Source organism: Streptomyces sp. NPDC094034 (genome assembly GCF_040303865.1).
Lineage (GTDB): Bacteria > Actinomycetota > Actinomycetes > Streptomycetales > Streptomycetaceae > Streptomyces.
On the sequence record NZ_JBEOUD010000007.1, the window covers coordinates 112,574 to 227,916 of the forward strand.

General features: G+C 69.3%; 89 protein-coding genes, 2 tRNA genes and 3 pseudogenes (2 of these 94 running past the window's edge). 33 read left to right on the forward strand and 61 right to left on the reverse strand.

Annotated elements, in window-relative coordinates; genetic code table 11:
* The 14 genes from ABTZ59_RS09435 to ABTZ59_RS09500 form a co-directional block, all read right to left on the reverse strand.
* On the reverse strand, nucleotides 1-564 hold the 5' portion of the coding sequence (locus ABTZ59_RS09435) for a hypothetical protein (protein ID WP_351393238.1). It extends 387 nt beyond the left edge of the window; the window shows 564 of its 951 coding nt (coding positions 1-564); it begins with the start codon at nucleotides 562-564; its stop codon lies off the left edge, out of view.
* A 102-nt stretch (nucleotides 565-666) separates the two neighbouring features.
* Nucleotides 667-1,674 (reverse strand): cupin domain-containing protein, encoded by a 1,008-nt coding sequence (locus tag ABTZ59_RS09440; RefSeq protein WP_351393240.1) that lies wholly within the window; start codon nucleotides 1,672-1,674, stop codon nucleotides 667-669.
* Nucleotides 1,675-2,211: 537 nt separating this feature from the next.
* Nucleotides 2,212-2,979, reverse strand: coding sequence for a DUF4365 domain-containing protein (locus ABTZ59_RS09445; RefSeq protein WP_351393243.1), 768 nt, complete (start codon nucleotides 2,977-2,979; stop codon nucleotides 2,212-2,214).
* 96 nt (nucleotides 2,980-3,075) lie between these two features.
* Nucleotides 3,076-3,149: transfer RNA gene (locus ABTZ59_RS09450), tRNA-Thr, on the reverse strand.
* A gap of 97 nt (nucleotides 3,150-3,246) precedes the next feature.
* Nucleotides 3,247-4,800 carry an alpha/beta hydrolase gene (locus ABTZ59_RS09455; RefSeq protein ID WP_351393245.1) on the reverse strand — a complete coding sequence of 518 codons (1,554 nt, stop codon included), beginning with the start codon at nucleotides 4,798-4,800 and terminating at the stop codon, nucleotides 3,247-3,249.
* A gap of 140 nt (nucleotides 4,801-4,940) precedes the next feature.
* Nucleotides 4,941-6,146, reverse strand: coding sequence for a DNA polymerase III subunit delta' (locus ABTZ59_RS09460; protein ID WP_351393248.1), 1,206 nt, complete (start codon nucleotides 6,144-6,146; stop codon nucleotides 4,941-4,943).
* A 112-nt stretch (nucleotides 6,147-6,258) separates the two neighbouring features.
* Nucleotides 6,259-9,771, reverse strand: a complete 3,513-nt coding sequence (tmk, locus tag ABTZ59_RS09465; protein WP_351393252.1) for a dTMP kinase — start codon at nucleotides 9,769-9,771, stop codon at nucleotides 6,259-6,261.
* Between the two features lie 297 nt (nucleotides 9,772-10,068).
* On the reverse strand, nucleotides 10,069-12,915 hold the full coding sequence (gene topA, locus ABTZ59_RS09470; protein ID WP_351393254.1) for a type I DNA topoisomerase: 2,847 nt from the start codon (nucleotides 12,913-12,915) through the stop codon (nucleotides 10,069-10,071).
* Nucleotides 12,916-13,310: 395 nt separating this feature from the next.
* The gene (locus ABTZ59_RS09475; RefSeq protein WP_351393257.1) at nucleotides 13,311-13,508 is read right to left on the reverse strand and encodes a hypothetical protein; all 198 of its coding nucleotides are present in this window, start codon (nucleotides 13,506-13,508) and stop codon (nucleotides 13,311-13,313) included.
* A 272-nt stretch (nucleotides 13,509-13,780) separates the two neighbouring features.
* On the reverse strand, nucleotides 13,781-15,286 hold the full coding sequence (locus ABTZ59_RS09480) for a DUF7059 domain-containing protein (protein WP_351393260.1): 1,506 nt from the start codon (nucleotides 15,284-15,286) through the stop codon (nucleotides 13,781-13,783).
* A 162-nt stretch (nucleotides 15,287-15,448) separates the two neighbouring features.
* Nucleotides 15,449-16,036 carry a small secreted protein gene (locus ABTZ59_RS09485; protein WP_351393263.1) on the reverse strand — a complete coding sequence of 196 codons (588 nt, stop codon included), beginning with the start codon at nucleotides 16,034-16,036 and terminating at the stop codon, nucleotides 15,449-15,451.
* 300 nt (nucleotides 16,037-16,336) lie between these two features.
* Nucleotides 16,337-18,748, reverse strand: a complete 2,412-nt coding sequence (locus ABTZ59_RS09490) for a sodium-translocating pyrophosphatase (protein WP_351393265.1) — start codon at nucleotides 18,746-18,748, stop codon at nucleotides 16,337-16,339.
* A gap of 248 nt (nucleotides 18,749-18,996) precedes the next feature.
* On the reverse strand, nucleotides 18,997-19,443 hold the full coding sequence (locus ABTZ59_RS09495; protein WP_351393268.1) for an ATP-binding protein: 447 nt from the start codon (nucleotides 19,441-19,443) through the stop codon (nucleotides 18,997-18,999).
* A 100-nt stretch (nucleotides 19,444-19,543) separates the two neighbouring features.
* Entirely contained in the window at nucleotides 19,544-19,897 is a 354-nt protein-coding gene (locus ABTZ59_RS09500) for an STAS domain-containing protein (protein ID WP_003967428.1), read from the reverse strand.
* A 79-nt stretch (nucleotides 19,898-19,976) separates the two neighbouring features.
* Between ABTZ59_RS09500 and ABTZ59_RS09505 the strand changes: the two genes are divergently transcribed.
* Nucleotides 19,977-22,547 (forward strand): DEAD/DEAH box helicase, encoded by a 2,571-nt coding sequence (locus tag ABTZ59_RS09505; protein ID WP_351393271.1) that lies wholly within the window; start codon nucleotides 19,977-19,979, stop codon nucleotides 22,545-22,547.
* Here ABTZ59_RS09505 and ABTZ59_RS09510 read toward each other — a convergent pair.
* The 7 genes from ABTZ59_RS09510 to ssd all read right to left on the reverse strand — a co-directional run bounded on the left by ABTZ59_RS09510 (nucleotide 22,544) and on the right by ssd (nucleotide 27,606).
* The gene (locus ABTZ59_RS09510) at nucleotides 22,544-22,942 is read right to left on the reverse strand and encodes an Rv3654c family TadE-like protein (RefSeq protein ID WP_351393273.1); all 399 of its coding nucleotides are present in this window, start codon (nucleotides 22,940-22,942) and stop codon (nucleotides 22,544-22,546) included. The two genes, ABTZ59_RS09505 and ABTZ59_RS09510, sit on opposite strands and share 4 nt — an antisense overlap.
* Nucleotides 22,939-23,352: a TadE family type IV pilus minor pilin gene (locus tag ABTZ59_RS09515; RefSeq protein ID WP_351393520.1), complete on the reverse strand. Its 414-nt coding sequence runs from the start codon at nucleotides 23,350-23,352 to the stop codon at nucleotides 22,939-22,941. The genes ABTZ59_RS09510 and ABTZ59_RS09515 overlap by 4 nt, the downstream gene beginning before the upstream one ends.
* Nucleotides 23,353-23,425: 73 nt before the next feature.
* Nucleotides 23,426-23,626, reverse strand: coding sequence for a DUF4244 domain-containing protein (locus ABTZ59_RS09520; protein WP_351393276.1), 201 nt, complete (start codon nucleotides 23,624-23,626; stop codon nucleotides 23,426-23,428).
* Between the two features lie 50 nt (nucleotides 23,627-23,676).
* Complete coding sequence (locus ABTZ59_RS09525) at nucleotides 23,677-24,450, reverse strand: type II secretion system F family protein (RefSeq protein WP_351393279.1); 774 nt, start codon at nucleotides 24,448-24,450, stop codon at nucleotides 23,677-23,679.
* Nucleotides 24,447-25,316, reverse strand: a complete 870-nt coding sequence (locus ABTZ59_RS09530; protein ID WP_351393282.1) for a type II secretion system F family protein — start codon at nucleotides 25,314-25,316, stop codon at nucleotides 24,447-24,449. Before ABTZ59_RS09530 ends, ABTZ59_RS09525 begins: the two co-directional genes overlap by 4 nt.
* Nucleotides 25,317-25,324: 8 nt before the next feature.
* Nucleotides 25,325-26,473 carry a TadA family conjugal transfer-associated ATPase gene (locus ABTZ59_RS09535; protein ID WP_351393285.1) on the reverse strand — a complete coding sequence of 383 codons (1,149 nt, stop codon included), beginning with the start codon at nucleotides 26,471-26,473 and terminating at the stop codon, nucleotides 25,325-25,327.
* A 35-nt stretch (nucleotides 26,474-26,508) separates the two neighbouring features.
* Nucleotides 26,509-27,606 (reverse strand): septum site-determining protein Ssd, encoded by a 1,098-nt coding sequence (gene ssd, locus ABTZ59_RS09540; RefSeq protein WP_351393288.1) that lies wholly within the window; start codon nucleotides 27,604-27,606, stop codon nucleotides 26,509-26,511.
* A gap of 515 nt (nucleotides 27,607-28,121) precedes the next feature.
* Between ssd and ABTZ59_RS09545 the strand changes: the two genes are divergently transcribed.
* Entirely contained in the window at nucleotides 28,122-28,958 is an 837-nt protein-coding gene (locus ABTZ59_RS09545) for an HAD family hydrolase (protein ID WP_351393291.1), read from the forward strand.
* A 460-nt stretch (nucleotides 28,959-29,418) separates the two neighbouring features.
* On the opposite strand, the gene ABTZ59_RS09550 is transcribed toward ABTZ59_RS09545, so the two are convergent.
* Nucleotides 29,419-30,297 carry a Fic family protein gene (locus ABTZ59_RS09550; RefSeq protein ID WP_351393294.1) on the reverse strand — a complete coding sequence of 293 codons (879 nt, stop codon included), beginning with the start codon at nucleotides 30,295-30,297 and terminating at the stop codon, nucleotides 29,419-29,421.
* Nucleotides 30,298-30,399: 102 nt separating this feature from the next.
* Here ABTZ59_RS09550 and ABTZ59_RS09555 point away from each other — a divergent pair, with 102 nt between their 5' ends.
* A complete protein-coding gene (locus ABTZ59_RS09555; RefSeq protein WP_351393297.1) occupies nucleotides 30,400-31,386 on the forward strand; it encodes an ATP-binding protein in 987 nt (328 codons plus the stop codon).
* A gap of 227 nt (nucleotides 31,387-31,613) precedes the next feature.
* On the opposite strand, the gene ABTZ59_RS09560 is transcribed toward ABTZ59_RS09555, so the two are convergent.
* The gene (locus ABTZ59_RS09560; RefSeq protein ID WP_351393300.1) at nucleotides 31,614-32,891 is read right to left on the reverse strand and encodes a polysaccharide deacetylase family protein; all 1,278 of its coding nucleotides are present in this window, start codon (nucleotides 32,889-32,891) and stop codon (nucleotides 31,614-31,616) included.
* Between the two features lie 308 nt (nucleotides 32,892-33,199).
* Here ABTZ59_RS09560 and ABTZ59_RS09565 point away from each other — a divergent pair, with 308 nt between their 5' ends.
* The 6 genes and pseudogenes from ABTZ59_RS09565 to ABTZ59_RS09590 all read left to right on the forward strand — a co-directional run bounded on the left by ABTZ59_RS09565 (nucleotide 33,200) and on the right by ABTZ59_RS09590 (nucleotide 41,853).
* The gene (locus ABTZ59_RS09565) at nucleotides 33,200-35,932 is read left to right on the forward strand and encodes a bifunctional SulP family inorganic anion transporter/carbonic anhydrase (protein ID WP_503002482.1); all 2,733 of its coding nucleotides are present in this window, start codon (nucleotides 33,200-33,202) and stop codon (nucleotides 35,930-35,932) included.
* Between the two features lie 240 nt (nucleotides 35,933-36,172).
* Nucleotides 36,173-38,128: an acetate--CoA ligase gene (gene acs / locus ABTZ59_RS09570; protein ID WP_351393303.1), complete on the forward strand. Its 1,956-nt coding sequence runs from the start codon at nucleotides 36,173-36,175 to the stop codon at nucleotides 38,126-38,128.
* Nucleotides 38,129-38,427: 299 nt separating this feature from the next.
* A pseudogene (gene nhaA / locus ABTZ59_RS09575) lies at nucleotides 38,428-39,824 on the forward strand (Na+/H+ antiporter NhaA).
* Between the two features lie 62 nt (nucleotides 39,825-39,886).
* Nucleotides 39,887-40,381, forward strand: a complete 495-nt coding sequence (locus ABTZ59_RS09580) for a phage holin family protein (RefSeq protein WP_351393306.1) — start codon at nucleotides 39,887-39,889, stop codon at nucleotides 40,379-40,381.
* Nucleotides 40,378-41,367 (forward strand): alpha/beta fold hydrolase, encoded by a 990-nt coding sequence (locus ABTZ59_RS09585; RefSeq protein ID WP_351393309.1) that lies wholly within the window; start codon nucleotides 40,378-40,380, stop codon nucleotides 41,365-41,367. Before ABTZ59_RS09580 ends, ABTZ59_RS09585 begins: the two co-directional genes overlap by 4 nt.
* Nucleotides 41,368-41,673: 306 nt before the next feature.
* On the forward strand, nucleotides 41,674-41,853 hold the full coding sequence (locus ABTZ59_RS09590) for a hypothetical protein (protein ID WP_249952792.1): 180 nt from the start codon (nucleotides 41,674-41,676) through the stop codon (nucleotides 41,851-41,853).
* Nucleotides 41,854-41,976: 123 nt separating this feature from the next.
* On the opposite strand, the gene ABTZ59_RS09595 is transcribed toward ABTZ59_RS09590, so the two are convergent.
* From ABTZ59_RS09595 to nth, 3 genes are all read right to left on the reverse strand, one after another.
* The gene (locus ABTZ59_RS09595; protein WP_351393315.1) at nucleotides 41,977-43,176 is read right to left on the reverse strand and encodes a MarP family serine protease; all 1,200 of its coding nucleotides are present in this window, start codon (nucleotides 43,174-43,176) and stop codon (nucleotides 41,977-41,979) included.
* Nucleotides 43,177-43,341: 165 nt separating this feature from the next.
* Nucleotides 43,342-44,067 (reverse strand): NUDIX hydrolase, encoded by a 726-nt coding sequence (locus ABTZ59_RS09600; RefSeq protein WP_351393318.1) that lies wholly within the window; start codon nucleotides 44,065-44,067, stop codon nucleotides 43,342-43,344.
* Between the two features lie 216 nt (nucleotides 44,068-44,283).
* The gene (gene nth, locus ABTZ59_RS09605) at nucleotides 44,284-45,306 is read right to left on the reverse strand and encodes an endonuclease III (RefSeq protein ID WP_503002506.1); all 1,023 of its coding nucleotides are present in this window, start codon (nucleotides 45,304-45,306) and stop codon (nucleotides 44,284-44,286) included.
* A gap of 270 nt (nucleotides 45,307-45,576) precedes the next feature.
* Between nth and ABTZ59_RS09610 the strand changes: the two genes are divergently transcribed.
* Nucleotides 45,577-46,251, forward strand: a complete 675-nt coding sequence (locus tag ABTZ59_RS09610) for a Crp/Fnr family transcriptional regulator (protein ID WP_030353254.1) — start codon at nucleotides 45,577-45,579, stop codon at nucleotides 46,249-46,251.
* A gap of 156 nt (nucleotides 46,252-46,407) precedes the next feature.
* Here the strand turns inward: ABTZ59_RS09610 and ABTZ59_RS09615 are convergent, their stop codons facing one another.
* The 4 genes from ABTZ59_RS09615 to sp36 all read right to left on the reverse strand — a co-directional run bounded on the left by ABTZ59_RS09615 (nucleotide 46,408) and on the right by sp36 (nucleotide 49,135).
* Nucleotides 46,408-47,238, reverse strand: coding sequence for an MBL fold metallo-hydrolase (locus tag ABTZ59_RS09615; RefSeq protein ID WP_351393322.1), 831 nt, complete (start codon nucleotides 47,236-47,238; stop codon nucleotides 46,408-46,410).
* Complete coding sequence (locus ABTZ59_RS09620) at nucleotides 47,235-48,224, reverse strand: NUDIX hydrolase (RefSeq protein ID WP_351393325.1); 990 nt, start codon at nucleotides 48,222-48,224, stop codon at nucleotides 47,235-47,237. Before ABTZ59_RS09620 ends, ABTZ59_RS09615 begins: the two co-directional genes overlap by 4 nt.
* 282 nt (nucleotides 48,225-48,506) lie before the next feature.
* Nucleotides 48,507-48,977 carry a RidA family protein gene (locus ABTZ59_RS09625; protein WP_351393330.1) on the reverse strand — a complete coding sequence of 157 codons (471 nt, stop codon included), beginning with the start codon at nucleotides 48,975-48,977 and terminating at the stop codon, nucleotides 48,507-48,509.
* Entirely contained in the window at nucleotides 48,974-49,135 is a 162-nt protein-coding gene (gene sp36 / locus ABTZ59_RS09630; RefSeq protein WP_014178397.1) for a Sp36 family protein, read from the reverse strand. Before sp36 ends, ABTZ59_RS09625 begins: the two co-directional genes overlap by 4 nt.
* 86 nt (nucleotides 49,136-49,221) lie before the next feature.
* Here sp36 and bagA point away from each other — a divergent pair, with 86 nt between their 5' ends.
* Nucleotides 49,222-50,187 (forward strand): ATPase BagA, encoded by a 966-nt coding sequence (gene bagA, locus ABTZ59_RS09635; protein WP_351393333.1) that lies wholly within the window; start codon nucleotides 49,222-49,224, stop codon nucleotides 50,185-50,187.
* Complete coding sequence (gene bagB / locus ABTZ59_RS09640) at nucleotides 50,184-51,584, forward strand: ATPase BagB (protein ID WP_351393336.1); 1,401 nt, start codon at nucleotides 50,184-50,186, stop codon at nucleotides 51,582-51,584. The genes bagA and bagB overlap by 4 nt, the downstream gene beginning before the upstream one ends.
* A 136-nt stretch (nucleotides 51,585-51,720) precedes the next feature.
* Here the strand turns inward: bagB and ABTZ59_RS09645 are convergent, their stop codons facing one another.
* Nucleotides 51,721-52,065 (reverse strand): WhiB family transcriptional regulator, encoded by a 345-nt coding sequence (locus tag ABTZ59_RS09645; protein ID WP_030353248.1) that lies wholly within the window; start codon nucleotides 52,063-52,065, stop codon nucleotides 51,721-51,723.
* A gap of 397 nt (nucleotides 52,066-52,462) precedes the next feature.
* On the opposite strand from ABTZ59_RS09645, the gene ABTZ59_RS09650 reads away from it, so the two are divergent.
* Nucleotides 52,463-54,775, forward strand: coding sequence for a transglycosylase domain-containing protein (locus tag ABTZ59_RS09650; RefSeq protein WP_351393339.1), 2,313 nt, complete (start codon nucleotides 52,463-52,465; stop codon nucleotides 54,773-54,775).
* A 210-nt stretch (nucleotides 54,776-54,985) separates the two neighbouring features.
* Here ABTZ59_RS09650 and ABTZ59_RS09655 read toward each other — a convergent pair whose 3' ends face one another.
* Nucleotides 54,986-55,450, reverse strand: a complete 465-nt coding sequence (locus tag ABTZ59_RS09655) for a GatB/YqeY domain-containing protein (protein ID WP_030353246.1) — start codon at nucleotides 55,448-55,450, stop codon at nucleotides 54,986-54,988.
* A 77-nt stretch (nucleotides 55,451-55,527) separates the two neighbouring features.
* Here ABTZ59_RS09655 and ABTZ59_RS09660 point away from each other — a divergent pair, with 77 nt between their 5' ends.
* Both ABTZ59_RS09660 and ABTZ59_RS09665 read left to right on the forward strand, forming a co-directional pair.
* Nucleotides 55,528-56,466: a metallophosphoesterase gene (locus tag ABTZ59_RS09660; protein ID WP_351393343.1), complete on the forward strand. Its 939-nt coding sequence runs from the start codon at nucleotides 55,528-55,530 to the stop codon at nucleotides 56,464-56,466.
* 133 nt (nucleotides 56,467-56,599) lie between these two features.
* Nucleotides 56,600-56,673, forward strand: a tRNA-Pro gene (locus ABTZ59_RS09665).
* 213 nt (nucleotides 56,674-56,886) lie between these two features.
* Here the strand turns inward: ABTZ59_RS09665 and ABTZ59_RS09670 are convergent.
* Nucleotides 56,887-57,246, reverse strand: a complete 360-nt coding sequence (locus ABTZ59_RS09670; protein ID WP_351393347.1) for a hypothetical protein — start codon at nucleotides 57,244-57,246, stop codon at nucleotides 56,887-56,889.
* Between the two features lie 424 nt (nucleotides 57,247-57,670).
* Here ABTZ59_RS09670 and ABTZ59_RS09675 point away from each other — a divergent pair, with 424 nt between their 5' ends.
* Nucleotides 57,671-59,092, forward strand: a complete 1,422-nt coding sequence (locus ABTZ59_RS09675; RefSeq protein WP_351393351.1) for a restriction endonuclease — start codon at nucleotides 57,671-57,673, stop codon at nucleotides 59,090-59,092.
* Between the two features lie 181 nt (nucleotides 59,093-59,273).
* Here ABTZ59_RS09675 and ABTZ59_RS09680 read toward each other — a convergent pair whose 3' ends face one another.
* The 3 genes from ABTZ59_RS09680 to ABTZ59_RS09690 form a co-directional block, all read right to left on the reverse strand.
* Entirely contained in the window at nucleotides 59,274-60,959 is a 1,686-nt protein-coding gene (locus tag ABTZ59_RS09680; RefSeq protein ID WP_351393353.1) for a TIGR04141 family sporadically distributed protein, read from the reverse strand.
* A 109-nt stretch (nucleotides 60,960-61,068) separates the two neighbouring features.
* Nucleotides 61,069-61,476 carry a hypothetical protein gene (locus tag ABTZ59_RS09685; RefSeq protein ID WP_351393356.1) on the reverse strand — a complete coding sequence of 136 codons (408 nt, stop codon included), beginning with the start codon at nucleotides 61,474-61,476 and terminating at the stop codon, nucleotides 61,069-61,071.
* Nucleotides 61,473-63,956, reverse strand: a complete 2,484-nt coding sequence (locus ABTZ59_RS09690) for an AAA family ATPase (RefSeq protein ID WP_351393359.1) — start codon at nucleotides 63,954-63,956, stop codon at nucleotides 61,473-61,475. Before ABTZ59_RS09690 ends, ABTZ59_RS09685 begins: the two co-directional genes overlap by 4 nt.
* Nucleotides 63,957-64,567: 611 nt before the next feature.
* On the opposite strand from ABTZ59_RS09690, the pseudogene ABTZ59_RS09700 reads away from it, so the two are divergent.
* A pseudogene (locus ABTZ59_RS09700) lies at nucleotides 64,568-64,672 on the forward strand (Scr1 family TA system antitoxin-like transcriptional regulator); the annotation flags it as partial.
* Between the two features lie 403 nt (nucleotides 64,673-65,075).
* Here ABTZ59_RS09700 and ABTZ59_RS09705 read toward each other — a convergent pair.
* From ABTZ59_RS09705 to ABTZ59_RS09720, 4 genes are read right to left on the reverse strand one after another with little or no spacing between them, the layout of a single operon-like run.
* The gene (locus ABTZ59_RS09705; RefSeq protein WP_351393362.1) at nucleotides 65,076-68,342 is read right to left on the reverse strand and encodes a type I restriction endonuclease subunit R; all 3,267 of its coding nucleotides are present in this window, start codon (nucleotides 68,340-68,342) and stop codon (nucleotides 65,076-65,078) included.
* Nucleotides 68,339-69,658, reverse strand: coding sequence for a restriction endonuclease subunit S (locus tag ABTZ59_RS09710; protein ID WP_351393365.1), 1,320 nt, complete (start codon nucleotides 69,656-69,658; stop codon nucleotides 68,339-68,341). The genes ABTZ59_RS09705 and ABTZ59_RS09710 overlap by 4 nt, the downstream gene beginning before the upstream one ends.
* Nucleotides 69,594-71,240 (reverse strand): class I SAM-dependent DNA methyltransferase, encoded by a 1,647-nt coding sequence (locus ABTZ59_RS09715; RefSeq protein ID WP_351393368.1) that lies wholly within the window; start codon nucleotides 71,238-71,240, stop codon nucleotides 69,594-69,596. The genes ABTZ59_RS09710 and ABTZ59_RS09715 overlap by 65 nt, the downstream gene beginning before the upstream one ends.
* Before the next feature lie 43 nt (nucleotides 71,241-71,283).
* Nucleotides 71,284-73,389, reverse strand: a complete 2,106-nt coding sequence (locus tag ABTZ59_RS09720) for a hypothetical protein (protein ID WP_351393371.1) — start codon at nucleotides 73,387-73,389, stop codon at nucleotides 71,284-71,286.
* A 386-nt stretch (nucleotides 73,390-73,775) separates the two neighbouring features.
* Between ABTZ59_RS09720 and ABTZ59_RS09725 the strand changes: the two genes are divergently transcribed.
* The 5 genes from ABTZ59_RS09725 (at nucleotide 73,776) to ABTZ59_RS09745 (ending at nucleotide 79,067) form a co-directional block, all read left to right on the forward strand.
* Entirely contained in the window at nucleotides 73,776-74,576 is an 801-nt protein-coding gene (locus ABTZ59_RS09725; RefSeq protein WP_351393374.1) for a hypothetical protein, read from the forward strand.
* Nucleotides 74,577-74,870: 294 nt separating this feature from the next.
* Complete coding sequence (locus tag ABTZ59_RS09730; RefSeq protein WP_351393377.1) at nucleotides 74,871-75,431, forward strand: hypothetical protein; 561 nt, start codon at nucleotides 74,871-74,873, stop codon at nucleotides 75,429-75,431.
* Nucleotides 75,428-76,108, forward strand: coding sequence for a hypothetical protein (locus ABTZ59_RS09735; RefSeq protein ID WP_351393380.1), 681 nt, complete (start codon nucleotides 75,428-75,430; stop codon nucleotides 76,106-76,108). The genes ABTZ59_RS09730 and ABTZ59_RS09735 overlap by 4 nt, the downstream gene beginning before the upstream one ends.
* A 545-nt stretch (nucleotides 76,109-76,653) precedes the next feature.
* Nucleotides 76,654-78,573 carry a molecular chaperone HtpG gene (htpG, locus tag ABTZ59_RS09740; protein ID WP_351393383.1) on the forward strand — a complete coding sequence of 640 codons (1,920 nt, stop codon included), beginning with the start codon at nucleotides 76,654-76,656 and terminating at the stop codon, nucleotides 78,571-78,573.
* 251 nt (nucleotides 78,574-78,824) lie between these two features.
* Entirely contained in the window at nucleotides 78,825-79,067 is a 243-nt protein-coding gene (locus ABTZ59_RS09745; protein WP_351393385.1) for a hypothetical protein, read from the forward strand.
* A gap of 19 nt (nucleotides 79,068-79,086) precedes the next feature.
* On the opposite strand, the gene tatA is transcribed toward ABTZ59_RS09745, so the two are convergent.
* Nucleotides 79,087-79,317, reverse strand: a complete 231-nt coding sequence (gene tatA / locus ABTZ59_RS09750; RefSeq protein ID WP_351393388.1) for a Sec-independent protein translocase subunit TatA — start codon at nucleotides 79,315-79,317, stop codon at nucleotides 79,087-79,089.
* A gap of 82 nt (nucleotides 79,318-79,399) precedes the next feature.
* Here tatA and ABTZ59_RS09755 point away from each other — a divergent pair, with 82 nt between their 5' ends.
* A complete protein-coding gene (locus ABTZ59_RS09755) occupies nucleotides 79,400-80,875 on the forward strand; it encodes an LCP family protein (RefSeq protein ID WP_351393391.1) in 1,476 nt (491 codons plus the stop codon).
* A gap of 6 nt (nucleotides 80,876-80,881) precedes the next feature.
* On the opposite strand, the gene ABTZ59_RS09760 is transcribed toward ABTZ59_RS09755, so the two are convergent.
* The 3 genes from ABTZ59_RS09760 to ABTZ59_RS09770 form a co-directional block, all read right to left on the reverse strand.
* Entirely contained in the window at nucleotides 80,882-83,845 is a 2,964-nt protein-coding gene (locus tag ABTZ59_RS09760; protein WP_503002508.1) for an HAD-IC family P-type ATPase, read from the reverse strand.
* 82 nt (nucleotides 83,846-83,927) lie between these two features.
* Nucleotides 83,928-84,299 (reverse strand): ArsR/SmtB family transcription factor, encoded by a 372-nt coding sequence (locus ABTZ59_RS09765; protein WP_351393394.1) that lies wholly within the window; start codon nucleotides 84,297-84,299, stop codon nucleotides 83,928-83,930.
* Between the two features lie 157 nt (nucleotides 84,300-84,456).
* Nucleotides 84,457-84,726, reverse strand: coding sequence for a twin-arginine translocase TatA/TatE family subunit (locus ABTZ59_RS09770; RefSeq protein ID WP_351393397.1), 270 nt, complete (start codon nucleotides 84,724-84,726; stop codon nucleotides 84,457-84,459).
* 261 nt (nucleotides 84,727-84,987) lie between these two features.
* Here ABTZ59_RS09770 and ABTZ59_RS09775 point away from each other — a divergent pair, with 261 nt between their 5' ends.
* Complete coding sequence (locus ABTZ59_RS09775) at nucleotides 84,988-86,382, forward strand: FAD-dependent monooxygenase (protein ID WP_351393400.1); 1,395 nt, start codon at nucleotides 84,988-84,990, stop codon at nucleotides 86,380-86,382.
* A gap of 96 nt (nucleotides 86,383-86,478) precedes the next feature.
* On the opposite strand, the gene ABTZ59_RS09780 is transcribed toward ABTZ59_RS09775, so the two are convergent.
* Nucleotides 86,479-87,156, reverse strand: a complete 678-nt coding sequence (locus ABTZ59_RS09780; RefSeq protein ID WP_351393403.1) for a hemerythrin domain-containing protein — start codon at nucleotides 87,154-87,156, stop codon at nucleotides 86,479-86,481.
* A 127-nt stretch (nucleotides 87,157-87,283) separates the two neighbouring features.
* On the opposite strand from ABTZ59_RS09780, the gene ABTZ59_RS09785 reads away from it, so the two are divergent.
* The 3 genes from ABTZ59_RS09785 to ABTZ59_RS09795 all read left to right on the forward strand — a co-directional run bounded on the left by ABTZ59_RS09785 (nucleotide 87,284) and on the right by ABTZ59_RS09795 (nucleotide 90,696).
* A complete protein-coding gene (locus ABTZ59_RS09785; protein ID WP_351393407.1) occupies nucleotides 87,284-87,925 on the forward strand; it encodes a TetR/AcrR family transcriptional regulator in 642 nt (213 codons plus the stop codon).
* Nucleotides 87,926-88,085: 160 nt separating this feature from the next.
* Nucleotides 88,086-89,873: a S9 family peptidase gene (locus ABTZ59_RS09790; RefSeq protein ID WP_351393534.1), complete on the forward strand. Its 1,788-nt coding sequence runs from the start codon at nucleotides 88,086-88,088 to the stop codon at nucleotides 89,871-89,873.
* A 70-nt stretch (nucleotides 89,874-89,943) separates the two neighbouring features.
* Nucleotides 89,944-90,696, forward strand: a complete 753-nt coding sequence (locus ABTZ59_RS09795) for an SURF1 family protein (protein ID WP_351393410.1) — start codon at nucleotides 89,944-89,946, stop codon at nucleotides 90,694-90,696.
* A gap of 210 nt (nucleotides 90,697-90,906) precedes the next feature.
* Here the strand turns inward: ABTZ59_RS09795 and ABTZ59_RS09800 are convergent, their stop codons facing one another.
* From ABTZ59_RS09800 to ABTZ59_RS09830, 7 genes are all read right to left on the reverse strand, one after another.
* Complete coding sequence (locus tag ABTZ59_RS09800) at nucleotides 90,907-92,241, reverse strand: hypothetical protein (protein ID WP_351393413.1); 1,335 nt, start codon at nucleotides 92,239-92,241, stop codon at nucleotides 90,907-90,909.
* Nucleotides 92,238-92,900 carry a SigE family RNA polymerase sigma factor gene (locus tag ABTZ59_RS09805; RefSeq protein ID WP_351393416.1) on the reverse strand — a complete coding sequence of 221 codons (663 nt, stop codon included), beginning with the start codon at nucleotides 92,898-92,900 and terminating at the stop codon, nucleotides 92,238-92,240. Before ABTZ59_RS09805 ends, ABTZ59_RS09800 begins: the two co-directional genes overlap by 4 nt.
* A 401-nt stretch (nucleotides 92,901-93,301) precedes the next feature.
* The gene (locus tag ABTZ59_RS09810) at nucleotides 93,302-94,360 is read right to left on the reverse strand and encodes an aspartate-semialdehyde dehydrogenase (RefSeq protein WP_351393420.1); all 1,059 of its coding nucleotides are present in this window, start codon (nucleotides 94,358-94,360) and stop codon (nucleotides 93,302-93,304) included.
* A 34-nt stretch (nucleotides 94,361-94,394) separates the two neighbouring features.
* On the reverse strand, nucleotides 94,395-95,666 hold the full coding sequence (locus ABTZ59_RS09815) for an aspartate kinase (protein ID WP_249952761.1): 1,272 nt from the start codon (nucleotides 95,664-95,666) through the stop codon (nucleotides 94,395-94,397).
* A 217-nt stretch (nucleotides 95,667-95,883) separates the two neighbouring features.
* Complete coding sequence (locus ABTZ59_RS09820) at nucleotides 95,884-96,552, reverse strand: DUF5063 domain-containing protein (protein WP_351393424.1); 669 nt, start codon at nucleotides 96,550-96,552, stop codon at nucleotides 95,884-95,886.
* A complete protein-coding gene (gene recR / locus ABTZ59_RS09825; RefSeq protein ID WP_351393427.1) occupies nucleotides 96,545-97,144 on the reverse strand; it encodes a recombination mediator RecR in 600 nt (199 codons plus the stop codon). The genes ABTZ59_RS09820 and recR overlap by 8 nt, the downstream gene beginning before the upstream one ends.
* Nucleotides 97,145-97,282: 138 nt before the next feature.
* Nucleotides 97,283-97,618, reverse strand: coding sequence for a YbaB/EbfC family nucleoid-associated protein (locus ABTZ59_RS09830; RefSeq protein WP_351393537.1), 336 nt, complete (start codon nucleotides 97,616-97,618; stop codon nucleotides 97,283-97,285).
* Between the two features lie 375 nt (nucleotides 97,619-97,993).
* On the opposite strand from ABTZ59_RS09830, the gene ABTZ59_RS09835 reads away from it, so the two are divergent.
* A complete protein-coding gene (locus ABTZ59_RS09835) occupies nucleotides 97,994-98,764 on the forward strand; it encodes an SLATT domain-containing protein (protein WP_351393430.1) in 771 nt (256 codons plus the stop codon).
* A gap of 148 nt (nucleotides 98,765-98,912) precedes the next feature.
* On the opposite strand, the gene ABTZ59_RS09840 is transcribed toward ABTZ59_RS09835, so the two are convergent.
* The 5 genes from ABTZ59_RS09840 to ABTZ59_RS09860 form a co-directional block, all read right to left on the reverse strand.
* A complete protein-coding gene (locus tag ABTZ59_RS09840) occupies nucleotides 98,913-99,563 on the reverse strand; it encodes a putative DNA-mimic protein (protein ID WP_351393433.1) in 651 nt (216 codons plus the stop codon).
* Between the two features lie 81 nt (nucleotides 99,564-99,644).
* Complete coding sequence (locus tag ABTZ59_RS09845) at nucleotides 99,645-102,248, reverse strand: dolichyl-phosphate beta-glucosyltransferase (RefSeq protein WP_351393436.1); 2,604 nt, start codon at nucleotides 102,246-102,248, stop codon at nucleotides 99,645-99,647.
* Nucleotides 102,245-102,928 carry a GntR family transcriptional regulator gene (locus ABTZ59_RS09850; protein ID WP_351393439.1) on the reverse strand — a complete coding sequence of 228 codons (684 nt, stop codon included), beginning with the start codon at nucleotides 102,926-102,928 and terminating at the stop codon, nucleotides 102,245-102,247. Before ABTZ59_RS09850 ends, ABTZ59_RS09845 begins: the two co-directional genes overlap by 4 nt.
* A 107-nt stretch (nucleotides 102,929-103,035) precedes the next feature.
* The gene (locus ABTZ59_RS09855; RefSeq protein WP_351393442.1) at nucleotides 103,036-104,397 is read right to left on the reverse strand and encodes an aspartate aminotransferase family protein; all 1,362 of its coding nucleotides are present in this window, start codon (nucleotides 104,395-104,397) and stop codon (nucleotides 103,036-103,038) included.
* A 211-nt stretch (nucleotides 104,398-104,608) separates the two neighbouring features.
* A complete protein-coding gene (locus tag ABTZ59_RS09860; RefSeq protein ID WP_351393445.1) occupies nucleotides 104,609-105,586 on the reverse strand; it encodes a GlxA family transcriptional regulator in 978 nt (325 codons plus the stop codon).
* 193 nt (nucleotides 105,587-105,779) lie between these two features.
* Between ABTZ59_RS09860 and ABTZ59_RS09865 the strand changes: the two genes are divergently transcribed.
* Complete coding sequence (locus ABTZ59_RS09865; RefSeq protein ID WP_351393448.1) at nucleotides 105,780-106,445, forward strand: HD domain-containing protein; 666 nt, start codon at nucleotides 105,780-105,782, stop codon at nucleotides 106,443-106,445.
* Nucleotides 106,446-106,596: 151 nt separating this feature from the next.
* Nucleotides 106,597-108,615 carry a protein kinase domain-containing protein gene (locus tag ABTZ59_RS09870; RefSeq protein ID WP_351393541.1) on the forward strand — a complete coding sequence of 673 codons (2,019 nt, stop codon included), beginning with the start codon at nucleotides 106,597-106,599 and terminating at the stop codon, nucleotides 108,613-108,615.
* Between the two features lie 57 nt (nucleotides 108,616-108,672).
* Here the strand turns inward: ABTZ59_RS09870 and ABTZ59_RS09875 are convergent, their stop codons facing one another.
* Nucleotides 108,673-109,245, reverse strand: coding sequence for a dihydrofolate reductase family protein (locus ABTZ59_RS09875; protein WP_351393451.1), 573 nt, complete (start codon nucleotides 109,243-109,245; stop codon nucleotides 108,673-108,675).
* Nucleotides 109,246-109,498: 253 nt separating this feature from the next.
* Here ABTZ59_RS09875 and ABTZ59_RS09880 point away from each other — a divergent pair, with 253 nt between their 5' ends.
* A complete protein-coding gene (locus tag ABTZ59_RS09880) occupies nucleotides 109,499-110,551 on the forward strand; it encodes a helix-turn-helix domain-containing protein (protein ID WP_503002511.1) in 1,053 nt (350 codons plus the stop codon).
* On the opposite strand, the gene ABTZ59_RS09885 is transcribed toward ABTZ59_RS09880, so the two are convergent.
* The 3 genes from ABTZ59_RS09885 to ABTZ59_RS09900 all read right to left on the reverse strand — a co-directional run bounded on the left by ABTZ59_RS09885 (nucleotide 110,473) and on the right by ABTZ59_RS09900 (nucleotide 114,521).
* Nucleotides 110,473-111,699 (reverse strand): helix-turn-helix domain-containing protein, encoded by a 1,227-nt coding sequence (locus ABTZ59_RS09885; protein ID WP_351393457.1) that lies wholly within the window; start codon nucleotides 111,697-111,699, stop codon nucleotides 110,473-110,475. The genes ABTZ59_RS09880 and ABTZ59_RS09885 overlap by 79 nt on opposite strands.
* 287 nt (nucleotides 111,700-111,986) lie before the next feature.
* The gene (locus tag ABTZ59_RS09890; RefSeq protein WP_351393460.1) at nucleotides 111,987-112,610 is read right to left on the reverse strand and encodes a hypothetical protein; all 624 of its coding nucleotides are present in this window, start codon (nucleotides 112,608-112,610) and stop codon (nucleotides 111,987-111,989) included.
* Between the two features lie 894 nt (nucleotides 112,611-113,504).
* Nucleotides 113,505-114,521 (reverse strand): LysR family transcriptional regulator, encoded by a 1,017-nt coding sequence (locus tag ABTZ59_RS09900; RefSeq protein WP_351393463.1) that lies wholly within the window; start codon nucleotides 114,519-114,521, stop codon nucleotides 113,505-113,507.
* Between the two features lie 226 nt (nucleotides 114,522-114,747).
* On the opposite strand from ABTZ59_RS09900, the pseudogene ABTZ59_RS37345 reads away from it, so the two are divergent.
* Nucleotides 114,748-114,888 (forward strand): annotated as a pseudogene (locus tag ABTZ59_RS37345) (alcohol dehydrogenase catalytic domain-containing protein); the annotation flags it as partial.
* A gap of 346 nt (nucleotides 114,889-115,234) precedes the next feature.
* Nucleotides 115,235-115,343 carry the start of a zinc-binding dehydrogenase gene (locus ABTZ59_RS09910; protein WP_351393466.1) on the forward strand. Its footprint extends 245 nt past the window's final position, so 109 of the gene's 354 nt are visible here — the first part of the coding sequence; its start codon is at nucleotides 115,235-115,237; the stop codon falls past the right edge of the window.

Genomic DNA, 115,343 nt, shown 5'->3' on the forward strand with positions numbered 1-115,343 from the left:
GGGCATGCCGATTCCCGCGGTGCCGTTCGGCGTGGGAATCTTGTTGACCACACGTTTCGTGGCCAGATCGACGACCGACGCGAAGGTGTCTTCCTCGTTCTCCGTATAGAGCTTGCTGTTGTCCGGCAGCACCTCGACGCGGTGGGCCTTGTTGGAACCGACCTCGATCACGTCCTCGATGGTGCCGCTCTCGGGGGCCATTTCGAGCACCACGCCGCTGTTCTCGCACACGCAGTACAACTGGCCGTCCGCTCCCCAGCGCAGGCCATGCGGAGCGAGATGCGGATAGGTGCTGAGGTCACCGACGTGCCTCCGTTCCTCCAGGTCGAACTTCGCGATGAGGTGGCCCGGATGGGGGTTGTCCCCGTGGATACCGGCCCCGTAGATGGGGGCATACGCGAAACGGTGATCGGGCGAGATGAGAAGTTCGTGCACCCTCGGCGCGAAACCTTCGAGGGCCAACTCGACCTCGTATGTCTCCGGATCGAGGAACAGCACCTGATTTCCGACCTTGTCGATCGCCACGAGGCCTTTGCCGCCGGTCAAAAAGTTGGCGTCTGCCATGACGACTCTCCTGTCCGATCCCATCGATGGGCGCGCTATGAGCGCTTGAATATGGGCAGTTCGGTACGGGCACTTCGGTATGGACGCTTCGGGTTGGGGCGCTCAGTCCGGCGCACCCTCGTCGGCGTCGACTTCGATACCGAACTGCCTCCCGGCCGCCCTCAACCGGTTCAGATCTCCGTCCGGGTCGCCGCCGGGCCCGGGAGAGGGGCGGCACGCGGAGCGGTAGTACTCCTCGATCCCGCCGGGCACCGTCAGGTTGAACAGCCGTACGGTCTGCCCGCCGCGGTTGCGTACCCGGTGGTGCACCCCCCAGGGAACGACCACGACTGTTCCCGCGGAGGCTTCATATTTCTCTCCGTCCAGCAAGACTTCGGCGGTTCCCTCCAGCACGTAGAAGGCCTCCTCATAACGGGCATGACGATGCGCGGGCATCTCGCCGCCCGCTTCCAGCGTGATCTCGGTGACCGTGTACGCGGCGGCGGTCGCGAGGCCCGCCGCCTTGATGTTGTACGTCACTCCGGCGGCGTACCGACGGTCACCCTCATCCGGGAGCACCAGGGTGGGACCGCGTCCTTCGCCCATGGAAAGGGGCCTTTCGCGCCCGTCCGCGGTGTTTTCCAGGTAGGTGACTCCATAGCGCGGGGTCCGTGCGTTGATCTCCTGGACCGGCATCGTCCCGCGTTTCCCCGGAGGCTCATCGCCCGGTGCGCCCAATTCGAGGAAGAAGCCCTCGTTGCCGCCCGGGGTGGTGAATGTGATGAGTTCCGCGCTGTCGTCCCCGACATTGCGCCACTCATGAGCGATGCCGCGCGGCGCCGCGAAGAACGTGCCGTCGCCGACAGTGGTGTTGATGCCCCCCGCCTTGAGTTCGATTTTCCCCCGGAGCAGGAAGAACCCCTCTTCCTCGCGCGAATGGACATGCCGGGGCGGGCCGGTTCCGGCCGGTGGATAGTCGAGCCAGAACGCGTACTCGCTTCCGGTGTCCTCACTGACGGCGGCGAAGGTGATCCGGTCGTCGCCCATCCACCAGATGGAGACACCCTCTCCCGGCTTCACCAACTTGCCGCGCCTGAGCAGAGGCGCGTCCTGCTCGATCGGCCTGTTCAAGCTCTCCGGTGTCCTGGCCCTGGCCATTGCTCAGCCTTCCCGCCCCGAGGTCGGCGCGTCGACCTCGCTGCGTAGTCGGAGCGCAAAATCGCACACTTTTACAATTTTCGTCCGCTATCAGTCGTTGTCAAAACATATGGATCGCCACCACCCACCAAAAGGAGTGGGGCGGGGCGGGGGCCACCCTGGCCGGGCCCGCCCGGTACCGCGACCAGCGGCCAGGCGGCGACGAGGGCGGAGCAGGGGCAGGGGCAGGGGGGTGTCCGGTTCCCGTTCTGGTGTCGCTGATGACGGACTGTCAAGGTTCGTGCTCTCCAGCCGCCGGGTCCGCGCCGTTCCGGACCTGCTGCTTCGTCCCTGAACAGCGGTTGAACGGGGCACCCAGTGCGCGCCGCGCCTGCCCTGCCAGAGCGAAGAGGGAGTATCCGTCGACACAGCCAACGGGACCTGCACCGCCACCACCCCGCTCCTCATCCGCTGCACCTGACCAGCAGGTCGCCCACGAACCCGGTAACGGGTCGAACCGCCCGCGGCGCGTCAGGCGGGGTCGTCCTGCTCGACCGGTCGGCGCCACCACCCCGTGGATTTGAAGCAGCCCATGAGCCAGTGGGCTTCCGCGATATCGAGGATGATGTTGCCGACCAACGGAATCGGCTCGAAGCGGAGCATCCGCTCCTGGATGCGCACTGGCTCCCAATCCAGATCGTGGTGGAGCAGCACCGCGAAGGGCTCCCCGCGACGCTGCCAGAAGACCATGGGCTCGGAGACCTCGTTCTCGAAGGGCTTGACGATGTCGTTCGGGGCGAACTCGACGCCCGCCATATCCGCCCACCTGCCAACACCCTGACGTTCCCGAGCCAAGTAGTGGCGCATGCCCTCCACGAACCCATCGAGGTTCGCGTCGTCCAAGACAGACTCTCTGGAGACGACGATGGACTTCACCTTCTTGCGCAGTGCGTCGGCCCGGCGGAGCTGGCGGGTCGCGTTGGCCCAGAAGAGGCCGCCCCGCTCGGCATCGTGGACTACACAGAGCACCGGGAGACTGCCATCGCGCCAGTTGTCCCCGTGATCACCGACCGGGACGCGGTGCCCCCTTCTGGTCCGCGTCGAGACGCCGCCCTTTACCTGGATGGCCAGGGAGTCCTCGGTCCGCTGCCCGTTCTGCACGAAGGTGACGTGCAGGTCCTCGCCGTGGTCGTTACCGCCGTCAATCTCTTGCACGATGTGGCCGTGTCTCTCCAGCAGAGCACGTACTTCATTCACCGCCATGCGTCCGATACGCCGGCTCTCAGGCACCTTCGGCATCAGCCCCCCTCGTGACACGGATCACCAGCCTATGCCGCACCCTCCACGAGCATCAGAAAACCCCAGGCCGACAATGTCTGACCTGGGGTTTCTCGGAGCCGCCTTCGGGATTCGAACCCGAGACCTACGCATTACGAGTGCGTTGCTCTGGCCAACTGAGCTAAGGCGGCGCGCCTTCCGCACCATGGTGCGATCAGCAGCGCGGCCAAGTCTACACAGTTTTGGAGGGTGCTCCGTACACCCCTCCTGCGGGGGTCTTCCCGCAGGTCAGGAGCACTTCTTGCCGTCCGTCGGGGGTGTGCCCTCCAGGAGGTACGTGTTGATCGCCGTGTCGATGCAGTCGCTGCCACGGCCGTATGCCGTGTGGCCGTCCCCGTTGTAGGTGAGGAGAGTGCCGGAGGAGAGCTGGGACGCCAGGGACTGGGCCCACTTGTATGGGGTCGCCGGGTCGCGGGTGGTGCCGACCACGACGATCGGGGCCGCGCCCTTCGCCTCGATGCGGTGGGGGGAGCCGGTGGCCTTGGTGGGCCAGTAGGTGCAGTTCAGGGAGGCCCAGGCCAGGCCCTTGCCGAAGACCGGGGAGGCTTGTTCGAAGGAGGGGAGCGCCTGGGTGACCTCTTCGGGGCTGCTGAAGGCCGGCGGGAGGTCCAGGCAGTTCACAGCCGAGTTGGCGTACATCAGATTGGCGTACGAGCCATCGCTGTCGCGCTCGTAGTACGAGTCGGCGAGGGAGAGCAGGGCCGCGCCGTCGCCCTTCATGGCGTCGCCGACCGCCTGGCGGAGCTGGGGCCAGGCGGACTCGTCGTACATTGCGGCGATCACGCCGGTCGTAGCCAGCGACTCGCCCAGGGGGCGGCTCGCGCCGGTCGGGACGGGCTTGGCGTCCAGTGTGGTGAAGAAGGTCTTCATACGATTCGAGACGTCGGCGGCCGACTTCGTCCCGAGGGGGCAATCGGACTGTTTGACGCAGTCCTCGGCGAAGGCCCGGAAGGCGGTCTCAAAGCCCGCCGTCTGATCGCGGTTCAGCTCACGGGCCGGGAGGGACGGATCCATCGCGCCGTCGAGGACGAGGCGGCCGGTGCGCTTCGGGAACAGTTCGGCGTATGTCGCGCCGAGGAACGTGCCGTACGAGGCCCCGACGTACGACAGCTTCTGGTCGCCCAGCGCGGTACGGAAGATGTCCATGTCACGGGCCGCCTCGACCGTGGACACATGCGGGAGGACCGCGCCGGAGCGCTTCTCGCAGCCCTGGGCGAACTTCTTGAAGGACGCGGCCAGCTTCGCGATCTCGGCCTGGTCGTCGGGCGTCTGGTCGACCTGGGTGTACGCGTCCATCTCCTTGCCCGTGAGGCATTCGACGGGCTCGCTGCGGGCGACACCGCGCGGGTCGATGGCCACGATGTCGTACTGTGCGCGGATCTGCGCGGGGTAGCCGATGCCCGCGTACGCCTGGAGATAGCCGATGGCCGAGCCGCCGGGACCGCCCGGGTTGACCATGAGGGAGCCGAGGCGCTTGCCGGGGCCCGTTGCCTTCTTGCGGGAGACGGCCAGATCGATCCGGGTCCCGTCCGGCTTCGTGTAGTCGAGCGGGGCCTTCAGCGTGGCGCACTCGAAACCGGGGACTCCGCACGCGCGCCAGGTGAGCTTCTGGTCGTAGTACTTTTTCAGGGCGGCGGGATCGATGGACACAGCGCCCGAGCCCGAATCCCCGCCCGAAGACGATGCCTCCGACGAGGAACCGCCGGAACTGCAACCGGAGATCAGCAGACCGGCCGCCACGAACGCGGTGGCGGTGATACGGAACAGGCGCCTGGTGTCCATTCTGGGAGCCTAGCCGCCGAATCGCGTACACCGCCCGTCCGTGCTCGTACGGGTGATTTCCCGGGCAGTCGGCCCGCTCGTACGTTCAGGCTGTTCACGGCCCCGTACGGGCAGCCCGCTCCCCGTCAGCCCGGTCCCCGTCAGCCCGCCCGCAGCGAGACCGCCATCGCCTCCACCGCCAGCAGCGGCGCCACATTGCGGTCCAGCGCCTGACGGCAGGCGACGATCGCCTCTATCCGGCGCAGCGTCCGCTCGGGCGTCGAAGCACGGGCGACCCGGTCCAGACCGTCCCGTACGTCCCCATTGGCGAGCGCGACGCGGGAGCCCAGCTGGATGGCGAGCACATCGCGGTAGAAACCGGTCAGATCGGTGAGGGCCAGATCCAGGCTGTCCCGCTGCGTACGGGTGGAACGGCGCTTCTGGCGGTCGGCCAGCTCCTTCATCACGCCCGCCGTGCCCCGGGGCATCCGGCCGCCCGCCGAGGCACCGAGCGCGGCCTTCATGTCCTCGGTCTCTTTGACGTCGACATCCTCCGCGACCTGCTTGGCGTCCTCCGTGGCGGCGTCGATCAGCTCCTGCGCCGCCCTGAGGCAGCCGCCGATGTCGTCCACACGCAGCGGCATCTTGAGAACGGTGGCGCGGCGGGCCCGTGCCCGTTCATCGGTGGCGAGACGGCGGGCCCGGCCGATATGCCCCTGAGTGGCCTTGGCCGCGGCGTGGGCGGCCTCGGGCTCGATACCGTCGCGCCGGATCAGGACATCGGCGACGGCCTCCACGGGCGGAGTACGCAGCACGAGATGGCGGCAGCGCGAACGGATCGTGGGCAGGACGTCCTCCAGGGAGGGCGCGCAGAGCAGCCAGACCGTACGGGGCGCCGGCTCCTCCACCCCCTTGAGCAGGACGTTTCCCGCGCCCTCGGTAAGGCGGTCGGCGTCCTCCAGCACATTGACCTGCCAGCGTCCGCCGGCCGGTGCGAGCTGGGCGCGGCGAACCAGCTCGCGGGTCTCCTTGACGCCGATCGAGAGCAGATCGGTACGGATGATGTCCACATCGGCGTGCGTGCCGATCAGGCTCGTATGACAGCCGTCGCAGAACCCGCAGCCAGGCTCACCGCCGAGCGCCCGGTCCGGGCTGGTGCACTGCAGAGCGGCGGCGAAGGCGCGGGCCGCGGTGGACCTGCCCGAACCGGGCGGCCCGGTGAACAGCCAGGCGTGCGTCATCCTCGACGCCTCCGGCGGCTCGGCGCCCGCGGCCTCGGCGGTCACGCGCGCGTCCGCGTCACGAGCGGCGTCGGCGAGCGCCGCCCGAACACGGTCCTGTCCGACCAAGTCGTCCCATACGGTCATGCGCCGTCACCACCTCCATGCATGTGCGGCCCCCACCTGAGTGAGCCCCGGATCCCATTGTGGGGCCGGGGTCTGACAGTCCGGCCGGACTGTCAGACCCCGGCCCCAGGACCTAGGGCCGACGGCGCCCGCCGTCGTGGTCGTCAGCCTCGTCGTGTGGGCCGAGCAGTTCGTCGGCCAGGGTCGGAAGGTCGTCCAGCGGAGTCTCCTCCGCCCAGTCGGAACGGCGGCGCGGGCGCTCGGGCGTACGCTCCGGACCAGCCTCCCGATGCGCCTCCGGGTTGACCTGCGGCAGCTCGCGCGTGCGCTCATTGCCGCCCTCGGCGGGCGACGGCCGCGCGTCGTCCCGGAAGAAGCCCCGCGGCACCCGGTCGGCCGGGTCCGCGTGCGATACGGGCGGGAGTACGGCCGTATCGTCGGCCGCGCGGGCGTCCCGGCTGCCTCCCGAGTCACCCGTACCCCGCGCGTCGCCGCGCCCGTCGTCCCGTACCGCCGGGAGCACCGTCGTCTCGTCGGCAGCCCGGTCCGTACGACCCGCCCGGTCCGTACGACCCGCCTGATCCGTACGGTCACCCCGCTCGCCCTGCTCGCCCCGCTTACCCCGGTCCCCCCGCTCGGCAGGCCGATCCGGATCCGGCACCTGCGGAATAACGGCCGTCTCATCCGGATCCGCCGGACGTACCGCCGGGACCTCCTGCGTCACCTCGTCCGGCGCGACCGCCGGCCCCTTGACGAAGGGAGTGGGGACCGTGATTTCGTTCGGCGAGACCCCCGGGGCCGTCGGAGCCGTCGGAGCCTCGGCCGGAGCCGCCTCGGCCGCCGCCTGCTCCGCGCGCCGCCGCGCCTCCTCGGCACGCAGCAGCGCCTCCTCCGCCTTGCGCTGCTTCTCCCGGCGGCGCTCCTCTGCCTCCGCCCGGAGCCTGGCCTCTTCCTGTGCCTGTCGCCTGAGGCGCGCCTGTTCCGCCTCGTAGGCCCGCTCCTCGGCCTCGCGGCGCTTGCGCTCCTCCTCGGCCTTCTTGCGCGCCTCCTCGGCGCGCTGCCTGGCCTCTTCCGCCTGCCGCTCGGCCTCGCGCCGGCGCGCCTCTTCCAGCTCGCGGCGCTTGCGCTCCTCCTCCTCTGCACGGAGCTTGGCGAGCTGCGCCTGCCGCTCGCGCTCCAGCCGCTCCTCCTCCGCCTTGCGCGCGGCCTCTTCCTCCGCCCTGCGGCGGGCTTCCTCGATGGCCGCCTTCCGCGCCTCCTCCTGGGCCTTCACCTCGGCCTCGGAGAGCGGCAGCATCTGGTCGAGCCGGTGCCGTACGACCGTGGTGACCGCCTCCGGCTCCTGGCCGCCGTCCACCACCAGATAGCGGGTGGGGTCGGCGGCGGCGAGGGTGAGGAAGCCGGACCGTACCCGCTGATGGAACTCCGCCGGCTCGGACTCCAGCCGGTCCGGCGCCTCCGTGAACCGCTCGCGCGCCGTCTCCGGGGAGACATCGAGGAGCACCGTCAGATGCGGAACGAGCCCGTCCGTCGCCCAGCGCGAGATACGGGCGATCTCGGTCGGCGAAAGATCGCGCCCCGCGCCCTGGTAGGCCACGGACGAGTCGATATAGCGGTCGGAGATGACGATCGCGCCGCGCTCCAGCGCCGGACGGACGACCGAATCGACATGCTCGGCGCGGTCGGCGGCGTACAGCAGGGCCTCGGCGCGGTTCGACAGGCCGGCGCTCGACACATCCAGCAGGATCGAGCGCAGCCGCTTGCCGACCGGGGTGGCGCCCGGCTCGCGTGTGACCACCACTTCATGGCCCTTGGCCCGGATCCAGTCGGCGAGCGCCTCCACCTGGGTGGACTTTCCGGCGCCGTCACCACCTTCTATCGCCAGGAAGAAGCCAGTCGCGGCAGGAGCTTGCGCCGGGTCGGCTCCGCCGCGCAGCGCGTCGCGCAGATCCCGACGCAGCGGTACACCGGACCGGTCGTCCGTCTTGGCGAGAACGACGGCGGCTACGGGCAGCAGCAGCGCGCCGACCAGTATCAGCGTGAAGGCCGCTCCGTCGTGAGCGAAGACGGAATTGCCACTGGCGAGGCGGTGCGGGCCGATGGCCGCCGCGACGAGGGGGGCGACGACCACTCCGAGCCCCACAAACACCCTGGCTACAGCCTGTAGATGTTCGGTGACCCGACTACGACGGTACTCCTCCGTCTCCAGGTCGATAAGGGTGTGTCCAGTATTCGCCGCGACACCGGCCGTGAAGCCCGCGATCAGCGCCAGGAACAGCACGGTCGCCATGTCCGGCACAAGGCCCATGACCAGCAGCGCTATGCCGGTGACCGCGATCGCCAGCGCGAACAGACGGCGCCGGGACAGCGCGGGCAGCACCTTGGCGGCGCCGCGGATACCCAGTCCCGTACCGCCGGTCAGGGCGAGGACGAGGAGCGCGAAGGCGACGGGACCGCCCCCGAGGTCCATGGCCTGGAGTGCGGAGACACCCACGGCGGCGGCGACAGCGCCGGCGATCGTGCCGCACGCGAGGACGAGCAGCGACACCGCGCCCGTACGCCCCTTGTCCCGGCCACCGCTGCCGCCACCAGCATTGCCGCCGCTGCCGCCGGATCCCTTGCCGCTCGTGGCGCCCACGGACCGGCGCAGCCCTTCGAGCGGGGAACGCGGCCGGGGCGTATGGCCGTCGGGCAGTTCGAGGAAGTAAAGCGTCGACACGGACGCGGCGAACAGGCCGGCCGCGACATACGACCCAAGGGCCGCCTGGTGCAGCGAGAACCAGTCGATTCCCAAGCCCAGCAGATTGCCGATCAGCGTGGCGACGAGCAGGACCGCGGCGGCGGCGGGGACGGCGGCGAAGGACGTACGGAGGGAGAGCCGGCGCAGCGCGTCGGGGTGGTCGGGCAGCGGGCGTACCGCGGCGCCCTCCAGCGGCGGAGCCGGCAGCAACGCGGGAGCCGCGCTCTCCTTGGCGACCGTCCAGAAGCGCTCGGCGACGCCGGCGACGAAGACCGTGCTGAGGAGAATCGGCAGGGCGCGGTCGGGGGTCCATTCGAGCCACAGCGGCGCGACGATGAGGAGCGCGAGGCGCAGTACGTCCGCGGCGATCATCGTCCAGCGGCGGTCCAGCGGGCCGCCGTCCCGCGCGGGCTTCGCGGATTTACCCACGGATTTACCCGACTTGGCGGGCTTCTTGACCGCCGTGGCTCCAGCTGCCTCAGGCGTCTCAGGTGCTCCCGCGTCGGCCGCGTCCGCCGCGTCCGCCGCGTCCGCCGTCTTCTTGGCCCCGGCCCCGCCACTGGTGGCGCCACCGGGCGCGATCAGCGCCGTCAGCGGCCCAAGGAGCACCGCCCCGAACAGCAGCGTGGCCAGAACCCGGGCCCCGAACACGGCGGCGACGGCGAACGCCACACCCCGGTATCCAGCACCGAATGAGCCCTCGGCGATCGCCGCCTGCAACGACAGCAGCAGAAGCACGAGTACGGCGAGTACGTCGCCGATCCCGCCGACGAACTGGGCACCCCAAAGCCGCCGCAGCGGTGCAAGGCGCAACAAGGATCGTACGGCGCGCTCTCGTGAGTCTGCGGCAAGTGCGTCGGAGTCGGAGGTGGGGCTCACGACCGTTGGCTGCTCGGCTCGCGTCATCCGCCCAGCCTATCCGGAGCCAGTGACATCCCTGGAGCCCCACCCGAACAGACGAACGCGACAGAGACGGCGAGAAGCGGCGAATCACCCGGCTCTCGCGGTCCCCCGCCACTCCCCACGGCTCAGCCGTCCAAGCATCCGGCCGCCTCGCCGGCTGCTTCGCCGACCGCTTGGTCCGGCTTCCGGCCCGATCGAGTCCCGATCGATGTCCCGATCAACGTTCCCGATCGATGTCCCGATCAACGTTCCCGATCGAGTGCCGATCAACGTTCCCGATCACCGTGCCCGATCGACGTCCTATTCGTCCGACTTCGCCGACGCCGCCGCCGACGACTTCGCGGCCGTCTTCTTCGCCGTCGTCTTCTTCGCCGCCGTCTTGGCGGTCGTCGTCTTCGCGGCGGCCTTCTTCGCGGTCGTCGCCTTCTTGGCGGGGGCCTTCTTCGCCGGAGCCTTCTTCGCCGCCTTCTTCGCGGTCTTCTTGGCCGGCCCCTTCGCACGCTTGTCCGCGAGGAGCTCGTAACCCCGCTCCGGAGTGATCGTCTCGACGCTGTCGTCGGTCCGCAGTGTCGCGTTCGTCTCGCCGTCCGTGACGTACGGGCCGAACCGCCCGTCCTTCACCACGACCGGCCGCTCGCTCACCGGGTCCGTGCCCAGCTCCTTCAGCGGCGGCTTGGCCGCGGCCCGGCCCCGCTGCTTGGGCTGGGCGTAGATCGCCAGCGCTTCTTCCAGCGTGATGTTGAAGAGCTGGTCCTCGTTCTCCAGCGAACGCGAGTCCGTGCCCTTCTTCAGATACGGGCCGTACCGGCCGTTCTGCGCGGTGATCTCGACACCCTCGGCGTCCGTACCGACCACCCGGGGCAGCGACATCAGCTTGAGTGCGTCGGCGAGCGTCACCGTGTCCAGGGACATGGACTTGAAGAGCGAGGCGGTACGCGGCTTGACCGCGTTCTTGCCGGTCTTCGGGGTCCCGTCCGGCAGGATCTCGGTGACATACGGCCCGTAACGGCCGTCCTTGGCCACGATCTGATGGCCGGACTCCGGGTCCGCGCCCAGCTCGAAGTCGCCGCTCGGCTTGGCCAGCAGTTCCTCGGCGTACTCGACCGTCAGCTCGTCGGGCGCCAGATCCTCCGGCACATCGGCGCGCTGGTGGCCTTCCTCGTCCTTCTCACCACGCTCGACATACGGGCCGTACCGCCCGACGCGCAGCATGATGCCGTCGCCGACGGGGAACGAGGAGATCTCCCGGGCGTCGATCGCGCCGAGGTCGGTGACCAGTTCCTTGAGGCCGCCGAGGTGATCGCCGTCGCCGTTCCCGGCGCCCGACGCGACCCCCGCGTTGTGGTCGTCGCCCTCGCCGAAGTAGAAGCGCCGCAGCCACGGCACGGCCTGCGCCTCGCCCTGCGCGATGCGGTCGAGGTCGTCCTCCATCTTGGCCGTGAAGTCGTAGTCGACCAGTCGGCCGAAGTGCGTCTCCAGCAGGTTGACCACGGCGAAGGAGAGGAAGGACGGGACGAGCGCCGTGCCCTTCTTGAACACATAGCCGCGGTCGAGGATGGTGCCGATGATCGAGGCGTAGGTCGACGGACGGCCGATCTCCCGCTCTTCCAGCTCCTTGACCAGCGAGGCTTCGGTGTATCTGGCCGGCGGCTTCGTCGCATGGCCGTCGACGGAGATCTCCTCGGCGGACAGCGCGTCGCCCTCCGCGACCTGCGGCAGCCGGCGCTCGCGGTCGTCCAGCTCCGCGTTCGGGTCGTCCGCGCCCTCGACGTACGCCTTCATGAAGCCATGGAACGTGATCGTCTTGCCGGAAGCGGAGAATTCGGCGTCCCGGCCGTCGCTCGACCTGCCATCGATCTTGACGGTGACGCTGTTGCCGACCGCGTCCTTCATCTGGGAGGCGACGGTCCGCTTCCAGATCAGCTCGTAGAGCTTGAACTGGTCGCCGGTCAGTCCGGTCTCGGCGGGGGTACGGAACCGGTCGCCCGAGGGGCGGATCGCCTCGTGCGCCTCCTGCGCGTTCTTGACCTTGCCCGCGTACGTACGCGGCTTGTCCGGCAGATAGCCCGCCCCGTACAACTGCGTGACCTGCGCACGGGCCGCCGAGACAGCGGTGTCCGAGAGGGTCGTCGAGTCCGTACGCATATAGGTGATGAAGCCGTTCTCGTACAGCTTCTGCGCGACCTGCATCGTGGACTTCGCCCCGAAGCCCAGCTTGCGCGAGGCCTCCTGCTGGAGGGTCGTCGTACGGAAGGGGGCGTACGGGGAGCGGCGGTACGGCTTGGACTCGACCGAGCGCACGGAGAAGGAGGCGTTCTCCAGGGCGATGGCGAGCGCCCGTGCGTTGGCCTCGTCCAGATGCAGCACCTGGTCGGACTTGAGCCGACCGTCCGGACCGAAGTCACGGCCCTGGGCGACACGCCGGCCGTCGACCGCGTTGAGCCGGGCGACCAGCGAGGACGGGTCGGAGGCGTCTCCGGCGCGGCCGGTGGAGAACGTACCGGTCAGATCCCAGTACTCGGCGGAGCGGAAGGCGATGCGCTCGCGCTCGCGCTCGACGACGAGACGGGTGGCGACGGACTGGACACGGCCCGCCGAGAGGCCGCGCATGACCTTCTTCCACAGGACGGGCGAGACCTCGTAGCCGTAGAGCCGGTCGAGGATACGGCGGGTCTCCTGGGCGTCGACCATGCGCGTGTTCAGCTCGCGCGGATTGGCGACGGCGGCCCGGATCGCGTCTTTGGTGATCTCGTGGAAGACCATCCGGTGGACCGGGACCTTGGGCTTGAGGACTTCCTGGAGGTGCCACGCGATGGCCTCGCCCTCGCGGTCCTCATCGGTGGCGAGGTAGAGCTCGTCGGATTCGGCCAGCAGCTCCTTGAGCTTTCTGACCTGGGCCTTCTTATCGGCGTTGACGACGTAGATCGGCTGGAAGTCATGATCGACGTCCACGCCGAGGCGGCGCACCTCGCCGGTGTACTTCTCCGGCACCTCGGCGGCGCCGTTCGGGAGGTCGCGGATGTGCCCGACGCTCGCCTCGACGACATAGCCAGGGCCGAGGTAGCCCTTGATCGTCTTCGCCTTGGCAGGCGACTCGACGATGACGAGTCGGCGGCCGCCGTGTGCGGTCTCGCTGGTCGGGGACAACTTCGCTCTTCTCTCCGGTCGACGCTCGGTGGGCCCGTACGGCAGTACGGCAGTACGCCTTGGCGGGGCCCGGTACGGCCCAGCGGTGACGCTGCTTCGCTGCGGAGTGTGACGGTACAACCCGCCCCCGTGTCAAACGGCGAAAGCCCGCAACGGCCACTCGAACGGTAACCCGACTCCAGTCATTCCTGCCGCCCGGACCCCCGGGCTCGTCGCGTCGGAAAGCGGCGCCGGTGCTTCCGCCGGGGTACGGGACGACGGTTCCGGATCACGGTCCCTCGGCGCGTCCTGCGCAGGTCCGACGGCCTGCCGAAGCCGCGCGCGGGCCCGGATCGATCATGGCCCGAGATTCCGGTCCGGCTTCCTCGAACCGGGCCCGGATACATCGGGAGCGCTCAGATACGACCGAAACACCACACGCCGAGAGCGAGAAAGACCACGCCCGAGAGTGTCGCGAGCGTGATGGAGGCCGCAGGCCGCACGCCATGGGCCACCGGCGCGCGGTGCAGAACGCGCGCCCCGGTCCACAGCAGCAGCGCACACCCGAACAGCGTGAACGCCGTCCCCGCGAAGATCGCCGGCCCACTCTCCATGTCCGCACCCCGCTCGTTCCGTGGGCACCCGCTCGGGGGCGCCAAGACCTCTGGGGGCCCGAGGCTGGCACCTCGGGACGTCACCTGCGCGAATTCCGGGTGAACGCCGCGACGCGTTCACCCGCACGCCGAGTCCGAGGGCTCGGCGTGACCGGCAGTCGAGCGCTGACGGACAGGACAGTCGAGTCGAGCGGACAACCGAGGGGGCAGTCGAGCGGACAACCGAGGGCCAGCCGAGGGGGGCAGCCGCCCTCACCCCGCACAGCCGGCCGTCAGCGCGCCACGGGCGTCGGTTCCAGGAATCCCTCCTCCACCAGCAGCCGGATCGCCTGCGGGGTGCGGTCCCGGAGCAGCACCGGGTCCTCCCCCATCAACTGACCGATCGCATCCAGGATCCGTCCGGCACTCAGGGTCCCGTCACAGACCCCCGCGAAGCCGGCCCCGACCGCGTCGACCTTCGTGGCCCGGCGCATGCCTCGGTGCTGACGGAGCACCACATGCTCCGGATCCTCGGCGCCCGGCAGCCCCACCTGCTCCTGCACCACCTCCGGCGCCAGGACGAAATGGCCCGCGAGAAGCGCCGCGTCGTCGTGCGTCCGCAGATAGTCCTGACGCTCGAAGTGCGCCCGTACGGTCTCGCCGAGCGGCTGCTCCACCGGATGCGGCCACTCCTCCACGACGACCGATTGCTCCGCGGCGCCCGTCTTCCTGAGCGTGATCCAGCCGAAGCCGACGGCCTTGGTCTTACGGGCCTCGAACTCGTCCAGCCACGCTTCGTACCGCGCGGTGTACTCCTCCGGGTCGCTCCTGTGGTCACCGCTGTCGCGCAGCCAGAGCTCCGCGTACTGCGTCACGTCCTGGACCTCGCGCTGCACGATCCAGGCGTCACAGCCGCGCGGCACCCAGGAGCGCAGCCGCTGCTGCCATTCCTCCCCCTCCACGTGCTGCCAGTTGGCGAGGAAGTGCGCGAATCCGCCCTCGTTCAGCCGCTCCCCCGCCTGCTGGACGAGCGTGCGGCACAGATCGTCCCCGCCCATCCCGCCGTCGCGGTAGATGAGCCGGGCCCCTGGCGAGATCACGAACGGCGGGTTCGAGACGATCAGGTCGTACGTCTCGTCCGCGACCGGCTCGAAGAGCGAGCCCTCGCGCAGATCGGCGACGGGGGCGCCGGAGAGGGCCAGGGTCAGCCGGGTGAAGCCGAGCGCACGCGGATTGAGATCGGTGGCCGTGACGCGCGTGGCGTGCTGAGCGGCGTGCAGCGCCTGGATGCCGGAGCCGCAGCCGAGATCGAGCGCGCTCCCGACCGGTGTCCGTACGGTGATCCCGGCCAGGGTCGTCGAGGCGCCGCCGACGCCGAGCACCACCCCCTCGTCATGGCCGCCCGCGCCCGAGGCGCCGCCGACCGCGCAGCCCAGGTCGGAGACGATGAACCAGTCCTGTCCGTCGGGCCCGCTGTACGGCCGTACGTCCACCGTCGCGTGGATGTCGTCCTCGTCCTGGACGACCCAGCCGTCGGCCAGCACCTCGTCGAGCGGCAGCGCGGCAGCCGCGCGCTCCTTGGAGACCGGGCGCTGGAGCAGGAAGAGCCGTACGAGCGTTTCGAGCGGGGTGTCACCGGGGGTGGCACGCAGCGCCGGCACGGTCTCGCTGCGTGCCAGCGCGGCATAGGCGGGTGCGCCGAGCAGATCGAGCAGGCCGTCGGCGGTGAAGTCGGCGGCGAGCAGGGCCGCGCGGAGTCGGGGCGAGTGGTCGGACGCGGGAAGGCTGGTCGTACTCACCCACACATTGTGGCGGCTGCCACTGACAACGGCCCGCGGCCCGGTCCCTCCGTTCGGGGGGACCGGGCCGCGGGCCGCGTGCGACCGTGTTCCGGAGCGGCATGAGACGCCTGAGGGCGTCCAGCAGGGGATGCCGGAGAGGCTACGACCCGGCCCGGGAGCTTACGACCCGGCCGCCGGAGAGCCGGACCCGCCGGCCGCCACCGGTGGCTTCTGGCAGCCTGCCTGCTTCGCCATCGCCTTGCCGACATCGCCGGACTGGAGCTTCTGGAGCGCCTGGTCCCCGCTCTTGCTGAGCTTGTCCAGCTCGTCCGCGACGCCCTTGAGGCCGTCCGCGAAGTCCGCCTGGTCCCTGGTGTCGAGCGCGTCGACCTTCGTCTTGAGGCCCGCGTACGCCGTCGCGGTGGCGTTGAGTTCCTTGACGGCCTCCTTCTGGGTCTTCTCGCCGTCCGTGATGGGCGGTGCGCCCGCGCTGTCCACGGCGGAACCCAGCGCCTTGTAGGCGTCGGAGATGGACTGGAAGGCGGCCGAGTCGGCCTTCTGGACATCAGCGGGCTTGCTGCTGTCGGAGGTCGCCTGCTGGATGGAGGTGTTGGAGTTCGCGATCTTCGTCAGCTGAGGCTGAACCTGGTCACAGACCTTCTTGGCCCAGGCGTTCACCTTTTGGTCGCTGTCATCACCACTGCAGCCGGACAGCGCCATGAGCACCACCGCACCGCCGGACAGCGCGGCCACAAGCTTCTTGTTCACCGGTTGGGTCCCTTCCAAGGCTCTCGGCCCCGGAACATACACGCCAAGTGGGCGACAACCACACGCCGAGCGTCCGGTCCGTGCCCTATTGCAGCCATTTGCACCAAGGGAGAGACACCTCACGCCGGGCGCGCCGTCCGGGGGCTGCGTCGAGCGGGCGCGCTGTCCAGGCTCGGCGCGGGCGGGCGCGCTGTCCGGGGCGGCGCGAGCGGGGGCGCTGTCCGGAGGCGGCGCGAGCGGGCGGGTGGCGCGCGTCACTCCGCGCCACCCGCCCGCTCCCCATCAGGATCGACCGGGTCGTCAGGAGGCCGCCACCGGGTCGGGCGACTTCTCGTTCCCGCCGCCGGAACCGTCCCCGCCGCCCTCACCTCCGCCGTCCACCGTGACCGAGCGCCGCTTGGACACATAGACCGCGCCGATGATGACGGCGAGGGCGAGCACCGCCACCAGCACGCGGACACCGGCACTGGCGTCGGCTCCGTAACTGAACTGCACGACCGCCGGGGCGATGAGCAGCGCCACCAGGTTCATCACCTTTAGCAGCGGATTGATGGCGGGGCCCGCCGTGTCCTTGAACGGGTCTCCCACCGTGTCCCCGATGACCGTCGCGGCATGGGCCTCACTGCCCTTGCCGCCGTGATGACCGTCCTCGACGAGCTTCTTCGCGTTGTCCCAGGCACCTCCGGAGTTGGCGAGGAAGACGGCCATCAGCGTGCCCGTACCGATCGCACCGGCCAGGAACGAGCCGAGCGCGCCCACTCCGAGCGAGAAGCCGACGGCGATGGGGGTGAGGACGGCGAGCAGCCCCGGGGTGGCCAGCTCACGCAGCGCGTCCTTGGTGCAGATGTCGACCACCCGGCCGTACTCGGGTTTCTCGGTGTAATCCATGATCCCTGGGTGCTCGCGGAACTGCCGGCGCACCTCGTAGACCACCGAACCGGCCGACCGCGAGACCGCGTTGATCGCCAGCCCCGAGAAGAGGAAGACAACCGCGGCACCGAGGATCAGCCCGACCAGGTTGTTGGGCTGCGAGATGTCCAGACTGAGCGTCAGCTCGCCCGCTCTGGCCCCTACATCCGCGACGGCGGTGGCGATGGCGTCGCGGTACGAGCCGAAGAGCGCCGACGCGGCGAGTACGGCCGTGGCGATGGCGATGCCCTTGGTGATGGCCTTCGTGGTGTTCCCCACGGCGTCGAGGTCGGTGAGCACCTGCGCGCCCGCGCCCTCGACGTCGCCGGACATCTCGGCGATGCCCTGGGCGTTGTCGGAGACCGGCCCGAAGGTGTCCATGGCGACGATGACACCGACGGTGGTGAGCAGACCGGTGCCCGCCAGGGCCACCGCGAAGAGGGCGAGCGTGATCGACGCACCGCCGACCAGGAAGGCCCCGTAGACCGCGAGACCGATCAGCAGCGCCGTATAGACCGCTGACTCCAGACCGATGGCCACGCCCGCGAGGACGACGGTGGCGGGGCCCGTCAGGGCGGATTTGCCGATGTCCCTGACCGGGCGCCGGGCGGTCTCGGTGAAGTAGCCGGTGAGCTGCTGGATCAGGGCCGCCAGCACGATACCGATGGCGACCGCGAGCAGGGCGAGCACCCTCGGGTCACCGCTGTGGGTCAGGATGTCCGGGTCGGTGACCCCGTCCAGTTCGGCGTACGAGGACGGCAGGTAGACGAAGGACGCCACGGCCACCAGCGCGAGCGAGATCACCGCGGAGATGAAGAAACCGCGGTTGATGGCGGTCATCCCGCTGCGGTCGGCCCTGCGTGGGGCGACGGCGAAGATGCCGATCATGGCCGTGATCACCCCGATCGCGGGGACGATCAGCGGGAAGGCCAGCCCGAAGTCCCCGAACGCCGCCTTGCCGAGGATCAGCGCGGCCACCAGCGTCACCGCGTACGACTCGAACAGGTCGGCCGCCATCCCGGCGCAGTCGCCGACGTTGTCGCCGACGTTGTCCGCGATGGTCGCCGCGTTGCGCGGATCGTCCTCCGGAATACCCTGTTCCACCTTGCCGACCAGGTCGGCGCCGACGTCGGCCGCCTTGGTGAAGATGCCGCCTCCGACTCGCATGAACATGGCGATCAGCGCGGCGCCGAGACCGAAGCCCTCCAGCACCTTGGGGGCGTCGGCGGCATAGACGAGGACCACGCAGGAGGCGCCGAGCAGACCGAGGCCCACCGTGAACATGCCGACCACGCCACCCGTACGGAATGCGATCTTCATGGCTTTGTGCGAAACGGCCGTGAGGTCTTTTTCCGGCTCGCCTTCCGCCGGTGTCGCCTCACGCGCGGCCGCCGCCACGCGCACATTGCTGCGTACGGCCAGACGCATGCCGATGTATCCGGTGGCCGCCGAGAAAAGCGCACCGACCAGGAAGAACAGCGAACGTCCCGCGCGTTGTGACCAGTTGTCGGCCGGCAACAACATCAGCAGGAAGAACACCACGACGGCGAATACGCCGAGGGTGCGCAACTGCCGTGCCAGATAGGCATTGGCGCCTTCCTGTACGGCGGCCGCGATCTCCTTCATCGAATCGGTGCCCTCGCCGGCCGCCAGCACCTGGCGCACCAGCAGCTGGGCCACGAACAGCGCCGCCAGCGCGACGACCGCGATGACGATCACGATGACGCGGTTGTCGTCCGTGAGTATCGCGGCAGCGAGCGAAGTGGGGTGCTCGGACAGTTGTGGTTGGTAGTGCCCCGCCATTCGTCCTCCTTGACGCTCAGCGTTCAAGATGGACGGATTGTAGGGAGCGGAACCTGATCAAAACAGAGCACGCCACATGCAATTGACCTTCACTTATCGAATGACCTTGGAAGGGGTAATGGGATAAGCACGTTAATGGGTGATCGGTAATCCCATGGAAAAGAGAAAGGCCCTGCTCAGCAGGGCCTTCCTGGAGAATGGATCACCGGCTCTCCGTCCGGCTGCCCGAAAGGGCCGGGGTAACGCCGTCAGGGCAACGCGACGGCCGAGGCCGTCGGCCAGCTCATCCGGATGACGCCACCGTCGTCGCCCGAGGTGACTTCCACATCGTCGACGAGCCCACTGATGACCGCGAGGCCCATCTCGTCCTCGCCCTCGGCATCGCTCTCGTGGGAATCGCCCGGAGCCACGCCGTCACGGGCTTCCCCGGCGGCTCCGCTCACGGCCGTGACCCCGTCGCCGACCTCGATGGAGAAGGCTTTCTCCTCCTCGTTCAGCACGACTCTCACCGGGGCGGTGATGCCATGGCTGCGGTGCAGTCCGACCGCCCGGCTGCACGCTTCACCGACCGCGAGTCTGACCTCGTCCAACACAGCCTCATCGACACCTGCCCGACGAGCCACGGCGGCCGCCACAAGACGGGCCGTTCTGACATGTTCGGGCTGGGCGCTGAAGCGGAGTTCAACGGTGGCCATGCGATCCCCCTCGAACGTACGAGCGTGAAAACTCATGGGCGCGGGCGCCGGGCATCACGCCCGGTGCCTCTGCCCTCTCCTCCGGAAGACTCGGCCGACCTCAGTCGGTGGCCGCCACGGCCTCGTCGACCGTGGTGTGGATCGGGAACACCTTGGTGAGACCGGTGATCCGGAAGATCTTGAGAATGCGCTCCTGGTTGCAGACCAGGCGCAGCGAGCCCTCATGGGCGCGCACACGCTTCAGGCCACCCACGAGCACGCCGAGCCCGGTCGAGTCCAGGAAGTCCACGCCCTCCATGTCGACAACCAGGTGGTAGCTGCCGTCGTTCACCAACTCGACCAACTGCTCGCGCAGCTTGGGCGCGGTATACACATCAATCTCGCCACCGACCTCGACGACCGTACGGTCGCCACCAGGGCCGGACACATTGCGAGTCGACAGGGACAGGTCCACGGATCCTCCAGCACCTTGCTATCGAGCGGTCGCCCCTCGGGTCTCCCCTACGGAGCCAGGGGACGTATCGCCAGCCGCGATGGCATTCAATCACTTACCAGCAGTCATGCACGACGCCTTGAGACCATTGTCCGTCACGCCAGTGACACACTCGATGCCGATGGCCAGGAATCACCGCCCCAGTGGACCCCCCGAGAGCGGGGGCAACCGCCCCTCCCCCCGTACGGTCCTGGACCGGCTCGCCACGGGGGCGGGCCGTGCTGCGCGCATCACCCATACGGAGCACCTGCCCCCGCGTGCGGGACGTCATGCCGTCTGGCCCGACCGCATCCGCCCGGAAGTGATCAACGCCATTCAGCGGGCCGGTGTCGACCACCCGTGGGCCCACCAGGCGACGGCCGCCGAGCACGCGCTGGACGGCGAGTCCGTCGTGATCGCCACCGGCACCGCCTCCGGCAAGTCCCTCGCCTATCTCGCCCCCGTGCTCACCACCCTCCTCGACGGCTCGGAGGCGCCCAACGGCCGAGGTACGACGGGGCTCTACCTCGCGCCGACGAAGGCTCTCGCCGCGGACCAGCGCCGCGCGGTCAAGGCGCTGGCCGCCCCGCTCGGCAACCGCGTGCGCCCCGCCGTCTACGACGGTGACACCCCGGTCGAGGAACGGGAGTGGGTCCGGCAGTACGCCAACTACGTGCTGACCAATCCGGACATGCTGCACCGGGGGATACTCCCGTCCCACCCCCGCTGGGCCTCCTTCCTGCGCGCCCTGCGCTATGTCGTTATCGACGAGTGCCACACCTATCGCGGCGTCTTCGGCTCCCATGTGGCGCAGGTACTGCGCCGACTCCGCCGCGTATGCGCCCGCTACGGAGCGAATCCGGTCTTCCTGCTCGCCTCTGCGACCGCCGCGGAACCAGCACAGGCCGCCGGCCGGCTCACCGGTCTGCCCGTCCACGAGGTCGCCGACGACGCGTCACCGCGCGGCGAACTGGTCTTCGCGCTCTGGGAGCCGCCGCTCACCGATCTGCACGGCGAGAAGGGCGCCCCCGTCCGGCGTACCGCCACCGCCGAGACCGCCGACCTCCTCACCGATCTGACCGTCCAGGGCGTCCGTACGGTCGCCTTCGTACGCTCCCGGCGTGGCGCCGAGCTCATCTCCGTCATCGCCCAGGAACGGCTGGCCGAGGTGGACCGCTCGCTGGCCCGCCGGGTCGCCGCCTACCGCGGCGGCTACCTCCCCGAGGAACGCCGCGCGCTGGAGAACGCCCTGCACTCCGGCGAGCTGCTCGGCCTCGCCGCCACCACCGCGCTGGAACTGGGCATCGACGTGTCGGGCCTGGACGCCGTCGTCATCGCCGGCTATCCGGGCACCCGCGCCTCCGTGTGGCAGCAGGCGGGCCGAGCCGGACGTTCGGGGCAGGGGGCGCTCGCCGTCCTCGTCGCCCGGGACGATCCGCTGGACACCTTCCTCGTCCACCACCCCGAGGCGCTGTTCCGGCAGCCCGTCGAGTCCACCGTCCTCGACCCCGACAACCCGTATGTCCTCGCCCCCCATCTGTGCGCCGCGGCGGCCGAACTCCCGCTCACCGAAGCGGATCTGACGCTCTTCGGACCCGCCGTACCCGACCTGCTCCCGCAGTTGGAGAGCGCGGGGCTGCTGCGGCGCCGCAACTCGGGCTGGTACTGGACCCGCCGCGAGCGGGCCGCCGACCTCGCCGACATCCGGGGTGAGGGCGGCAGCCCCGTCCAGATCGTCGAGGCGGGGACGGGACGGCTGCTGGGCACGGTCGACGAAGCCGCCTCCCATACCGCCGTCCACGACGGCGCCGTCCACCTCCACCAGGGCCGTACGTATCTGGTGAAGCGGCTCGACCTGGCCGACTCGGTCGCCCTGGTCGAGGAGGCGAACCCGCCTTACTCCACCACCGCCCGTGACACCACCGCCATCTCCGTACTCGAAACCGACACGGAGATCCCGTGGGGCCAGGGGCGCCTGTGCTACGGCTCCGTCGAAGTCACCAACCAGGTCGTCTCCTTTCTGCGCCGACGGCTCATCACCGGCGAGGTACTGGGCGAGAGCAAACTCGATCTGCCGCCACGGACGCTCCGTACCCGGGCCGTGTGGTGGACGGTCACCGAGGACCAGCTCGACCGGGCCCGCGTCGACCCGGAGCAGCTGGGCGGCGCGCTGCACGCCGCCGAACACGCCTCGATCGGGCTGCTGCCGCTCTTCGCGACCTGTGACCGCTGGGACATCGGCGGGGTGTCCGTGCCCCTCCACCCGGACACGCTGCTGCCGACGGTCTTCGTCTACGACGGCCATCCCGGCGGCGCGGGCTTCGCTGAGCGGGCCTTCCGAACGGCCCGTGAGTGGCTCACAGCCACCCGCGAGGCGATCGCCTCCTGCGAGTGCGACGCCGGCTGTCCGTCCTGCATCCAGTCCCCGAAGTGCGGCAACGGCAACGACCCTCTGCACAAACGAGGCGCCGTACGACTCCTGACCGAGCTCCTCAGCGCCGCCCCCGACGCACAGCCCGAGGCCGACGTGCTTCCGATCGCGCATCCGGAAACGGGCATGGACGCGGACGTGGAAGCGGACGTGGAAGCGGAAGCGGGCGTGGAAGCGGAAGAAGCGCCCACCGTGGCTTAGTGCGTGCCCGCGAGGCCTGACAGGGCGCCTGGCGGGGGCACGGGCGGCGGTGGGCCCGCTGGGCCCGCCCGTGACCTGACCGTCGGGACGTACGGTCCGAACGCCGCCCGCGCCGTCACGTCCGCGATCTCACCGCTCACCACGCACCGCACCACCTCCGCTCCCTGCGCCGCCGCGACCTCGGCCGCCCGGCGGCAGGCGTCCGCCGAGCCGAGAAGCGAGTGGTCCGCGGCGGCGAGGGCCGCCAGGTCGGCCGCCGCTCCCGCCCGGTGCCGGGCGACGACCGCCTGTCCCATGGCGAGCACCAGGGCGAAGACGGCACACAACGCGGTCGCCGCCATCGCCACCCACACCGTCGCCGACCCGCGGTCCCTGGTCCTGGCCGCCCCCGTCATGGCGCCGCCCCGGCCGCGTGCGGGCCTCCGGAGCCGTCTCTCGCGGCCTGTACGGGGTCCAGGGCGTCCATGGCGTCCTCCGCTGACGCGACAGCCTCGGCGGTGAGCGTGAGGGTCAGCGCGCCCGGCCCCGGCGTCGGCGCCTCCACCCGCACCCGCCACAGATCGCCTGTACGCCCCAGAGCGACCCTGGCGCCCTTCGGGGCAGCCAAACGGGCGGCGGCCACCGCCGCGGCCCGCGGCTCGGCTCTGGCGGCCGCTCTCGCCCCCGCCCGAGCCGCGTCCACACACCGGATCTGCGCGGAGGCCGCCATCAGCGCCCAGACGAGAGCCAGGGCGAACACGGCCAGCGCCGGTACCGCCACCGCCGACTCCGCCGTCACGAACCCCAGGTCGCGGGGACGGACCAGGCGACGGACTGGGCGACAGCCAAGGCGAGGGCCGCCGGTCGGGCGCTTACGGACCGTCCGCTTACGGACCGTCTCAGAACTGCGCACTGAGAGCCCTCCCGATCAACGACTGCAAGGCGCCCGCCACGGGCCCACTCGTGACCACCTTGTAGAGCACCGCGGCCAGTGCGCAGGCGGCGATCGTCCCCACCGCGTACTCGGACGTGGTCATCCCCGCATCGGCTCGCGCCCGGCGCGGCCGTGTCCACCGGATCCGTCGGATCCTCATCCACATGTCATCTCCCCGTAGAAACAGTAGGAATTGGTCAATTCGCAGAGAATGGGTCAGCCACCGTTCAGCAGGCCGCTCGCCAGACCGATGACCACCGGCGCCACCCCCACCGCCAGGAAGGCGGGAAGGAAGCACAGCCCCACCGGAGCCGTGATCAGCACCTGGGCCCGCTGGGCTCTGGCCACCGCTGCCCGGGCCCGCTCCGCCCTGAAGCCGTCGGCCAGCCGGGACACCGGTTCGGCGGCGGGCGCTCCGGTCGACGCCGCCCGTTCCAGACAGCGGGCCAGCCCCGCCGCGCCCGGTATCTCCCCGAACCGCCGCCACGCCTCCGTCGGTTCGCCGCCGAGCCGCAGCTCCGCCGCTGTCCGGGCCAGCCGGTCACCGACGGGGCCGCCCAGCGATTCGCCGACCGCCTCCGCCGCGTCGCGCGGTCCTGCCCCCGCCGCGATACAGGCGGCCAGCAGATCGGCGGCGAGCGGGAGCTGCCGGCGGGCCGCCTCGTCGGTACCGGTACCGTCGTCCGGCTTTCTCGTACGCAGCCACCTGCGGACCCCGTACGCCATGGCGAGCCCGACCAGCCAGCCGGCCACCCCGCCGACCATGACCCAGCCGAAGATCACCGCGCCGGTCGGTGGACCCCAGCGCCGCGCCCACTCCGCCGCCCGGGGCCGGGGCCGCCGCCGTCCGTTATCGACCGCGAGCAGGACCGCGTATCGCCGCCGCACCCGTCGTTCACACCGCCGGTCCGCCATCGCGAAGGCCAACGAGCCGATCGCGATGAGCACCACGACGACCACCCACAGCCTGTGGACGAACTCCCCTGTCATGACGCCTCCCCGGTCCGTACGATCCGGGCGGCCCACCAAAGGCCCGCACCCTCCAGCAGACCGCCCACCAGCAGACAGCCGAGCCCGGCCGGGGTGTGCAGCAGGACACGCAGCGGATCCGCGCCCAGGGCCCAGCCCAGCGCCAGGCCGACCACGGGAAGCAGCGCCAGCACGGTGACGGTCGCCCAGGCCCCCGACAACTGGGCCCGCAATCCTTCCCGTTGCTCCTTTTCCGCCCGCAGCGCCGCGTCCAGGCGATCCAGCCCGGCGGCGAGCCCCGCCCCGCCGTCCACGGCCACCCGCCAGCAGGCTGCGAGTCCCACGAGACCGTCCGCTCCCGGCTGACGCGCCGCCTTCCGCAGCGCGTCGGGTACGTCGCCACCGAAGCGCGCGGCCGCCAGTACGACTCCCTCCGCGCTTCCCAGGCCACCGGTCGATCCCGCCGCGGCCAGCAGGGCCTGGGTGGGCTGCATACCGGCTCGGAGCTCGCCGACTGCCATGACACACAACGCGACGATCCTGTCGGCCAGCCGCTCACGCGCCTTCCTCCGCTCCCTGGCGCGCAGCCACCGCCCCACCATCGGCACCGCCAGCGCGCCCCCGAACAGCGGCAGTACCGACTCGCCCAGCAGCGCGAGCAGGACCGCGGGCGGCAGACAGAGCCATTTCCCGCGCAGCCGTCGCGCCCGCTCACGGGCCTTCGGCAGCCATCGCTCCCATGGCGGCGCCCCCGGCATCGCGGCGACGGGGCTGCCCGGGGCCGCGAGCAGCCGTCTGGCCCGCCGCCCTCCCCGTTCCTGGCCGACGGCCAGCCGGACAGCTCTCCCGGCACACAGCACAGCCGCGAAGGAGGTGAGAGACACCATCAGAGATGTCACCGCGCGCCTCCGATCAGCGCCAGCAACCGCGGCCAACCACGGTCGTACACGAAGCCTCCGGCGCCCCAGCGCAACGCGGGCACCGGGACCACCAGCCCCGCGCCGTCCCGCTCCAGCACATGCACCTCGGCGATCCTCCGCCGCCTGTCGCGGTCCCGTACCAGATGGATCACGACCGACAGCGCGGCCGCCAGCTGGCTGTGCAGCGCCGCACGATCGAGGCCTGCCGCCGTTCCCAACGCCTCCAGACGCGCGGGCACGTCCGCCGCCGTATTCGCGTGTACGGTGCCGCAACCTCCCTCATGCCCCGTGTTCAGGGCGGCGAGCAGTTCGGTGACCTCATGGCCTCGGACCTCACCGACGACCAGCCGGTCCGGCCGCATCCGCAACGCCTGTCTGACGAGATCCCGCAACGTCACCAGGCCCGCGCCCTCCTGGTTCGCCGGTCTCCCCTCCAGCCGCACCACATGCGGATGGTCGGGCCTCAACTCGGCGGAGTCCTCGGCCAGTACGATCCGCTCACGCTCCCCGACCAGACCGAGCAGGGTGGACAGGAGCGTGGTCTTTCCTGTGCCCGTGCCACCACTGATCAGGAACGACTGCCGAGCTTCGATCAGTGCCCGCAAGACCCCCTCCCCGCCCGGCGGTACCGTCCCCGCCGCGGTCAGCTCCGCCAGCGAGAACGCCTTGGGCCGCACCACCCGCAGTGACAGGCAGGTCGAGCCGACCGCCACCGGCGGCAGGACCGCGTGCATCCGTGTGCCGTCGGGCAGTCGCGCGTCCACCCAGGGCCGGGCGTCATCGAGCCGGCGCCCGGCCACGGCGGCGAGCCGCTGCGCCAGCCTCCGTACGGAGGCGGCGTCGGCGAATGACACGGCCGTCAGTTCAAGGCCGCCGCCCCGGTCCACCCACACCTGGTCCGGCGCGGAGACAAGCACGTCCGTCACCTCGGGGTCGTCGAGAAGCGGCTCCAGAGGGCCCGTCCCCACCAGCTCGCACCGCAACTCCGCCGCCGCTCCGAGCACCTCCGTATCGCCGAGCAACCGCCCCTGAGCCCGTAACGCCGCCGCCACCCGCGCCGGTGTGGGGTCCGCCCCGCTCTCCGCGAGCCGCTGCCGTACGGCGTCCAGCAGCCCGTGCGCCACCGCGCCGCTTTTCCTCCCAGCCACCGAAGCGCCGTTCAAGGGGTCACACTCCCGTCCCCGGCCAGCGCCCGCTCCCAGAAGGCCGTACAGAACGCGGCCAGCGGTCCGCGCGCACGCGATCCCGGGGGCGCACCGCCGTCCTGGGACTCCGGCAGCCCCGGCTCCAAGGGCAGTTCGCCCACCAGAGGCAGCCGGAGCGCGTCGGCGATCCACCGCTCGTCCAGCCCGGCGGCGTACGGACCCCGGACCACCACCCGTAGATCCCTGAGGACCATGCCCGCCAGCGAGGCCACCCGGCCGGCCGCGGCGACGGCCCGCAGCTCGGCGGGCACTACCAACAGCCCCAGATCCAGCTGTGCCAGGGCCTCCGACACGGCTTCGTCGACGCGCCGGGGAAGATCCACGACGACGACCCCACCGCGTCTGCGGGCCGCCGCGAGCACCGACCGCATGGCCTCCGGCTGAATCACCACCGAATCGCCGCGGTCCCAGCTGAGCACCCGCAACTCATGGAGCCGGGGCAGCGACTCCTCCAACGCGCCGCCCGCGACACGTCCCTTGGAAGCGGCGAAATCCGGCCACCTTCTGCCCTCCGCCTGCTCGCCGCCCAACACCACGTCAAGGCCGCCACCGAGCGGATCGGCGTCGACGAGCATCGTGCGCCGCCCGGCGCGCGCTGCCGTGACGGCCAGGGCGCACGCCAGCGTGGACGCCCCCGCGCCCCCTCGCCCGCCGATCACACCGACGGTGAGCGCGGGGCGGCCGACGCCTTCAGCGGCATCCGCGATCCGGTCGACGAGCCAGCTCTCGGCGTCCGGCAGCCGCAGCACGCAGTCCGCACCGATCTCCACCGCTCGCCGCCATACACCCGGGTCGTCCTGGTCCCGCCCGACGAGCAGCACGCCCCGCCTGCGGGTGGCGCCACGGCAGCGCGCCGCCGCGTCGTCGCCGACGAGAACCATCGGCGCGTCCTCCCAGCACCCTTTCCGCTCCGGCACCGAATGATGGACTTGCGGCTCGGCACCGGCCGCCGCGCAGAGCCTCAGCAGATCGTCGAGCAACTCCACGTCCTCGGTCAGGATCAGTGGTCCCGCCCCGTTACCCCCACCGATCCGTGAACGATCCGATGTCATGGATCCAGCCACGATCTCAACCCCCTATCTCTTCTTCTCGATCCGGCTATCCGCGAGCACTTCTCTCCGCGATCTCGCAGTGATCCGGTATCCGCGATTCCGGCTTCCGCGAACTTCGCGACAGGAATCACCGTGCAGGGCAACAAGAAATCGTGTGGATCTTGCTCGAAAACTGTGGACAACTCACCAGTTGTGAATATCCCGGTAGCTCATACCAGTGACTTCCGGAGAGCAGCGCATTGGCTACACACAGTGACGGGCATGCTTGCGGAGGCGCCACCACGCGCAGAGCCTCAGAAAGGGGGACGAGTGGCCTCGAAGAGCCAAAAACGCGTCCGGACATGCGACGACCCCCGCCGGGGGGGAGAGCGGGGGTCGTCCCCACGGCCGACTCGGGGGGGGAGGAGCCGGACCGGGTTAGCACGGTCGCGAACGATCCGTGACTTCCATGGTGTACCCGAGAGCCTTCTCAGGCAAACCCACGCGCCCCAGCTTACGCCGAATGGTGGGCGCATATGCTCGGCCTCGTGGAAAACCACTCCTTGCCGCGCACAGCAGCCTTCTTTGACCTGGACAAGACGGTCATTGCGAAGTCATCGACGTTGACCTTCAGCAAGTCCTTCTACCAAGGCGGCCTGATCAACCGCCGCGCCGTACTGCGCACCGCATACGCGCAGTTCGTCTTCCTCGCCGGAGGCGCCGATCACGACCAGATGGAGCGGATGCGGGAGTATCTCTCCGCGCTCTGCAAGGGCTGGAACGTCCAGCAGGTCAAAGAGATCGTCGCCGAGACACTGCACGATCTCATCGACCCGATCATCTACGACGAGGCGGCGTCCCTCATCGAGGACCATCACATCGCCGGCCGCGATGTGGTGATTGTGTCCACCTCCGGCGCGGAGGTCGTCGAGCCCATCGGCGAGTTGCTCGGCGCCGACCGGGTGGTGGCCACCCGGATGGTCGTCGGCGCCGACGGCTGCTTCACGGGCGAGGTGGAGTACTACGCGTACGGGCCGACCAAGGCCGAGGCGATCAAGGCGCTCGCCGCGTCCGAAGGGTACGACCTCTCCCGCTGCTACGCGTACAGCGACTCCATCACCGACGTCCCCATGCTCCAGTCGGTGGGGCACCCCTACGCGGTCAACCCCGACCGCGCGCTGCGCCGGGAGGCGACGGCGCGCGACTGGCCGATTCTCGTCTTCAACCGTCCCGTGCGACTCAAACAGCGCCTGCCCGACTTCTCCATGCCGCCCCGGCCGGCACTGGTCGCCGCGGCAGCCGTGGGCGCGGCTGCGGCGACAGCCGGGCTGGTCTGGTACGCAAGCAGGCGACGGCAGTCGACGCCGGCTTGATGCCGTCCCCCTGAACCGCCCATGAAGCCGCCCCCTGAGGCCGTCCGGTCTCAGGGGCACCCGGCCGGCCAAGACCCTCACAGTATGACCGTTTTGCCATTATTTGAACCTAAAAGTAAAGAAGTCCAGCCAGGGGTTTCACATCCCTGCGGACAGGAGTAGAAAGGAGTCAACGGCCCGCGAGACCAAGGACATCCGAGAGGATCACCTGTTTACGCACCAGGCCCCACGGACCGAGCATGAAAACTGAGCACCCACGCGACGTCGACCCGTCGAATACGGGCCAGCCGCACCAGGTGACGGGCGAAGTACCCGACCTGATGGGCAACACAACGAGGACGCTTGGTAACTCAGTGGACATGCCAGCGGCGGTGCCAACGAGGCGCCGCCGCAACCCTGTTCAGGCCGCCTTCGCCCGGGTCGCCTTCACCCGGGCCACGTTCGCCCGGGCGGCCTCCACTCAGGCCGCGCCCCGCTGAAGCGCTTCGCAGACGGCGGTCGATTCGCGTACTCCCAGCTCGATCGCCCGACCACAATGGATGATCCAGGCCGCCATGCCCTCCTGGGTGCCCGACGCGTAACCGTCAAAGGCAGCGGCATACGCCGTGCGCCCCAGCTCCGCGTGACCCACCTCAGCCGGGCAGACCGACTTGGGGTCGAGGCCGCTGCCGATCAGCACGACGCGCTCGGCCGCCCGCGCCACCAGGCCGTTGTACGAGCCGAAGGGGCGCAGCGCCAGCAGCTCGCCGTGCACCACCGCCGCCGTCACCAGGGCCGGCGCCCTGCTGGGCGCGATCACCAGCCGCGACAGTCCCTCCAGCCGCCCGGCCACCTCGTCGGCGTCCGGCAGCGGCGCCTTGGTCAGCGGTTCCGGCACATCGTCTCCGGGCGCCTCCACGACCGGCTCGCCGGCGAGCCGGGGCCGCCCCACGGTCTCGTCCGTGACACCCGCGCCCCCGGCGGCCACCAGATGCAGCCTGGCGAGCACACGCAGCGGTGACTGCCCCCAGATGGAGAGGAGTTGACCCGCCTCGGCATTCAGCCGGAGCGCCGCGCCGACCGTACGGGACTCGGCCTCCGAACCGAAGTCGCTGCGTCGGCGCACCTCTTCGAGCGCCCAGTCCGCACCGGACAGCGCCGCAGAGCCACGTGCGGCGCGCAGGGCCGCCTCGGAGGTGACCTCATTGCTGCGGCGGCGCATCACGCGGTGGCTGTAGACACGGTCGACCGCCCTGCGCACGGAATCCACCGCGTCGGGAACACCGGGCAGGGAGGCCAGTGCGAGCAGTGGGTCGTCCGGCCGAGGCGCGAAGGAAGCGTCAGAGGCAGTCGTACTCATAAGTAGGGAGGCTACGCGCCCTCGCCGCGCGCCCCACCTTGGAGTGGTCTTCCTCACTCAGTCACCTCACCTTGAGCGAGATTGCCACTACTCTAGGTGAACATGAAGATCGCTTTCGTGGGCAAGGGCGGCAGCGGCAAGACCACGCTGTCCTCGCTCTTCATCCGTCATCTGTCCGCCAACGAGGCCACCGTCGTCGCGGTGGACGCCGACATCAACCAGCATCTCGGGGCCGCGCTCGGCCTCGACGAGACGGAAGCGGCCGCGCTGCCCGCCATGGGTGGGCATCTTCCGCTGATCAAGGACTATCTGCGGGGCAGCAATCCGCGGATCCCGTCGGCCGAGGCGATGATCAAGACAACACCTCCCGGTGAGGGGTCACGCCTCCTGCGGGTCGGCGAGAACAACCCGGTGTACGAGGCGTGCGCCCGTACCGTCCAACTGGACGACGGCGAGATCCGGCTGATGGCCACCGGCCCCTTCACCGAGTCCGATCTGGGGGTGAGCTGCTATCACTCCAAGGTCGGCGCGGTCGAGCTGTGCCTCAATCATCTGGTCGACGGCCCGGACGAGTACGTGGTGGTCGATATGACGGCGGGCTCGGACTCGTTCGCCTCCGGGATGTTCACCCGGTTCGACATGACGTTCCTGGTGGCGGAGCCGACGCGGAAGGGCGTGTCCGTATACCGCCAGTACAAGCAGTACGCGCGGGACTTCGGCATCTCGCTGAAGGTCATCGGCAACAAGGTCCAGGGCAGGGACGATCTGGACTTCCTGCGCGAGGAGGTGGGCGACGACCTGCTCGTCACCGTAGGCCACTCCGACTGGGTCCGGGCGATGGAGAAGGGCCGGCCGATCCGCTTCGAGCTCCTTGAGGCGGACAACCGCTGCGCGCTCCAGACCCTCCAGGATGCGGCGGAGGACTCCTACGAGCTACGCGACTGGGAGCGGTACACGCGGCAGATGGTCCACTTCCACCTGAGGAACGCGGAGAGCTGGGGCAACGCGAAGACGGGTGTCGACCTCGCCGCGCAGGTCGACCCCGCCTTCGTCCTGAGCGAAGCACTCGCCGTGCCCCAGCCGTCCTGAGTCACACACCTCAGCCCAGTCGGCGGACGGAGTCCGACACGCGTCCCGAAGCCCGGAAGGCGCCCCGGCGCCGACCGGTGCGAGGAACGCAGAAGGAGGAAAAGGAGGAATCTGCCTCGCCGCGCAGGTCGACCCCGCCTTCGTCCTGAGCGAAGCACTCGCCGTGCCCCAGCCGTCCTGAACCAGAAACTCCGAAGCGTTCGTCCCCCGTTCCGCCGGCGGCGCCGTCAGTGCTCTTCGGAGTGGTCGGCCGGGCGGGCCGGCGGGGACGGGCTCTTGCTCGCGGGGGCGGCCGCGAGCGCCGTCCAGCCGCCCTTGGGTGCCTTGCCGACGCCCAGGCCGCGGTACTTCTCCAGGGTCTGCGGGTCCTGCGCGTCCAGCCAGTCGGTGAGCTGGCGGAACGTCACGCACCGCACGTCCTTCTGGACGCAGACCGTCTTGATGGTGTCCTCGACGGCGGTCATGTACGTGCCGCCGTTCCAGGACTCGAAGTGGTTGCCGATGATCAGCGGCGCGCGGTTCCCGTTGTAGGCGCGGTCGAAGGCTTCCAGCAGACCGTCACGCATCTGGTTGCCCCAGTACGCGTGCTGAGAAGGATCGCCGTTGACCGTCCCCGACTGGTTGAACATGAAGTTGTAGTCCATCGAGAGCGTCTCGAAATCACGCCCCGGCACGGGTACCAGCTGGAGCGGAATGTCCCAGAGGCTGTCCGTCTTCTTCGGCCAGACCTGGTCGCCGATGCCGCTGGAGTCGTAGCGGAACCCCATCGTCTTCGCCGCCCGCATCATGTTCTTCTGCCCTTCCAGGCAGGGCGTGCGGGCGCCGATCATTTCCTTGTCGTAGTCGAAGGGGAGCGGGGCCTCGTCCGTCAGGCCCGAGTTGGTCTTCCAGTTCTTCACAAAGGACTTGGCCTGGTTGATCTCGCTCTTCCACTCATCGACGGACCAGGTGCCGACGCCGCCCTCGTTGCCGCAGAAGTGACCGTTGAAGTGGGTGCCGATCTCATTGCCGTCGCGCCAGGCGCCCCGCAGCTCCCGCAGCGTGTCCCTGATCCCGTCGTTGTCATTGAAGCCGATGTCCGAGGTGCCGCGACCGTGCTGGGGCGGGGCGTACAGGTCGGCCTTCTCCTCGGGGAGCAGATAGACGCCGCTCAGGAAGTACGTCATCTTCGCGTTGTACTTCTTGGCCACCCCGCGGAAGTGGGAGAAGAGCTTCTGGCTGTCCTCGCCCGCGCCGTCCCAGGAGAACACAACGAACTGGGGCGGCTTCTGGCCCGGCTTCAGCTGCTCAGGCTTCGGCATATGTGGCTGGGCACCGGTGAAGGCGGTCGAGCCGTCACCGATGAGTTGTACGGCGTTCCCGGCGGCTCCGGGGGCCTTCCCGGGGCCGGGTGCGCCATTGGTGACCTTGCCATTGGCTCCCTGAGATCCGGAACACCCCGCGAGCCCGACGGCGAGCGCCATGACGGCGGCCCCCCAGCCGATTCTCCTTGTGGCGGCCAGCATCCGCCCACCTCTTCCTTCAGATTTCAGTACCGAAGTGCCGAGCGGCGACGACTGCCGGCACGGCGCCGAGCGCCGACAACGTCGCACTGAGACCGATAAGAAGAAGAAACGACAAGCCGTACAAGATCACTAATCACTCCCCCAGGTGAACCATTGCCCCATTTGCCCGGAAAGTCATGCCGGAGTCTTTACTCTCCATTACGATCTATTTACCGAGTGTTGAGGAAGACGTCCCGCCACTGCACGCCGTGACCCACGGCCGCGCCCCCCACACATTGCGACCGCGCCGCCCGGAGGAGACGGGAAATATGACTGCCGCCATCCCCACCCGCACCAACCCCGTGTCCTGGACCGCCCGCGTCGACTCCACGATCCGGACCACTCCCATTGAGACCGTGTCCCGGTTCACGCGCATCTCGCAGTTCCGACGGCCCCGCAGACCGCCCGGTGGAGACCGCGACGACCGCCGCGGCCCTGGAGGGGGCGAAGGACGCGGAGGGCGCGGGTTCCGGATCGCCGGAGCCGACGTGTCCGCGTCGATTTCCGTCTTCCTGATCGCGCTGCCGCTCTCCCTGGGCATCGCGCTCGCCACCGGCGCACCGCTCCAGGCGGGACTGGTGGCCGCCGCCGTCGGCGGTCTGGTCGTCGGCCGGCTGGGCGGGGCCCCGCTTCAGGTCAGCGGTCCCGCCGCCGGGCTCACCGTCGTCACCGCCGATCTGATCCATCAGTTCGGCTGGCGCGTCACCTGCGCCATCACCATCTGCGCGGGACTCGCCCAACTCGGCCTCGCGGCGCTGCGGGTCGCCCGCTCGGCGCTCGCCGTCAGCCCGGCGATCGTGCACGGCATGCTCGCCGGCATCGGCGTCACGATCGCGCTCGCCCAGCTCCATATCGTGCTCGGCGGCAAGCCGCAGAGTTCCGCCATCGACAATGTGCGCGGTCTGCCCGCCCAGTTGGCCAATCTGCATCCGGGCGCGCTCTCCGTAAGCCTTCTGACCATCGCCGTACTGCTCGGCTGGCCACGGATTCCGGGGCGTACGGGGCGGATCGTACGCAAGATCCCGGGCACGCTCGCCGCGGTGACGATCACGACGGCCCTGGCCGCGCTCGCCGGGGTCAGCCTGGAGCGCGTCGATCTGCCGTCCTGGAGCAGCCATGCCCTGCCCGCGCTGCCAGAGGGGCCGGTGCTCGGACTGCTCGCGGCCGTTCTCACGGTCACTCTCGTCGGCAGTGTCGAATCACTGCTGTCCGCGGTCGCCGTGGACAAACTGGCGGCGGCCCGCAAGAAGCCCGGCGTCCAGATCCCGCGCGCCCGGCTGGACCGGGAGCTGGCCGGACAAGGGGCCGGGAATGTCGTCTCGGGTGCGCTCGGCGGCCTGCCCATCACCGGCGTCGCCGTACGCAGCGCCGCCAATGTGGCGACCGGCGCGGTGAGCCGTAACTCGACCATGCTGCACGGGCTGTGGATCGCCATCGCGGCCCTGCTGCTGGTGCCCGTGCTGGACCTGATCCCGCTGGCCGCCCTGGCCGCGCTCGTGATGGTCGTCGGGGTCCAGATGGTGAACCTCGTCCATCTCCGCAGTGTGCAGCGGAACCGCGAGATGCTGGTGTATGTGGTGACGCTGGCCGCCGTGGTGTTCACCGGCGTGCTGGAGGGCGTGGTGATCGGGATCGCGGTGGCGGTCGCGGTGGCACTGCACCGGCTCACCAGGACCCGGATCACGGTCGAGGTGCGGGACGGAGTCCACCGCGTACGCGCGCGGGGCCAGTTGACGTTCCTCGCAGTGCCTCGGCTCAGCCGGGTGCTGCACCAGGTGCCCTGGGACGTGGACTGCGTGGTCGAGCTGGATGGATCCTTCATGGACCATGCGGCGTTCGAGGCCCTGCACGACTGGCAGACGGCGCATATCGCCCATGGCGGTACGGCCGAGTTCACCGGCCGGGCGGGCGGCCGGATCGCCGAGCCCGCCATGGAGTCGCCCACCTGTTGCCCGCCTTGGACGCCATGGCGCAACCACCCGTGCGGAGAGCACGCTCTCGCGCAGCCGAACGCCTCGCCGCGTTCTGGGCAGACGGACCACGCCCCGCCCACGGTCTGCCCACCCACAGTCGGCTCACCCACAACCGACCCGCCCACGGTCTGCCCACCCGCACTCGGCTCACCCACAACCGACCCATCCGCAGTCGGCCTGTACGCGGCCGGACTGTCGTCAACCGTCCCGCCCGCGGCCGGCCCATCCACAGCAGACCCATCCACCATCAGCCTGTGCGCGGCTGACCTGTGCACGGCCGACCTGTCCGGGACCCACCCGTCCGCAGGCGTGGCGCGTTCACCCGGAATCCGTCAACTGGCCAACGGGATCAGCTCCTTCCAGCGCAATACGGCCCCGCTGGTACGCGCTGAGCTGGCCAGGCTGGCGCGCGAGGGGCAGCGGCCCTCTCAGCTCTTCCTCACCTGCGCCGACTCCCGGCTGGTGACGAGCATGATCACGTCCAGTGGTCCGGGCGACCTGTTCACCGTACGGAACGTGGGGAATCTCGTCCCGCTGCCCGGCGCGGACGGCGCGGACGATTCGGTGGCCGCGGCGATCGAGTACGCGGTGGACGTCCTGCGCGTGGAGTCCATTACCGTCTGCGGGCATTCGGGATGCGGGGCGATGCAGGCGCTGCTGAACACCCCCGCCGGCGCGGACGGGTCCGGGACCCCGCTGCGGCGCTGGCTGCGCCATGGGCTGCCCAGCCTGGAGCGGATGCGAAACCGTCAGCACTCCTTGGCGAGGATCTCCGGACGGCTGCCCGCCGACGCGGTCGAGCAGCTCTGTCTGACCAATGTCGTCCAGCAGTTGGAGCATCTGCGGGCCCATGAGTCGGTGGCCCGACGGCTGGCCGAGGGCACCCTGGAACTGCACGGGATGTACTTCCATGTGGGCGAGGCCCAGGCGTATCTGCTGGCGGACGGAGTCGGGTCCAGCGGTGACCGCGGCGACGAAGAGGTGTTCGATCTGGTGGCCCCGACCACGCTGGAGGAGTCGCGCGCCTGAACCGAACTCGTACCGCATCCGTGAGAGTCTGTGGCCCCCCTTCCCACCACCCCGGGGAGGAGGGCCACATCTCAGTCGGACGCGGGGACAGCGGATCCGGGCCCGTGTCCGGGCGGCGGATCCGACCCCATCACACAGGTCTAAACCAATTCCTGGAAGCCCCTTGTCACCCGGGCATCCGCCTGATGAGCTTGGCCCGGGACACATAGGACATAGGACGCCCTGGGAAAGGGAGATGTCGTGAGCAACGAAAGCCTGGCCAACCTGCTCAAGGAGGACCGGCGGTTCGCCCCGCCGACCGAGCTGGCCGCGCACGCCAATGTGACGGCGGAGGCGTACGAGCAGGCCGAGGCGGACAGGCTTGGCTTCTGGGCCGAGCAGGCGAGGCGGCTCACTTGGGTCACCGAGCCGACCGAGACGCTGGACTGGTCGAACCCACCGTTCGCGAAGTGGTTCGCGGACGGCGAGCTGAACGTCGCCTACAACTGCGTCGATCGCCATGTGGCGGCCGGTCACGGAGACCGCGTGGCCATCCACTTCGAGGGTGAGCCCGGCGACAGCCGCGCGATCACCTACGCGGAGCTGAAGGACGAGGTGTCGCGGGCCGCCAACGCGCTCACCGAGCTGGGGGTGCGCGCGGGCGACCGGGTCGCCGTATATCTGCCGATGATCCCCGAGGCCGCGGTCGCCATGCTGGCCTGCGCCCGGATCGGCGCCGCGCACTCCGTGGTCTTCGGCGGCTTCTCGGCCGACGCCGTCGCCTCCCGTATCCAGGACGCCGACGCCAAGCTGGTGATCACCTCCGACGGTGGCTACCGCCGCGGCAAGCCGACCGCCCTCAAGCCGGCCATCGACGAGGCCGTGGCGAAGTGCCCGCAGGTCGAGCGGGTGCTGGTGGTCCGCCGTACCGGCCAGGACACCGCCTTCGACGACTCCCGTGATGTGTGGTGGCACGACATCGTCGGGCGTCAGTCCCCGGAGCACACCCCCGAGGCGTTCCCCGCGGAGCACCCGCTCTTCATCCTCTACACCTCGGGTACGACGGGTAAGCCCAAGGGCATCCTCCACACCTCGGGCGGCTATCTCACCCAGGCCGCCTACACCCACCACGCCGTCTTCGACCTCAAGCCCGAGACGGACGTGTACTGGTGCACGGCCGACATCGGCTGGGTGACCGGCCACTCGTACATCGTGTACGGGCCGCTGGCCAACGGCGCCACCCAGGTGATGTACGAGGGCACTCCCGACACCCCGCACCAGGGGAGGTTCTGGGAGATCATCCAGAAGTACGGGGTGACGATCCTCTACACGGCGCCGACCGCCATCCGTACGTTCATGAAGTGGGGAGACGACATCCCCGCGAAGTTCGATCTCACTTCCCTGCGGGTGCTGGGCTCGGTCGGTGAGCCGATCAACCCCGAGGCGTGGATCTGGTACCGCGAGCACATCGGCGCAGGCAAGACCCCGATCGTGGACACCTGGTGGCAGACCGAGACCGGCGCCATGATGATCTCCCCGCTCCCCGGCGTGACGGAGACCAAGCCGGGCTCCGCCCAGCGCGCCCTGCCAGGGATCTCGGCGACCGTCGTGGACGACGAGGCCCGCGAGGTACCCGACGGGGGCGGCGGCTATCTCGTCCTGACCGAGCCCTGGCCGTCGATGCTGCGCACCATCTGGGGCGACGACCAGCGGTTCATCGACACGTACTGGTCCCGCTTCGAGGGCAAGTACTTCGCCGGGGACGGCGCGAAGAAGGACGACGACGGCGATATCTGGCTGCTCGGGCGGGTGGACGACGTCATGCTCGTCTCCGGCCACAACATCTCGACGACGGAGGTGGAGTCGGCCCTCGTCTCGCACCCCAAGGTCGCCGAAGCCGCCGTGGTCGGTGCCACGGACGAGACGACCGGCCAGGCCATCGTCGCCTTCGTGATCCTGCGGGGCTCGGCCGTCGTCGACGACGGTCTCGTGGCCGAGCTGCGCAACCATGTCGGCACCACGCTGGGTCCGATCGCGAAGCCCAAGCGGATCCTCCCCGTCGCGGAACTGCCGAAGACCCGCTCGGGCAAGATCATGCGGCGGCTGCTGCGGGATGTCGCGGAGAACCGCCAGCTCGGCGATGTCACCACGCTCACCGACTCGTCGGTCATGGAGCTCATCCAGTCCCAGCTGCCCAGCGCGACCAGCGAGGACTGAGCGGGGCGGGTACGTAAGTACGTCCGTACGTCCGTAGATTCGTCGGCACGTCGGGTCCGTCAGGTACGTCAGGTCCTTCGGTCCGTCGGGTCCTTCGGTCCGTCGGTATGTAAGCAGTGGGGCGCTCGGTATTCGATGCCGGGCGCCCTACTGTGTGCTCCCCTGCGCGGCGACAGCCGCGGCCGGGTAAAGTAGGCAACGCGTAAAAAACACAACAAGATTTTCAAGGTGCGCCGGGAAGTCTGGTCGGCATGTGATGCGTCATGCCCGCAGATCGACCGGAGGACTCCGCTGTGCCCATATCCGCGCCCACACCCACCAGCCGTAAGTTCCTCGGACGGCTCCCGCTGCCCGAGCGGAACTATCTCGCTGAGGCACTGCGCACGGAGACCGTCGGCGGCGTCCTTCTGCTCGTCGCCGCCATCGCCGCCCTCCTCTGGGCGAACACCCCGCTGAGCCACAACTACGAGGCCGTACGCGACTTCCACATCGGACCCGCCGCGCTCGGCCTCGACCTCTCCATACAGCACTGGGCGGCCGACGGTCTGCTCGCCATCTTCTTCTTCGTCGCCGGTATCGAGCTGAAGCGCGAACTGGTGGCCGGGGAACTGCGCGATCCCAAGGCCGCCGCACTCCCCGTGATCGCCGCGCTCTGCGGAATGATCGTGCCCGCACTGGTCTATGTGCTGGTCAACACGACCGGCGGCGGGTCTCTGAGCGGCTGGGCCGTGCCCGTCGCCACCGATATCGCCTTCGCGCTCGCCGTCCTCGCGGTTATCGGCACCTCCCTGCCCTCCGCGCTGCGTGCCTTCCTCCTCACCCTCGCGGTCGTCGACGATCTCTTCGCCATCCTGATCATCGCCATCTTCTTCACCAGCGATCTGGACTTCGCGGCGCTCGGCGGCGCGGTCGCCGGTCTCGTCGTCTTCTGGATCCTGCTGCGCAAGGGCGTACACGGCTGGTATGTGTACATCCCGCTGGCGCTGGTCATTTGGGGCCTGATGTACAACAGCGGCGTCCACGCCACCATCGCCGGTGTCGCGATGGGTCTGATGCTGCGCTGCACCAAGAACGAGGGCGAGGACCAATCCCCCGGCGAGCACATCGAGCATCTGGTGCGCCCCATCTCGGCAGGTCTGGCCGTACCGCTGTTCGCGCTCTTCTCCGCGGGAGTCTCGGTCTCGGGCCATGCGCTCGGCGAGGTCTTCACCCAGCCGGAAACCCTTGGTGTCGTACTGGGGCTGGTCGTCGGCAAGGCGGTCGGTATCTTCGGTGGCACGTGGCTGGCCGCGCGCTTCACCAAGGCCGAGCTGAACGAGGACCTGGCCTGGCCCGATGTCTTCGCGCTCGCCTCGCTCGCCGGGATCGGTTTCACCGTCTCGCTGCTCATCGGCGAGCTGGCCTTCTCGACGAACCCCGCGCTCACCGACGAGGTGAAGGCCGCGGTGCTGACCGGCTCGGTCATAGCCGCCGTCTTCTCCGGGGTACTGCTGAAGCTGCGGGTCCGCACGTACCGTGCGTTGTACGAGGAGGAGGAGCGGGACGAGGACCGGGACGGTATCCCCGACATCTATGAACAGGACGATCCGGCATACCACTTGCGCATGGCGGAGCTGTACGAGGCGAAGGCCGCCGAGCACCGTCGGCTGGCGGAACACGCGGGGCAGCGCGCGGAGACGGCGACGGTCCGGCATGATCGGACAACGGATTCGTAGCCGACGGTCCGTAGCCGAGAAGAGCGAGAAGAGGGAGTCACCGATGAGCGACCCCGGCAAGCATGTCGCCGACGCCGTCCGGACCGGCACCGTGATCGAAGCCGCCGCCGGCGACCGCAGCATTGGCCAGTTGGTCGCCTCGGCCACCGCCGAGATGTCCGCGCTGGTGCACGATGAGATCGCCCTGGCCAAGGCCGAGATCCGACAGGACGTCAAGCGTGGTGTGACGGGCGGGACCGCCATCGCGATCGCGGCGGTGTTCGCCCTGTTCTCCCTGCCGGTGCTGAGTTTCGCCGCCGCGTACGGGATCCACAATCTGGGGCTCGGGCTCGCCTGGTCGTTCCTGATCGTGGGCGGAGCGTTTCTGATCCTCGCGGCGCTGCTCGCCGGGCTCGCGCTGTTGAAGTTCAAGAAGGTGAAGCCGCCGGAGAAGTCCATCGCCTCGGCCAAGGAGACGGCGGCCGTCCTTCAGAACGTGAAGCCGCATCCCCGCCAGGTCCGGGAAGTCACCAAGTCTGTGGCACGCTCGTCTGCATGACCGCCCCTGAATCCGACCCCGGCAAGACCTCCGGCACGGTGCCTGGCACGCCCTTCGGTGGGACCTCAGGAGCGACACCGGCTTCCGCCGTCCGTCTCGATGGTCCCTGGACCCATCGCGATGTGGCGGCCAATGGTGCGCGCTTCCATATCGCCGAGATGGGCGAGGGGCCGCTGGTGTTGCTGCTCCATGGCTTCCCGCAGTTCTGGTGGACCTGGCGCCATCAGCTGACCACGCTGGCGGACGCCGGGTTTCGCGCGGTGGCCATGGATCTACGGGGGGTGGGCGGTAGCGACCGTACGCCCCGGGGGTACGACCCCGCCAATCTGGCGCTCGACATCACCGGGGTGGTGCGCTCTCTCGGCGAGCCGGACGCGGCGCTCGTCGGCCATGATCTGGGCGGCTATCTCGCCTGGACGGCGGCGGTGATGCGGCCCAAGCTGGTGCGCCGGCTCGCGGTGTCCTCGATGCCGCACCCGCGCCGCTGGCGCTCGGCGATGCTCTCCGACCTCTCGCAGAGCCGCGCCGGATCGTATATCTGGGGCTTCCAGCGACCGTGGCTGCCGGAGCGTCAGCTCGTGGCCGACGACGCGGCGCTGGTGGGGCAGCTGATCCGGGACTGGTCGGGCCCCCGGCCGCCCGACGACGAGGCGATCGGGATCTACCGGCGCGCGATGACCATCCCGTCGACCGCGCACTGCTCGATCGAGCCGTACCGCTGGATGGTGCGGTCGATGGCGCGGCCGGACGGCATCCAGTTCAACCGGCGGATGAAGCGGCCGGTGCGGGTGCCGACGCTCCAGTTGCACGGGTCACTCGACCCGGCGATGCGAACGCGCAGCACGGCGGGGTCGGCCGAGTATGTGGAAGCGCCCTATCGCTGGCGGCTGTTCGATGGTCTGGGGCACTTTCCGCACGAGGAGGACCCCGCCGCGTTCTCGGCGGAACTCATCAACTGGCTCAAGGACCCCGAGCCGGACCGCTGAACGGGGGTGTGGGGGGCGGCGAGGCACGTGGGCGGCGAGGCCCGTCGACGGCGACCGGGGGCGGCTGCGGGCGGCTGCGGCTGCGGGCGGCTCCTGCGGCTGGGCGCGGCTGCGACTACAGGCGGCTCCCGCCCGGCTCCTGCGGCTGCGGGCGGCTGACACGGACTGGTGAAGAGCGACGCGCCGCCCGCCCCGGTTATCACCCTTTGAACGCTTGTCCTACGAACAGCCAAATGCCTCGCGCATAGGCCAATTGGCCCTCTCTCGCGCGGTTACCGACCATGGGCCAGGGGCACAGGTCGAAGTATGGGCTGGACGCACGACTACGGTGACGCAGCACGCAACCGCCGCTCGGCCTCTGCGCCGATCACCCACAGAAGGGGCGGGTCCGACGAGCAGGGCCATGATCCCCGGCTCGGTATTTCCCTGATCCTCCGCCGCAGAGCGCGCTGGGTCTCCGCCCGGCTGCGCCATCAGCGTTCCTGAGGGCATGTCTCAGAGTTCCGCCCGGCGGGCCGGGCGGAACTCTGAGGACACAGCCGAGAGCGACACGGCCCAGAACGACACAGCCGAGAGCGACACGGCTCTGAGCGACACGGCTCTGAGCGCTTAGAGTGCGCACCCCTGGGTGTCGACCTGCTGGTTGGCGCTCCGGCCGAGCGTGATGTCGTCGCGGATCTCGTCCGCCGTCAGGGCGTAGCCGGTCTGGGGGTCGTCGAGCGACCTGGCGAAGATCACTCCGTACACCTTGCCCTCGGTGGTGAGGAGCGGGCCTCCAGAGTTGCCCTGGCGTACGGTCGCGAACAGTGAGTAGACATCGCGCCGGACCTCGCCGTGACGGTAGATGTCGGGGCCGTCGGCGTCGATACGGCCCCGGACGCGCGCGGAGCGTACGTCGTACGAGCCGTTCTCCGGGAAGCCCGCGACGATCGCGCTGTCGCCGCTGACCGCGTCCTTGTCGGTGAACTGGAGCGGCTCGGCAGGGAGGTTCGGCACGTCGAGTACGGCGATGTCGCGCTGCCAGTCGTAGAGGACGACCTTGGCGTCGTACAGCCGTCCCTCACCGCCTATCTGGACGGTGGGCTCCTCCACGCCGCCGACCACATGCGCGTTGGTCATCACCCGTCGGTCGGCGAAGACGAAGCCTGATCCTTCGAGGACCTTGCCGCAGGTGGGCGCCGTACCGACGACCTTGACGATCGACTGCTGGGCGCGGGCCGCCACCGGGCTGCCCGCGAGCGCCGGATCCGGGGCCTGCACCTCGGTGATGGGCTCATTGGCGAACGGGCTGAAGACCTGCGGGAAGCCGTTCTGGGCCAGTACCGACGAGAAGTCCGTGAACCAGCTGGACGCCTGGGTGGGCATCACGCGGGAGACCCCCAGCAGCACCTTTGAGCTGCGGACCTCCTTGCCGAGCGTGGGCAGTGAGGTCCCGGCGAGGGCGGAGCCGATCAGCCAGGCCACGAGCAGCATGGCCACGACATTGACCAGCGCGCCGCCACCGGCGTCCAGGGCGCGGGCCGGCGACCACGTGATGTAGCGGCGCAGCTTGTTGCCGAGGTGCGTGGTGAAGGCCTGGCCCACCGAGGCACAGACGATCACTATGACGATCGCGACGACGGCGGCCGTCGTGGAGACCTCGGAGTCCGCGGTCATCTCCGCCCAGACCACGGGCAGGAGATACACCGCCACGAGACCGCCACCGAGAAAGCCGATCACCGACAAGATGCCCACCACGAAACCCTGGCGGTAGCCGACGACCGCGAACCACACGGCGGCGAGCAGCAGCAGGATGTCCAGCACGTTCACCGTCAATAGCCTCGCTTGCCTCGCGGATACGTCTCCATCGCCCCGCCCCTTCGGCGGGGTGCCCCGCCCGGCCGTCGGTACGGAGGTTCCGGCGGCCCTGGCGACCGGCGGCGGAGCCACCGAGGTCAGGAACCTCCGAAGGGTGGAACATTGGGGGTCAGCCTGTCATGCACGCCAGTCGAGCGGGACCAGCTTGGAGCGGTCCCATGGCTGCTCCCAGCCCGCGAAGTACAGGATCCTGTCGATCACTCCGGCCGTAAAGCCCCAGACCAGCGCGGATGCGACCAGAAAGGCCGGGCCGCGGTGGCCGCTGGGGTGCCGGGCGGTCGCGCGGTTGGCCGGGTCCGTGAGATCCGCCACGGGGACGGTGAAGACCCGGGCGGTCTCGCCGGGGTCGACGACGCCCACGGGGGTGGGGCTGCGCCACCAGCCGAGCACGGGCGTCACGACGAACTCGCTCACCGGGATGTAGAGCTTGGGCAGCACGCCGAAGAGCTGGACCCCGGACGGATCGAGACCGGTCTCCTCCTCGGCCTCGCGCAGCGCCGCCCGCAGCGGTCCCGTGGTGGCCGGATCGCCGTCGGCGGGATCGAGGGAGCCGCCGGGGAACGAGGGCTGTCCCGGATGCGAGCGCAGGGTGCTGGAACGCTCCATCAGCAGGAGCTCGGGGCCGCGGGCGCCCTCGCCGAAGAGGATCAGGACGGCGGACTGCCGCCCGTCGCCGCTCTCCGGCGGCAGAAAGCGGCTGAGCTCTTCCGGTACGACGGTCCGCGCGGCGCGCACGACGGGCATCAGCCAGTCGGGCAGCCCGTCGGCGGAGACGGCGACCCCGGCCGTCGCCGGGTCGCCGTAGGTCTCTTTCGCTCGGTAGGTCTTTTCAGCTCGCGTCATAGGCACCCCTGTCGTACAACGCCTGCCGTCGGCCGGATCGTTCCGCCCGCATCCGGCTCCACTCGTTCGTGCTTCGTACTTGCGCTTGGCGCTTCGTGCTTGCGCTTCGTGCTTCCTGCTTCGTGCTTCTTGCTTCGTACTTCATGCGCGCGGTGCGTGCTCCGTGCCCGTGTTGAGCTGGTGCCGTCGTGTCCTCATACGGCGAGGACCCCTCGCCTACTCAACGCGCGCCGGGGCCGGTTTGCCCGGGTAGTCGGCGGGCGGGCTCAGACGCTGGCCGGGATAGCCGCCCATCTCGTACTTCAGCAGCTTGCGCGCCTTCTCCGGGTCCGTCTCGCCCTCTCCGTACGAGGGGCAGAGATGCGCGATCGGACAGGCACCGCAGGCCGGCTTGCGGGAGTGGCAGATCCGGCGGCCGTGGAAGATCACGCGGTGCGAGAGCATCGTCCACTCGCTCTTGGGGAAGATAGCGGCGATCTCCGCCTCGACCTTCTCCGGATCCTCCTGCTCGGTCCACTTCCAGCGGCGGACCAGCCGGCCGAAGTGGGTATCGACCGTGAGGCCGGGGACGCCGAAGGCATTGCCGAGAACGACGTTCGCCGTCTTGCGGCCCACGCCCGGCAGCGACACCAGATCCTCCAGTCGGCCCGGGACCTCGCCGTCGAACCGGTCACGCAGCGCCGTGGACAGGCCGATGAGCGACTTCGCCTTGGCCCGGAAGAAGCCCGTCGGGCGGACGGCCTCCTCCAACTCCTCCGGCACGGCCGCGGCCATGTCCTCGGGGGTCGGGTACTTCGCGAAGAGCGCGGGCGTCGTCTGGTTGACCCGCAGGTCGGTGGTCTGGGCGGACAGGACCGTCGCCACCAGGAGCTCGAACGGGTTCCGGAAATCGAGCTCGGGATGGGCATACGGATAGACCTCGGCCAACTCGCGGTTTATCCGGCGGGCCCGGCGGACCATCGCCAGATGCGATTCCGGTTTGGCCGTGGCTTTGGCTGCGGTTTTGGCCGTGGTCTGGGCCGTGGCCTTTGCTGTGGCCTTTGTCGTGGTCTTGGCCGTGGCCTCTGTCGTGGTCTTGGCGGCGGGCTCTGCGGCCGCGGTCTTGGTCACCGCCTTGCCCGTTGACCCTTTTGCGGCTTTTTTCCGTTTCACTGAAGGCTGTTCGCCCACAGCGGAATTCTTCTCCGCGGACACTCTTCCAGCCCCCTTGGCCTGCGCTGTCACCGGCGAGTTGGACACTCGGCCAGCGTAAAGCCCCGCACTGACATCCGCCCCGGCCACGGCCCATCGCCACCCGAATCGGCATCCAGGGCACAGTGGGGCACGCGCGTACGTCAAACTTGTGACTGATCGCACGGTTTCGAACAACCGGAATTCGGTACCCGGACCAATCAGCCCGGGGATGCCAAGCCACCCGAGAACAAGCGGCCCGTACGGCATCATGGGGACCACGGTCCCTTCGCAGGTGGGGACCACAGTTCCCTGAGCAGGTCGACAAGGAGAGAACACGTGGACGACGTTCTGCGGCGTGCCCCGCTCTTCGCGGCGCTCGATGACGAGCAGGCGGCGGAGCTCCGCGCCTCGATGAGTGAAGCGACGCTCGCGCGCGGTGACGCGCTCTTCCACGAGGGCGACCCGGGCGACCGCCTCTATGTGGTCACCGAGGGCAAGGTCAAGCTTCACCGCACCTCCCCCGACGGCCGCGAGAACATGCTGGCCGTACTCGGCCCCGGCGAACTGATCGGCGAGCTGTCCCTCTTCGACCCCGGCCCGCGCACCGCCACCGCGAGCGCGCTCACCGAGGTCAAGCTCCTCGGGCTCGGCCACGGCGACCTCCAGCCCTGGCTGAACGCCCGCCCGGAGGTGGCCACGGCCCTGCTGCGCGCCGTCGCACGCCGACTGCGCAAGACGAACGACCAGATGTCCGACCTGGTCTTCTCCGACGTCCCGGGCCGCGTGGCCCGCGCGCTCCTCGATCTGTCGCGCCGCTTCGGCGTCCAGTCGGAGGAGGGCATCCATGTCGTCCACGACCTGACCCAGGAAGAGCTGGCCCAGCTGGTCGGCGCCTCCCGCGAGACGGTCAACAAGGCGCTCGCCGACTTCGCGCAGCGCGGCTGGCTGCGTCTTGAGGCGCGCGCGGTGATCCTGCTGGACGTGGAGCGCCTCGCGAAGCGCTCCCGCTGACGCGGGCCGACACGGGCTGACACCCGCTGCCCCCCGCCACTGGGCACTGGGACCACCAGACCGGCTTTACGAAGGGCTCCGCCTCCTGGCGGGGCCCTTCTGCTTTCCGCCCTTCGCCCTTCGCCCTTCTGCCCTTCGTTCCCCCGAACGCGGCCGTCAGATGAGGCCGTGCTCGCGCAGATACTCCAGCTGCGCCCTTACGGACAGTTCGGCCGCGGGCCACAGGGATCTGTCCACCCCCGCGTACACATACGCCACCACCTCTGCGGGCGTACGGTGCCCGTTCTCCACGGCCGTCTCGACCTGGGCGAGCCGGTTCGCGCGATGAGCGAGATAGAACTCGACGGCGCCCTGGGCGTCGTCCAGGACCGGCCCATGGCCCGGCAGCACCGTATGGACTCCGTCGTCGACCGTGAGCGAGCGCAGCCGGCGGAGCGAGTCGAGGTAGTCGCCGAGCCTGCCGTCCGGGTGCGCGACGAGTGTCGTGCCCCGGCCCAGGATGGTGTCGCCGGTGAGCACCGCGCGGTCGGCGGGCAGATGGAAGGAGAGCGAGTCGGAGGTGTGGCCCGGGGTGGGCACCACCCGCAGCTCAAGACCCCCGGTGGTGATGACGTTCCCGGCCGTCAGCCCCTCGTCCCCGAGGCGCAGCGCCGGGTCCAGGGCTCGGACAGGGGTACGGGTGAGCGCGGCGAAGCGTGCCGCGCCGGCCGCGTGGTCCGGGTGGCCATGGGTGAGCAAGGTCAGCGCGATCCGCTTCCCGGCCCTCTCCGCGACTTCGATGACCGCTTTGAGATGGAGTTCGTCGAGCGGGCCGGGGTCGATGACGACCGCCGACGGCGAGTCCGGCTCCGAGACGATCCAGGTGTTGGTGCCGTCGAGGGTCATCGCGGAGGCGTTCGGGGCGAGGACATTGATGGCGCGGGCCGTGGCGGGACCGGAGAGCACCCCGCCGCGCGGCTGGCCCGGGAGGGCGGCGGCGTCGGTCATCGGGGACCTCCCGACGGATACGGATGGGGGCTCGGGTCGGGGCTGGGGTCGGGGCCCGGGTCGGGGCTCTGCCTCGGTTCGAGGCCCGGGTCGGTGCTCGGCCTCGGGCTCGGGCCCTGCTGTTCGCTCGGCCTCGGTTCCACGTGCTTGGTGAACTCCTCGTGACCGGGCCAGCTGAGCACCAGCTCCTCGCCCTCCAGCCGGGCCGTGGCAAGTACAGGCGCCAGATCGCGGCCGTCGGAGTCGGCGAGCGCCTCGTCGGCCGTACCGTACGACTGGAGCTGACGCAGCGTCGCGACGGTCGGCGGCATCATCAGCAGCTCGCCCCTGTCGTACGCCTGCGTCGCCTCGGCCGGTCTGATCCACACCGTACGGTCGGCCTCCGTGGAAACGTTCCTGGTCCGCTGGCCCGGTGGGAGCGCGGCCACGAAGAACCAGGTGTCGTAGCGGCGCGGTTCGAACTCCGGGGTGATCCAGCGGGCCCACGCGCCGAGCAGATCGCTGCGCAGCGCCAGCCCGCGCCGGTTGAGGAACTCGGCGAACGACAGCTCGTGCCCTGCGAGGGCGACGCGGTCGGCCTCCCAGTCGTCGCCCGTGGTGTCGCCGACGACCGTGTCGGCGGTCTCCCCGGCGAGCAGGACGCCGGCCTCCTCGTAGGTCTCGCGGACCGCCGCGCACACGATGGCCTGCGCGGACGCGGCGTCGACGCCGAGCCGTCGCGCCCATACGTCACGGCCGGGGCCGGCCCAGCCGACGGCCGGGTCGTCGTCCCGGGGATCGACTCCGCCGCCGGGGTAGGCGTACGCGCCCGCGGCGAACGCCATGGAGGCGCGGCGCCGCAGCATATGGACGGCCGGGCCGGCGGGATCGTCGCGCAGGAGCATCACGGTCGCGGCCCGCCGGGGAGTCATCGCGGTGATCTCACCGGCGGCGAGGGCCCGGATCCGCGCGGGCCATTCGGGCGGGTACCACTGACCATTGGGCATGGCCGGATGCTATGCGCTGGCACGGGGATGTTCGAGAGGCGCTGGGGGCCATGTGTTGGGCACCACGTACAGAAAGATCCCGCCCGGTGCCGCCATACATACACGCACCGGGCGGGATCTTCAGCGAAGCGCCGGACGGGAAAGCTCCAGACGCAGGAACTCCAGACGTGGAAACACCGGAAGCGGAAGCGAAAGCGCCAACAGCAGGACGCACGCGCCCAGCTTTCGATCAGCTCTGCCTTCGGTCAGCCCAGCTTTCGGTCAGCCCAGCCTTCGGTCAGCTCAGCCCTCGGTCAGCTCCACCTGGATCTCGATCTCGACCGGCGCGTCCAGCGGCAGCACCGCCACGCCCACGGCGCTGCGCGCGTGCACGCCCTTGTCCCCGAGGACCTGGCCGAGCAGTTCGCTCGCACCGTTGAGGACACCCGGCTGGCCGGTGAAGTCGGCGGCCGAGGCGACGAAGCCCGTGACCTTCACCACGCGCGCGATCCGGTCCAGATCGCCGATGACGGACTTCACGGCGGCCAGGGCGTTCAGCGCGCAGGTGGCCGCCAGTTCCTTGGCCTCCTCCGCGGTGACCTCGGCGCCGACCTTGCCGGTGACCGGAAGCTTGCCCTCCACCATCGGGAGCTGGCCCGCGGTGTAGACGTACGCGCCGGACCGTACGGCCGGCTGATAGGCCGCCAGCGGCGGTACGACCTCGGGCAGCCTCAGCCCGAGGCCGGCGAGGGTGGCCTCGACGGCTCCGCTCATGCGGCTTTCTCCCGCTTCAGATAGGCCACCAGCTGCTCCGGGTTGTTCGGCCCGGGAACGACCTGGACGAGCTCCCAGCCGTCCTCGCCCCAGGTGTCCAGAATCTGCTTGGTCGCGTGCACGAGAAGGGGCACGGTCGCGTATTCCCACTTGGTCATGGAGGCGACTGTAGCCGTACCGCGCGAGTCGTAGCGCGGGGCAGCCTCGTGCGTAGCCCGCCGCCCGACTGGTTAGGCTCGAATACGTGAGCAGGCTCCAGGTCGTCAGCGGCAAGGGCGGTACCGGTAAGACGACGGTCGCCGCCGCCCTCGCGCTCGCCCTCGCCACCGAGGGGAAGCGCACGCTCCTCGTCGAGGTCGAGGGCAGACAAGGCATCGCACAGCTCTTCGAGACGGAGGCCCTTCCGTACGAGGAGCGGAAGATCGCCGTCGCCTCGGGCGGCGGTGAGGTGTACGCGCTGGCCATCGACGCCGAGCGCGCCCTCCTCGACTATCTCCAGATGTTCTACAAGCTCGGCAGCGCGGGCCGGGCGCTCAAGAAGATCGGCGCGATCGACTTCGCGACGACGATCGCGCCCGGGGTCAGGGACGTACTGCTGACCGGCAAGGCGTGCGAGGCGGTGCGCAGGCGCGACAAGAGGGGACGTTTCGTCTACGACTACGTCGTGATGGACGCCCCGCCCACCGGCCGCGTCACCCGCTTCCTCAATGTGAACGACGAGGTGGCGGGGCTGGCGAAGATCGGCCCGATACACAATCAGGCGCAGGCCGTGATGCGGGTCCTGAAGTCGCCCGAGACGGCCGTGCATCTGGTGACGCTGCTGGAGGAGATGCCGGTCCAGGAGACCGCGGACGGCGTCGCCGAACTGCGGGGCGCGGAGCTGCGGGTCGGCAAGGTGATCGTGAACATGGTCAGGCCGCATCTCCTGGACGAGGCCGCCGTGCGCGCCGCGGCCGGCGATCGCCGCAAAGAGGTCGCCAAGGCGCTCGCCGCCGCCGGCGTGCCCGCGCCCACGAAGCTCGTCGGACCGCTGCTCGACCAGGCGGCGGAGCACGCGCAGCGCGTGGAGCTGGAGCGCGAACAGCGGGCCGTCCTGACCAAGCTGGGGCTGCCCACGTACGAACTCCCCCTGGTCGGCGAGGGAATGGATCTCGCCGGTCTGTACCGACTGGCGGGGGAGCTACGGCAACTCGGGGAGGTCTTCGCATGACCCTGGACTCCACCGCCGCCCCCCTCGAAATCGATCCGCTGCTCGACGACCCGGCCACCCGTATCGTCGTGTGCTGCGGCTCGGGCGGTGTCGGCAAGACGACGACCGCGGCGGCACTCGGCGTACGGGCGGCGGAGCGCGGCAGGAAGGTGGTCGTCCTCACCATCGATCCGGCCCGCCGGCTGGCCCAGTCGATGGGGATCGACTCGCTCGACAACACGCCGCGGCAGGTGAAGGGCGTCGAGGGCCCCGGCGAACTGCACGCCATGATGCTCGACATGAAGCGCACCTTCGACGAGATCGTCGAGGCGCACGCGGACCCGGACCGGGCCCGCGCCATTCTGGAGAACCCGTTCTACCAGTCCCTGTCGGCCGGCTTCGCGGGCACGCAGGAGTACATGGCGATGGAGAAGCTGGGGCAGCTGCGGTCCCGCGACGACTGGGACCTGATCATCGTCGACACGCCGCCGTCGCGCTCCGCGCTGGACTTCCTGGACGCGCCGAAGCGGCTCGGTTCCTTTCTCGACGGGAAGTTCATCAGACTGCTGATGGCCCCGGCCAAGATGGGCGGCCGGGCGGGGATGAAGTTCCTGAATGTCGGTATGTCGATGATGACGGGCACGCTCGGAAAGCTGCTCGGTGGCCAATTCCTGCGCGATGTACAGACGTTCATCACCGCGATGGACACGATGTTCGGCGGCTTCCGTACGCGCGCGGACGCGACGTACCGGCTGCTTCAGGCGCCGGGTACAGCGTTTTTGGTGGTCGCGGCGCCGGAGCGGGACGCCTTGCGGGAGGCGGCGTACTTCGTGGAGCGGCTGGCCGCCGAGGAGATGCCGCTGGCCGGGCTGGTGCTCAATCGTGTCCATGGCAGCGGCGCGGCACGGCTGTCGGCGGAGCGGGCGCGGGCCGCGGCGGAAAATCTTGAAGACGGCCGCATTGTGGATCAGGGGGCCGGGAATGCTCAGAGTCGTGGCAGTGCAGTCCCGGACGGCTCTTCTCCCGAAGCCTCCGAGACGCACGAGCCCCTCGCACCCACCTCAGCTCACGCGTCTGCCAAATCTGCTGTAACTGACACATCTGACGTATCCACCACGCCCGCCGCCTCGGCCGCACCCGAATCGGTCGCGTCTGCCACAGCGTCTGCCGCGACTTCCGGCAGAAGTTCTGGCACAAGTTCTGTCACAACTGTGGAACAGTTGACGGCGGGTCTGCTGCGCCTGCATGCCGAACGGATGCAGGTGCTCGCGCGTGAAGAGCGCACGCGCGACCGCTTCACCGCGCTGCACCCCGAGGTGGCGGTGGCGGAGGTCCCCGCCCTGCCCGGCGACGTTCACGACCTTGCCGGGCTCAGGGCCATCGCGGATCGCCTCGCGGCGGGCGGCACGACGAGCTGACCACCGTCACGACGAACTGAGCATCGTCACGACGAGCTGACCATCGTCACGACGAGTTGAGCATCGTACGGCCGGCCTGGTCACTCCACCGGCCCCCCTACCGGTTACCGCACCGCCGGGTCACCCCACCGCCCGGTTACCCCACCGCGGCGTACGTCTCGTACGTCTCGTCATCCTCCAAGCCCACGGGCAGCAGGCCCGCGCTGCGCTCGTACTCCGTGCGGGCGGTCTCAAGCAGGCGGCGCCACGAGGTGACGGTCGGCCGCCTGCGCAGCAGTGCGCGGCGCTCCCGCTCGGTCATTCCGCCCCACACGCCGAATTCGACGCGATTGTCCAGCGCGTCGGCCAGGCATTCGGTCCGCACCGGGCATCCGGTGCACACCGCCTTGGCCCTGTTCTGCGCCGCACCCTGCACGAACAGTTCATCTGGATCGGTAGTGCGGCAAGCTGCCTGCGCACTCCAGTCGGTTACCCAGCCCATGCTGGCGCCGTCCTCTCCCGAATCGAGGCTCCCCCACGGCGGCAGCGGCATATTCACCGTTGCCAGTTGAGGACGTTACGGAAGGCGGACACAGCGCAACACCCCCTTCGGGCCCAATCTTGAATGGCCCGAACGGACTATGCGTACGCGGCAGATCACCCAGGGGAGTGAGCCGAGGGCATAACCGGCACATCCGACAGAGTCGGGTATTTCACTAGGGCCACAACGGGCATCTCACGCCAAATACGGAGGACTCAGGCGTCAACTCTCCATGTTTCGGGATCATGGAAAGTTCACGCCGGGTGCTTGATACACAACCGCACCGCTGTGACAGTTGGGGACAGCTTAGGCCAGAGCCTTGACGCGTGTCCGGCGATTGAGAACGTAGGCTGCCCTCATGCCAAAGAAGCGCTCGGGCGGGGGTCTGACCGGGACCCAGCAGGCCGCCAAGTTCCTCGGTGTCAGCGTGCTCGCGGGAGCGGTGCTCGCGGGAATCGCCCTGCCGGCCTTCGGGGCGCTGGGGCTCGCCGCCAAGGGGACGGTCGAGGGATTCGACGAGATCCCCGCCAACCTCAAGACGCCGCCGTTGAGTCAGCGGACCACGATCCTGGACTCCCAGGGCGGCCGTATCGCCACGGTCTACTCACGTGACCGCACCGTCGTCCCGCTCAAGGACATCTCCCCGTACATGCAGAAGGCGATCGTCGCGATCGAGGACTCGCGCTTCTACGAGCACGGGGCCATCGACCTGAAGGGCGTCCTGCGCGCGGTCAACCGCAACGCGCAGTCGGGCGGCGTCGCCCAAGGCGCCTCGACACTGACCCAGCAGTACGTGAAGAACGTCTTCGTCGAGGAGGCAGGCGACGACCCGGACAAGGTCGCGCAGGCCACCCAGCAGACCCTGGGCCGCAAGATCCAGGAGCTGAAGTACGCGATCCAGGTCGAGGAGGAGCTGGGCAAGAAGAAGATCCTTGAGAACTATCTGAACATCACCTTCTTCGGACAGCAGGCCTACGGCATCGAGGCGGCCGCCCAGCGCTACTTCTCCAAGCCGGCCAAGGACCTGAAGCTCGAAGAGGCGGCCATGCTGGCGGGCATCGTCCAGTCGCCGAGCCGGTACGACCCGGTGAATGACGAGGAGGAGGCCACCAAGCGGCGCAATATCGTGCTACAGCGGATGGCCGACGTCCGCGACATCTCCCAGGCGGAGGCCGACCGCGCCAAGGCCACGCCGATCACACTGAAGGTGAGCCGTCCCGAGAACGGCTGCATCACGGCCGTCGCCGGGGCGGGCTTCTTCTGTGACTACGTACGCGAGGTCTTCCTGACCGACCCGGTCTTCGGCAAGGACCGCAAGGAGCGGGCCAAGGTCTGGAACCAGGGCGGTCTGACGATCCGTACGACGCTCGACCCGAAGGCCCAGAGCTCGGTACAGGCGTCGATAAAGGACCATGTCAACCAGAGCGACAAGGTCGCCGCGGCGGTGACCCTGGTCGAGCCGGGCACCGGCAAGGTCCTCGGCATGGGGCAGTCCAAGCCGTACGGCTTCGGGAAGAACGAGACCCAGATCAACTTCTCGGTCGACAAGGGCATGGGGGGCTCGAACTACGGCTTCCCGACCGGTTCGACCTTCAAGCCGTTCCTCGCGACGGCAGCCATCGAGCGCGGTGTCCCGCCGACACAGTCGTATCCGGCGCCGTACCAGATGCCGTACCCGGCCTCGATCCAGACGTGCAGCGGCAAGCCGTGGGTCAACACGGAGGGCGACACGGCCGAGAACGAGAACGAGTCCGAGGTCGGCCCGTACGCGCTGAAGGAGGCGATGGAGAAGTCCGTCAACACCTACTTCGTGCAGATGATAGGGCAAATCGGTCTCTGCCCTGTGACGGAGACGATCGCCAAGCTGGGCGTGGTCCAGGGAGACGGCAAGAAGCTTCCCGAGTCGCCGTCGGCCCTCACGCTGGGCTCGCAGGGCATCTCGCCGCTGCGGATGGCGAGCGCGTACGCGGCGTACGCGAACCGCGGCACGTACTGCACCCCCATCGCCATCGACTCCATCAAGACGGCGACGGGCAAGAGCCTCAAGGTGCCGGAGTCGAAGTGCTCCCAGGCCATGTCGGAGAAGACCGCCGACACGATCAACACCCTGCTGAAGGGTGTGGTCGACTCCGGTACGGGTGAGGCGGCCGGACTGACGAGCCGCGACAACGCGGGTAAGACGGGTACGACGGACGCCCGTAAGAACGCGTGGTTCGTGGGCTACACGCCGAACATGTCCGGCGCGGTCTGGGTCGGCAGCCCGTCCCAGCAGGTCGAGATGGAGAACATCACGATCGGGGGCGAGTACCACGACAAGGTCTTCGGTGGTCAGGTCCCGGGTCCGATCTGGAAGGACGCGGTGTCGGGCGCGCTGGAGGGCAAGCCCGCCCCCGGCTTCACGACGGTCGACATCCCGGACACCTCCAGGGGCCGGGACACCGAGAAGCCGGGCGGGAACAACCAGGGCCAGGGCAACGGCGGCCGGGGCGACAACAAGCCGGGCGACGGCGAAGAGGATCCGTTCCCCGGGGTCTCGCTCCCGCCGGGCTTCATCGGTGGCGGCCAGTCCGAGGGCAATGGGACTGGCGGGAACGGCGCGAACGGCGGAAACGTCGGCACCAGCGATGGAGGCCAGGTCGGCGGAGGCCAGAACGGCGGAGGCTTCCCGTAAACCGCGGAAGCTTTGATGATGTGCGGAGGGGCGCTCCATCCGATGGGATGGAGCGCCCCTCCGTCACGTCGCACGACATCCCCGTACGTCGCTTCACATCGCTGTACGTCGTTCCAGGTCGTTCTACGTCTCTCTACGTCGCTCTACGTCTCTCTACGTCGCGAGCCGGGCAGGATCTCCGCCCAGCCCACGAGTTAGCCAGCCCGCGAGCTAGCCCGCGAGGGAGCGCTTCACGAGGGCGGCGACCCGGCCCCCCTCGGCGCGGCCGGCCACCTTCGGGTTCACGATCTTCATCACGGCACCCATGGCGCGCGGGCCCTCGGCTCCGGCGCCCTTGGCCTCCTCGACGGCCTGCGCGACGATCGTGGCCAGCTCCTCGTCGGTCAGCTGCTTCGGCAGATACGCGTCGAGGAGCACGCCCTCCGCCTTCTCCCGCTCGGCCTGCTCCGCGCGGCCACCCTGGGCGAAGGCCTCCGCGGCCTCACGGCGCTTCTTCGCCTCCTTGGCGATCACTTTCTGCACCTCGTCATCGGAGAGCTCGCGCGCGGACGTACCCGAGACCTCCTCCTTGGTGATCGCGGAGAGGGTCAGCCGGAGCGTGGCGGAGCGGAGCTCGTCACGCGCCCTGATGGCCTCGGTGAGGTCTTCCTTCAGCTTGGACTTAAGGCTGGTCATAGGGCCAAGTGTGGCAGGTGCCGAACCGGACCCGCCCGCGGATTTCGTGCCCGTACGGCGTCTGCGACGATGGGCGCATGCGCGCACGCTACGGGGTCCCCCTGAAAATCACCGCAGGCATCGCGGCAGTCGGCGCGGCCGGCCTCGCCTACGCCGCGGGCTTTGAAACTCGCTCGTTCCGGTTGCGCCGGATCTCGGTGCCCGTGCTGCCGCGCGGCATGCGTGACCTGCGGGTTCTCCAGGTCTCCGACATCCATATGGTGAGCGGACAGCGGAAGAAGCAGCGCTGGCTCCAGTCACTGGCGGGGCTGCGCCCCGATTTCGTGGTCAACACCGGCGACAACCTCTCGGACCCGGAGGGCGTACCGGAAGTGCTGGACGCGCTGGGCCCGCTGATGGAGTTCCCGGGCGTCTATGTCTTCGGCTCGAACGACTACTACGGCCCGAAGCTCCGCAATCCGGCCCGCTACCTCTTCGAGAAGGCCCAGGGCAGACACGGTCTGAACGGCAACGCCCCGGCCGTCCACGCGGTGCACAACCCCTGGGAGCCGATGCGGGACGCCTTCGACGCGGCGGGCTGGGTGGGCCTGACCAACGCCCGTGGCCGGCTGAAGATCGACGGCCACGAGATCGCCTTCACGGGCGTGGACGACCCACACATCAAGCGGGACAGGTACGAGCGGGTCGCGGGCGGCCCCGAGGCGGACGCCGACCTCTCGATCGGCGTGGTGCACGCCCCGTACCTGCGCTCCCTGGACTCCTTCACCGCCGACGGCTACCCCCTGATCCTGGCGGGTCACACGCACGGCGGCCAGCTCTGCATCCCCTTCTACGGAGCGCTGGTCACCAACTGCGACCTCGACACGGACCGCGTAAAGGGCCTCTCCACCCACCGCTCCGGCGGCCACACCGCCTACCTCCACGTCTCGGCGGGCTGCGGCACCAACCGCTACACCCCGATCCGCTTCGCCTGCCCCCCGGAGGCCACACTCCTGACCCTGACCCCCCGCCCCTGACCGACCCACGTCCACCCGGCCTCCTGCCCCCCCATCGGCCTCTACGGAGCCCCCGCCGTGCCCCCGAAACCGGATTTCGTCTCCGGCCAGCGGTGGGCTAAAGTAATCGATGTCGCCGCGACAAGGGCGACATCGGGGTGTAGCGCAGCTTGGCAGCGCGCTTCGTTCGGGACGAAGAGGTCGTGGGTTCAAATCCCGCCACCCCGACAGCCGAAACACCAGGTCAGGGGCCTGATCCGCAACGCGGGTCGGGTCCCTGAGTGGTTTCCGGGGGCCGCTTGGGAGCCGTTTGGGAGCCAACCGCGAGATTCGGCTCCCCAGCGGACCGGCGCGGGCGGCGCTTGCCGGGCGGCCGTGGATACGGACCTCACGCTTAACTGATCGTTTCAGGAGCAGACTGCGGCGTCCGCAGGACGCTTGTCAGTCATCGAGGCGCTGAAGGATCCGCGTGAACTCACCGTTCTCGACCAGGCCCACAAGTACCCGGGGCATGCTGCTGATGCCGGTGTCGCGGACGATGAGACCGTCCGAGCACCAGAAGTAACGGCCTCCCAGAGCTTCCCCGCTTGCGGCCCATCTTGTCATCAGGATCTCGATCTGATCGAGGGTAATGATGGTCGCGCTCCACCGGGAGCCGTCATTGAGGTCCACAAAGACATCGACATTGTTCACCGCCTCCAGGTCATCGCCGACATTCGGCAGGAATGCGGCCTCGAACTGGTCCGTCCGGACGCGGTACCAGGGCCCGTCCCATCTGCCCGACTGTGTACTGTCGCTCATCGGGGCGAGTGTGCCGCGCTGAACCGCTCGCCTCAACCGCGTTCTTCCGACGCGCTTCCGTACAGGAACGGCGATCTTGTGCCCGATGGGGAAGCGAACGCGCCCTGCCTCTGCTCCTCTATATCCGGAAAAGTGACACCACATTCGGCAGCGGGTCCGCAGGGGCAGTCCGCAGCAGGGACCATCTGCAATCAGCCAGTGCCTCCCGACGCCATCGGCCCGGTGCGAGATACTGCTGCAGATTCAGATTGATCATGCACTGAGGTGGGGGCAAGCAGTGGCGGGCAGGAATGATCCATACGCACGGGAGCTCGCGCGGCAGGCCAGGGAACGGGAGAGGGCCCGAAAAGCCGCTGAGGCCGAGGCCAAGAGGAAGGCACGTGCGGAGAAACTGGCGTATGAAGCGGCCCGCGCTCAGGAGGCGGTGGACCGCACCAGCGTGGCCGAGCATGACGCCGAGCAACTTGCAGGGCTGCTGCGCTCATCTGTACTGGATGGGCAGCCGCTGACGTTCGAGCGGCTCAAACAGGACTTCGTGCCCTCACCATTCGTCCCGCCCAAGGGCTCTTCCAAAGCGGCACCCTTGCCCCGCTGGGAAGAGTACGAGCCGGAGGCACCTCGGGGGTTGCTCGGTGCCTTGGGATTCGGACGTCGTGGACACGACGCGGAGGTCGAAGCCGCCCGCAAGCGGTTCGACAGAGCGCTGCGGGATCACGCTCGCGACGAGAAGAAACGCGCGGAGAAGCTGGAGAAGGCCCGTGCGCGTCACAAGAAACGCAACCAGGAAGAAGCTGCTCGGGCCGAGGAATGGAACACTGGTCTTGCGGAGCGCCGTAGCGCCTATCAAGACCGAGACGTCGAGGCTGTCAAGTGGTTCGTCAACCAGGTCTTGGCCGCCTCCGTGTATCCACACGGGTTCCCGAAAGCCAATAAGGTTTCGTTCCAGGCGGACACCGGCGACTTGTTGGTCGAGATCGACCTTCCGCTGGAGGATGTGGTCCCTGCGGCCCGCGCCTACCGGTATGTAAAGACGCGCGACGAGATCACTCCCGTTCCACGCCCGGAGAAAGAGCGCAAGGAACTGTACGCGTCAGTCCTTGCGCAGACCGCGTTGCGCACCGTGCACGAGCTCCTTGCCTCCGACATGGAAGGTGTAGTCCAGTCCATCGCCTTGAACGGACATGTGGCCACCATCGACCGCGCCACAGGGCGTGACGTCCATCCGTGCTTGATCACGCTCCAAGCAGACCGGGCCGAGTTCAGTCAGCTGGTCCTGACCCAAGTGGATCCGCGGGCTTGTTTGAAGCGGCTGCGGTCACTTATCTCACCGAACCCGTACGAACTGGAGCCCGTACGCCCGCTGGTCACGTTCGACCTGTCCAAGTTCCGCCTCATGGACAGCATGGACGTCGTGGCGGGGCTGGACAGCCGGCCGGTGCTGATGGATCTGAAGCCCACAGAGTTCGAACATCTCATCAGGCAACTGTTCGAGGCCATCGGCCTGGACAGCGTCAACACGCAGCCGTCGAAGGACGAGGGTGTGGACGCGGTCGCGATGAACACCGACCCTGTCATGAAGGGACTGTGCGTCATCCAGGCCAAGCGCACCAAGAACGTGGTGCCGTTCGAGACCGTCTCCGCGCTCGCGGGCGTCGTGGAACACAAGCGGGCCGCCAAAGGCATCCTGGTGACGACCTCCTGGTTCGGCCGGGCCAGCGAGGCATTCGCCAACGAGCACGGGCGGCTCGAACTCCTCGACGGAGCCAACCTGGTGCATCTGTTCAAGGAACATATGGGCCTCGACGTCATCCCCGGACCAGTACCGCCGAAGCGGCGCCCCCGGTAGGCGTAGCGCCCTGGTCCAAGGGCACGACGTCGGTGCCTCTACTGCTGGTGTGCGGCGGCCGCCCTTGCTCGTAGAAGCTCGTTGAGCACGCGCACCGGAAGTCGACGACCTCGACAAGACAGCCGAACTCATCAACCAGCCCTGGTGGGACTTCAACGATGCCAGGCGGCGCGCGGCTCGGCTACGCCGCCAACCGCCGAGTCCCGGTCGAGGTGGCAGCCGACGGAGTGGAGGCGATGCCGACGACCTCGACCTGTACACCCCATGTTTCGAGCATCCTGGCCGTCTGCACCAAGGTGACCTGCGAGAACGGGAACAGGGTGTCTGCGGTGAGGTCGGCTCCGTCCTTCAGCAGGATCGCGAAGACGACCTTCGAAGGCCGGAAGCCTTCCGGCAGCCCGCACCCCTTCCGGGCCGTGGCCACCTTCTCGGCGAACCGTTCCCTGGCCTCCGGAGAATTTCGCAGAGTCTGTACGGCGACAAGCGCCTGGCTGAAGAGATGGCTCAGTGCGTCGGAGCCCTTGGCGCGCTTCACCATGACGAGGAAGTTGTCCGGGCTCAGCAGATCGCAGATCTCCACGCCGTTCCCGCGGTGCAGCGCGGTCTGGACGTTGTGGCGGTCGAAGCAGACGTACCCGGGCCGCTGGTCCGGCACTGACTCGTTGTAGACGCGTTCCTTCTCTCCGAGGGTCCACGGGGGCAGGTCGACGGACGGAGAGGCGGCGATCAGCCGCTCGGCGTGCGAACGGATCATCTTCAGATACTCCTGGTCGATCTCATACCAGTGCTCGTCCATCAGGAAGAACCGGCGGGAGTCGAGGAACACTTCCACCTCGATCCACCGGAGCGCGCTGGACGTCCAGATCTCGTCGGCCCGGTCGGCGCGGCTGTGCCGGTAGAGGGTGACACTTCCTTCCCGGAGCGCGGCCACGCGGCTGCCCGCACGCTGGATACGCGCACGGCCGAGGACGTAATCCAGGTCGAAGTCGTCGGTCGACCGGCCGACCGCGTCGCTGTTGATCCTGGCTCTGAACGCCCGGGCCGCAGCGTAGTCGTCCCATCGGTCGGCGGGGACGGCGACGCTGATCGTTTCGTTGGGCTCCTGCCCAAGGAGGTCGTCGAGGGCGGCTTCCAGGCGGGTAACAAGGTTGGGATCGTCGACGGGCACGACATGCTCGACGAACTCCAACTCCGGGCTCGGCTTCTCCTCGCGCAGCACGCGGGCGATCGCACGGATATCCGCAATCAGGTCGGCGCCCTCCACACCTAGCCGCACCCGCAGACCAGCACCGCCCTCGGCGCTGGAGATCTTCGCCGGGTTGTCCCGGGAAATCGTGAGCGGAATGTCGTCCAGGTGACCGCCGAGGCGGCGCACAATCTGGGCGTGCTCAACGATGCCCAGGCTCCACACAGAGGCGCCGCTCGGGATCAGGGTGATGTCGGTGCGCCCTCCGCCCGGAGTGTGCGACACCAGGTCCCGGATCTTCCCGGGGTCCACCCGGCGGGACGCGAAACTTAGCCCGAAGCGGTGATCCTTCAGGCGGTCGGGCACCAGGCGGAAGCCCTGGTCGTAACCAATGGCGTACACCTCCCCGTCGACGGCGAGCATCAGCAGTCCGGCCGAGCGGTTGACGGGCCGTGACACCTCGATGCCCGTCGTTCGGAAGATCTCGTCGCACCAGCTCGCCACAGGCTGCTCGAAGCTCCCGGTGACCAGGACGGCCGGTACACCGAGGTTCTCTGGGACATCGAATTCCGCGTGGACCCTTTCCAACTGGTCCGCGTCCAGGGCGTCGAACATCGCGTCGGCAGTGGGAGGCACGCCCCTAAGCCGGTACAGGGTTCGCTTGGACGTACGGGCCGTCATGGTGCCGCTCCTCATTCTGGTCTTTGTGGACGGTCGCGATAACCGTCCTCGTGGTGTCGTTCTCACGCGCGTCTCCTCCTGGCAGCGCCTCTCCTGGCGCCGAAGCGGATCAGCGGGCCAACAGGGCGACGATCGCCGCGACTTCGGTACGCCACGCGCGGAGCTGGTCCTCCGTGGGACCGATCTCGTACTGGTGGTAGTGGCATCCCAGGCAGAGCTGGCTCCACACGGCCTTAGCGCGACGGGCCGTTCCTGCTTCGACGCAACCGCGGAGCCAGAGGAACGCAGCCCGCTGGGTGCCCTCCCGGATCGCGCGCGGCGCCCGGTGGGCGGTGAGGCGGTCGGCGACCGCGCTCTCCAGCGCGACACGGAGGGCGAAGGCGACACCTCGACACCGGCTCACCGTGGCGGCAGCGGACGCAGTGGGTACGGTCGTGGCAGCGGGCGTGGCGGGCTCGCCGGTGTCCGTGAGGAGCAGGTCGGCGGTGTCGAGCAGCTGGCGAATCGTCTGGTTCACGGCCCCTCCTCGGGCTTGCGTACCGTCAGAGCGACGGCCTTGACGTCGTCCACGAACCGGTGGGGGTCCGGCATCGAGGTGCCCGACGGGTGGGCACCCTCCTGGCACTGCCGGATGAGGTCCACCGCCCCGGGTCCGCACCGCCTGCGCAGCTCGCGGTAGACGTCACCCGCCTTCTTCGCGGGGTCTCCGAAGAGCCCCAGGGCGGCGATGTCCATCAGCGTGACGGCCCCCGCGACGGTCTTCTCTGCCTCGTGTTCGGCCAGCCCAGCCCGGTGCAGCCGCAGCCACGCGGCCTCGGAGAAGGCGCGTTCCAGGACAGTGCGGCAGAGGCTGGGCAGTACATGGGTCACCGCGACCGGCGGAAGGTTCGGCGTGCGGGCGAGGGCATGCGCGTCGGACAGGGCCTGGCCGATCGGATCGGTCACTCGCTGTACGGTCACCACGGACCGGCCCTGCCGCTCCACCTCCAGTACGGTCACCGGGAGTTCCTGGTTGGTGAAAGCCCGCTGGAGCCGCGTGTCGTGGGTGAAGACGACGACCTGCCGGGTCCGGCCGAGGTCGTGCAGGACCTTCGCGAGGCCGTGGACCTTGGCGGGATCCATGGACTGCACGGGGTCGTCGATGACGACGAACCCGAAGGGGCTGTCCGGCGCGGCGGCGCGCGGCAGGAAGAGCGAGAGCGCGAGGGAGTGCAGTTCGCCCTGGCTCATGACGCCGAGGGCCGACGCCTGAGTGCCGTCGACGGACACGTCCATCACCAGCTTGCGCACAGTGGCCTTCTCGCTGCCGGTCAGGCGCACGGAACGCAGGTCCACGTTGCTCTGCTGGCGCAGTTCCTCCCAGATCCGCTGCGAGTGGCCCTCGAACGGCCGCAGCCGCTCCTCGCGCAGCTCGGCACGCGCCTCCTTGAGCCACTTACGGGCCGCCCTGACCTGGCACAGCCGGGGCCTGCCGGCGTACGCGGGCGAGGCCCGGTCGAGCCAGCCCGCGAGGCGGGTGGCACAGGAGCGCCATTCCTCGTCGAGCTTCTCCAGCTCCCGGAGGGCCTCCTCGCGCAGCGCGTCGCAGGCGTCGGCGAGGACGAGCGCGGAGGTCTCGGCGCGGGCGGCGAGTCGCTCGGCGTCGTCGATCGCCCGGCACGCCTGCCACTCCTCCCACGGGTCCACGAGCGGGGCGGGCAGCCACGCGGGGACCGGCGTGACGAGGTAGCGGACGGCGTCCACCGCGTCCCGCAGTTCGGTGCGGGCTTCCCGCGCGGTCGCGGCCTCCCGCCGCAGGCTCGCCACCTGCTCAGCGGCCCGCTCGGCCCACGCCTCGTCGAGCGCCCGATCGGACCCGCACACCGGGCAGGTGTCCTCATCCTCGTGCCGACGGCTGTGCTCCAGGGCCTTGGCCAGCAGCTCCGCGCGATGGTGGGCATCCTCGGCGCCCGAGGCACATACGTCGTCAAGTACGGCGACGGCCTCGCGCAACCGGTCCACGGCCGCGCCAACCGGGCCAAGGTCCGGTCCGGTCAGCGCGGCGGTCGTCCGCAGTTCCCGAAGACGGCCCTCGTCCGCGTCGGGGAGTGAGGTCACGAGGGCGTCGAGATCGACCAAGTCCGGGTCGCCCGCCCTGCCGACGACCGCGAGCGCGCGTACCGCCCGCGGGTCGTCCAGCGCGGACAACGCCTCGGCGAGTACAGGCCGTTCCGCCTCGGCCTGCTTGAGCGCGGAGTCGAGCGCCTTCTCGATGCCCTGGAGCCGCTCGTCCGCGTCGGTCAGTTCGCGGAGTCCGAGGATGGCGGCGACCGAGTCGTACTGCTCGCTGGGCCTGCCGTTGAGGACATTGTCGAGATCCGCGTGCGACAGGAAGGGGCTGTAGTCGTTCAGGGCCTGCTTCCACCCGATGCCGGCGAAGGGCCGACGGCCGTGGCCCGGCCGCCTGAACTCGACCTCGGGGGCCATGACATCGTCATTGGGCCAGGTGCACGTCAGAGTGGACAACCGAGGGTCGCCCGCGATCGCGAGGCGGACCTCGACCTTCGGGTCGGCCCCGTCGTGCAAGTTGCGCCAGTGCCGACGCCACACCTCGCCCCGCTGCTTGTCCAGGCGGGCGGTCCGGCCAGTGAGTGCCGTCTCGGCGCCCTCGGCGAAACTGGACTTCCCCGAGCCGTTACGCCCCATGACGAGGGTGACTCCGGGCTGTGCGGTCAGCGGCAGGCGCGCCTTGCAGCCGATGCCGCGAAAGCCGTTGACGCTGATGGAGTCGAGGAACACCCGCTGGTCCGGGTGCGGAGCGGCGGGTGTGCCGGAGGACTCCGTCGCGGTGGCGCCCAATGCCTCCCGCAGGAGTGCCCGAGGTTCCTCGGCAAGCGCCGAGTTTTCGAGGCGGGCGGTCAGGCGGGAGAGGGCCGAGGAGGCGCCTCGGTGCTCATCGCCCTGATCGTCAGTTGCGTTCGTGTCGTTCGGCTCGCTCTGTGTGGGGTGTTCCGTCATGGCGCTCTCCGCCCTCCGTCGTTGGCTCCGGGGCCGGGCTCGCGCGGTGAGCGAGAGGGATGAGCCTCTCGCTTTGCGCGAGCCCGGTGTGACGGAACAGACGTTAGAGGTGGAGAAGTTACTCGATCTATTTTCTCAGTGATAACACTGGTTATCACAATCCACGTATCTTCAACGCCAATTGGGTGAGCGATGGATACTTCCGTCCACACCTTCTTGCCCAGCGGGTGACGAGGTGCCGAACCCCAGCGCATGGCCAGGGCATCCAGCAGGAGCAGCCCTCAGCCCGACTCGCTCTCGGGGCCGAGAGAGGCGGCGTCGCCGGGGGCCGTTTCGAGGTGGCCGCGTCCGTGACCTCGACACGGACCAGGCCCGCCGCCGTGTCGAGAGCGACCCAGAGACCGAAGTCGTGTCCGGACACACGGCCGTGCTGCACGGCGTTCGCGGGAGTTCGGCGACGACGAGGGCGACCGCGCACGACGCGTCCGGCGCTGGCAGATACCCCCACTCGTCCATGTGCCGCATGGCAAGCCGCCGGGCGAGCCGTGCACCCCGCGGTGAGGAAGCGAACTGTGCGACAAGAGACGGCAGTTCGCTCTGTAAGTTCGGGGGACTGGTCGCGGAGGCTCATGGAGTACTCGAAGCGGGCGGTGCCCATCCGGCAGTACGTGGCACATGTAGTGCCGGGTCCGTTGCAGACAGAGGACTACGCGCGAGTGGAACCTCAGTCGCCCTGTCGCGGAAGGACTGAGAACCTGCGGGTGGACGGTTCACCGCATCGGGGATGTCTTTCCTGACGACGGGCAGAACGTTCCGGACGAGGAGCGGATCACTTACGGTCACGGCCGGTCCTAGGTCCCGCTCTCGAAGGACGGGCGGATCAAGACCCGGGACCCGGAGATCCAGCCCGTCCTGGAGCGCGAGGCGCTGCTGTTGTACCTGGACAACCGGCAGTTTCGCAGCGTCAAAATAGCCGGATGGCTCGTCGCACGCCGTGACGCGATCCGTCGGACTGTCGAGAAGGGCGGCCCGACGGCCTACGCCGTACGGCGCGACCGTGTTGAGCGGACCTGGCCGTGACGGGAGGGCGCTCCTGGTGGCGCCCTCCTGTATGCGTTGCTACTTCGCAGCGGGTGCCCAGAGCGCGGCCACGATCTCCATCTGCTTGAGGACCAGGTCGACTGCCTCGCGCTCCTCCTTCGGCGGGTAGTCGAACATCGCCAGCACGCGGCGGATGCGGGTACGGAGCTTCGCTCGGACGGGTTCGCGGGAGAGCCAGTCGACGGAGAGGTTCTTCTGGATGTCCTTGACGAGGGCACGGGCGATCTTGGCCAGGGTGTCGTCGCCGCCCTCCATCACCTTGGCCATGTCGCGGTGTGCGACGGCGTCGTAGAAGGCCAGCTCGGCGTGGGTCAGCGGTGGGTCGAACCGTTCGCCGCGGCGGGCCTCCGCAGACACCTCCCGTGCCAGGGAGGCGAGTTCGGCGATGACCTGGGCGCTGGTGAGCTGCTGGAGCATGTACCGGCGCATCAGGTCGTTCAGACGCTCGGTGAAGCTCTCGTTGCGGACGACGTTGTGCTTGGTCACTTCGCGCATCTTCTGCTGGATCATGCGGCGCAGGGCTTCGGTAACGAGATGCGGGGTCTCGGAGTTCTCCAGTTTGCGCAGCTGCGCCTCGTTGAGGCGGGTGATGTCCAGCCGACCGATCCCCGCCTCCGCATACAGGTCGGTGATCTCGTCGGCGTCGACGACCGAGGCGGCGAGGGCTTGGAGATAGCGCTGGACCTCGGCGCTGAGCGGCTGCCCGCTCGCCTCGCGCTGGGCGGCGTCGAGCTTGATCATCCAGGCCCGGACCTCGCTGAAGAAGGAGATGTCCCGACGCCAGTCGTCCAGGTCCTCGCAACGCTCGGCGATCTCCTTGCTCATCGCGCAGACCCGGTAGAAGCGGTCCAGCCGGGCCGCGCTGTCCTTGAAGCGGACGGAGAGCGGCTTGGCGGGGGGCTCCACCTTGTTGCCCGGGTTCTTCGGGTCGCGCAGGAAGTCGGCGGTCAGGCGCAGTGCGCGTTTGCGGGTGTCGGGGCGGCCGGTGTCGGCCAGCCACTCCTTCCAACGGCTCCCGGCCAACAGCCCCTTGATAGTGGCCAGCTCGTTCTTGACCTCGGTGACGGCCCGTTCGATGTCCGCGCCGAGGGTCTGCTCCTTGCGGTCCTGGTCCGAGTACTCACGCAGGGCTTTGGTGAGGTTGTCGGTGAGGGGCGCGTAGCCGACGAGCAGACCGTCCTGCTTGCCGCGGAAACGGCGGTTGACGCGGGCGAGCGCCTGCATCAGGTTGGCGCCCTGCATCGGGCGGTCCATGTACAGGGTGTGGATGGGCGGGGCATCGTAGCCGGTGAGCAGCATCGAGTGCACAATGAGCAGTTCCAGCTCATCGTCGGCGTTCCTGGCGCGCTTCTGGACGACCTTCTGCTGGGACTTGCGCAGCGAGTGCTTGCGCATGTGCTCGGGGTCGGAGCGGTCGCCATGGAAGACGATCTTCATGACGCCCTTGTCGACCTCGTCACTGACCCAGCCGGGCCGCCGCTCGGCCAGCGCGTCGAAGACTCGAACGCAGATCTCGCGGGTCGCGCACACGATCATCGCCTTGCCGGGGCCGCCAATATCGGGCTTGACCAGCTCTCGGCGTTGCTCCCAGTGGGCGATCAGGTCGTCGGCGAGCTTCGCTATACGGTCGTCGGCGCCGTAGATGGTGTTCATCGTCGTGGCGTACTGAATGGCCCGGCGGCGCTCGGCGTCATCCATGCCCTCGGTGACGGTGTTGGCCTGCTCGTCGAGCTTGCCCGGGTCGACGCCCTTGGGCAGGTCGACCTGGATGACGCGCGGCTCGTGGAACACCCGGACCGTGGCCCCGTCGTCGACGGCGCGCTTCAGATCGTAGATGTCGATGTACTCGCCGAAGACGGCACGAGTGTCGGCCTCGGCCTTCGAGATTGGCGTACCGGTAAAAGCAAGCAGAGTGGCGTACGGCAGGGCGTCGCGCAGGTGGCGGGCGTATCCGTCCAGGCTGTCGTAGTGCGAGCGGTGCGCCTCGTCGACGATCACCAGGATGTTACGGCGCTCGGAGAGCAGCGGGTGCGACTTGCCGGCGTCCTTCTCCTCCTTGCTCAGGCCGAACTTCTGGAGGGTGGTGAAGACGATTCCACCGACGTTGCGTCGCGTCAGTTCGGTGCGCAACTCCTCGCGGGTGTCGATCTGGTGCGCCTTCTGCCCGAGCAGCGTCTCGCTGTCGAGGAAGGTGTCGTAGAGCTGGTCGTCGAGATCGTTGCGGTCGGTGATGACGACGATGGTGGGGTTGTTGAGGGCCGGGTGACGGGCGACGAGCGCCGCCGTCTCCACCATCTCCTCCGACTTGCCCGCGCCCTGCGTGTGCCAGACGACGCCGGCCTGGCCGTTCGTCCGCGACGCCTCGACGACGGCGTCCACCGCCTTGTTCACCGCGAAGTACTGGTGCGGCTTCGCGATGCGCTTGCCGGAGAGGGGCTCGCCCGGCTTGGGCGGGGGGAAGTTGACGAAGTTGCGGGTGAGGGAGAGGAACCGCACCTGTGTGAACAGACCCTGGAGGGCCAGGTTCAGCGCGTCGAGGCCGTCGTAACCGGGCTCGTTGGTGTCGACGCGCTCGCCCTCATGGTCGACGTTCCAGGGCGCGAAGTGCTCGTACGGCGTGAACACTGTGCCGTACTTGGCGGTTATGCCGTCCGAGACGAGACAGAGGACGTTGTAGCGGAACGCGATCGGGAACTCCGAGACGTACGTCTGGAGTTGGGCGTGCGCCGACTTGAGGGTCGCGTTCTCGTCGGAGGCGCTTTTGAGTTCGACGACGGCGAGGGGGAGGCCGTTGACGTACAGCACGATGTCGAAGCGGCGGTGGCTGCCGTCTGTGTCCCTGACCGTGACCTGGTTGACGGCGAGGTAGCTGTTCGCGTCGGGATCCGTGAAGTCGACGAGGCGGACGGTCGGGGTCTGCTCGGCGCCGAATTCGTCGGTGTAGGTGAGGCGAATGCCGGTGGTCAGGTACTCGTGGGCCTGCTTGTTCTCCGGGTATGCCTCGCGGGAGGTGGGGTCGGTGGCGATGCGCGTCGCTTCGTGGACGGCGGTGGCAGTCAGCTCCGGGTTCAGCTTCTCGATGGCTGCCTGGAGCTCGTCGTGGAGGACCAGGTCGTCCCAGTCACGGCGGTGGTCGGTGCCGGGGGCGAGGTCTTTGCCGGGCTTGGTTTCCCAGGCGAGTTGGGCGAGTTCGTCGAGGGCGAGGTGCTCCCAGGTGGACTCGGTCATTTTGGCGTCGAGGTGGGCGGGGGTGTGCGTGGGCTCGCTGCCGTTTTCGGTGGTCATACGGCGTCCTCCACGATCTTCTCGGCGTCACGGACTCGGAGCTTGCCAGACATTAGTTGGGGGAGGAGGGCGTCGCGGAGGGCGGCGAGGGTACGGGATTCCTTTTGTCGCCCAGCAGCTAGTTTGCTTAGCGTGCGGAGTTCGGCAGCTGTGGATTCATCGCGCTCCTTTGGCACCCGGACCTCAAGTTTCGAGATGAGGTCGGTCGAGAGGCGACCAGCACCGATACTGGTCTCATCAACCATTTCCATGATTTCCGACTTAGCTGATCGAATGGCATGGAACAGCAAGTGCGGATCAATCGACCCGTCCGGAATCAGCGCCTTGCAGTCTTGCCCAAAAGCGACATTGCACTGCGTAATACCAATGCGGAACTCACTCTTTAGGCTTGAGCCGCGAACCACGAAGATGATGCTCTCTGTAGGCACCAGTCGAGTTCCGGAAGCTGCCCCGAGGTCAGTCAATTTACGATCCGAGTTGTCAATCCACGGAGACTTGAGGCTGAGTGCAGAGATCCACGGGATTTCTCCACCCCAATAGGACGACTCACTCGTCCTCGGCGTTCCTCCGGAGAGCCAGCGCGCAGCGGAACCGAGGGTGACAGTCCGCCAGTTGCCATCCTCGGATGCGGCCCGATAGCGGGATTCAGCAAGGTCGAGCACTGTGACAGCAATGCGCTCATTGATCGCAATTTTGTCGTCCAGTGCACCGAGTACACCAGCAATGACTTCCTGTTCCCGTACAGGTGGGAGCAGTGTTGGTAGAGCTCGAATGGTAGTTAGATTTAGGCGCTCAGCAACAGATCCGTCACGGTAGCCATGAATATGAGCCGACATCGTAGGAGAGTTAAGCCAATAGCGCATGAATCGGTGATGAACCACTTGCCTATCGGGTCGAATTAGAACCATGCGCTGCCCAAGGCAAACTTGGACACCCTTCGGAACCTCAGCGGCGATACCAAAGTATGTCCCCTCGCGACTATAGAGGAGATCTCCGTAGGTCGGTTCAGCTCGCTTGATGCGTTCCGCGTAGGTCGCAGAGGAGACCCGCGCGGCAGAATCCAGCCGAAGAATCCCCGAAGAGATATCTTGGGTGCGGATTACAAAGGGTCCTGTCGTTGTGAGTTTCGGGGTTGAGTGCGGGCAGTCGAAGACGCCTACGCAAACCGATCCCAAAGGAGACCATCGCCAGCCGTCCGGTAGCGAGCCAAAATTCCTGGGGATATGAAAATCTCCGGCGGTCATATCCTTCTCAGATTGCATCGGCCAATCCCCCCAACTGCTCCCGCACCACAGCATCCAACCGCGCCGACTCATCCAACTGCTCGAACAGCTCCTTCGTCAGCCGAGCGATCCGCTCCCCCACCGGCTCCGCATCCGGATCCTCCTCGACCTCAGCCGCCCCCACATACCGCCCCGGCGTCAACACATAGTCGTGCTTCTCGATCTCCTCCAGCGTTGCGCTGTAGCAGTAACCCGGGACGTCCTCGTACGAAAGGCCCTTGTCCCTCGCCGACTTCGTGCCCCGCCACGCGTGATACGTGTCGGAGATCTTCTCCAGGTCCTCCTCGATGAGAATGCGCTCCGTGCGGTCGACCATCGTGCCCATGGCTCGCGCGTCGATGAACAGAACCCGACTCCGCCGGTCCTCCAACGCCTTCGTGCCCTGCGGCCCCTTGTCCTTCGTCAGGAACCACAGGCAGGCCGGAATCGCCGTCGTACGGAACAGATTGCCCGGCAGGGCGATCATGCAGGAGACCAGGTCCGCCTCCACCATCGCCGCCCGGATCTCCCCCTCGCCTGACTGCTTCGAGGACATCGAGCCGTTCGACAGCACCACCCCCGCGCTGCCCCGGTCCCCCAGCTTGGACACGATGTGCTGGAGCCACGCGTAGTTGGCGTTCGACTGGGGCGGGGTGCCGTACCGCCATCGCCTGTCGTCCGACTTCCTTGCCCAGTCGGACATGTTGAAGGGCGGGTTTGCCATGACGAAGTCGGCCTTCAAATCAGGCAACTTGTCGTCGGCGAACGTGTCCGCCCAGCGATCGCCGACGCCCTTCGGGTCCATGCCGTGGATGGCGAGGTTCATCTTGGCCAGGCGCCACGTCCGCTCGTTGGCCTCCTGGCCGTAGACCGCGATGTCGTGCGTGTGGTCCTTGCCGCGCCGCTTCGCGACGAACTTGCCGCTCTGCACGAACATGCCGCCCGAGCCGCACGCCGGGTCGTACACCCGTCCCTCGTAAGGCTCCAGCACCTCGACGATCAGGCGGACCACGCTCGCCGGCGTGTAGAACTCGCCGGCCCGCTTGCCCTCCGCCCGCGCGAAGCGCTCTAGGAAGTACTCGTACGTCTCACCCAGCACGTCCTGCGCCGGACGGTCGCCATGCCCTGTGAAGCGCGCGTCGCTGATGAGGTCGACGAGTTCCTTCAGGCGCTTCTGATCGACGTTGTCGCGGTTGAAGATCTTCGGGAGGACGCCGGTGAGGGTCTTGTTGGCCTTCATCACCTCGTCCATGGCGGCGTCAAGGAGCTTGCCGACGCCGCCCTCCGCGCTGGCCGCGTTCTCGGAGATATGGTCCCAGCGGGCTGTCGGGGGCACCCAGAAGACGTTCTTCTCCGTGTACTCGTCCTTCTCCTCTAGGAAGGCCGCCCGGCGGTGCTCGGGGATCTGCGCCAGCTCGGGGTCAGCGGCCAACTCCTCGCGGCGTTCGGTGAAGGCGTCGGAGACGTACTTCAGGAAGACCAGGCCGAGCACGAACTCCTTGTACTGGGCGGCATCCATGGAGCCGCGGAGCTTGTCCGCGGCCTTCCACAGGATGTCCTGGATCTCCTTGGTGCTGGAGACACTGAGCAGTTCACCCTGTCCGGCGGCTGCCGCGGCTCGCTTGCGGGGAGGCATCGTTCCTTCTTTCCGACTCGTCGGTGGATGGGTTACGGATGGGTCACGTGCGGTTGATGGTCCGGGGTTCGCCGAGGGTGAGGGTGCCGTCGGCCAGGCCCGCGATCGTCAGACGGCGGGCCTCGGTGAGGGCGTCGGACTGGGCGCGCAGCAGGCGTTCCCGCCGTTCCGTCTCGGCCAGGAGGGCGTCGAAGCGCAATACCTCGTCCGGGTCGAGGTCCGGGAGCTGGTAGTCCTCGATACGGCGGGCCGGGCGTACCGCGCTCGGGCTGCGGGCAGTGCCCCGGGCCGCCCCGAGCAGGGCGGCAAGGACCCGCGGCGTGAGCGGACGGGCGGCGCCGGCGTTGACGCGGAGAACGCGGGCCGGAAACGCGACAACCGAGAAGCCGTCGTGGTCGACGTACACGCCGAGGCGGGGGGCGAGGGTGTAGACGACGTCACCGGGCTCGGTGAGCGCCGCCCGTTGGTACGCCGTCGCCAGCAGTAGGCGGTCGATGCGGCGCCCGCCCACAGTTCGTTCGCCGATGATCTCCTCGGAGCCTAGGACGGTGTGGTGGCCGTCCTGGGTGAGTTGCTTCTCGTCGATACGGTGGCCGGGCAGCCGGGTCACCCTGCGTCCGGCGATCAGCTTGCCGAGGGTGGTGTGTCTGGGCAGGCGACCAACCCTGCGCATTACGGCCCCTCGGTAGGGGCCTCGCCCGTCCTCGTACGCGCGGGTGTCCGCCGTAGCGCGCTCCAGGCGGCCCTCGGCCTCGGCGATCAGGGCGGGGCGTTCGGTGACCTTGTCGGACCAGATCGCGGAGGCGGGCGGCGCAGGTGGGGTCAGGGAACCGCCGAAGGCCCGGTCCAGGTCGGCGACGGGTACCACACGGCCGTAGCGCGGGTCGTGACCGTCGAGTCCTCGGAAGCCTTCTCCCCTCCAGAGGAGGACGTCCTCGGCGAGCCGCATGCACACACCCGGCGTGAGCTGTTCCGAGCTGATGTCGGCCAGTAAGACCATGCCCTCCGCCTCCCGGACGGGACCGCGTGTGAGCGTCCACAGCGCGGGACGGTAGCCGGGGCGAAAGGGCAGGACCCCGCCGGGAAGCGCGATGACCGACTCGACGATGTTCTCGCGCAGGAGGGCCGAGCGGAGCTGGGCGGCCTCGGTGCTCTTCAGTTCGTCGACGAGTGCGTCGGCGGGTCCGAGGATGAGGGCCGTGCAGCCGGGGCGGAGGAGGTAAGCAACGCGTTCGAGCTCCGTCAGGGCGGCGAGTACCGAGCGGTCCTCGCCAGGGCGGTATGGGAGCTGGGTGACGACGAGGTCCGGGTCCGCGAAGCGTTCCTCCAGGTCGGAGCCGATCTGCACGTCCAGGTCGAGTTCGCTGACGCCCGCCAGCAGGAGGCGGCGGCGGGTGATGCGGGTGAGCCGGTCGTCGGGGTCGGCGGCCAGAACGGTGACGCGCTCGCGGTCCTCCGTGTCGTCGAGGAGCGCAGCGAGCAGGTCGCCGGTGCGGGCGTGCGGATCGGCCAGGGTGAGGGACTCGCCTCGCTCAAGGCGGACGCGGAGGTCGGTGAGCTGGGTGAGCAGGCTCCGCAGCTCCGGGGTGACCGCGTCGGCGGCGAGGGAGTCCAGTCCGAGCCGCGAGCGGGCGGCGAGCAGCCACTCGTACGCGCCGCGCTCGTCGTAGGCGGACTCGATCAGGTCCTCGGCGAGGCGAGCGAGCGGGGCCGCCGTGGCGTCGATGGACCGAAGCTCGCGGAGTACGAAATCGTCCTCGACGTCGATCCGTTCGGCTCGGTGCAGCAACGCAGACCAGAGGGCCTCGTCCGCTTCGGCGTCGGGCGGGGAGGCGTTCGCGCCGTCGTTGGCCAGTGGCCGGCCGTCGAGCCGGCGCAGGCACAGCAGGCTGCCTAGCGTCTCGACCAACTGCCACGGTGTAAAGCGGTCCCGCAGCGCGATGATGCCGAAGAGGGCCAGCTCAGATCGGAGCTCCTGCGGGGCGGCGTTGCCAAGGCCGGAGGCGATCAGCCATTCGGTTACCTGCGCACCGTCGAACAGCGGCCGTCCCGAGTTCTCGGACACGGCGGCGGGGAAGTCCGGGTGTCGTCGGCGCCAGGTGGACACGACGGGACGCTTCACCCGGGCGAAAGCGGCGATCTCGGACATCGGCATCAGGAGAGACGCCCGCGAACCCACTGGCGTGTTCGGTGAGCGAGTCACCACTCGCATGCCCTCCCCTGCCTGTCTCTCGTCACGTCAGCCGCTCCGGCCGTCGCGCCGAATCCTGTCGTCAGCCGCGATCCCGTCATCAGCGGCTCTGAGGATCGACGCGACAGAACGATACGACGATCCCGGTCACCGTGTCCGCTGGCCATTGACAATGGGGGTTATCAGGCTCGAACTTTCCGCCACGGTACTGGTTCCATAACAATGGCCGCCAACGTGATTCAGGGGGCAGCCTTTCTCATGGCCGGATGACAACGACCAGGGAACCTTCGTCATTGGCCTGCCCCCCAGAGGAATTTGGCGACCACCGAACAGGAGGACACGGAGTGGGCGATCTAGCCAAAGCGGTGGCCAAGCTTGAGGAACAGGTAGAGGGTGTCCGCGAGCTGCGGCAGATCGTGGAGCGTCTCGACACAGAGATAGCGTCACGCATGGATGACATCGAGGCGATCGGCGGCTCCATCCTCGATCTTCACGGTGATCTCGACAACCAGATTGCCGAGTACGACTACATGGCCGTTGAGCAGTCTGTCGCATCCCTACGCGGACTGGTGGACATGGAGGAGGTCCTACCGGCGATCGACACCGTCCTACTGCTCACCGCACTACGCGATAACGGACCCATCCCTGATCTCACGCTGCCGCTTTCATCGTTCGAGGATGACGCCTCTTGGCAGCATCCTCGCCTCAGGCAAGAGGACCTAGACCGCAAGTTCGAGGCTGATCTAGCACAGGCGGATCAGCGCTGGGAAGAGATCTGGGGCGACCACACCCGGGCGAACCCTGACGAACGGGACTCCCAGCGGACCGAGGACCATGCCAACGCCGAGCGGGAAGCGATCAAGAATCGCGCTCACCGGGCAGGGAGCCATGTCATGAAGCTCATCGACTACATCGGTGACACGCTGTGGCCGAGTCTCGTGGAGGCAGTGGAAGACAACGACCGGGAGCGCGCAGTCCGAGCGCTGGCGGCTGCGTGCGCTGCGGCACGGGAGACCGAACCCGCTTACAAGCTGTACGAGGTCAACCTCTCAGCGCAGTACGAGTCGTCGCCGATGACCCTCGGTGCCATGGGGGAGTCCCTGGCCGACTTCGAGACATGGCTGAGATCCCCTAAGGCCGAGTGACCAACAAGAAGGGCAGGCTAACAAAACCATCGCTGTGCCATGCGGGGCCCATCTACGGCGGCCTCTCGTGACGTAGGCGTCTGTCTGACCGCGAGGGGCGACAACGTCAGTAATGCCTGTCTCTCCGAGGGCGTCCGATTCGCCGCTGGAGCCCCAGTTTCGGAAACCCGCCTGCAGCCAGGGGCACTCCGGCTCCCGCTCGACAACTAACCACGGTCCCTTCGAGCACAGCCCGAAGGCCAGCCGTGGACCGACTGGCTACCTCACATGGAGACTCCCGATGCGAGGGAAGACATGAACCCGTTCGAACTGCGCCGTGTGGAACAGCAGCTCCGCGAAGCGCTACGAGACACCGCTCTGAGTTGGGTGCTCGACGATGTCGACGCGGCAATCGCCGCAGGAGTGCCTGAGGAGAAGATCCTCCGCCGACGCCAGCAGCGCCGCGGCGATGACTCCCCTGCCGCGAGCCCGGCCGCGGCAGCGGCTCGATACGAGGTCGTGGACCGCAGCTTGCTTGGCCTCGGCGAGTACGAGGCGTCGCGCAAGCGGGGAACACTGGTCATCGCCACGCGATCCATGACGGATGAAGAGCGTGTCCAGCTCCTCCTGGATGCGGTGAGGCGAGTCCTCGTCGAACTGCCTGAAATGGAAATGGAGGTGCTGAAGACGCTCCGGACCGAGCCCGAGGGCGACACGGGCAATCGGAGCGTCGCCGAGGCGGTCGTGTTCGAGCCGGACGAAAGCGCTCGATTGCGCCGTAGCCGAACGGAGTTCCGGGGCGATCAGATGCCAACTGAACGACGTACACGCGTCAGTCAACTGCTGGCCGATGTGACGAGGGAGGTCGTCAGTTGAGCACGGTCGATCACCTGGTCAACGAGATCAAGAGCCTTCTGGCAGCGGGGGCGGTCTCGTACGACTCCGCTTCGAAGCCGTCCGACGTCTACGAGGGCTTCGTCTTCTCCCTGATCGTCGCCACTGCGAGTCGGCACGGTGCCACTGTCACCTACGAAGACGTATACGGGGCGAAGGCCAGCAGCCTTGTCTTCCGGACAGGGCCTGGTCATCTCTACGGCGACAGCAAACCCTTCACCCACGCCATGATCGAGTTCGACGGTGCCCCCGCCCTTGAGGTCCACCTCGGCGTGTACGTGACCGGTACGTCAGGCGTCCTGCACGAGTGCGACGTGCTGGTGCTGCCGGCCGAGGAAGCCGCCCTGAGTCGGGCACAGGGCATCGCACCGCGAGGCAGTCATTGCGTCCTCATCGTCGAGTGCAAGTACTACGTCTCCAACCTCGGCATCGGTCTCGCGCGTAACTTCGAGGGGCTGCGCGCGGACATTCGCACCCAGAACGAGCTCTTCGTCTCCAACATCAGGTCATCGAGCATCGTGCGGTACCTCGATGCCCGAAAGAGAGGCTTCGAGCCGGACGTGGTGCCCAACTCACCGCAGGCGGGTTATCTCCAGGCGGAGATCAGGAAGACTTTCAAGAGCTACCTGAGCAAGCACGCACCCTCAACGGTGATCTGAGCTCGTCGGCCGAGCGTCGCGCACCACGGATTCCTCGTGGGCCGATACGGCGGGACGGGAGGCCTCGGCAGCCGGCGGCTGATGTCTCGCTGGGAGCCAACCCGCTCCCCGAGCCACTTCGAGACCGCCCAAGACCACCCCACCCCAACGCTCTGACCAGGCAAGACAGTAAACAAGCCGGTGCCGACCCCGCCCGAACCTCGTTCGGGACGAAGAGGTCGTGGGTTCAAATCCCGCCACCCCGACAGCCGAAACACCAGGTCAGGGGCCTGATCCGCAACGCGGGTCGGGCCCCTTTCGTATCTTCGGTGATCTTTCCGGGGCGATCTTGTCCGGTTCGTGTACGTCATCGCCTGGGGGGCACCTCCCCCGCGAATCGTCATTTAGATGGTCAATAGGGGCAATTCCGTCAACCCGCTCCAGCAGTCCGGGCCGGGGGGCGGGAGATCGTCGGGGAGCCTGTGAGCGTCGTGGGGGCTGGATATCATGTGGGCCGACCCACCGCATTGGCGCTGACGAGTAATCGGGGAAGGAATCCGGGCAACATGCCTATCGAGACATTCGAGTTCCAGGTAGAAGCGCGTCAACTCCTGCAGATGATGATCCATTCGATTTACTCGAACAAGGACGTATTTCTGCGCGAGCTCATCTCCAATGCCTCAGACGCCTTGGACAAGTTGCGGCTGGAATCCCTGCGCGACAACGAGTTGCGGGAAGACGTTTCGGATCTCCACATCGGCATCGAGGTCGACAAGGAAAAGCGCGCGCTCACCGTTCGCGACAACGGCATCGGGATGTCGCACGACGAAGTGGTGCAGCTCATCGGGACGATCGCGAATTCCGGTACCGCGAAGTTCCTCAAGGAGTTGAAGGAGGCCAAGGACGCGGCCGCTTCCGAGGAACTCATCGGGCAGTTCGGCGTGGGGTTCTACTCCAGCTTCATGGTGGCCGACGAGGTGACGCTGCTGACCAGGCGGGCCGGGGAGAGCCGGGGGACGCGCTGGGAGTCCAGTGGGGAGGGGACGTACACCGTCGAGACGGTCGATGACGCGCCGCAGGGTACGTCGGTGACGTTGCGGCTGAAGCCCGAGGACATCGAGGATCAGCTCTTCGACTACACGTCCCCCTGGAAGATCAGGGAAATCGTCAAGCGGTACTCCGACTTCATCACCTGGCCCATCAAGATGGCCAAGGAGTCCTCCGAAGCGGGCTCGGACGCGGACGGCGACAGCCCCCGTGAGGTCGAGACGGTCAACTCGATGAAGGCGCTCTGGGCCCGGTCCAGGGACGAGGTGACCGATGACGAGTACAGCGAGCTGTACAAGCACATCAGTCACGACTGGAACGACCCGCTCGAAACCATCCGCATGCAGGCCGAGGGCACCTTCGAATATCAGGCGCTCCTCTTCATCCCGTCCCACCCGCCGCAGGATCTGTTCATGCAGGGACACAAGCGCGGAGTTCAGCTCTATGTGAAGCGCGTGTTCATCATGGATGACTGCGAAGCGCTTATGCCCGAATACCTCCGCTTCGTCAAGGGTGTCGTCGACGCGCAGGATCTGTCGCTCAATGTGTCGCGCGAGATCCTTCAGCAGGACCGTCAGATCCAGTTGATGCACCGTCGCCTCGTCAAGAAGGTGCTGTCGACGCTGAAGGACATGATGTCCGGCAATCCGGAGCGCTACGCGACGTTCTGGAAGGAATTCGGGCGGGTCCTGAAGGAAGGGCTTCTCAGCGACTTCGAGAACCGCGACGCGATCCTCGGTGTCTCCTCTTTCGCGTCGACCCAGGACAAGGAGGGGCTGACCACTCTCCGGCAGTACGCGGACCGTATGAAGGAGGGGCAGCAGCACATCTTCTATATGACGGGAGAGTCGCGCTCGGCCATCGAGAGTTCGCCGCACATGGAGGCGTTCCAGGCCAAGGGCTTCGAAGTGCTGCTGCTGACCGACCCGGTCGACGAGGTGTGGGTCCAGTCCGTTCCGGAATTCGACGGAAAGCAGCTGCGGTCGATCGCCAAGGGGGAAGTCGACCTCGACACCGAGGAGGAGAAGAAGGAGGTCGAGGCCGAGCGCGAGAAGCGGCAGCAGGAGTTCGCCGGCCTGCTGACATGGATGACGACGGAGCTGAGTGAGAGCGTGAAGGAGGTGCGGCTCTCGTCCCGGCTCACCGTCTCACCCGCCTGCATCGTCGGGGACACTCACGATGTGACGCCCGCCCTGGAGAACATGTATCGCGCCATGGGCCAGGAGGTGCCGCACATCAAGCGCATCCTCGAACTCAACCCCACGCACCCACTGGTCACCGGGTTGCGGAAGGCCCACACCGAGCGGGACGCGGACGCGGGCCTGGCCGAGGCGGCCGAACTCCTCTACGGAATGGCCCTCCTCGCGGACGGCGGCGAGCTGAGTGACCCCTCGCGCTTCATCAGGCTGATGGCCGACCGGCTGGAGCGCACCCTGTAGTCCCGTCCCGTCCCGCTCCACGACTGATCGGCCCGGGACGTGTGCCCGGGATGTGTTCCGGGGACGCGTGGCCGTGCCAGGTGTGGCCGTGCCACGTACGCCCTGGGACGTGTGGCCATGTCATGTGTGGCCGTGCCACGTGCGGCCCGTGCGGCGTACGTCGCACGGCCGCACGTCGCACGGCCGCGACGTACGTTCCTGTCCGGATCCCGCCCATAGTCCTAAACTTGCGCAACCCTTAAAGTGTTCGCATGAATGATCAGGGCAGGATTCCGGGCAGGACGGAATGGGAAGCCGCGGTGCTCGACGGCGGGCCCGCGCACGGCGTGCGGATGCGGGTCACCGACCGGCCGGCGGTGGTGCAGGTGACATACCCCTGCGAGCTGGAAGGACCAGCGGGCGGCGCGCAGGCGGAGGCCGTCTACGTGTACCGACGGGACCCGCGCGTACGGGGCGAGCCGCTGCGCTACGGCATCGACCGGGCCAGCCCCTGAGGTGAGTCGAGCCGGACGCTCAACCGGCCGCGTCGACACCTGAACCCGGGGCCCGAGCAGCGGATGCCGGAGGGGTGGGGTGCGTGGCGCCCTCCCCCTCCTCCCTCATCGCCTTCGTCTCACTCTTGAGAATGCGCAGGGACTTGCCCACGGCACGCGCGGTGTCCGGCAGTCTCTTCGAGCCGAACAGCACGATGATCACGATCGCCACGATCAGCAGGTGCCAAGGCTCCAACCCATTACGCAACATTTCCGCCCCGCCTCCCTCTCCTCGACCCATGGATCTGTAAGTTGCTACATTGCGCAACTGTACAACTTTGGGAGGGGCATCTATGGCGGGCGACCGGCGCAGAAGGAGCGGAGGAGGGAGCCGATTGCGGCTCGCCCTCGGCATAGCCCTGTCCCTCATCGTGCTCGCCGCCGCCGGTGCCGGCTGGATCTATCTCAAGCTCAGCGGAAACATCGACACCTTCAGCGCCGGCGGACTCTCCGACAACCGGCCGTCCGGCACGTCGAAGGGACAGAACGTTCTGGTGATCGGGTCGGACGCGCGGACCGACGGGAACAGCGAGCTGGGCGGCGGCAACAAGGACGACATCGGCCGTTCCGACACCGCGTTCCTGCTGCATGTCTACGCCGACCACCGCCACGCCGTCGCCGTGTCCATCCCGCGCGACACCCTCCTCGACATCCCGCCCTGCCAACTGCCGGACGGAAGGTGGACGGAGCAGCGGAGCAATGCCATGTTCAACGCCGCGTTCTCCGTGGGGCAGACGGTCAAGGGCAACCCCGCCTGCACCCAGAACACCGTCGAGAAGCTGACCGGACTGCGCGTCGACCACACCGTCGTCGTCGACTTCAAGGGCTTCGCCCAGCTGACCGATGTCGTCGGCGGCGTACAGGTGTGCGTTCCGCAGGACATCTACCAGAAGGACCTCAGCCCCAACCGCACCACTCGCGGTGAGCGCATCTTCACCAAGGGCACCCAGACCGTCTCGGGGCAGAAGGCGCTGGACTACGTGCGGATCCGGCACGGCATGGGCGACGGCTCCGACATCGGACGGATCAAGCGCCAGCAGGCCTTTGTCGCGAGCCTGCTGAAGAAGGTCAAGGAGCAGGGGCTGACGCCCGCCAAGCTGCTGCCGCTCGCGGACGCCGCCACCCACTCCATGACCGTCGACCCGGGACTCGGCTCCGCCGACAAGCTGCTCGGCTTCGCGATGTCGCTCAAGGACATCGATCTGCACAACACCAAGTTCGTGACCATTCCCTGGCGTTACGAGGGGGAGCGCGTCGCGGTCGTCGAGCCCGACGCGTCCGCGCTCTGGGCGGCGCTGAGGGCCGACCGTACGATCGACGGCGCGGACGCCAGCGGCGGAAAGGGCGGGGGAACCACCGGCCCCGGCCCCTCCGCCACACCGAGCGCCATCGGGGCCGTCTCGGGCGCGGGCATCGACGTCGCCGTCTACAACGGCACTACGGTCACGGGGCTCGCCGCCGGTGTCGCCCGTACGCTCACCGACCACGGCTTCACCGTCACGGGCACAGCGACCGCGAGCACCCAGGACCACACGACCACGGTGATCGAGTACGGTCCCGGCGAGGAGGAGAAGGCGCGGACCGTCGAACGCCTCTTCCCTGGCGCACGGCTCACCTCGACGTCCGCCGCGGGCATCAGCGTCGTTCTCGGAACGTCGTACAGCCCGGCGGAGCCGGAATCGGCGTCGCCCGGACCCCTGCCGTCGGCCGTGGCCGATGGCGCGCGCTCCGCCGACGACGACCCCTGCGCGAACCTCTCCTACGGCTGATCGCCACTACAGCTGAGGGCCGCCGATACGCCCCCGCGCGAAGACCAGTCCGGCCGCGTACAGCGCGAGCACGACACCGAGCAGTACGTAGTAGAGCCCCGGCAGCGCCGTCATCCCCAGCACCGGGCCGAGCGGCGAGAGCGGCAGCAGCAGCCCGGTCACGGCGAGCCCGCCGGCGGCCCAGCGGACGGGGCCCGAGGCCCGGGGCCCGTACGCGGGGCGTGCGCTCGTCCGCAACAGCAGCATCACCAGTGCCTGGGTGAGCAGGTTCTCGGTGAACCACCCGGAGTGGAACTGCGCCTGACTGCCCGCGTTGACGGCTATGTGCAACGCCGACGCGAGCACGGCGAACGTCGCCAGGTCCGCGAGGGCGTTGATGAGCCCGAAGCCCGTGATGAACCGGAGGAACGCCCGCGAGCGCAGCTCCGTCGGCCGACGCAGCGCCTCGGGCCGCGGCCGGTCGAACGCGAAGGCGAGCTGCGCGGCGTCGAAGCACAGGTTCTGCACGAGTACCTGGGCCGGAAGCATCGGCAGGAACGGCAGCAGCAGCCCGGCGACGAGCATGGCTATGACGTTCCCGAGGTTGGAGGAGAGCGTGATCCGCAGATACGTGGCGATATTGCCGCTGGAGTGGCGCCCGGCGCCGATCGCGTGCTCGATCGCGGTGAGGTCCTTCCGAGCGAGCACGACATCGGTGGATTCACGCACGACGTCGACGGCGTCGCGCGGGCATATCCCGACATCGGCGGCGTGCAGCGCGGGCAGGTCGTTGACGCCGTCGCCGAGGAAACCCGTGGTGTGACCGTCGGCGCGGACGGCGGCGACGATACGGGCCTTGTGCTCGGGTGTGCAGCGCGCAAAGACGGTGGTGCGCCGGGCGAGTTCGGCGAGTTCCGCGTCGGTCAGCACGCCGATCCGTTCGGCGCTGACGATCGCGTCGGCGCCAGCCACGGCGTTAGTCGTGCTGCCGGCCGCCGGGACCTCACCCCGGCCTGCGACATGGATATCGAGGCCCAGGTCCAGACACGCGCGGGCCGCCGTGCCCGGGTGGTCGCCCGTCAGGATCTTGACCGTGACACCGCGCGCGGCGAAGACCTTCAGCGCCTCGGCAGCGGTCGGAGCGAGGGCGTCGTGGAGTGCGACGAAACCCTGGAAATCGAGTCCGCGCTCGTCGGCCGGTGTGTAGTCGCGTTGACGCGCCGGCCGTTCCGCCGTGGCGACGGCGAGCAGCCGCAGACCGCTGCCGGCCTCGCGGGCGGCCAGTGCGGAGAGCCGGTTGCGTTCCTCCTCGTCGAGCGCGCACCGCTGGAGTACGGCTTCCACCGCGCCCTTCACGACGAGCGTGTGGGTGCCGAGGCGGCCGGGCCGTCGTACGACCGCGGTGGAGAGGCGGCGTACGGAATCGAACGGGAGCGCCGCCACGCCCTCGTACCGCGCCGCGTCCGCTTCGTCCGCCGCGTCGAGGATCGCGTCGTCGAGGGCGTCCGGGGCGGGCAGATCGGCCAGTTGCAGGGTCCACCAGGCATTGACGGCGGCCCAGCGCAGCACCTCGGGGTCGGGGTCGCCGTGCGCGTCCATCGCCCCGCCGAACACCGGCCGGTCCTGGGTGAGGGTGCCTGTCTTGTCCAGGAACAGTACGTCGACGGCGCCGAGGTCGTGCAGCGCGGGCAGGCGTTTGACGATGACCGCGTGGTGGCGCGCGAGGCGTGACGCGCCGCGGGCCAGGGCGGTGGTGACGATGACCGGCAGCATCTCAGGGGTGAGCCCGACGGCGACCGCGACCGCGAAGGGGAGCGTCTCCAGCCCCCGGCCGCGCAGAGCGGCGTTGGCCATCAGGACGAGCGGCGGCGTGAGCAGCATGAACCGGATGAGGACCCACGAGATGCCGTTCACCTGCCGGTCGAACGCACTGGCCGCACGGCGCCCCGGCCGGCTGCGCGCGGCGCCGAACCGCGTACGCGTCCCGGTCGCCACGACGACGGCGGTGCCGCTTCCCGAGGCCACGCTGCTGCCCTGGAAACACAGCCGCGGCTGCGCGAACACCCCCGCGAATGCCTCGCCTCCCGGGGGCGTACGGGCGTCGGCGCCGCCCCGCGCGTCAGGGTCGTCTGCGCCGACACCCTGTGTGTCCGGGTCGTCTCCCCCGCCGCCCGGCAGGCCCGGCGCGTCGACGGCGTACTTGGCGACCGGCGCCGACTCCCCCGTCAGCGCCGCCTGATGTACGGTCAGCCCGCTCGCGCGCAGCAGCAGTACGTCGGCGGGGACCAGATCGCCGGGGCCGAGACGGATCACATCGCCCGGCACCAGTTGGTCGACCGGGATCTCCCTCGGCCGTGGGTCGCCCGCGTCACGCGCACCTCCGCCGTCACGCACACCTCCGCCGATACGCGCAGCTCCACCGATACGCGCGCCACGCCCGGCACGTGAACCACGCCCTGCACGTGCGTCAAGGTCGGCACGTGCGTCACGGCCCTCGCTGCCGTCGCTCCCGTCGCTCCCGCGCCGCAGCACTGTCGCGGTCGTCGCCACCAGCTCGCGCAGCGCGGCCATGGACCGGTCGGCCCGGTGCTCCCCGGACGAGCGCAGCAGACAGCTGACCACGACCAGCGAGAGGATCACCAGGGCGGTTCCCCAGGCCGCGACGGTGGCCGACACGACCCCGAGACAGAGCAGTACGGCGGTGAACGGATCCCGCACGCTCCGTACGAAACGCCGCGGCCAGGACGCCGAACGCCACTCCGGCACCGCGTTCTCGCCGTATCGGAGCAGTCGCTCCTCGGCCTGCGCGTCCGTCAGCCCGCGCGGCCCGCTGTCCAGCCGCCGCAGTACCTGGAGGGAGGTGAGGGCGGTCAGGTCCGGCGGGGCGCCGCCGGTGCCCGCCGCCCACGGATCCGTCGGACCGAGGCCGGTACCGAACTCCGGCCCGGGACCGGGACCGGGACCGGACCCGCGCCCGTTGGCCGTGAACACATCCGCCCCGGGGACGACGGAGCCGGAGACCACGGAGCCGGACGCCACGGAGTCGGGCACCGTGGACTCAGGCACCGCGGACTCAGGCCGTGATGTCGCGGACGCGCCGTGCCGGAGCGTGCGCCGCGCGGTCGGTCAGCTGTCCGAGCATCAGCCTGACCACGGTCACGACGTCCGAATCGTCGACGAAGTACACCTGGCGACGGCCCTCGCGCCGCGACCGTACGAGACCGGCCAGTTTCAGCTTGGTCAGATGCTGGCTGACGGCCGGCAGCGCCCCGCCCACGCGCTCGGCGAGTCCGGTCACATCGCTCTCGCCCTGGGCCAGTACCCACACGATATGGAGCCGCGCCGATGACGCGAGCAATCCGAACGCGGCAGCGGCCTCGGCCAGCACTTCGGCAGGAGGGTCCTCGAAGCCACCGGCACCCGCCGGCACAGCTGCCGTCACCATCGCTCTCCCGTCCCGCGCGGGCCGTCACCCCGTCAACCCGAATGTCCTCATGCCCTCACGTCCGAAGACCCGAATGCCCGAGCGCCCGAGCGCCCGAATGCCGGAGCGTCCGGAGGCCCGAACATCCGAAGGCCCGAACCAGCGATTCAGTCTAGAGCTACGGCCTGTCGCGAGAATCCCGCACAGGCGGGTCGTTCCGGTCGACGACGATACCCGTGACGACATGACGTTCCCCCGGCGCGGCGGCGTCGGGCGCCCTGCCCTCCTCTTTGCCCTGCTCCTTGCCCTCCTCCTTGAGGGCCTTCGTCTCACTCTTGAGGATGCGGGCGGCCTTGCCGGCGGAGCGGGTCAGCTCAGGGAGCTTCTTCACCCCGACGACCACCGCGACGACGATGAGGATCAGGGCCAGTTCACTCAAGCCGAACATCAGGTCTGCTCTCTCCCGGTAACGGATCGGATCGACTTCTACAGCGCTGTAGAAGTATCCCGTACGGGACAACCCCACAACAAGCCCGTACCGAGCCACCGCGCCATACCTCGCCACCCCGCCACACCGCCACACCGAGCCACCGCACCACGCGCCACCACCCGGCGACCACATGCGATCACACCGGAAGAAACCCGCACCCTGCTACTCTTCGTCCGCAATTGATCACTTAGCGTCACAACGGGATAACCGGGAGCACGTGTGAAGGTCGCATGCGTCGGCGGCGGGCCCGCCGGCCTGTACTTCTCGATCCTGATGAAGCGGCAGGACCCGTCCCATGACATCACCGTCCACGAACGGAACGCGGCCGGGTCCACCTACGGCTGGGGAGTGACGTACTGGGGCAGCCTGATCGACAAGCTCCACGTGCACGACCCCGAATCCGCCGTCGCGATCAGCAAGAGCTCGGTCCGCTGGAGCGACGGGGTCGCACACGTCGGGGACCTGAAGACGGTGCACCACGGCGACACGGGCTTCGGTATCGGCCGCCGCAAGCTGCTCGACATCCTCGCCGAGCGGGCCCGCTCCCTCGGTGTGCGCGTCGAGTTCGAGCACCCGGTCGCCGACGCGGCCGAACTGCCGGACGCCGACCTGGTCGTGGCGTGCGACGGCGTCGGCAGCGCGCTGCGCGAGCGCCACGCCGCGCACTTCGGCACCGAGGCAACGGCCGGGCACAACACATACATCTGGCTCGGCACCACCAAGGTCTTCGACTCCTTCACCTTCGCCTTCGTCGAAACCGAGCACGGCTGGATCTGGTGCTACGCCTACGGTTTCAGCGAGGACGGGAGCACCTGCATCGTCGAATGCTCCCCGGCGACCTGGACGGGCCTCGGCCTCGACAAGGCGAGCGAGGCGGACGGCCTGGCCCTGCTGGAGCGGCTCTTCGCCCGGCCGCTGGACGGGCACCGGCTGATCGGCAGGGCGCACGCGGACGGCAGCGCGCAGTGGCTGAACTTCCGTACGCTGACCAACCGGACCTGGCACCACGGCAATCTCGTTCTGCTCGGCGACGCCGCTCACACCACGCACTACTCCATCGGCGCGGGCACGACACTCGCGCTGGAGGATGCCATCGCACTGGCCGGCGCGCTGCGCGGATACGGCCGAAGCAGCCGAAGCAGCCGAAACAACGGATCCGAAGCCACCGGAGCCACCGGAGCCACCGGAGCCGCTGAACCTGCCGCACTTCCCGGACCCGCCGGAGCCGCTGAACCCGCCGGACTTCCCGGACCCGCCGGACCCGCCGACGGAGCCACCGGACCCGCCGCGTACGACGTAGACCCGGAGCTGCGGGCCGCCCTCGTGCGGTACGAACGGGAACGGAGGGCCGCCCTCCTCCCCGTCCAGAGCGCGGCCCGCTACAGCGCCCAGTGGTACGAGAACCTTCCGCGCTATATCCATCTCGCCCCGTCACAGATGTTCGCGCTGCTCGGGCAGCGGCACTCCCCGCTGCTTCCCCACATCCCGCCCCAGCTGTACTACCGGATCGACAGGGCGGCCGAGCAGCTGGAGGCGCTGCGCAGGCTCAAGCGCTGGCTGGGCCCGAGGGTCGCGCGAACGCTGCACGCCCGCTCCCGCGCCTCCGGAAGCTGATCACCGAGGCACCGAGGCACCGAGGCACCGACGCACCGATGCCCCAGGACCCAGTCCTGGGGCATCGGTGCGTGACGGGGCCACGACCAGGGGGGTTTAGAGTCTGTCAAGGTAGGTCGTTACCGCCAGGGCCTTCTTGGTGGAGCGGTAGCGCGCCAGCAGCACGGGGCGCAGCCAGCGCACCGAGGCCGGGAAGGCGCTCAGCACGGCCGCGTACCCGGGGATCCGGTCCGGGTCCTCCATCAGGCCCAGGACCAGATGCGGGCCGGCCCGGAAGTCGCCATGGAAGATCCCGTTCCGCACCCGCGCGAGGTCGCTGTCCGGCACCTGCGCGAACAGCTCCAGCAGGACCGGCTCCTCCTCGTCGAAGTGCCTGGTCAGAATCTCGTGGACCCGCTGGGCCGACGGCAGTCCCGACATGGCCGCCTCACTGACGACCACCAGCACCTCGGCGCGCCCGCCCGTGACCTCCCGGGCCGCGATCGCGTCGACCACCCTGGAGAGGGTGTGCAGCTCGGCTTCCAGCGCCTGGTGCTCGGCGACCATCCGGTCGAGTTCGGCCACGGCGGGGGGAAACAGGTCGCTCAGCGCCGGCCAGAGGTGTTCGCCCTCGCTCCCGTGGTGGCTCCTGACGTACTCGATCAGCCAACGGGAGGTGCTGACCAGAGCCCTGACGTCGACGGGCTGGCCGTCGGCGAGATTGGCGAACGAGACGGCCACGAGGGCAGCGCCCCGCCGCATGATCGTGTGCTCGGCGAGGAGTTCTTCATACATGCGTGAGCGCTCGGTTCGAAGAGCGGATGAAACCGTCATTCTCAATCCCTCGGAAAATAGGGTTAACCCCTATGTAATGAACCCATAGGTAGTGAAATAAACGCCTGATCTGCCATAAAGTGTCCGTATGTCTGGAGGGCGTCAGTACCACTCCCCTCGCCGTGAACTCACCGCGGCCGCCACGCGGCGCGACATCATCGACGCGGCGCGTCGGCTCTTTCTGGAGCGGGGTTTCGCGCAGGTGACCATCGCGGAGATCGCCCGCGAGGCAGGGACCGCGGTCAAGACGGTGTACGTCAGCGCCGGGGGCCGGCTCGACATACTGCGGGAGACCGTCCACCGCGCGGCCGCGCACTCCGGCGCTCAAGAGACCGTGGAGCGGATACGGGACACCGACGACGCCGTCTCCGCCATCGCCCTGCTCGCCCACCGCACCCGGCTCAGCAACGAGGAGCATCGCGAATCCATCGCGATCCTCTACAGCGCGCTGCCCGTACACGAGGCGGCGGAAGCACTCTGGGACGAGGGCACCTCTCTTTACACATGTGCCCTTCGAGAGATCGCCTCACACCTCAAGGGCCTCGGTGCTCTCAAGCCGGGGACGACCGTCGAGCACTGCGCGGACGTGCTGTGGTTCTGCTTCGGGCTGGGCGCCTGGCGCACGCTCGTCGACGAATGCGGCTGGACCTGGGACCGGGCCGAGAAGCAGCTCACAGCCATGGCCACGAAGATGCTGCTCAAAGAGTCGTCCGAGTTATCCACAGGCTGAGCGGGACGCCGACGGAATGTCATGGGCCGGGCGCAGAATAGGGGGCATGACTGAGATCAGCGGTTCGACACCGGATTCGACAGCGGCCCGGACGGCTTCCCCGGCGGCCCCGGCGGCGGCTTCCCCGGCGGCCCCGGCAGCGGCTTCCCCGGCGGCCTCGATGCCCGAGTGGGAGAAGCGCTTCCGGGCGCCGCGGGTGTCGCTGCCCGACTGGGCGGAGGACGCGCCGGAGCGCGCGCTGTTCGTCTCCAACGCGACGGGTACGTACGAGCTGTACGCGTGGGACCGTACGACCGGTGAGCAGCGGCAGGCGACGGACCGGCCGAACGGGACGACGGACGGCGTGCTCTCGCTCGACGGCGAGTGGATCTGGTGGTTCTCGGACACGGACGGGGACGAGTTCGGGGTCTGGATGCGGCAGCGGTTCGCCGCCGGGGCGGACGGAGCCGGTGACGAGCCCGCGGTGCCGGGACTCGGCGCCTCCTATCCGGCCGGGCTCGCGCTCGGCCGGGACGGTACGGCGGTGGTGGGGCGCTCGACCGACGAGGACGGCTCGACGCTCCATGTCGTCCGGCCCGGCGAGGAGCCCGTGGAGATCTACCGGCACCGGGAGTCGGCCGGGGTCGGGGATCTGTCGTACGACGGCTCGCTGCTGGCGATAGAGCACACCGAGCACGGCGACGCGATGCACTCGGCGGTGCGGGTGCTGCGGCTGGACGGCTCGGTGGTGGCCCAGCTGGACGACACGGAGGGCGGTACGCGCGAGCTGGGCCTTGAGGTGCTGGGCTTCGCGCCGGTGGAAGGGGACAGCAGGCTGCTCATCGGCCATCAGCGGCGGGGCCGCTGGGAGCCGGTCATCTGGAATCCGCTGACGGGCGAGGAGACCGAGCTCGCCATCGAGCTGCCCGGCGATGTCAACGCCGAGTGGTATCCGGACGGATCGGGGCTGCTGGTCGCGCACAGCTTCGAGGCCCGCGGCGAGCTGTGGCGTTATGACTTCGCCAAGAGCGCGCTGATCCAGGTGGAGACCCCGGCGGGGACGGTGTCGGGCGCGACGGCCAGGCCCGACGGAAGCGTGGAGTATCTGTGGTCGTCGGCGGCCCGTCCGCCGGAGGTGCGCTCCACGGTGGGCGGGGTGGTGCTCGATCCGCCGGGACCGGCGGCACCCGCATCGGTGCCGGTGGAGGACGCGTGGGTGGAGGGTCCGGGCGGCCGGGTCCACGCGCTGGTGCAGCGGCCGGCGGGCGAGGGTCCGTTCCCGACGGTCTTCGAGATCCACGGCGGCCCGACATGGCATGACAGCGACGCGTTCGCGGCGGGACCGGCCGCGTGGGTCGACCATGGCTTCGCGGTCGTCCGGGTCAACTACCGGGGCTCCACCGGATACGGACGGGAGTGGACGGACGCGCTCAAGCACCGGATCGGGCTGATCGAGCTGGAGGACATCGCGGCGGTCCGTGCGTGGGCGGTGGACTCCGGGCTGGCGGATCCGGCGAAGCTGGTGCTCTCGGGCGGTTCGTGGGGCGGCTATCTGACCCTGCTCGGTCTCGGTACGCAGCCCGATGACTGGGCCGTGGGACTCGCGGCCGTGCCGGTCGCCGACTATGTGACGGCCTACCACGACGAGATGGAGGCCCTCAAGGCGATGGACCGCACGCTGCTCGGCGGTACGCCGGAGGAGGTGCCCGAGCGGTTCGCGGCCTCGTCCCCGCTGACCTATGTCGACGCCGTCCGGGCGCCGGTCTATATCTCGGCCGGCGTCAATGACCCGCGCTGCCCGATCCGCCAGGTGGAGAACTATGTGGACAGACTGGCGGCCCGGGGCGCGGTCCACGAGGTGTACCGGTACGACGCGGGCCATGGCTCGCTCGTTGTGGAGGAGCGCATCAAGCAGGTCCGGCTGGAGCTGGAGTTCGCGGTCAAGCACCTGGGGGTGGGCGCGCGGTGAGACGAGGGTGAGATGAGGTGACGGGGGACCCGGGACCGGGGGCCCGGGGCGCGTTCCGTACCGTGGAGGGGTGTATCGCTTCCTGGTGACTCCGCGCTGGTTGGGGATCAACGTCTTCGTCCTGCTCGCGATCCCCGTGTGCGTTTTCATGGGGACCTGGCAGCTGGGTCGCTTCGAGGACCGCGTCGCCACGCACGAGGCCGCGAAGGCGGCGCCCGATCCCGGTGAGCGGCCCACGGCGGCGCTGGAGACCCTGCTGCCGGTCGACCAGAAGACCTCGGGCCGGCACACCACGGCAAGCGGGCGGTACGAGGATCAGTTCCTGGTGCCCGACCGGGAGCTGGACGGCGAGAACGGCTCGTATGTGCTGACCATGCTCCGTACCGACGGCGGCAAGGCGCTGCCCGTGGTGCGCGGCTGGCTGCCCAGCGGTGGGAAGGTGCCCGCGCCGCCCACGGGCGAGGTCACCGTGACCGGGTCGCTCCAGGCGTCGGAGTCCACCGGCTCCGACGGCGTGCGGGCCGGCGGCGGGCTGCCCCCCGGCCAGCTGGCCATGATCAGCGCGGCGTCGCTGGTCAACGTCGTGCCGTACGACGTGTACGACGCCTGGGTCACCGTCACCAAGACGTCGGACGGGCTGCGGGCCGTGCCCGCGGGCGTGCCACAGAACACCGGGCTCGACCTCAAGGCGTTCCAGAACCTCGGTTACACCGGTGAGTGGTTCGTCTTCGCCGGCTTCGTGGTCTTCATGTGGTTCCGGCTGGTCCGGCGCGAGGCGGAGGCGATCAGGGACCGGAAGCTGGGGCTGGAGACCGCCGCGTAGCACGGACCGGGTCGCGTGGCCTCGCGGCCACCGCGGCCGCATCTCCCGGCCCGGCCCCGCGTCGTAGGGCCCTTGTCCCGTCGCCCCTCCGTCACAACAGCACGCCGTCGCCACAGCACGCCGTCGCTACGGCACGCCGTCGCTACGGCACGCCGTCGCCACGGGCACGACGTCGTCGCTACGGCACGATGTCCCTAAGGCGCGATGTCCCTACGACGCGTTGAGGACGCCCGTCTTGTAGATGGTGCCGGCGCAGGCGTTGGAGATGCTCGTCTGGCCGCTCGGGGCGCCCGGCTCCGCCGTGTGGGACACCGCGACCGTGCCGTCCTGCGTGCCGCCGTCGGTGGTGAGCTGGGGCTCCGTGTTCGAGCCGCCCGTTTCGGTGCCGGGGGCCGTACCGGGGTCGCCGGTCGTGCCCGCCGTGCCGTCCTCGGACGGGCTGGGGTCGGGCGAGGCGCCGGTCGTGGGACAGGTCTCCGAGGGCACCCAGGCGAACTTCACCTCGTACGCGCCGTTCGGCGGGAGCACCAGCGCCGCCGCCTCCTGGGAGGGGTCGGGCAGCCCGGTCGCCGGGTCGCCCGCGGTGTGCTGCACAACAGTGATCTTGCTCTTGTCCGCAGCGCCCGTCGCCAGGGTGTTGACCGTGCCGCGGCCGGTGACCGAACAGCCCGAGCCCGAGACATTGGAGACGCGGAAGCTTCCGTAGACCGTGCCTCCGGCGTCCGGGGCGCCCGTCTGACCCACGACCAGAAGCTGGCCCGAGTCACAGGCGGGCGAGGAAGCGGTCTCATAGGGGGTGTCAGGGTCGTCGGAACCGCCCTTGCCGCCCTCCGGCGCACCCGACACGGCGCCACCATGCGGCGGCTTGTTCTCCTTGTCGGGCTCGTCCTCGTCGGCGGACACCTTGTCGGAGGGACCGTCCGTGTCGTCCTTCTTGCCGCCCGCGGTGCCCTTGCCTGCGGCGGCGCCACCCTGCGCCTGCTCGCCATGGCCGGTGCTGACGGCGCGGTCGTCCGTCGCGTCGGTGGAGTTGGCGACATGGACGAAGGCGGGGACCGCCGTACCGAACAGCAGCGCCGCCGCCGCCATGCCGACGACCGCCTGGCGCTTTCTGGCCCGCCGGGTCGGTACGGCCTTGCGGAGGTGGTCGAGGGCGCCCTCGGACGGGCGCAGATCGCCCACGGCGCCGTGCAGCATCCGCCGCAGCGCCAGCTCGTCCCCGTCCAGGACACCGTTCAGGTCGTTGTTCACGACCTCTCCGCCGCCACCGTCACCCACGCCGTCGTCGGCACCGCCGACGCCATCGACGTCACCGCCCGCGTTGTCGTCCTTGGCGGTGTTCGCACACCTGTCGGCACCCGTGTCACCGAGGCCGCTCAGCTCATTCTCCGGCCCGTTGTTCACAATTCCGTTTCCAGTCAGGTCGTTCGACGGGGCGTCCGGCCCGGCCTGCTCGTTCCCGCGGTCCTCGCCGCGGGACGCGCCATGTCCCTCGGCCGGGCTCTCGCCTCGGCCGAATTCCCGCCGGTCCTCGCGCCCACTCATGCCGTGGCCTCCATGGCGACGCGCAGCGCCGCTATGCCGCGCGAGCCGTACGCCTTCACCGAGCCCAGGGATATCCCCAGCGTCTCGGCGACCTGCGCCTCGGTCATGTCCGCGAAGTACCGCAGCGACAGCACCTCGCGCTGCCGCCGCTGGAGCCCGCGCATGGCCTTGATCAGCGCGTCCCGCTCCAGCAGGTCGTACGCGCCCTCCTCCGCGCTGGCCATGTCGGGCATCGGCTTCGAGAGCAGCTTGAGCCCGAGGATGCGGCGGCGCAGCGCGGAGCGGGAGAGGTTCACGACCGTCTGCCGCAGATACGCGAGGGTCTTCTCCGGCTCACGTACGCGATTGCGCGCGGAGTGCACCCGGATGAACGCCTCCTGGACGACGTCCTCGCAGGAGGCCGTGTCGTCCAGCAGCAGGGCGGCGAGACCGAGCAGCGACCGGTAGTGGGCGCGGTAGGTCTCGGTCAGGTGGTCGACGGTGGTGCCGGCAGCCGTCACCTCGTCAGCGCCATCGCGCTGGGACGGTATGCGTGCGGGCCGCGCGGCGGGCATGGGAGCGATCACCGGCATACCACCGGGCGCCCGGGGCCGCCGGGGCGGACGCACTGCCGCGCCGCGCACCGCGCCGATCGCTGTGAATTCGAGAACCTCTGCCACGCCAGTTGGACACGCTCACCCCCGCCAGGGTTGTACGCGCACCCCACCCCATTTGACGCTGCACCAAATACCCTCATGCGTAACTGATCTCCCCCTATGCCCCATTTTTGCGACAGCGCAAAGGGGCGACCGCAGAGACGCTTTCCAGCCGTCCAGCGGTTGCAGAGCTCTCGCAGAAGGACGGATGCGCATCGTCGAACACGACAACGTCCCAGTTCAAGAGGCATAGAGCGCAGGATTGCCCACAGGACGTTCACAGATTCTACAAAGTTTAATGGATCTATGGCTTCCCGATTTAGCGCCCGTCCCGGGGCGGTTCCAGGGTCCGAGAGTCGGCGGTTCCAGGGTCCGGGAGTCGGCGGTTCCAGGGTTCGGAAGTGGGCGGTTCCAGGGTTTCGGAGTTACGGCCGCAACAGCTCCACAGCCACGGCCTCGGCGATCTGCGCGGTGTTCAGCGCGGCGCCCTTGCGGAGATTGTCGCCGCAGACGAACAGCTCCAGCGCCCGGGGGTCGTCCAGCGACCGCCGTACCCGCCCCACCCACGTCGGATCCGTCCCCACCACATCGGCGGGCGTGGGGAAATCGCCGGCCCCCGGGTTGTCGAACAGCACCACGCCGGGCTGGGTCGCCAGGATCTCGTGCGCCCGGCCGACCGTGATCTCCTGCTCGAAGCGCGCGTGCACGGCGAGGGAGTGGCCGGTGATCACCGGGACCCGGACACAGGTCGCCGACACCCGCAGCGTCGGCAGGTCCAGGATCTTCCTGGTCTCCTCGCGGATCGCCATCTCCTCGGAGGACCAGCCGCCCTCCAGCGCGGCCCCGGACCACGGCACGACATTCAGCGCCAGCGGGGCGAGGAAGGGGCCGGTGGCATCGCCCACCGCACGGCGCACATCGCCGGGGCGCGTGCCCAGCTCCGTACCCGCGACCAGGGAGAGCTGTTCGCGCAGCGCGCTGACGCCGTCCTGTCCCGCGGCGCTGACCGCCTGGTACGAGGAGACCATCAGCTCCCGCACCCCGAACTCGGCGTGCAGCGCGCCCACCGCCACGATCATCGAGAGCGTCCCGCACCCCGGACTCGCGACGATGCCACGCGGACGCACCCGAACGGCATGGGGGTTGAGCTCGGGGACGACCAGCGGTACCTCGGGGTCCATCCGGAACGCCGCCGAATTGTCCACGACCACGGCGCCCTTGGCCGCGGCGATCGGTGCCCAATGGGCGGACACCTCGTCCGGTACGAGGAACAGCGCCACGTCCACACCGTCGAGAGCCGTCTCGGAGAGCGCGACGACCTCGGTCGCCTCACCCCGTACGGACAGCTTGCCGCCCTCCGTACGCGGTGAGGCGATCAGTCGGATGTCGCCCCAGACGTCCGCGTGCTGCGACAGGATCTGGAGCATCACGGCGCCGACGGCCCCGGTCGCACCCACGACCGCGAGCGTCGGCCCGCCGTTCATCGCGCGGCGCTCCGCGCGGCGGCACCCGACGCGCTCATCGTCCGGTGCCTCCGTAGACCACGGCCTCGTCGGACTCGCTGTCGAGCCCGAAGGCGGTGTGCACGGCGCGCACGGCCTCGGTGACCTCGTCCGCGCGGGTGACCACCGAGATACGGATCTCGGATGTCGAGATCAGCTCGATGTTCACACCCGCGTCCGAGAGCGCCTCGAAGAATCCGGCGGTGACGCCCGGGTTGGTCTTCATGCCGGCGCCGACGAGCGAGATCTTGGCGATCTGGTCGTCGTAGCGCAGCGACTCGAAACCGATCGTCGACTTCGTCTTCTCCAGTGCGTCGATCGCCTTGCGGCCCTCGGTCTTCGGCAGCGTGAAGGAGATGTCGGTCAGACCGGTCGACGCGGCGGAGACGTTCTGCACCACCATGTCGATATTGATCTGGTTGTCGGCGATGGCGCGGAAGATCGTCGCGGCTTCGCCGGGCTTGTCGGGGACACCGACGACCGTGATCTTCGCCTCTGAGGTGTCATGGGCGACACCGGAGATGATGGCCTGCTCCACCTTGTTGTCCCCTTGCGGTTCGTTGCTGACCCAGGTGCCCTGAAGCCCCGAGAACGAGGAGCGGACATGGATCGGGATGTTGTAACGGCGTGCGTACTCGACGCATCGGTGCAGGAGCACCTTGGAACCGGAGCTGGCGAGCTCCAGCATGTCCTCGAAGGAGATCCAGTCGATCTTCCGGGCCTTCGTCACGACCCGGGGGTCCGCGGTGAAGACACCGTCCACATCGGTGTAGATCTCGCACACCTCGGCCTCCAGCGCCGCCGCGAGCGCGACAGCGGTGGTGTCCGAGCCGCCACGGCCCAGCGTAGTGATGTCCTTCTTGTCCTGGGAGACCCCTTGGAACCCGGCGACGATGGCGATGTTGCCCTCGTCGAGCGCCGTACGGATCCGGCCCGGCGTGACATCGATGATGCGCGCTTTGTTGTGGACCGAGTCGGTGATGACGCCCGCCTGGCTGCCGGTGAACGACTGGGCCTCGTGGCCCAGGTTTTTGATCGCCATCGCCAGCAGGGCCATGGAGATCCGCTCTCCCGCGGTCAGCAGCATGTCGAACTCACGCCCGGCGGGGATAGGGGATACCTGTCCGGCGAGATCGATCAACTCGTCCGTCGTGTCGCCCATCGCCGATACCACGACGACCACTTGGTGGCCGTTCTTCTTGGCATCGACGATCCGCTTGGCGACCCGCTTGATGCCCTCGGCATCGGCTACGGAGGAGCCTCCGTACTTCTGCACGACAAGGCCCACGTGCGCTCCTCGCTCAGTCCATAGTCACTGTCGGCTCAGTTTAACGACCGGCCGCGGGGCGTCCCGGCTATACCACATCGTGAGATGTCCCGCCCACTCCGTGATCACCTTGAGACGTATACGGCCGCTCGGTGTGCATGCATGCCCCCGCTGGCGCGGTACACGCGGGAACGTGGCCCACGTCACGCGCCCAGCCGCGTCGAACCACCGATGCGTTCTACCTGAGCGTGCGCATGCCCAGCGGAGTCGCGATCTCCGCCGCCATCACCCTCCCGGCCTCCTCCGCCAGAACCTCCTCGGCCTCCTCGGTCAGGCCCTGGTCGGTGTCGAGGCCGTCCAGGGCCGGGAGCGGCTGGTCGAGGCGTACATGCGCGACCAGGGACTGAAGGGCGCGGAGCGTGGCGGAGGCCGTGGAACCCCAGCTGGAGAAGTACGAGAACTGCCACCACCACAGCGCCTCGGTCGTCCGGCCGGCGCGGTAGTGGGCCAGACCGTGACGCAGATCCGTCACCACACCGGCGATGTCGTCGGAGATACGGGACGGCACGGGCGCCTTGCGCGGTTCGTACGGGTCGAAGACCTCGGAGTAGACATCGATCGGCTCAAGGATCACGGCGAACCGCTCACGCAGGTCGTCGACGTCCGGCTCGGGGCCGAGATCGGGCTCGTACCGCTCGTCGGGAAGGATGTCCTCGTGGGCGCCGAGCCGGCCGCCGGCCAGCATGAGCTGGGAGAACTCAAGCAGCAGAAACGGCACGGTGCTGTCGGGTTCATCGCCCTTCGCCACCTCCGTGACGGCCACGATGAAGCTCTCGATCTGGTCGGCGATCTGGACCGCGAAGTCGTCCGGATCCTGATTGACGGCGTGCAGCGTTGCGTCAGACATCGAGAAGTCGTCTCCCCTCGAAGGCACGCCCGAGCGTGACCTCGTCGGCATATTCCAGGTCGCCCCCCACGGGCAGACCGCTGGCCAGGCGCGTGACCTTCAGGCCCATCGGCTTGATCATGCGGGCGAGGTAGGTGGCCGTGGCCTCGCCCTCCAGATTGGGGTCGGTCGCCAGGATCAGTTCGGTGACCGTACCGTCGGCGAGACGGGTCAGCAGCTCACGGATCCGCAGATCATCGGGGCCCACGCCCTCGATCGGGCTGATCGCGCCGCCGAGCACGTGGTACTTGCCGCGGAACTCACGGGTGCGCTCGATGGCGACGACGTCCTTCGGTTCCTCCACGACGCAGATCACCGTCATGTCGCGGCGCGCGTCACGGCAGATCCCGCAGTGCTCCTCCTGCGCGACATTGCCGCACACGGCGCAGAACCGGACCTTGTCCTTGACCTCAAGGAGGGCATGGGCAAGACGGCGGACATCGGTCGGCTCGGCCTGGAGGACATGGAAAGCGATCCGCTGCGCGCTCTTGGGACCGACGCCTGGCAGCCTGCCCAGCTCGTCGATCAGTTCCTGGACCACGCCTTCGTACAACGGATTGCCTTCCCTACTACGGTGAGTACATACGCTAGTTGGTGTCCGCGCGGGTTAGAAGAGCGGATGAGGAGGGTGCGCGGGCCCGGCCACGGAGCGGGCCATGAACCGGGCCCGAAGGGCTGAAGAGCTGAGGGGCTAGAAGGGCAGACCCGGCATCCCGCCGAGTCCCTGCGCCAGCGGACCCAGCTTCTCCTGCTGGAGCCGCTGCGCGTTGTCGTTCGCCGCGTGCACGGCGGCGACGACAAGATCCGCGAGGGTCTCCGTGTCCTCGGGGTCGACGGCCTTCGGGTCGATGACCAGAGCACGCAGCTCTCCGGAGCCGTTGACCGTGGCCCTCACCAGACCACCGCCCGCCTGCCCCTCGACCTCGGCGTCCGCCAGCTCCTCCTGTGCCCGCGCGAGGTCCTGCTGCATCTTCTGGGCCTGCTGGAGCAGCTCTTGCATATTGGGCTGACCACCACCGGGAATCACGGTCACTCCTGGCATCTCGACGACGGATTGCTGAACGCGTGTGCTGAACGCGTTGCAGAGCGCGCTACGGAACGTGTTACGAAACGGATTTTCCGAACGGATCATCCGTACGAGTTGTCCGTAAGGCGAGCCTACGTGGTCCCCGAGCACCTCGCCCTACCCCGCTGGAACGAACCCCAAGCGAACTCTTTCGAGTGAGGGCTTTTCCGCTCCTCTACCTGATCACGGGCCCCACGTGGAAGGAAATGCCGGGATTTCGATCACACAGCCCACCATTTGGCGGTAGGAAGTGCATGCGCAGGACCTGGCCCCAGGCAGTACGCGCGCACACCGTCCGTCACGCGGAGTCACAGCAGAGCGTAGAGGAGTACCCAGGTGAGCCAGCCGGAGATGCAGCCCGGAGGCCCCGCCCGGGAGGAGGGGGCTCCGTCCGGGGAGACCACCGGCGAGGACGGGAGCGGCCCGCCGCTCTACGGCGATCTGACCGGGGGCCCGTTCCCGCTCGGGGACTGGGGTGAGCCCGCGGAACGACTCGACGAGCTCTACCGCTGGGTCGAGACGGGGGCGCTGCGCACGGTCGACTGGTATCTCGCCGACCGGGTACGCAAGCGACGCGGCGCTCGCGCCCTGCGGGCGGCGACGGCCCTCGCGGTGACGGCGGGCGCGGCGCTGCCGCTGCTGGATCTGACGGGCGCGCTGGCCGGGGCCGCGGGGTGGGGATACCTCTCGCTGCTGCTGGGCGCCGCCTGTGTGGGGTGCGACCGGTACCTCGGGCTGACCTCCGGCTGGATGCGGGCGGTCGCGACGGCGCAGGCGGTGCAGCGCAGACTCCAGACGTTCCAGTTCGACTGGGCATCGGAGTGCGTACGGGAGGTCCTCGGCCCGACCGAGGGCACGGCCAGCGAGGCGGCGGAGCGCTGTCTCGGCGTGCTGCGGCGGTTCACGGAGGACGTGACGGAGCTCGTACGGGCGGAGACGGCGGACTGGATGATCGAGTTCCGTTCGGGCCCGGCCGCGCTGATGATGCAGTCGGTGCCGATGGGCGGGGCACGCGGTGAGGGCGTCGTACCACCCCCGGGACGCTTTCCGCTCCCCCCGGGCGCCCGCCCGAACATGCCGAGGCAGCGACCGCCCGAAGCGCGCTGAGACGGTGACGGAGAGAGGCGCGGTGGGGGGCTGGCTCGTGTCTCGGGCCGGCCCCCCGGCCGTCAAGCTCTTCCGCTCTTCGATCTTTTCCGTTCTTCGATCTCTCCCGCTCTTCGATCTCTTCCGTTCTTCGACCGAAGTGCGCTCGTCAGCTGAAGATGATCATCGAACCCTGACCCAGGCTCCTGGTGGCCGCCGCGTGCAGACCGAGCCACACATGGCGCTCCCGGGCGAACGGGCCGTCGTCGTAAGGGATCGAGGTCGCCGGCTCCTCCAAGGACGTGGGGCGGACCGGCGGGGCGGGGGCGGCCGGCGGGTTCGCCGGGTCGATACCGATCGCCGGGCCGACGATCTCCAGTTCCCGCAGCAGCCCCTGTGTGGAGCCCAGCGGGCCGCCGCCCGCGAGTAGCTCCTCGTTCGAGAGCGGCGCGTCGTAGTCCACCGGGACATACGCGCCCGCGTGGTCGTAGTGCCAGACCAGATGCGACTGCTGGGCCGTCGACTCGAACATTTCCAGCAACTGTTCGTAGTCACCGCCCAGTTCACCGACCGGCGTCACCGCGAGGCCGCAGAGCTGGAGCAGATACGCGCGCCGCAGGAAGTGCAGCGCGTCGTAGTCGAAGCCGGCGACCGGGGCGACATCCCCCGAGAGGCCCGGCATATAGGCGAAGACGGGAACGGACGGCAGCCCGGCATCACCGAGCGCCTTGTCGTAGACGGCGATCTCTTCGGCGAAGGGGTTGTCGGGGCTGTGGCACAGCACATCGACGAGGGGGACCAACCACAGGTCACAGGCCAAGGGAGGCTCGCTCTCCAACGGGTTCGTACGCGTGCTCGCGATGGTCGCGATGGTCGGGACAGCGTAATGCGGCGGGCACGTTCAGCGAAGGGCCCGGTCGCCGGGGGTCGGCAGATCCCAGATCCATGCCCCGTCCACCCTCTTTCCTGGCCCGCCGAGCAGCTTCTCCAGTGTCTCGTACAGCGCCGCGTCGTTGGGCTGCGGTGCCAGCACCACCACCCCCGCCTTCCAGAAGGCGAGGTCGAAGCGGGCCTGCGCGCGCCATTTGGCGTCGATGACCGGGACCTGGCCGCTGTAGCGGACATCGCGCAGCAGATTCGAGGTGTAGCGGGCCGGCGCACCGTAGATGCCCCTGCGCTCCTCGCCCCACGGCCCGTTGAAGTAGCCGCCAGGCACGGAGAAGCCGAGACCGCTCGCCGACTGCCAGTGCAGCGCCTCCGCGTTGCCGGGGTCGGGCACCGGTACGGGCACCACCGTCTCGCCCTCGCCGACGTACTCGCGGTACGTGCCGTCCGCGATGAAATCAGGGACCTCCGGGCGGTCCCGTACCGGCAGCGGCGTCGGGACGATCGGCAGCACGGCCGCGGCCAGCGCCGCGTACGCCACGAGCCGTAGCCTGCGCCGCTCCTCCAGGGCCGCACCGCCGAGCCCGGGACTCCGCTCCTCCGGCCACCGGTCCGCGAGCCGGTCGGCGGCCAGCGCCAGCAGCGCGCCCAGGGCGGGCGCGCAGATCATCGCCACCCGCGACTCGATGACCGACTCGAAGAGCGGCTGATGGGCGAGGATCCGCCAGGGGCCCGTCAGCACCACATCCGTGAAGGGGATACGTATCTTCGGCCCGAGCGACAGCAGCGCCGCCGCGACCGCCGTGACCGCCAGCGCCCTGACCACCGCGGCCCGCCACAGCCACAGTCCGATCCCGAACGCCACGGCGATCAGTGGCCAGCCGTAGAAGGCGTTCTGCTCGGTACGGTTCATCGCCAGCCTGTCGGCCGTCGCCTCGTCACCGAACAGCGCGCGCCCGGAGTACTGAAGGAAGGAGAGCGGACTGTTGCCCGCGTTGTCCCCGTGCAGCACGCTGTGGTAGCTCTGCGGACCGAAGAACTGCCAATACAGCGGGACCGCGAGCAGCGGCAGACACACCAGCAGCGCCCACCCGAGCCCGCGCAGCAGCGGACGAACCGCCGCCCGTGCCCGTTCGCGGTCCGCCGCCGCGTAGGCGAGCGCGAAGAGCAGCGTGCCCATCACGGCGAGCAGCAGCGCCTCCTCGCCGAGGAAGATCTGATACGTCGCGAAGAGCCCGAGCAGTACCCCGTCCCTGACCACGCGCCGGCCCTCGCAGAGCCGCAGCGCCCGGTCGATGATCAGCGGAATCATGAACAGGACGACGAAGTTGGGGTGCGCGTTGGCGTGCGACACCATCGGCGGCGCGAAGGCGGCGAGTGCCGCGCCGAGCGCCGCCGCCCGGCGCCCGCTGACGAGCCGGCGCGCGAACAGCCAGTACCAGGCGAGCGCCGTGGCCGCGAGACCGAGGGTGAGAACGAGTGCCCAGGTGACGGTCGGCCCGAAGGCGAGCGTGATCGGGGTGAGCGGGACGGAGAGCCCGAGCATGACGGTGTTCGCCATCAGGTTCACGCCGTCGGGGAAGTTCTGGAGGGTGGTGAACAGCGGATTGCGCAGGTTGGTGACGTTGTCGGCGGTGACCCGGAAGAACCACTCCCACTGGTTCTGGTCGGAGCCCGCGTCGGCGAGGTAGGCGCGGTCGAGGTCGGCCCACAGCCCCTTGTAGAGGAAGAAGGAGCCGAGGAGGAAGAGCGCGCCGACGATCAGGTCCGTACGGCGACGACGGCCACGATCCCGGTCGGTGACACGTGCGGGGTCGGTATCCGCCCGGTCGCTGGCGTCTGCGGGCGCGGTATCCGCCCGGTCGGGGCCGCGTGGCGCCGTCCTGAGCCGAACCAGCTCCACCAGCACCCTGCCGTAGTCCAGCGGCCTCACCTTGGAGCCCGGCTGATGCGCCCAGCGCACCGGCACCTCCGTCACCGGCCACCCCGACCGCCGGAAGAACCGCAGGATCTCGACGTCTATCCCCCAGCCGTCCAGCCGGGAGTCGGCGAAGGCGGCCCGCGCCCGCGCGCCGTCGAAGAGTTTGAAGCCGCACTGGGTGTCGGCTATGCCGTCGACCGCGACCAGCCGTATCAGCCGGTTGCCGAGCCGGCCGAGCCACTCGCGCAGCGCCAGCTGACGCACCTCGATCCACGCGTCGGGATGTGCGCGCGAGCCGATGGCCGCGCCGCCGCCGTCGACCGTGAGCTGCTTGTCGAGCCGGTCCAGCTCATCGATCGGGGTCGCGAGGTCCGCGTCGGTCAGCAGCACGCGCCGGCCGTTCGAGGCCAGTACGCCCTGCCGCAGGGCATGGCCCTTGCCGTGGTTGCCGCCGCCCGTCAGCACACGAAGGCGCGGCTCGTCGGCCGCGGCCTCGACGGCGACCGCGGCCGTGCCGTCCGTCGAGCCGTCGTCCACGACGATCAGTTCCCAGGTACCCCAGCGGTCCGGGGCCGCGCGCAGATGGGCGCGGATGGCGTCCAGGGTGGGGCGCAGCCGCCCCTCCTCGTTGTACGCGGGTATGACGACGGACAGATCGACCGCTTCCGCACTCGTCGCTTCCGTTGTGTCATCGGTCACCGCTGTGGACTCTCCAGCCTGTCCGCCCACCTGAGCGAGTGGGTGTCGTACTCACCGATCACGGCGCGCACCGCCGGGGCGTCACCGAGGGTCAGCGCGTCGACCAGCTGCTCGTGCCCGCCCCACAGCCGCTTGCGCACCTCCGGGTCCGCACGCAGGAACGGCACCGAGAACACCCACGCCTGGACACGCAGCCGGTGCAGGAAGTCCGCGACATAGGGGTTGGCCACCAGCGCGCACAACTCGCGCCAGAACCGCAGGTCGTAGCCGATGAGAATGGTCAGATCCCCGCTCCTGGCCGCACGCGCGGCCTCCTCCGCCCGGCGCCGTACGGACACCAGCACCGCGCCGTGCGCCCTGGCCGCCAGATGCTCACCCTCCAGCTTGCGGAAGACGGCGTCCACGATCAGCGAGCGCGCGTCGACCATCCGCCGGAAGTCGTCGACGGAGAACTGGTGGACGCGGAAACCGCGGTGCTGGTCGGAGTCGAGCAGATCCTGCGCGGAGAGATCGACCAGCGCCTCCCTGACCGGGGTCGCGGAGACCCCGTACTGCTCGGCGATCTGTTTGACGGTGAATTCCTGGCCCGGCAGTAAACGCCCCGCGAGCACCTCGTCACGCAACGCGTCCGCGATCTGCTGCCGCAAGGTACTGCGGGTCACAGCTCCGCTGGCGGGCATGTTTTCCGTCCCCTCGTCCGGCTTGGGACACCTTAAGCCAGGTGACGCGGGGGTTCGGGGCGGGCAGGCCGGACCCGCCCACCCCCTTCACGGGCGTGGTCCGGCCGCTACGCCGTGTGTTCGTCCGCGACCGACAGCGCGGTGTCCAGGACCGCCAGCCCCTCCTTCGCCTCGGCCTCGGTGATGTTGCAGGCCGGCACCGCGTGCGTACGGTTCATGTTCACGAAGGGCCACAGGCCGTTCTTCTTGCAGGCCGCGGCGAAGGCGGCCATGGGCGCGTTCGCCTCGCCCGACGCGTTGTACGGCACCAGCGGCTCGCGCGTCTCCCGGTCCTTGACCAGGTCGAGCGCCCAGAAGACCCCCGTACCGCGGACCTCGCCGACCGAAGGATGCCGGGCCGCCAGATCGCGCAGCCCCGGGCCGAGGACCGTCTCGCCGATGTGCGCGGCGTGCTCGACGATCTTCTCGTCCGCCATCACCCCGATCGTGGCGACGGCGGCGGCGCAGGCCAGCGGATGGCCGGAGTACGTCAGCCCACCGGGGTACGGACGGTTCGCGAAGGTCTCCGCGATCGCGGCGGAGATGGCGACGCCGCCCAGCGGGACGTACCCCGAGTTGACGCCCTTGGCGAAGGTCAGCAGGTCCGGCACGACGTCGAAGTGCTCGGCGGCGAACCACTTGCCCGTACGGCCGAAGCCCGCCATCACCTCGTCCAGTACGAAGACGATGCCGTGCCGGTCGCAGATCTCGCGGACACCCGTCAGATAGCCGGGCGGCGGCGTCATGACGCCGGCCGTGCCCGGGATCGTCTCCAGGATGATCGCGGCGATGGTCGCGGGCCCCTCGAAGGCGATCGTCGCTTCGAGGTGCTCCAGCGCGCGGGCGCACTCCTCGGCCTCCGTCGAGGCGTAGAACGGCGAGCGGTAGAGGAACGGCGCCCAGAACCGGACCACGCCGGACGTACCGCTGTCGGACGCCCAGCGGCGCGGGTCGCCGGTCAGGTTGATCGCGGTGGACGTACCGCCGTGGTACGAGCGGTACGCGGAGAGCACCTTCGGACGGCCGGTGTGCAGCCGGGCCATCCGGACGGCGTTCTCGACGGCCTCGGCGCCCCCGTTGGTGAAGAAGATCTTGTCGAGATCGCCCGGGGTGCGCTCGGCGATGAGGCGTGCGGCCTCGGAGCGCACATCGATGGCGAAGGCGGGCGCGAAGGTGGCGAGCCGGCCGGCCTGCTCCTGGATGGCAGCGACGACGGTGGGGTGCTGATAGCCGATGTTGGTGTAGACGAGGCCGCTGGTGAAGTCGAGATAGCGGTTGCCGTCGTAGTCCCAGAAGGAGGAACCCTCGGCACCGGCGACCGCGAGCGGGTCGATCAGGCCCTGGGCTGACCAGGAGTGGAACACGTGTGCTCGGTCGGCGGCCTTCACCGCGGCACCGGACCGCGGGTCGGCGGTATGAGGGGTGGTCATGCGGCCAGGGTAGGGGCGTGCGGGAGAGCGCCGGTATCGCCACCTTGTATGGTCTGCGCCGCTTCGGTCGGCATCCTGTCGGGGGTAGGTCGGACGCCCTGCCAGGGGAATCGGACGCTCTGCCGGGGGAATCGGACGCCCTGCCAGGGGAATCGGATGCCCTGCCGGGGAATCCGTACGTCTTCTCTCACCGCACGGGGGCGGTCGACTCTCACCGCACGGGTGCGGTCGACCGGAAGCGCGACCGGTACGACGACGGCGTCACGCCCAGCTGCCGCAGGAAGACCCGCCGCAGTGACTCGTCGCTGCCGAGGCCGCTGCGCCGCGCCGCGCCCGTCACCGTCTCCCCCGCCTCCAGCAGCGCCTTCGCCGCCTCCAGCCGTACGGACTCGACGTAGGCCGCCGGTGTGCTGCCCACCTGCTCGTTGAAGAGCCGCGTCAGATGGCGCGGGCTCAGCCCGCCGCGCCGGGCCAGCGCGGGCAGCGAGTGGTCGGCCGCCGGATCCGCCGTCACCTCCCGCAGCAGTCCGCGCAGCCCGTCGTGGCGCGGGCTCGGCGTGCGGGCGGCCACGGAGAACTGCGACTGCCCGCCCGGCCGCTGGAGGAAGACCACCAGATCACGGGCCACCTCACGGGCCAGCCGGGCGCCCTCGTCCGCCTCGACCAGCGCGAGCGCGAGATCGATCCCGGCGGTAACCCCGGCCGAGGTGTACGTCAGGCCGTCCCGTACGAAGATCGCGTCCGGGTCCACGGTGATCGCGGGATAGCGCCGGGCGAGGGCCGCCGCGTGCCGCCAGTGGGTGGTGGCCCGTCGGCCGTCCAGCAGCCCGGCGGCGGCCAGCGCGAAGGCGCCGGTGCAGACGGAGGCGATACGGCGGGACCTCCCCCCACCGGCCAGCTCGCCCACCGCGTCCAAGAGCCCGGTCGGCGGTGGGTGATGCGGCAGATCGTCGGAGCCGGGGACGACGAGCGTGTGCGTACGGCCGACCTCGGCCACCGCCATGTCGGCGTGCAGGCGGGTGCCGGTGGAGGTGATCACCGGGGCGCCGTCCGTCGAGCAGACCGACGTGCTGTACGCGCCGCCCAGCCCGGCCGCCGTGCCGAACACCTCCAGCGGCGCGGCGACATCCATCAGCCGAACGCCGTCGTACACGAACACGGTGATCTCTCGGCGCTCCTCAGGACTCATACGGCAACGGTAGACCGGATCCATGGCCACATGTGTGGGATGTGCGTCCGGATAGACATGGCGGGGGCGGGGCGACCCGGCGGAGAGTGGAAAACGGAAGCGGAAGCGGAAGCGGAAAGCGAAAGCGCAGACGGAAGTGAAAGCGGAACCAGCGGCACAGCCGCGGGAAACCCCCTTCGCGAAAGGAACCGCCATGTCAGCCACACCCTCAGCCTCGACCTCAGCGGAACGCATCGCCGACATCGAGATCCCCGACAGCGCCCTCGCCAGGGAAGCCACCGAGCTGGTGCGGGACACCACCACCCCCCTGCTGTACGACCACTCCCGCCGGGTCTTCCTCTTCGGCTCGCTCCAGGGCCGCCGGCGCGGGCTCGGCTACGACCCCGAGCTGCTCTACATCGGCGCGATGTTCCATGATCTCGGCCTGACCGAGAGCTACCGCGCCTCGACGCAGCGCTTCGAACTCGACGGCGCCGACGCCGCCCGCGACTTCCTGCTGAGCCACGGGCTCGCGCAGGACAGCGCGCGGATCGTCTGGACCGCGATCGCCCTGCACACGACGCCGGGCATCCCGTCCCACATGGAACCCGAGGTCGCGCTGGTCACGGCGGGCGTCGAGTTCGATGTGCTGGGGATGGGGCTGGACTCCGTACCGGACAAGGTGCGGGAGGAGGTCGTGGCGGCCCATCCGCGGCCGGACTTCAAGCGCCGGATCCTCCAGGCGTTCACGGAGGGGATCGAACACCGGCCGGAGACGACCTTCGGCAATGTGAAGGCGGATGTGCTGGCACGGTTCTCGCCCGGGTTCGTACGGACGGACTTCGTGGATGTGATCGAGAACTCAGCCTGGCCCGAGTGAGCGGACGTACGGTCCGGCCGGAGCGGGCGGAACGGAGTCCGTCCCTCCGGCGAACACCGGTCCATAGAGGTTTCGTTCGGGACAGACGATGAGTTCGGCCCTGTCATGCGAGATGATCCGAGGCGTGACGACGAGGAAGGGCCGGCCGGCCATGGAGAAACTCGCAGCTGACGATCCGCAACGCATAGGCGCCTACCGGCTGCTGGCGCGCCTCGGCGCGGGCGGGATGGGCCAGGTCTATCTGGCGCGCTCCGACCGGGGCCGCACGGTCGCCGTCAAGCTCGTCCACGAGGAGTTGGCCGAGCAGGAACAGTTCCGCAGCCGCTTCCGGCAGGAGGTCGCGGCGGCGCGACGGGTCGGCGGCAGATGGACGGCGCCGGTGCTGGACGCCGATACGGAAGCGGCGGTGCCGTGGCTGGCGACGGGATATGTGGCGGGTCCTTCCCTCCTCACGGTCATATCGGGCGGGCCTGCCGTGCCGGGTGGCTCCGGCGGGTCGGGTGACGCGGCCGGCGGTGGCCAGGGGCCGCTGCCGGAACGTTCCGTCCGTATCCTCGCGTCGGGTCTCGCCCACGCACTCCAGGACATCCACGCGGCGGGCCTCATCCATCGCGATCTCAAACCGTCCAACGTGCTGGTGACGATCGACGGGCCGCGCGTCATCGACTTCGGCATCGCCCGCGCGCTGGATCCGGTCGCCGACGAGGGCCTCACCCGGACCGGCTCGCTGATCGGTTCGCCCGGGTTCATGGCACCGGAGCAGATACGCGGCGACCGGGTGACGGCGGCGTGCGACGTGTTCTGCCTGGGCTCGGTTCTGACGTACGCCGCAACGGGCCGTTTTCCGTTCGGTACGGCGGACACGGGCGCGCACGCGCTGATGTTCCGTATCGCCCAGGAGGAACCGGACCTGACCGGACTGCCCGAGGGCCTGGTCGAGCTGGTACGGGGCTGCCTGGAGAAGGACCCGTCCGCGCGCCCCACGACACGCGACGTACTGGCCCGGGTGGGCGAGGCGCCGGACTCGGGGGCGGGACCGGGCGGGGAACCGTGGCTGCCCGGCGGGCTGCTCGCCCAGTTGGGGCGGCACGCGGTGGAGTTGCTGGAGTACGAGGATCCGACGGGCCGGCAACGGCGGCCGGGACCGGGGACGTTGCCGGACGCGGCGCCGGCCCCGGGGCCGAGACCTGGACCGAACGTGGAGGTGCCGGCGGAGCAGACGCTGCGGCTCGCGCCGACCCCGCCGGCTCCGGCTCCGAAGCCCACTCAGGTGATGCCGACCCCGGCTGCTCAGGCACAGGTTCCCGCTCAGGCACAGCCCCAGGCACAGCCCCAAGCACAAAGCCAGGCGCAGACCCCGGCTGCGGCTCCGGCTCCGGCTCCGGCTCCACAGGCGTACGGCTATCCGCAGCCTCAGCCGGGATTCGGACCGCTGCCGCCCCCTCCCCCGCAGTACTACACCCACCACCAGCAGCATCAGCAGCACCCGCAGAACACACAGAATCAACAGCATCCCGCGCAGGGGCCCTCGCCCTTCGGCCCCACCCCTCCGTACGGCATGGCGCCGACCTACACCGCGCCCCCGGAGCCACAGCCCGCACCGCGCAGCAAGCGTGCCACGATCGCGCTGATCGCCGTGGCGGTGATCGTGGCGATCGGCGCGGGCGGTTCGGTGTACGCCTTCATGGACGGCGATGGCACGAAGGACGACAAGACCACGCGGGTGAGCGATACGGCCGACCCGACGCCCCCGGCCGACGCTCCGGCCGAACCCTCGTCGAAACCGTCCGCCTCCCCCTCCGAGGAGGAGAAGAAGGGCGAGGTGCCCACGCAGTATCTGGGCACCTGGACCGGCGGGGTGACCACCGACGCGGGCTACAGCGCCCGCCGACTCGTCATCCAGCAGGGCGAGGTGGGCGATACGGTCCTCTCCCTGACGGTGGACGGTCCGCCGGGCAACGGCACGTACCACTGCGTCTTCGAGGCCGCCTTGGCCTCGGCGCCGTCCCCGGACGGGTCGCTGCGGATCGGCCCCTCCAAGGTCACCACCGGCGAACCCATGTCCTCCTGCACCCCCGGCACCCCGACGGAACTGACGCTCCAGTCGGACGGCAGCCTGCGCAGGGTGACGACAAGCGGCGAGTCGCTGACGTACACCAAGGGGAACTGAGCCGGGAGTTCACGTCCTCTGCGCCGAAAGCCCCGGCGCGGCCGTCGGATGACGTTGTCAGCGGACGACGTCGAAGACCTGCTTCTGGAGGCCGTTGCTGTAGACCTCGTGCTCGATCAACCTCAGCTTCTGGGCGTCCTTGTCCGTGGTGCTGAACAGGCGCTTGCCGGCGCCGAGCAGCAGCGGGAAGACGAGCAGGTGGTAGCGGTCGATCAGGCCGGCGTCGGAGAGGGCGCGATTCAGCGAGGCGCTGCCGTGGACGATGATCGGGCCGCCGTCGGTCTCCTTGAGGGCGGCGACCTCGTCGAGGGAGCGCAGGATGGTCGTCTCGCCCCAGTTGGAGACCAGCTTGTCCTCGGTGAGCGTGGTGGAGACGACGTACTTCGGCAACGTCTTGTAGCGGGCGAAATCCGCCATGTCCGGCCACACGGGGCTGAACGCCTCGTAGCTGGTCCGGCCGAGCAGGATCGCGGTGGACTCCTCCTGCTCGCGTCCCTTGATCTCGTACGCCTCGGGGACGAACTCGATGTCCTTGAAGGTCCATCCGGAGTTCCGATAGCCGGGTTCGCCGCCCGGCGCCTCCACGACGCCGTCGAGCGAGACGAAGGCCGTGCTGATCACAGGACGCATGGGAGTTTCTTCCTCCGGCTCTCGAAGTCTTGGCTTGGAAGTGTGCTGTGTGCTGTGTGCTGCGCGCGGTGAGCTGCGCGCGGTGAGCACCGCTTCAGGATGCGACCGACCAAAATAATTGTCAAGGAAGGGAAAGTTGTCGGCGAGCCGGAGAGCGGGGCGGGCGAGGCGCCCGCACAGCCCCCGCGCTTGAACCGGATTTCCCCGCGCCCGTAGAGTCCGATCCCGTCGTTGCCGTATCGGAGCCGGGGGCCTGATGATCGAGACGGTGTTCCGGACCGACGAAGTGCCTTCACGGCACCGGTTCGACGCTTTTCGCGAGAAAATGATCAAAGTGCACGCACCGGCGTATTTCGCCAGCGCCCATGCCAATGACTTCTCCGCGGAGATGCGTCTCGTCCAGCTCGGCCAACTCCTTGTGTGGCCCGCGACCGTCCAGCCGTCGCGTATGTGGCGCACGCCCCGGCAGATCCGGCAGAGCGACCCTGAGCAGTACCACCTCACGCTGATGCTGCGGGGCGCCAAGCGGTGCGCCCTGACCGGGCGGGAGTTCGGCCCCTACGAGATGCATATGACCGACACGTCACGGCCCTATTCGCTGGATGTGGTCGGCGACCGGGGAGAGGTCGGACTGATCGGTGTCGAGTTCCCCAAAGCCCTTGTGCCCTTCCCCCTGGACACGGTCGGCCGACTGGTCGACCGGCCGCTGCCGGGAGCCGAGGGCATCGGTGCCCTGCTGGCGAACTACCTCACCAGCCTCAGCCGGCACACCGACTCGTACCGGCCCGCGGACACGCCCCGGCTGGAAACGGTCCTGACCGACCTCTTCTCGGCCGTACTGGCCCATCATCTCGACGCCGAGACCATGCTCCCGCCCGAAGCACACCAACGGACATTGCTCCTGCGCATCCGGTCGTTCATCCGGGGGCGGCTCCACGACCCGGAACTGACTCCCGCCACCATCGCCGCCGCCCACCACATCTCCATCGGATACCTCCACCGCCTCTTCCGCCTCGACGACGAGACCACCACGCTCGCCGCCTGGATCCGGCACCAGCGGCTGGAGGCCGCCCGCCGCGATCTCGCCGACCCCGCCCAGCGAAGCGTCCCGGTCCATCACATAGGCCGGCGCTGGGGGTTCAGCCAGCACGCCGCCTTCACCCGCGCCTTCCGCTCCGCCTACGGCATTCCGCCGAGGGACTACCGGCAGGCGGCCGGCGAGTTCGCTCAGACGCAGTCGTTGGTGGCGTCCCAGCAGGTCTCCTCCGGGAAGGGATCGCCACCGCCACCGCCGGTGTCACCCTGAGGAGGCGTGTTCGTCGGCGGCGGTGGTTCGTACGAGGGCGGTGGTTCGTACGGGGGCGGCTGCGGTGTCCGGGAGCTCGGTGTCGTCTGCGGTTGTGCTGAGCGCGTCGTCTTCTTGGCCGGGGCCGGTTGCACGGCGTCCGGCGTCCGGTCGGGTACGGGTTCGTCCTTGATGGGCTGGGAGACACTGTCGCTCGATATCTCGTCCGCCGGGGAATGGCTGACCGTCTTCTCCGGGGCGTCCGGGGAGACCGTGACCGCCGGTCGGCTCGTCCGGGTGTCCTGCGGCTCCGCGCTGTCATGGCTCGGGCGGAGGATGCCGGTGGCGGCGGCCGCCAGGAGCACGATCGCGGCAGCGGCCGTGACGGCGATGCCTCCCCGCCGAGCACGGCGCAGAGCCGCCTTGCGCAGGCCCGCCTTCGACCTCGCTGGAGCGGAGTTCGCTCTCCTCGGCGCGGTGGCGGAGTCTTTCCGTACCACGTCGTCGGCGAGGAAACCGGAGTCGGCGTCGGACGCCGGCTCGGCTGCCGATGGGGGCGCGGTCGCGACTTCCTGGGCATGCGCACCGGTAACACCGGTAACACCGGTAACACCGGTAACGGCCTTGGGGACGTCGCCTGCCGCTTCGGCGGTGTCTGTGTCGCCTGCCGCGTCGTCGTCGCTTGCCGCGGCGCCTGCCCCGGCGCTTGCCTCGGCTTCGGCACCGTCGCTTGCCCCCGCGCTTGCCCCCTCGCGTGCCTCGGCGCCTGCCGCGTCGCTTGCCGTGTCGTCGGCATCCCCCGGGGCCTCCTCCACCGATCCGCTGTGCGGGTCCTGCCCCGGCTCCCGCGCGGCGGGCGGTGAGTCCGCCGGAGACACGACGTCACAGGCTTGCCGCTCGGTCTCGACAGCCAGCCGCTTGCGGACCTTCACCCAGGCTTCTACCTCGGCCTCATCGGCGCCGCAGGCCCGGACGAAAGCGGACAGCAAGTCCTCCCGCGGGAGTTCCTTCCTGCTCAGCACGCCGGCGAGGGTGGCACGCGGCAGCACGTCCCCCACCGCCCCCGCGCGGCGCTCCAACTCCCGATAACTCAGATCCGCCCACTGCCGTAACTGGCGCATGACCGCCACGAACTCCGCGGAGTCCTTGACCTCATGCGGCCGCGGCATTCCCCCGTCCACGCCGTTTCCCCCCATCTCTCCTGCCGAAGATCAGACATCCTCTTCACGGCAGCCCCCGAATGCTGATGCGAGCACCAACCTAGCGGGCGGATCGGGCGGTTACCCCGACCGGTGCGGCGGGATCGGCTGCGGTCCAGGTCAGGACCCGCGAAGCTGGGGGGTAGCCCGCCGGAGACCACTGCCCGGTACGTCACGATGCTCGGAAGTCGGGTCGCCCGAGGGTGATATCCCCCCCGGGCGACCCGGCTTCTGCCGGGCCATGTGACCCGCGGGTGCTACGCGACGGCCACGATGTCGTCGTCGGGGCTCTGGTCCTTGGACTGCGCCGACCACTTCTGTCCGGTGCTGTTGACCTTGACGGTGAACGTGATGTTGTTGTGGTCGCACAGCGGGCTGAGCTTGGTCCCCAGGCAGGTCTTGTGCTCGACATCCTGTTGCAGGATGTACTGACGATCTGTGGACTTGAGGATGGCGGGAGTGGGCTCCGGGGTGACCGACGCCCCCCAGAAGAAGTCACCGGCGGTCGTCGTGGTGCCGTAGATCCGCATGGTGGTGCCGGACGTCAGCTTCCCGTCCGAGTCGACACACCGGGTGATCCGCAGCTTGAGATCGGCGGACTTGAAGTTCGTCACGTGATTGCGGACCTCATAGTCGGCGGTGTCGGTCGAGCAGTCCGGTTGCGTGCTCTGCCGGGGCGCCGGAATCCCCGCTCCCGCGTTGGCGATGGTGTCGGCCGGCTTCCCCGAGGTGTTGGCGTCGGTGGAGAGGACACCGCCGGTAACGGCGAGGGTTCCGCCGCCGGCGAGCAGAGTGCCGGCGAGGGCCGCGACCACCAGGGCGCGGGTCCGCCGGGTGCGGGGCCGCGAGGTACCGGTCCGCGGGGTACGGGTCATGCGCATGCTCTTTCCTCCTGCGTTGCTGAGATGAGTGAGTTCCGGGCAGCCGGGCGGCCCTTGCGCGGGGCGTCCTCGGCGGCTTTCGCACTGCCTGCGGTCGTCGACACCGGTGAGCGGCGGAGCGGGGCCCGGCGCACGTCCGACAGCGCCTTCGACGGGGCGCCGGCCGGCGGTGCGGGGCGATGGGGAAAAGCGTCGCCCGGATGCCGCCGACCGGGCAACAGGGTGCGGCGGCCCGGACAGTCCGAGATCGTCCGTGCTGGTCACAGGCCATGTCCAGGGGTGGGACGCCGTCTGTTCGGCAGGGCGCCGAGGGGTGTGGAGCGTCCTGGACCGTCCCGGCCGCCCGAAGATCTGGCGGGACGCCGACGAGGCGGACAGCCTCCTTGCAGGCCGTGGGATCCCGGCCGTTCGAAGGAGGTTGAGATGGCACAGCACGCCAGGCCCCGGGAGCCGCGGCGGACGGCACGGAAGCTCAGGAACCGTGATCGACGTCAGGCGTCGCCGGCTCGCGGCAGGCACAGGGCCTCCCGAACAGGTGCTTCCGGTAGGGGGCGGATTCGCTCCCACACCAGCGGGCGGCTGCTGGCCGACGCCGGGCTGGTGCTCGCCTTCGTGCTCTCCCTGTTGGGAGGAGTGCTGCTGAGCATGCAGGGGCCGGGGGAACCGTCGGCCGACCGGCCGACGGCTCCGTCCCAGCCGCGGCAGCCGGGCGTACCCGGCTCCACGCGGACGGAGCCGTCGACGCCCGCGACACCGGAGAAGCCCACCAAGCCGGACGCCGGACTCCCGGCCGTCAGGACGTACACGGTGCGGTCCGGCGACACGCTGTGGGAACTGGCCCGCACCTACGGCACCACCACGAAGGGCCTACAGCGGCTCAACGGCCTGGGACAGTCAACGCTGATCTCCGCCGGGCACATACTGCGCGTGCCCGCCGAGCCGGACGCCACGGCGCGCTGCCGCGTGGAGCTCGTCGCCGCCAAGGTGTTCCGGGCCGGAGCGAGTTGCCGCGAGGATGGCCGTGCGGACGAAGGCGGCGACGGACGGTGAGTGTGAGTCGCGGGGCCAGGACACGGCGATCGTGGCGGGCTCCACGTCGTGGACGGGGAGGTAGGCGATCTCGGGGCGCGGGTAGCGGCGGGCGACGGAGGCGGGGAGGAAGCAGACCATCCCGCTCAGCTCGACCAGCCGGAGGATCTCCGGGAGGTCCGAGCCGCCGCCCGCCGTCGGACCCGGATCACCGCTGGTGTGGGGGCCGAAGCGGTCCTCCTGGAACGCGGTCAGGCTGTGGGCGTCGTAGTCCACCCCCTGGTCCGCCGGCGAACCGCCCGGAAGGCCGCGGTGGGCCAGATCGGCCAACCGGAGACCGGACCGCGCGGCCAAGGGGTCGTCGGCCGCGACGGCGAGCAGAAACGGCTCGCTGATCAGGGGCTCCGCGTCGAGTCCGCGGTCGTCGAAGGGGCTGAGGAGCAGGGCGACGTCCGCACGGCCGTCGCGCACCATCTGCGCCTGCTCGCCGTACCGCCCGAGGAGCAGTTCGACCGGCAGGGCCGCCGGGTCCTCGGCGTAGAGGTCAAGGACGCGGGGCAGCAGCCCGCCGTCCAGGTCGGGCTTGAGCGCGAGCCGCAGCCGTGGTGTGACCGCACCGGCACGCTGGGCCCTGCGCCCGGCGGCGCTGACGGCGTCGAGCGCGGTACGGGCGTCGCGCAGCAGGGCCTGCCCGGCGGGCGTGAGGGCGACCTGACGGGTCGTGCGCCGCAGCAGTGGCACACCGAGCCGGCGCTCCAGCTGCCGGATCGCGCGGGACAGCGGTGGCTGCGCCATGCCGAGCCGCTCGGCGGCGTGTGCGAAATGCAGTTCCTCCGCGACCGCGACGAAGTACCTGAGCTCCCGGGTCTCCAGGTCATTCATATCTCAAAGGTATCAATGCCTACCGGACCGGTCCTTCGGGTGCGAGGCCGGCCGGGATTGACTGGAGAGGAAGACGACCGGTCGAGAACCCAGGAGTGGAGCCATGCGAGCTGTCGCGGTGCGCCGGGCCGGAGACACCCCCGAGCTGATGGAACTCCCCGTTCCGCGCCCCGGACCCGGCCAGATCCTGGTCCACCTTGCCGCGGCGTCCCTGAACCCCGTCGACATGGGTGTCGCCGCGGGCTTCTTCGAGGGCACCGTCCCGCATGTCCACCCCATCGTCCTGGGCGTCGACGGCGCGGGCCGCGTCGCCGCGACCGGAGAGGCGGTACGGGGGCTCAGCCCCGGGGACACCGTGCACGGGCAGTTCCTCGGCGCCCCGCTCGGCAACGGCACGTTCGCCGAATACGCGCTGGTGGCGGAGCACCCGGACGGCGGCGCGCTCCAGCGCGTCCCCGACGGCGTGAGTGCCGAACTCGCGGCGGCACTGCCCACCGCGGGTATGACCGCGCTCGGCATCCTCGACGCCGTCTCCCTCCGCGCGGGCCAAACGGTTCTCGTCGTGGGTGCCACCGGCGGGGTGGGGGTGCTCGCCGTCCAACTGGCCGCCGCGACGGGCGCGGAGGTCCTCGCGGACCTTCCGGCCGGACTCGGACGCGTGGCTGGGGAGCCTCGGTGTCACCAGGACGCTGGACCACACCGCGCGGCCCGATGTGGCGGAGCGGGTCCGCGCGTCGCACCCCGGCGGAATCGACGCCGTCCTCGACCTCACCCGCGACCCGGACCGCTTCCGTGCGTACGCGGGACTCGTCCGGGGCGGCG

Coding starts and splice junctions, on each gene's coding strand:
- ABTZ59_RS09885 (WP_351393457.1), bottom strand. CDS start 111,699: ATGCCGCGGCCGCATGAGGTCAAGGACTCCGCGGAGTTCGTGGCGGTC.
- ABTZ59_RS09520 (WP_351393276.1), bottom strand. CDS start 23,626: ATGTGGATGAGGATCCGACGGATCCGGTGGACACGGCCGCGCCGGGCG.
- ABTZ59_RS09650 (WP_351393339.1), top strand. CDS start 52,463: ATGCCAAAGAAGCGCTCGGGCGGGGGTCTGACCGGGACCCAGCAGGCC.
- ssd (WP_351393288.1), bottom strand. CDS start 27,606: ATGACATCGGATCGTTCACGGATCGGTGGGGGTAACGGGGCGGGACCA.
- ABTZ59_RS09860 (WP_351393445.1), bottom strand. CDS start 105,586: ATGAGTCCTGAGGAGCGCCGAGAGATCACCGTGTTCGTGTACGACGGC.
- ABTZ59_RS09850 (WP_351393439.1), bottom strand. CDS start 102,928: ATGCCCGCCAGCGGAGCTGTGACCCGCAGTACCTTGCGGCAGCAGATC.
- ABTZ59_RS09445 (WP_351393243.1), bottom strand. CDS start 2,979: ATGCCGAAGGTGCCTGAGAGCCGGCGTATCGGACGCATGGCGGTGAAT.
- tatA (WP_351393388.1), bottom strand. CDS start 79,317: ATGTTGCGTAATGGGTTGGAGCCTTGGCACCTGCTGATCGTGGCGATC.
- ABTZ59_RS09490 (WP_351393265.1), bottom strand. CDS start 18,748: ATGGCGGGGCACTACCAACCACAACTGTCCGAGCACCCCACTTCGCTC.
- ABTZ59_RS09505 (WP_351393271.1), top strand. CDS start 19,977: ATGGCATTCAATCACTTACCAGCAGTCATGCACGACGCCTTGAGACCA.
- ABTZ59_RS09560 (WP_351393300.1), bottom strand. CDS start 32,891: ATGCTGGCCGCCACAAGGAGAATCGGCTGGGGGGCCGCCGTCATGGCG.
- ABTZ59_RS09600 (WP_351393318.1), bottom strand. CDS start 44,067: ATGACGCGAGCTGAAAAGACCTACCGAGCGAAAGAGACCTACGGCGAC.
- ABTZ59_RS09660 (WP_351393343.1), top strand. CDS start 55,528: ATGCGCGCACGCTACGGGGTCCCCCTGAAAATCACCGCAGGCATCGCG.
- ABTZ59_RS09590 (WP_249952792.1), top strand. CDS start 41,674: ATGGGCTGGACGCACGACTACGGTGACGCAGCACGCAACCGCCGCTCG.
- ABTZ59_RS09690 (WP_351393359.1), bottom strand. CDS start 63,956: ATGACGGAACACCCCACACAGAGCGAGCCGAACGACACGAACGCAACT.
- ABTZ59_RS09620 (WP_351393325.1), bottom strand. CDS start 48,224: ATGCCCAATGGTCAGTGGTACCCGCCCGAATGGCCCGCGCGGATCCGG.
- ABTZ59_RS09790 (WP_351393534.1), top strand. CDS start 88,086: ATGCCCGAGTGGGAGAAGCGCTTCCGGGCGCCGCGGGTGTCGCTGCCC.
- ABTZ59_RS09810 (WP_351393420.1), bottom strand. CDS start 94,360: ATGAACGGCGGGCCGACGCTCGCGGTCGTGGGTGCGACCGGGGCCGTC.
- htpG (WP_351393383.1), top strand. CDS start 76,654: ATGCCTATCGAGACATTCGAGTTCCAGGTAGAAGCGCGTCAACTCCTG.
- ABTZ59_RS09855 (WP_351393442.1), bottom strand. CDS start 104,397: ATGACCACCCCTCATACCGCCGACCCGCGGTCCGGTGCCGCGGTGAAG.
- ABTZ59_RS09585 (WP_351393309.1), top strand. CDS start 40,378: ATGACCGCCCCTGAATCCGACCCCGGCAAGACCTCCGGCACGGTGCCT.
- ABTZ59_RS09870 (WP_351393541.1), top strand. CDS start 106,597: ATGGAGAAACTCGCAGCTGACGATCCGCAACGCATAGGCGCCTACCGG.
- ABTZ59_RS09720 (WP_351393371.1), bottom strand. CDS start 73,389: ATGTCCGAGATCGCCGCTTTCGCCCGGGTGAAGCGTCCCGTCGTGTCC.
- ABTZ59_RS09765 (WP_351393394.1), bottom strand. CDS start 84,299: ATGGTGACGGCAGCTGTGCCGGCGGGTGCCGGTGGCTTCGAGGACCCT.
- ABTZ59_RS09865 (WP_351393448.1), top strand. CDS start 105,780: ATGTCAGCCACACCCTCAGCCTCGACCTCAGCGGAACGCATCGCCGAC.
- ABTZ59_RS09780 (WP_351393403.1), bottom strand. CDS start 87,156: ATGTATGAAGAACTCCTCGCCGAGCACACGATCATGCGGCGGGGCGCT.
- ABTZ59_RS09455 (WP_351393245.1), bottom strand. CDS start 4,800: ATGGACACCAGGCGCCTGTTCCGTATCACCGCCACCGCGTTCGTGGCG.
- tmk (WP_351393252.1), bottom strand. CDS start 9,771: ATGACGCGAGCCGAGCAGCCAACGGTCGTGAGCCCCACCTCCGACTCC.
- ABTZ59_RS09580 (WP_351393306.1), top strand. CDS start 39,887: ATGAGCGACCCCGGCAAGCATGTCGCCGACGCCGTCCGGACCGGCACC.
- ABTZ59_RS09645 (WP_030353248.1), bottom strand. CDS start 52,065: ATGGGCTGGGTAACCGACTGGAGTGCGCAGGCAGCTTGCCGCACTACC.
- ABTZ59_RS09820 (WP_351393424.1), bottom strand. CDS start 96,552: ATGTCTGACGCAACGCTGCACGCCGTCAATCAGGATCCGGACGACTTC.
- ABTZ59_RS09460 (WP_351393248.1), bottom strand. CDS start 6,146: ATGACCGTATGGGACGACTTGGTCGGACAGGACCGTGTTCGGGCGGCG.
- ABTZ59_RS09475 (WP_351393257.1), bottom strand. CDS start 13,508: ATGGAGAGTGGGCCGGCGATCTTCGCGGGGACGGCGTTCACGCTGTTC.
- bagB (WP_351393336.1), top strand. CDS start 50,184: ATGACCCTGGACTCCACCGCCGCCCCCCTCGAAATCGATCCGCTGCTC.
- ABTZ59_RS09875 (WP_351393451.1), bottom strand. CDS start 109,245: ATGCGTCCTGTGATCAGCACGGCCTTCGTCTCGCTCGACGGCGTCGTG.
- ABTZ59_RS09555 (WP_351393297.1), top strand. CDS start 30,400: ATGAAGATCGCTTTCGTGGGCAAGGGCGGCAGCGGCAAGACCACGCTG.
- sp36 (WP_014178397.1), bottom strand. CDS start 49,135: ATGACCAAGTGGGAATACGCGACCGTGCCCCTTCTCGTGCACGCGACC.
- ABTZ59_RS09680 (WP_351393353.1), bottom strand. CDS start 60,959: ATGACGGCCCGTACGTCCAAGCGAACCCTGTACCGGCTTAGGGGCGTG.
- ABTZ59_RS09900 (WP_351393463.1), bottom strand. CDS start 114,521: ATGAATGACCTGGAGACCCGGGAGCTCAGGTACTTCGTCGCGGTCGCG.
- ABTZ59_RS09545 (WP_351393291.1), top strand. CDS start 28,122: ATGCTCGGCCTCGTGGAAAACCACTCCTTGCCGCGCACAGCAGCCTTC.
- ABTZ59_RS09730 (WP_351393377.1), top strand. CDS start 74,871: ATGAACCCGTTCGAACTGCGCCGTGTGGAACAGCAGCTCCGCGAAGCG.
- ABTZ59_RS09785 (WP_351393407.1), top strand. CDS start 87,284: ATGTCTGGAGGGCGTCAGTACCACTCCCCTCGCCGTGAACTCACCGCG.
- ABTZ59_RS09525 (WP_351393279.1), bottom strand. CDS start 24,450: ATGACAGGGGAGTTCGTCCACAGGCTGTGGGTGGTCGTCGTGGTGCTC.
- ABTZ59_RS09800 (WP_351393413.1), bottom strand. CDS start 92,241: ATGAGTGGGCGCGAGGACCGGCGGGAATTCGGCCGAGGCGAGAGCCCG.
- ABTZ59_RS09615 (WP_351393322.1), bottom strand. CDS start 47,238: ATGACCGACGCCGCCGCCCTCCCGGGCCAGCCGCGCGGCGGGGTGCTC.
- ABTZ59_RS09510 (WP_351393273.1), bottom strand. CDS start 22,942: ATGACGGGGGCGGCCAGGACCAGGGACCGCGGGTCGGCGACGGTGTGG.
- ABTZ59_RS09755 (WP_351393391.1), top strand. CDS start 79,400: ATGGCGGGCGACCGGCGCAGAAGGAGCGGAGGAGGGAGCCGATTGCGG.
- ABTZ59_RS09530 (WP_351393282.1), bottom strand. CDS start 25,316: ATGGTGTCTCTCACCTCCTTCGCGGCTGTGCTGTGTGCCGGGAGAGCT.
- ABTZ59_RS09890 (WP_351393460.1), bottom strand. CDS start 112,610: ATGCGCATGACCCGTACCCCGCGGACCGGTACCTCGCGGCCCCGCACC.
- ABTZ59_RS09715 (WP_351393368.1), bottom strand. CDS start 71,240: ATGCCTCCCCGCAAGCGAGCCGCGGCAGCCGCCGGACAGGGTGAACTG.
- ABTZ59_RS09705 (WP_351393362.1), bottom strand. CDS start 68,342: ATGACCACCGAAAACGGCAGCGAGCCCACGCACACCCCCGCCCACCTC.
- ABTZ59_RS09670 (WP_351393347.1), bottom strand. CDS start 57,246: ATGAGCGACAGTACACAGTCGGGCAGATGGGACGGGCCCTGGTACCGC.
- ABTZ59_RS09745 (WP_351393385.1), top strand. CDS start 78,825: ATGAATGATCAGGGCAGGATTCCGGGCAGGACGGAATGGGAAGCCGCG.
- ABTZ59_RS09710 (WP_351393365.1), bottom strand. CDS start 69,658: ATGAGTCGGCGCGGTTGGATGCTGTGGTGCGGGAGCAGTTGGGGGGAT.
- ABTZ59_RS09550 (WP_351393294.1), bottom strand. CDS start 30,297: ATGAGTACGACTGCCTCTGACGCTTCCTTCGCGCCTCGGCCGGACGAC.
- ABTZ59_RS09655 (WP_030353246.1), bottom strand. CDS start 55,450: ATGACCAGCCTTAAGTCCAAGCTGAAGGAAGACCTCACCGAGGCCATC.
- ABTZ59_RS09565 (WP_503002482.1), top strand. CDS start 33,200: ATGACTGCCGCCATCCCCACCCGCACCAACCCCGTGTCCTGGACCGCC.
- ABTZ59_RS09770 (WP_351393397.1), bottom strand. CDS start 84,726: ATGTTCGGCTTGAGTGAACTGGCCCTGATCCTCATCGTCGTCGCGGTG.
- ABTZ59_RS09625 (WP_351393330.1), bottom strand. CDS start 48,977: ATGAGCGGAGCCGTCGAGGCCACCCTCGCCGGCCTCGGGCTGAGGCTG.
- ABTZ59_RS09495 (WP_351393268.1), bottom strand. CDS start 19,443: ATGGCCACCGTTGAACTCCGCTTCAGCGCCCAGCCCGAACATGTCAGA.